Source organism: Sphingobacterium sp. FBM7-1 (genome assembly GCF_020687765.1).
GTDB lineage: Bacteria > Bacteroidota > Bacteroidia > Sphingobacteriales > Sphingobacteriaceae > Sphingobacterium.
On the sequence record NZ_JAJEWJ010000002.1, the window covers coordinates 57,672 to 173,014 of the forward strand.

Annotated in this window: 84 protein-coding genes and 1 pseudogene (2 of these 85 cut by a window edge); 37 read left to right on the top strand and 48 right to left on the bottom strand. The window is 43.9% G+C overall.

Annotation, left to right across the window (positions count from 1 at the left end; genetic code table 11):
- From LKO28_RS04915 to LKO28_RS04930, 4 genes are all read left to right on the top strand, one after another.
- Positions 1–1,246, top strand: partial view of an L-lactate permease gene (locus LKO28_RS04915; RefSeq protein ID WP_227693590.1) — the 3' portion only. The gene continues 401 nt to the left of window position 1, outside the view; the window shows 1,246 of its 1,647 coding nt (coding positions 402–1,647); the start codon falls outside the window, past its left edge; the stop codon is at positions 1,244–1,246.
- Positions 1,247–1,546: 300 nt separating this feature from the next.
- A complete protein-coding gene (locus tag LKO28_RS04920) occupies positions 1,547–2,827 on the top strand; it encodes a Gfo/Idh/MocA family protein (RefSeq protein WP_227693591.1) in 1,281 nt (426 codons plus the stop codon).
- 44 nt (positions 2,828–2,871) lie between these two features.
- Complete coding sequence (locus LKO28_RS04925; protein WP_317206613.1) at positions 2,872–4,257, top strand: DUF1080 domain-containing protein; 1,386 nt, start codon at positions 2,872–2,874, stop codon at positions 4,255–4,257.
- A 20-nt stretch (positions 4,258–4,277) separates the two neighbouring features.
- Positions 4,278–5,693 carry a Gfo/Idh/MocA family oxidoreductase gene (locus LKO28_RS04930; RefSeq protein WP_227693592.1) on the top strand — a complete coding sequence of 472 codons (1,416 nt, stop codon included), beginning with the start codon at positions 4,278–4,280 and terminating at the stop codon, positions 5,691–5,693.
- A 73-nt stretch (positions 5,694–5,766) separates the two neighbouring features.
- Here the strand turns inward: LKO28_RS04930 and LKO28_RS04935 are convergent, their stop codons facing one another.
- The 3 genes from LKO28_RS04935 to LKO28_RS04945 all read right to left on the bottom strand — a co-directional run bounded on the left by LKO28_RS04935 (position 5,767) and on the right by LKO28_RS04945 (position 11,376).
- Entirely contained in the window at positions 5,767–6,948 is a 1,182-nt protein-coding gene (locus tag LKO28_RS04935) for a trans-sulfuration enzyme family protein (RefSeq protein WP_227693593.1), read from the bottom strand.
- Positions 6,949–7,413: 465 nt separating this feature from the next.
- On the bottom strand, positions 7,414–10,749 hold the full coding sequence (gene mfd, locus LKO28_RS04940) for a transcription-repair coupling factor (protein WP_227693594.1): 3,336 nt from the start codon (positions 10,747–10,749) through the stop codon (positions 7,414–7,416).
- Positions 10,750–10,830: 81 nt separating this feature from the next.
- Positions 10,831–11,376 (bottom strand): hypothetical protein, encoded by a 546-nt coding sequence (locus LKO28_RS04945; RefSeq protein ID WP_227693595.1) that lies wholly within the window; start codon positions 11,374–11,376, stop codon positions 10,831–10,833.
- A 120-nt stretch (positions 11,377–11,496) separates the two neighbouring features.
- On the opposite strand from LKO28_RS04945, the gene LKO28_RS04950 reads away from it, so the two are divergent.
- On the top strand, positions 11,497–11,913 hold the full coding sequence (locus LKO28_RS04950) for a DUF983 domain-containing protein (protein ID WP_227693596.1): 417 nt from the start codon (positions 11,497–11,499) through the stop codon (positions 11,911–11,913).
- A gap of 392 nt (positions 11,914–12,305) precedes the next feature.
- Here the strand turns inward: LKO28_RS04950 and galE are convergent, their stop codons facing one another.
- Positions 12,306–13,334 (bottom strand): UDP-glucose 4-epimerase GalE, encoded by a 1,029-nt coding sequence (galE, locus tag LKO28_RS04955; RefSeq protein WP_227693597.1) that lies wholly within the window; start codon positions 13,332–13,334, stop codon positions 12,306–12,308.
- A gap of 171 nt (positions 13,335–13,505) precedes the next feature.
- Between galE and LKO28_RS04960 the strand changes: the two genes are divergently transcribed.
- The gene (locus tag LKO28_RS04960; protein ID WP_227693598.1) at positions 13,506–14,789 is read left to right on the top strand and encodes a 3-deoxy-D-manno-octulosonic acid transferase; all 1,284 of its coding nucleotides are present in this window, start codon (positions 13,506–13,508) and stop codon (positions 14,787–14,789) included.
- Here LKO28_RS04960 and hemW read toward each other — a convergent pair.
- From hemW to LKO28_RS04975, 3 genes are read right to left on the bottom strand one after another with little or no spacing between them, the layout of a single operon-like run.
- Entirely contained in the window at positions 14,756–15,883 is a 1,128-nt protein-coding gene (hemW, locus tag LKO28_RS04965) for a radical SAM family heme chaperone HemW (RefSeq protein WP_227693599.1), read from the bottom strand. The genes LKO28_RS04960 and hemW overlap by 34 nt on opposite strands.
- Positions 15,884–15,893: 10 nt before the next feature.
- A complete protein-coding gene (locus tag LKO28_RS04970; protein ID WP_227693600.1) occupies positions 15,894–17,756 on the bottom strand; it encodes a M1 family metallopeptidase in 1,863 nt (620 codons plus the stop codon).
- 2 nt (positions 17,757–17,758) lie between these two features.
- Entirely contained in the window at positions 17,759–18,199 is a 441-nt protein-coding gene (locus tag LKO28_RS04975) for a hypothetical protein (RefSeq protein ID WP_227693601.1), read from the bottom strand.
- Positions 18,200–18,272: 73 nt separating this feature from the next.
- Between LKO28_RS04975 and pepT the strand changes: the two genes are divergently transcribed.
- The 5 genes from pepT to LKO28_RS05000 all read left to right on the top strand — a co-directional run bounded on the left by pepT (position 18,273) and on the right by LKO28_RS05000 (position 22,879).
- On the top strand, positions 18,273–19,544 hold the full coding sequence (gene pepT, locus LKO28_RS04980) for a peptidase T (protein WP_227693602.1): 1,272 nt from the start codon (positions 18,273–18,275) through the stop codon (positions 19,542–19,544).
- A 25-nt stretch (positions 19,545–19,569) separates the two neighbouring features.
- Positions 19,570–20,136 (top strand): nitroreductase, encoded by a 567-nt coding sequence (locus tag LKO28_RS04985; RefSeq protein ID WP_227693603.1) that lies wholly within the window; start codon positions 19,570–19,572, stop codon positions 20,134–20,136.
- A 209-nt stretch (positions 20,137–20,345) separates the two neighbouring features.
- Positions 20,346–20,822, top strand: coding sequence for a copper resistance protein NlpE (locus LKO28_RS04990; RefSeq protein ID WP_227693604.1), 477 nt, complete (start codon positions 20,346–20,348; stop codon positions 20,820–20,822).
- Between the two features lie 170 nt (positions 20,823–20,992).
- Positions 20,993–21,781, top strand: a complete 789-nt coding sequence (locus LKO28_RS04995; RefSeq protein ID WP_227693605.1) for a hypothetical protein — start codon at positions 20,993–20,995, stop codon at positions 21,779–21,781.
- Positions 21,782–21,784: 3 nt separating this feature from the next.
- Positions 21,785–22,879: a toxic anion resistance protein gene (locus LKO28_RS05000; RefSeq protein WP_227693606.1), complete on the top strand. Its 1,095-nt coding sequence runs from the start codon at positions 21,785–21,787 to the stop codon at positions 22,877–22,879.
- Between the two features lie 412 nt (positions 22,880–23,291).
- Here the strand turns inward: LKO28_RS05000 and LKO28_RS05005 are convergent, their stop codons facing one another.
- The 3 genes from LKO28_RS05005 to LKO28_RS05015 form a co-directional block, all read right to left on the bottom strand.
- The gene (locus LKO28_RS05005) at positions 23,292–23,765 is read right to left on the bottom strand and encodes a fumarate hydratase (RefSeq protein ID WP_227693607.1); all 474 of its coding nucleotides are present in this window, start codon (positions 23,763–23,765) and stop codon (positions 23,292–23,294) included.
- A gap of 64 nt (positions 23,766–23,829) precedes the next feature.
- Complete coding sequence (gene fumC, locus LKO28_RS05010) at positions 23,830–25,227, bottom strand: class II fumarate hydratase (RefSeq protein WP_227693608.1); 1,398 nt, start codon at positions 25,225–25,227, stop codon at positions 23,830–23,832.
- A gap of 70 nt (positions 25,228–25,297) precedes the next feature.
- Positions 25,298–25,867 (bottom strand): hypothetical protein, encoded by a 570-nt coding sequence (locus LKO28_RS05015; RefSeq protein WP_227693609.1) that lies wholly within the window; start codon positions 25,865–25,867, stop codon positions 25,298–25,300.
- Positions 25,868–26,176: 309 nt separating this feature from the next.
- Between LKO28_RS05015 and LKO28_RS05020 the strand changes: the two genes are divergently transcribed.
- Positions 26,177–27,784: a S41 family peptidase gene (locus tag LKO28_RS05020; protein ID WP_227693610.1), complete on the top strand. Its 1,608-nt coding sequence runs from the start codon at positions 26,177–26,179 to the stop codon at positions 27,782–27,784.
- Here LKO28_RS05020 and LKO28_RS05025 read toward each other — a convergent pair.
- From LKO28_RS05025 to LKO28_RS05035, 3 genes are all read right to left on the bottom strand, one after another.
- Positions 27,774–28,451: an endonuclease/exonuclease/phosphatase family protein gene (locus tag LKO28_RS05025; protein WP_227693943.1), complete on the bottom strand. Its 678-nt coding sequence runs from the start codon at positions 28,449–28,451 to the stop codon at positions 27,774–27,776. The genes LKO28_RS05020 and LKO28_RS05025 overlap by 11 nt on opposite strands.
- A 207-nt stretch (positions 28,452–28,658) precedes the next feature.
- Complete coding sequence (locus tag LKO28_RS05030) at positions 28,659–30,155, bottom strand: hypothetical protein (RefSeq protein ID WP_227693611.1); 1,497 nt, start codon at positions 30,153–30,155, stop codon at positions 28,659–28,661.
- A 56-nt stretch (positions 30,156–30,211) separates the two neighbouring features.
- Complete coding sequence (locus LKO28_RS05035; RefSeq protein ID WP_227693612.1) at positions 30,212–30,394, bottom strand: hypothetical protein; 183 nt, start codon at positions 30,392–30,394, stop codon at positions 30,212–30,214.
- Between the two features lie 355 nt (positions 30,395–30,749).
- On the opposite strand from LKO28_RS05035, the gene LKO28_RS05040 reads away from it, so the two are divergent.
- Positions 30,750–31,376: a response regulator transcription factor gene (locus tag LKO28_RS05040; RefSeq protein WP_227693613.1), complete on the top strand. Its 627-nt coding sequence runs from the start codon at positions 30,750–30,752 to the stop codon at positions 31,374–31,376.
- On the opposite strand, the gene LKO28_RS05045 is transcribed toward LKO28_RS05040, so the two are convergent.
- The 5 genes from LKO28_RS05045 to uvrA form a co-directional block, all read right to left on the bottom strand.
- Positions 31,373–32,497, bottom strand: coding sequence for an endonuclease/exonuclease/phosphatase family protein (locus LKO28_RS05045; RefSeq protein WP_227693614.1), 1,125 nt, complete (start codon positions 32,495–32,497; stop codon positions 31,373–31,375). The two genes, LKO28_RS05040 and LKO28_RS05045, sit on opposite strands and share 4 nt — an antisense overlap.
- A 2-nt stretch (positions 32,498–32,499) precedes the next feature.
- Positions 32,500–33,384, bottom strand: a complete 885-nt coding sequence (locus tag LKO28_RS05050) for a rhomboid family intramembrane serine protease (protein ID WP_227693615.1) — start codon at positions 33,382–33,384, stop codon at positions 32,500–32,502.
- Positions 33,385–33,400: 16 nt separating this feature from the next.
- Positions 33,401–34,117 carry a rhomboid family intramembrane serine protease gene (locus tag LKO28_RS05055; RefSeq protein ID WP_227693616.1) on the bottom strand — a complete coding sequence of 239 codons (717 nt, stop codon included), beginning with the start codon at positions 34,115–34,117 and terminating at the stop codon, positions 33,401–33,403.
- A 28-nt stretch (positions 34,118–34,145) separates the two neighbouring features.
- Positions 34,146–36,026 carry a DNA mismatch repair endonuclease MutL gene (gene mutL, locus LKO28_RS05060; protein ID WP_227693617.1) on the bottom strand — a complete coding sequence of 627 codons (1,881 nt, stop codon included), beginning with the start codon at positions 36,024–36,026 and terminating at the stop codon, positions 34,146–34,148.
- Between the two features lie 75 nt (positions 36,027–36,101).
- Positions 36,102–38,957, bottom strand: a complete 2,856-nt coding sequence (gene uvrA, locus LKO28_RS05065; RefSeq protein WP_227693618.1) for an excinuclease ABC subunit UvrA — start codon at positions 38,955–38,957, stop codon at positions 36,102–36,104.
- 535 nt (positions 38,958–39,492) lie between these two features.
- Between uvrA and LKO28_RS05070 the strand changes: the two genes are divergently transcribed.
- Positions 39,493–40,533 carry a DUF2157 domain-containing protein gene (locus LKO28_RS05070; protein WP_227693619.1) on the top strand — a complete coding sequence of 347 codons (1,041 nt, stop codon included), beginning with the start codon at positions 39,493–39,495 and terminating at the stop codon, positions 40,531–40,533.
- Positions 40,534–40,575: 42 nt separating this feature from the next.
- Here LKO28_RS05070 and LKO28_RS05075 read toward each other — a convergent pair whose 3' ends face one another.
- Positions 40,576–40,992 carry an OsmC family protein gene (locus LKO28_RS05075; RefSeq protein WP_227693620.1) on the bottom strand — a complete coding sequence of 139 codons (417 nt, stop codon included), beginning with the start codon at positions 40,990–40,992 and terminating at the stop codon, positions 40,576–40,578.
- 84 nt (positions 40,993–41,076) lie between these two features.
- Here LKO28_RS05075 and LKO28_RS05080 point away from each other — a divergent pair, with 84 nt between their 5' ends.
- Positions 41,077–42,252, top strand: a complete 1,176-nt coding sequence (locus tag LKO28_RS05080; protein ID WP_227693621.1) for a trans-sulfuration enzyme family protein — start codon at positions 41,077–41,079, stop codon at positions 42,250–42,252.
- Between the two features lie 72 nt (positions 42,253–42,324).
- Here LKO28_RS05080 and tpx read toward each other — a convergent pair whose 3' ends face one another.
- Entirely contained in the window at positions 42,325–42,822 is a 498-nt protein-coding gene (tpx, locus tag LKO28_RS05085) for a thiol peroxidase (RefSeq protein WP_227693622.1), read from the bottom strand.
- A 167-nt stretch (positions 42,823–42,989) separates the two neighbouring features.
- Between tpx and LKO28_RS05090 the strand changes: the two genes are divergently transcribed.
- The gene (locus LKO28_RS05090) at positions 42,990–44,462 is read left to right on the top strand and encodes a hypothetical protein (protein WP_227693623.1); all 1,473 of its coding nucleotides are present in this window, start codon (positions 42,990–42,992) and stop codon (positions 44,460–44,462) included.
- A 76-nt stretch (positions 44,463–44,538) separates the two neighbouring features.
- On the opposite strand, the gene LKO28_RS05095 is transcribed toward LKO28_RS05090, so the two are convergent.
- The 9 genes from LKO28_RS05095 to LKO28_RS05135 all read right to left on the bottom strand — a co-directional run bounded on the left by LKO28_RS05095 (position 44,539) and on the right by LKO28_RS05135 (position 53,895).
- Positions 44,539–45,501 (bottom strand): D-2-hydroxyacid dehydrogenase, encoded by a 963-nt coding sequence (locus LKO28_RS05095; RefSeq protein ID WP_227693624.1) that lies wholly within the window; start codon positions 45,499–45,501, stop codon positions 44,539–44,541.
- A 92-nt stretch (positions 45,502–45,593) separates the two neighbouring features.
- On the bottom strand, positions 45,594–47,063 hold the full coding sequence (locus tag LKO28_RS05100) for a glycine--tRNA ligase (protein WP_227693625.1): 1,470 nt from the start codon (positions 47,061–47,063) through the stop codon (positions 45,594–45,596).
- A 58-nt stretch (positions 47,064–47,121) separates the two neighbouring features.
- The gene (gene bcp / locus LKO28_RS05105; protein WP_227693626.1) at positions 47,122–47,589 is read right to left on the bottom strand and encodes a thioredoxin-dependent thiol peroxidase; all 468 of its coding nucleotides are present in this window, start codon (positions 47,587–47,589) and stop codon (positions 47,122–47,124) included.
- Between the two features lie 18 nt (positions 47,590–47,607).
- Positions 47,608–49,335, bottom strand: a complete 1,728-nt coding sequence (locus LKO28_RS05110) for a M23 family metallopeptidase (protein ID WP_227693627.1) — start codon at positions 49,333–49,335, stop codon at positions 47,608–47,610.
- A gap of 9 nt (positions 49,336–49,344) precedes the next feature.
- Positions 49,345–49,956, bottom strand: a complete 612-nt coding sequence (locus tag LKO28_RS05115; protein WP_227693628.1) for a fumarylacetoacetate hydrolase family protein — start codon at positions 49,954–49,956, stop codon at positions 49,345–49,347.
- Between the two features lie 165 nt (positions 49,957–50,121).
- The gene (gene nrdF / locus LKO28_RS05120) at positions 50,122–51,105 is read right to left on the bottom strand and encodes a class 1b ribonucleoside-diphosphate reductase subunit beta (RefSeq protein ID WP_227693629.1); all 984 of its coding nucleotides are present in this window, start codon (positions 51,103–51,105) and stop codon (positions 50,122–50,124) included.
- Positions 51,106–51,162: 57 nt separating this feature from the next.
- Positions 51,163–53,268 (bottom strand): class 1b ribonucleoside-diphosphate reductase subunit alpha, encoded by a 2,106-nt coding sequence (nrdE, locus tag LKO28_RS05125; RefSeq protein ID WP_227693630.1) that lies wholly within the window; start codon positions 53,266–53,268, stop codon positions 51,163–51,165.
- On the bottom strand, positions 53,228–53,635 hold the full coding sequence (gene nrdI, locus LKO28_RS05130; protein ID WP_227693631.1) for a class Ib ribonucleoside-diphosphate reductase assembly flavoprotein NrdI: 408 nt from the start codon (positions 53,633–53,635) through the stop codon (positions 53,228–53,230). Before nrdI ends, nrdE begins: the two co-directional genes overlap by 41 nt.
- A gap of 26 nt (positions 53,636–53,661) precedes the next feature.
- Positions 53,662–53,895, bottom strand: coding sequence for a glutaredoxin family protein (locus tag LKO28_RS05135; protein ID WP_227693632.1), 234 nt, complete (start codon positions 53,893–53,895; stop codon positions 53,662–53,664).
- Between the two features lie 413 nt (positions 53,896–54,308).
- Between LKO28_RS05135 and LKO28_RS05140 the strand changes: the two genes are divergently transcribed.
- Positions 54,309–55,811 (top strand): S41 family peptidase, encoded by a 1,503-nt coding sequence (locus LKO28_RS05140; RefSeq protein ID WP_227693633.1) that lies wholly within the window; start codon positions 54,309–54,311, stop codon positions 55,809–55,811.
- Between the two features lie 31 nt (positions 55,812–55,842).
- Here the strand turns inward: LKO28_RS05140 and ilvA are convergent, their stop codons facing one another.
- The 16 genes from ilvA to LKO28_RS05220 form a co-directional block, all read right to left on the bottom strand.
- Positions 55,843–57,081: a threonine ammonia-lyase IlvA gene (gene ilvA, locus LKO28_RS05145; protein ID WP_227693634.1), complete on the bottom strand. Its 1,239-nt coding sequence runs from the start codon at positions 57,079–57,081 to the stop codon at positions 55,843–55,845.
- 5 nt (positions 57,082–57,086) lie between these two features.
- Entirely contained in the window at positions 57,087–57,452 is a 366-nt protein-coding gene (locus tag LKO28_RS05150) for a YraN family protein (RefSeq protein ID WP_227693635.1), read from the bottom strand.
- Between the two features lies 1 nt (position 57,453).
- A complete protein-coding gene (locus LKO28_RS05155; protein ID WP_227693636.1) occupies positions 57,454–58,608 on the bottom strand; it encodes a 2-isopropylmalate synthase in 1,155 nt (384 codons plus the stop codon).
- A 38-nt stretch (positions 58,609–58,646) separates the two neighbouring features.
- Positions 58,647–59,720: a 3-isopropylmalate dehydrogenase gene (gene leuB, locus LKO28_RS05160; RefSeq protein ID WP_227693637.1), complete on the bottom strand. Its 1,074-nt coding sequence runs from the start codon at positions 59,718–59,720 to the stop codon at positions 58,647–58,649.
- Positions 59,721–59,735: 15 nt separating this feature from the next.
- Positions 59,736–61,142: an ATP-binding cassette domain-containing protein gene (locus LKO28_RS05165; RefSeq protein WP_227693638.1), complete on the bottom strand. Its 1,407-nt coding sequence runs from the start codon at positions 61,140–61,142 to the stop codon at positions 59,736–59,738.
- Entirely contained in the window at positions 61,142–61,726 is a 585-nt protein-coding gene (gene leuD, locus LKO28_RS05170; RefSeq protein WP_227693639.1) for a 3-isopropylmalate dehydratase small subunit, read from the bottom strand. Before leuD ends, LKO28_RS05165 begins: the two co-directional genes overlap by 1 nt.
- A gap of 11 nt (positions 61,727–61,737) precedes the next feature.
- Positions 61,738–63,135 carry a 3-isopropylmalate dehydratase large subunit gene (leuC, locus tag LKO28_RS05175; RefSeq protein WP_227693640.1) on the bottom strand — a complete coding sequence of 466 codons (1,398 nt, stop codon included), beginning with the start codon at positions 63,133–63,135 and terminating at the stop codon, positions 61,738–61,740.
- Between the two features lie 84 nt (positions 63,136–63,219).
- Positions 63,220–64,701: a ketol-acid reductoisomerase gene (gene ilvC, locus LKO28_RS05180; protein WP_227693641.1), complete on the bottom strand. Its 1,482-nt coding sequence runs from the start codon at positions 64,699–64,701 to the stop codon at positions 63,220–63,222.
- A gap of 35 nt (positions 64,702–64,736) precedes the next feature.
- Positions 64,737–65,204, bottom strand: a complete 468-nt coding sequence (locus tag LKO28_RS05185; RefSeq protein WP_227693642.1) for a DinB family protein — start codon at positions 65,202–65,204, stop codon at positions 64,737–64,739.
- Between the two features lie 12 nt (positions 65,205–65,216).
- Positions 65,217–65,807, bottom strand: a complete 591-nt coding sequence (gene ilvN / locus LKO28_RS05190; RefSeq protein ID WP_227693643.1) for an acetolactate synthase small subunit — start codon at positions 65,805–65,807, stop codon at positions 65,217–65,219.
- Positions 65,808–65,818: 11 nt separating this feature from the next.
- Positions 65,819–67,561 (bottom strand): biosynthetic-type acetolactate synthase large subunit, encoded by a 1,743-nt coding sequence (gene ilvB / locus LKO28_RS05195; RefSeq protein ID WP_227693644.1) that lies wholly within the window; start codon positions 67,559–67,561, stop codon positions 65,819–65,821.
- Between the two features lie 24 nt (positions 67,562–67,585).
- Positions 67,586–69,286: a dihydroxy-acid dehydratase gene (gene ilvD, locus LKO28_RS05200; RefSeq protein WP_227693645.1), complete on the bottom strand. Its 1,701-nt coding sequence runs from the start codon at positions 69,284–69,286 to the stop codon at positions 67,586–67,588.
- Positions 69,270–70,160 carry a branched-chain amino acid transaminase gene (locus LKO28_RS05205; protein ID WP_227693646.1) on the bottom strand — a complete coding sequence of 297 codons (891 nt, stop codon included), beginning with the start codon at positions 70,158–70,160 and terminating at the stop codon, positions 69,270–69,272. Before LKO28_RS05205 ends, ilvD begins: the two co-directional genes overlap by 17 nt.
- 322 nt (positions 70,161–70,482) lie before the next feature.
- Positions 70,483–70,731 carry an ATP synthase F1 subunit epsilon gene (atpC, locus tag LKO28_RS05210; protein WP_227693647.1) on the bottom strand — a complete coding sequence of 83 codons (249 nt, stop codon included), beginning with the start codon at positions 70,729–70,731 and terminating at the stop codon, positions 70,483–70,485.
- 35 nt (positions 70,732–70,766) lie between these two features.
- Positions 70,767–72,269: a F0F1 ATP synthase subunit beta gene (gene atpD, locus LKO28_RS05215; protein ID WP_227693648.1), complete on the bottom strand. Its 1,503-nt coding sequence runs from the start codon at positions 72,267–72,269 to the stop codon at positions 70,767–70,769.
- A 144-nt stretch (positions 72,270–72,413) separates the two neighbouring features.
- The gene (locus LKO28_RS05220) at positions 72,414–73,010 is read right to left on the bottom strand and encodes a hypothetical protein (protein WP_227693649.1); all 597 of its coding nucleotides are present in this window, start codon (positions 73,008–73,010) and stop codon (positions 72,414–72,416) included.
- 247 nt (positions 73,011–73,257) lie between these two features.
- On the opposite strand from LKO28_RS05220, the gene LKO28_RS05225 reads away from it, so the two are divergent.
- The 5 genes from LKO28_RS05225 to LKO28_RS05245 are packed head-to-tail and all read left to right on the top strand — an operon-like array spanning position 73,258 to position 85,428.
- Complete coding sequence (locus tag LKO28_RS05225; protein ID WP_227693650.1) at positions 73,258–76,011, top strand: hypothetical protein; 2,754 nt, start codon at positions 73,258–73,260, stop codon at positions 76,009–76,011.
- Positions 76,012–76,021: 10 nt separating this feature from the next.
- The gene (locus tag LKO28_RS05230) at positions 76,022–77,557 is read left to right on the top strand and encodes an MGH1-like glycoside hydrolase domain-containing protein (protein ID WP_227693651.1); all 1,536 of its coding nucleotides are present in this window, start codon (positions 76,022–76,024) and stop codon (positions 77,555–77,557) included.
- A complete protein-coding gene (locus tag LKO28_RS05235; protein WP_227693652.1) occupies positions 77,557–79,140 on the top strand; it encodes a glycoside hydrolase family 28 protein in 1,584 nt (527 codons plus the stop codon). Before LKO28_RS05230 ends, LKO28_RS05235 begins: the two co-directional genes overlap by 1 nt.
- Before the next feature lie 4 nt (positions 79,141–79,144).
- Positions 79,145–81,934, top strand: a complete 2,790-nt coding sequence (locus LKO28_RS05240) for a glycosyl hydrolase family 95 catalytic domain-containing protein (protein ID WP_227693653.1) — start codon at positions 79,145–79,147, stop codon at positions 81,932–81,934.
- Positions 81,934–85,428, top strand: coding sequence for a malectin domain-containing carbohydrate-binding protein (locus tag LKO28_RS05245; protein ID WP_227693654.1), 3,495 nt, complete (start codon positions 81,934–81,936; stop codon positions 85,426–85,428). The genes LKO28_RS05240 and LKO28_RS05245 overlap by 1 nt, the downstream gene beginning before the upstream one ends.
- Positions 85,429–85,794: 366 nt before the next feature.
- Here the strand turns inward: LKO28_RS05245 and LKO28_RS05250 are convergent, their stop codons facing one another.
- Entirely contained in the window at positions 85,795–86,670 is an 876-nt protein-coding gene (locus LKO28_RS05250; protein WP_227693655.1) for an AraC family transcriptional regulator, read from the bottom strand.
- Positions 86,671–87,238: 568 nt separating this feature from the next.
- On the opposite strand from LKO28_RS05250, the gene LKO28_RS05255 reads away from it, so the two are divergent.
- The 7 genes from LKO28_RS05255 (at position 87,239) to LKO28_RS05285 (ending at position 101,133) form a co-directional block, all read left to right on the top strand.
- A complete protein-coding gene (locus LKO28_RS05255; protein ID WP_227693656.1) occupies positions 87,239–87,907 on the top strand; it encodes a DUF3826 domain-containing protein in 669 nt (222 codons plus the stop codon).
- Positions 87,908–87,912: 5 nt separating this feature from the next.
- A complete protein-coding gene (locus LKO28_RS05260; RefSeq protein WP_227693657.1) occupies positions 87,913–91,134 on the top strand; it encodes a SusC/RagA family TonB-linked outer membrane protein in 3,222 nt (1,073 codons plus the stop codon).
- A 26-nt stretch (positions 91,135–91,160) separates the two neighbouring features.
- Positions 91,161–93,182 carry a RagB/SusD family nutrient uptake outer membrane protein gene (locus tag LKO28_RS05265; RefSeq protein WP_227693658.1) on the top strand — a complete coding sequence of 674 codons (2,022 nt, stop codon included), beginning with the start codon at positions 91,161–91,163 and terminating at the stop codon, positions 93,180–93,182.
- Between the two features lie 198 nt (positions 93,183–93,380).
- Complete coding sequence (locus tag LKO28_RS05270) at positions 93,381–94,538, top strand: DUF3826 domain-containing protein (protein ID WP_227693659.1); 1,158 nt, start codon at positions 93,381–93,383, stop codon at positions 94,536–94,538.
- Between the two features lie 120 nt (positions 94,539–94,658).
- Positions 94,659–96,296 carry a polysaccharide lyase gene (locus LKO28_RS05275; RefSeq protein ID WP_227693660.1) on the top strand — a complete coding sequence of 546 codons (1,638 nt, stop codon included), beginning with the start codon at positions 94,659–94,661 and terminating at the stop codon, positions 96,294–96,296.
- 3 nt (positions 96,297–96,299) lie between these two features.
- Positions 96,300–97,916, top strand: coding sequence for a polysaccharide lyase (locus LKO28_RS05280; RefSeq protein WP_227693661.1), 1,617 nt, complete (start codon positions 96,300–96,302; stop codon positions 97,914–97,916).
- Positions 97,917–98,742: 826 nt separating this feature from the next.
- Positions 98,743–101,133 carry a T9SS C-terminal target domain-containing protein gene (locus tag LKO28_RS05285; RefSeq protein WP_227693662.1) on the top strand — a complete coding sequence of 797 codons (2,391 nt, stop codon included), beginning with the start codon at positions 98,743–98,745 and terminating at the stop codon, positions 101,131–101,133.
- Between the two features lie 219 nt (positions 101,134–101,352).
- Here LKO28_RS05285 and LKO28_RS05290 read toward each other — a convergent pair whose 3' ends face one another.
- The gene (locus tag LKO28_RS05290) at positions 101,353–101,661 is read right to left on the bottom strand and encodes a hypothetical protein (protein WP_227693663.1); all 309 of its coding nucleotides are present in this window, start codon (positions 101,659–101,661) and stop codon (positions 101,353–101,355) included.
- Positions 101,662–101,740: 79 nt separating this feature from the next.
- On the opposite strand from LKO28_RS05290, the gene LKO28_RS05295 reads away from it, so the two are divergent.
- The 7 genes from LKO28_RS05295 (at position 101,741) to LKO28_RS05325 (ending at position 113,407) form a co-directional block, all read left to right on the top strand.
- A complete protein-coding gene (locus LKO28_RS05295) occupies positions 101,741–102,964 on the top strand; it encodes a glycoside hydrolase family 105 protein (protein WP_227693664.1) in 1,224 nt (407 codons plus the stop codon).
- Between the two features lie 573 nt (positions 102,965–103,537).
- Positions 103,538–105,130 (top strand): DUF4957 domain-containing protein, encoded by a 1,593-nt coding sequence (locus LKO28_RS05300; RefSeq protein WP_227693665.1) that lies wholly within the window; start codon positions 103,538–103,540, stop codon positions 105,128–105,130.
- Between the two features lie 58 nt (positions 105,131–105,188).
- Positions 105,189–106,682, top strand: a complete 1,494-nt coding sequence (locus LKO28_RS05305) for a pectate lyase (protein WP_227693666.1) — start codon at positions 105,189–105,191, stop codon at positions 106,680–106,682.
- 63 nt (positions 106,683–106,745) lie between these two features.
- On the top strand, positions 106,746–109,958 hold the full coding sequence (locus LKO28_RS05310) for a SusC/RagA family TonB-linked outer membrane protein (protein ID WP_227693667.1): 3,213 nt from the start codon (positions 106,746–106,748) through the stop codon (positions 109,956–109,958).
- A gap of 22 nt (positions 109,959–109,980) precedes the next feature.
- Positions 109,981–111,891, top strand: coding sequence for a RagB/SusD family nutrient uptake outer membrane protein (locus LKO28_RS05315; protein ID WP_227693668.1), 1,911 nt, complete (start codon positions 109,981–109,983; stop codon positions 111,889–111,891).
- 30 nt (positions 111,892–111,921) lie between these two features.
- Positions 111,922–112,896 carry a hypothetical protein gene (locus tag LKO28_RS05320; protein ID WP_227693669.1) on the top strand — a complete coding sequence of 325 codons (975 nt, stop codon included), beginning with the start codon at positions 111,922–111,924 and terminating at the stop codon, positions 112,894–112,896.
- 61 nt (positions 112,897–112,957) lie between these two features.
- Positions 112,958–113,407: a hypothetical protein gene (locus LKO28_RS05325; RefSeq protein ID WP_227693670.1), complete on the top strand. Its 450-nt coding sequence runs from the start codon at positions 112,958–112,960 to the stop codon at positions 113,405–113,407.
- A gap of 134 nt (positions 113,408–113,541) precedes the next feature.
- On the opposite strand, the pseudogene LKO28_RS05330 reads toward LKO28_RS05325, so the two are convergent.
- A pseudogene (locus tag LKO28_RS05330) lies at positions 113,542–113,892 on the bottom strand (transposase); the annotation flags it as partial.
- An 85-nt stretch (positions 113,893–113,977) separates the two neighbouring features.
- On the opposite strand from LKO28_RS05330, the gene LKO28_RS05335 reads away from it, so the two are divergent.
- On the top strand, positions 113,978–115,343 hold the 5' portion of the coding sequence (locus LKO28_RS05335; protein WP_227693671.1) for a polysaccharide lyase. 200 nt of this gene lie beyond the right edge of the window; only the first 1,366 of its 1,566 coding nucleotides appear in the window; it begins with the start codon at positions 113,978–113,980; its stop codon lies beyond the right edge, outside the window.

Below are 115,343 nucleotides of genomic sequence, written 5' to 3' on the forward strand. Positions count from 1 at the left end.
AGTCGCTTTGGGTTTCCCGGCGTTGTCGGCAGTAATTATTGGTTTGATGGTACAAAGTACTGCCGTTACGTTTGGCGCTATCGGAACGCCGGTGTTAATAGGATTGAACAATGGCCTGACCAGCGGATTTACTGGTCAGGCTGATAAGCTGCTCTTTTTACAAGAAGCAACTGCTCAGATAGGGATTATCCATGCCATAATAGGAACGTTCATTCCATGGATAATGATCATCATGGTCATAATGGTGTTTGGAAAAAAAGAGGATCGGAAAAAATGCTGGACAATCGGCCCGTTCGCGGTATTTTCAGGTCTCGCCTTTACCGTACCCTACTCATTGACAGCTACATTTCTAGGTCCTGAATTCCCGTCTCTTCTAGGTGCTATGATTGGATTAGTAATCGTGATTATTGCAGTAAAGTATAAATTTCTGCTCCCATCCGATACATGGGACTTTCCAGAAAGAAAAAGCTGGCCGCTATTTTGGTCCGGGACATTGGATGTGGAGAAAGAGGATTTGTCTGTCAAAAAAATGAATATCGTAAAGGCTTGGTCACCTTATGTGCTGGTTTCCTTGCTTCTGATTGCTACTAGAAAACAGGATTGGGGAATTGGCAGCTTTCTGCAAAATTTTAAGATCAGCTGGACGGGTATTTATGGGACAGAAATATCCGCGATATCTACTCCGTTGTATCTTCCGGGAACGGTTTTGATCATCGCGTCACTTTTTGCCTTTCTAATCCATAGAATGACGGTGCCGAAGTTTAGAAAAGCCTTTTCTGAATCGTTCTCAACCGCTTTAATGGCCGCGTTTGTCCTTGCTTTCACCATTCCGTTGGTTCGGATTTACATCAATTCCGGCATGAACAATCTGGACATCGATAGTATGCCGGTTGCATTGGCGAATTGGACCGCCGACAAGGTGGGTAACTTTTGGCCTTTGGTTTCTCCGTCCATTGGTGCGGTAGGAGCTTTTATAGCCGGAAGCAATACGGTCAGTAATTTGATGCTCTCGGAGTTTCAGAATAGTATGGCAACGAAACTAGGGATATCGAATGTGATTATTGTCTCCTTACAGGCGGTAGGGGCAGCAGCAGGCAATATGATCGCTATACACAACGTAGTAGCCGCATCGGCAGTAGTGGGTTTAATGGGGAAAGAGGGAACTATTTTAAGAAAAACGATCATTCCAACGCTGTATTATGTTTTGGTAGCTGGTATATTAGGACTTTTCTTGATTTTGTTCTAGGAAGCGTTAAGATCAATCTACAGTTAGTTCCCCAAAAGAACTAAAAGACCTTCAAAATCCTCTTTATGCGCGGGTAGACTTTCCTACGCATAAAGAGGATTTTTTTTGGATGATTCCGCTCGTCCTTGATGCCTATCTGGAAACCAAAGCACCCTACTTTGGTTATCGTTCGAATTACAACGTTTTCGTAAATTAACTATTACGCTTAGCCCAACTACGTGCAATATTCTTTACATTTGGTTAATTGTAAACCCGAAAAAATAAGATTGAACTTCTTGAAGTCGGTAAAAGAACGTACTAATGAACAGAAAAGATTTTATAAAAATTTCATCCGTTTTTGCTGCATCTGCTGTTATGCCGTTTTCTAACGTCTTTGCTAGTCAAGCCCCTCTTCGCGTGGGATTAATAGGCGCGAATGGGATGGGGTGGTCCAACTTAAATGCTTTATTAAAGAATACCCCCGTACAATGTACGGCATTATGTGATGTGGATGAGCGGGTCTTAGAAAAACGTGTTGCAGAACTAGCTGAGCGTGGTATCCATGTGCGCACGTTTGAATCCCATCAAGAGATGCTGGCCGCGGATCTGGTGGATATCGTTATTATCGCTACGCCGGATCATTGGCATTGTTTGCAGCTCGTCGACGCCGTTAAAGCAGGCAAGCACGTGTATGTGGAGAAGCCCATCGGTAATTCGGTGGAGGAATGTGAGGTAATGGTGAAAGCGGTGGAAAATAGCTCGAGCATCGTGCAGGTGGGGCAGTGGCAGCGCAGTCAACAGCATTTTCGGGACGCGATTGATTTCGTTCATTCGGGAAAATTAGGCAAGATTCGAAATGTGAAGGCTTGGTCTTATGTGGATTGGAAAACAACTATCCAGCCGCAACCTGACGGACCGGTTCCGGCAGGTGTAAACTACGATCGGTGGTTGGGACCGGCTAAAACGCGTCCGTTTAATCCGAATAGGTTTCATTTTGAATTCCGCTGGTTCTGGGACTATGCGGGCGGCTTGATGACGGATTGGGGAGTGCATATGCTGGATTATGCTTTATTGGGTATGAAGGTGTCTGATCCACTATCGGTGATGGCTGCTGGGGGTAAATATGCGGATCCAAATGGTGCTTCGGAAACACCGGATACCATGCGCGTGGTATACGGCTTTGAGGATTTTAATATCGAATGGGAACAGGCTTTAGGGATTGGTTTAGGGCCGTATGGTAGAAACCACGGGGTGGCTTTTATCGGGAACAATGGCACCTTGGTGCTCAACCGGAACGGTTGGGAAGTAATTCCGGAGAAGGACAAGATGGAAGCGGTGGCGCTGCAAGAGCCAAAAGACAGTGGACTGGATATACATATGGAGAATTTTGTTCAGGCCATCCAACGTAAGGATGCTAAGTTGCTTAATGCACCGATCCAGGTAGGGGCCCATATTGCCGTCTTCTCCCAGCTAGGTAATATTGCTTATCGCACAGGTGAGAAACTCTATTGGGACCACCGCAGACGCAAGTTCACGGATCGAAAAGCCAACGATTACTTAGCGGCAAAATATCATAACGGTTATAAAATACCGAAAGTATAACCTAAATAAGTAAACCAATATGCCATTATAAAAAGCACAGTAAAATGAATATACTATCTAAATTTTTGGTTACGGCGGCGGTAGGTTTTATGGCGTACCAGCCCCTGCATGTGGAAGCACAGCAAGACAAAGGCAAATGGATGGATCTGTTTGACGGTAAAACATTGACAGGTTGGAAGACGCTTGGGGGAGAAGCGCCTTATAACGTGGAGAATGGGATGATTGTCGGGACGATGACGAAAGGAACACCAAATTCTTTCTTGGTCACCGAGCAGGAATATGGCGATTTTATTTTGGAAGTAGACGTAAAACTGGAAGGTAACCGCACGAATTCGGGTATTCAGACGCGTAGTCAGTATGATCCGGCGGCGAATGATGGAAAAGGTAGGGTGCAGGGCCGGCAGGTAGAAATTGATCCGAGTGACCGAGCTTGGACGGGTGGTATTTATGACGAAGCGCGCCGCGGATGGCTCTATCCATTGGATCTGAATGAGAAAGCGAAATCGGCTTATAAGCAGGAGGAGTTTAACCGCATTCGTATAGAAGCAATCGGCGATGAATTGCGTACGTGGGTAAACGGTGTGCCGGTTTCTTATGTTATTGATACCATAGATAGAAAAGGTTTTATTGGCCTGCAGGTACATAGTATCGCTGACGATTTACACGGGAAAAAAGTTTACTTTAAAAACGTGCGAATCCAAACAAAAGGCCTAAAGCCAACGGAATTTCCGAAAGATGTATTTATCGTGAATGTGAAGCCTAACACCTTAAGTGCTGCTGAAGAAAAAGCAGGTGTTTCTTTGTTATTTGACGGTAAATCGACTGAAAGTTGGCGAAGTGTACACCATAATACTTTCCCTACGAAAGGTTGGAAAGTGGCCAACGGCGAGATCACCGTATTGAAATCGGATGGGGGTGAGTCTACAAATGGGGGAGATATTATCACGCGTGATCAGTATGCGGTTTTTGATCTTTCGTTTGAATTTAAATTAACCCCGGGCGCCAATAGCGGCGTGAAGTATTTCGTTACCCTTAAGGAACAGACGACCGGGTCAGCTATTGGGTTGGAATACCAAATTTTAGATGATGAGCGACACCCGGATGCCAAGGCGGGGCGCGACGGGAATCGTACCTTGGCGTCGTTGTATGACTTGATCACTTCTAATAAGGAGCGCCGCGCGCGTCGACCTATTGGTGAATGGAACCGTGGGCGGGTGGTCGTATCGGAAGATAATACGGTGACGCACTACCTCAACGGCTTTAAGATGCTTGAATACAAGCGCGGATCGCAAGATTACTTGGATTTGGTAGCGAAGAGTAAATACAAAGATTGGGATAATTTTGGTGGTGCAGCCCGGGGGCATATCCTTTTACAGGATCATGGTGATCACGTGTCTTTCCGGAATATCAAGGTGAAAAAAACAAAGTAATTACGCTAAAAAAATAGGATATGAACCATTACCTTTCACGTCGTAGTTTTATTAGCCGCGCTGCTATGGTGGGCGGTGGCGTGATGTTATCGAATAGTCTTTTAGGGAAAATCCCGTTTGCATCGGCTAATGAGCGCGTAAATTTAGCTTGTGTGGGCGTTGGAAACCGTGCGGGCGAGATCATCCGCGATCTATATAAAACGGGGCTTTGTAATATTGTGGCGCTGTGCGACGTCGATATGGGCGCGAAACAGACGGAGCCGATCTTAAAGCAGTTTCCGGATGCGCCCCGCTTCCAGGATTTTAGGCAGATGTTCGACAAAATGGGGAACCAAATTGATGCGGTAGTGATCGGTACGCCGGATTTTGCCCATTTTGCGGTAACGATGATGGCCTTGGATTTGGGGATCCATGTGTATGTGGAAAAACCTATGGCACATACTTTTTGGGAAGCCGAATTGATGATGCAGAAAGCGAAAAAGCACCATAAGGTGGTTACGCAGATGGGAAATCAAGGGCATTCGGAAGCGAACTATTTTCAGTTCAAAGCTTGGAAGGATGCCGGAATTATTAAGGATGTAACGCGGATTGATGCGCACATGAATAATGCGCGCCGTTGGCATCCTTGGGACACGAATATTAAAAACTTCCCAGCGGCGGAACGGATTCCGGATACGTTAGACTGGGAGGTCTGGCAGATGCAGACCTTAGGACATGACTACAATAAAGATTTTGTAAACGGGCAGTGGCGTTGTTGGTTTGATTTCGGAATGGGCGCGCTGGGCGACTGGGGTGCACATATTCTAGATACCGCACACGAGTTTCTCGAACTTGGTTTGCCGACGGAGGTAGAGGCTACTTTCTTGGAAGGGCATAATGCCTTCTTTTTCCCGAAGTCGTCTACGATTAAATTTCATTTCCCCAAACGGAGAAGAATGCCGGCAGTGGACATTACTTGGTACGACGGGCTGGATAATCTGCCGCAGATTCCCGAGGGTTACGGGGTTTCAGGGCTGGATCCCAACATTCCGCCACCGAGTACGGGTGAACTGGAACCAGCAAAGCTTAATCCGGGCAAGATTATCTATAGTAAGGACTTGACCTTTAAAGGTGGGTCGCACGGAAGTACGTTGGAGATTATCCCGGAAGGGAAAGCGGAGGACTTGAAATACAGATTGCCGGAAGTGCCGGTGTCGCCTTCCAATCATTTTGCGAATTTCTTGAAGGCTTGTAAGGGAGAGGAAAAGACGCGGTCGCCGTTTGAGGTTGCCGGACCGTTGAGCCAGGTGTTCTGTCTGGGGGTAATTACCCAGCGGCTAAATGGAAAAATAGCTTTTGATCCCATTAAAAAGGAGATTACTAACGATAAATTTGCGAATGCTTTGTTGGTAGGGCCACCACCAGCTAAAGGATGGGAGCAGTTTTATAAGGTTTAAAGTGACCAACAATGGGTTAAAAAAAGGCGTTCTTTTGATTGAACGCCTTTTTTTATGGGTGCTATGCGGAGACTTACAGATTGGCTAAAGCCGTTTCAAAATCCGCAATAAGGTCATCAATATGCTCGATACCTACCGAAACCCGGAGTAAGCCGTTGCTAAAGGATGGCTTGTTGCTCTTCTCTCCCGATTGGTGGGCGCCCCACATACTGGCTGGGTGGGTGATCAGCGATTCTACGCCGCCCAGACTGACCGCGTTTTGGAAAAACTGTAGGGTATTTAATAGGGCTTGTGCACGTTGGTATTGCTGGGCATCGTCTGCGCCGTCCACTTCAATCGCCAGCATACCGGTAAACCCTTTCATTTGCTTTTTAGCTAAAGCGTATTGGGGATGGCTTTCTAGTCCGACGTAGGTTACCGACTTAATGCGTGGATGTTTTTCCAGCCATTGTGCCAAGGCAAGTGCATTTTCATTGATCTGACGGACGCGTAAGGCTAAGGTTTTTAAACCGCGTAAAAGCAACCAAGAATCGAACGGACTTAAAGAAGCCCCTAAGAGGAGGGATCTACGCCAAACTTGCTCGATGTATTCGGCGGAACCGCATACGGCGCCGGCGGTGAGATCGCTATGTCCGCCTAGATATTTCGTCGCACTGTGGACAACGATATCAATACCGAAATCTGCGGGGACCTGATTGATGGGGGAAGCGAAGGTATTGTCGATCATGGTTAGAATACCGTGTTCTTTTCCCAGCTTGCCGATAAATGCTAAGTCCGTAATGTCCAGATTCGGATTGGAAGGTGTTTCTATAAAAATGAGTTTCGTATTCGGTTGGATGGCATTTTTGAAAGCCTCGTTGTCGGTCTGGTCTACCTGCGTTACCTCCACGCCGTATTGCTGTAGAAAATCGCGCATGAAGGTCAGCGATGCGGCATAATGGGCATGTTGAGCAATAATGTGATCGCCGCTTTTGACCACGGCCAGAATAGCTGCGCTGATAGCTGCCATGCCGGTTGCTAAGACGAGTGCATCTTCTTTCTGCTCCAGTTTGGCGATTAGTGCGGCTGCCTGGCTGTTGTTGGGGTTGCCGTGGCGATGATAAAATTCGGGTGATTTGGTCGCTGCTGCTGCTTGTGCAAAAGCCGCGATATCGTCTGCAAGATAAGTGGATGTCTGGAAGATCGGCGTTACAACCGATTTGGTCGTATTAAATTGTTCACCTTCGTGAATCAAAGAGGTTTCTAGCTTTGCCATAATACGTATATGATATTCGACAAAGTTAATGAATAATCTACTTTTTTAGTAGTGATTTCTTCTCAGCATACGTTCTTTCGGCTCCTCGCCGGAGCACGGCATTACTTTTTTCCCTCAAAAAAGTAATCAAAAAAATCGTCACTTCGAATATTTGAGGAAAGGGGATAGTGCTAACGACGAAATTCTGCATACCTCAAATATTCGGATGTGACCTTTAGAGGTTAAGGAGGGGTTGGTTCAAAATGCGTAAACAAAAGCAATCAAGAACGTCGCGCGATAATGCGGGGTAAAACGGCCTCGCATTGTTCCGCGGCCAGCTTTACGCAGACTATTCCGTTAAAAACAGAAAGCTGTCTGAGCGCAGCGAGTTCCTTTCTGTTTAGGAATAGGCAAGTAAAGGTAGCGGAACAATGCAGGCCTAGATCTTTTGCTTCTTTTCCATCAATGGGAAAAGAAGAAGAAAAACTAGGTCATTTCTTTAAGCAAATGCAACGCATAATCAATGCTATTGACATTGCTCAAGGCGAGCCGCAGCTGCCCTTTGACTTCTTTTAGATTCGATATGGTCGGTTGCGCCTGTACGAAGGCCAACACCTTTCCGAATTGATCCGACTCATAATAGCTGGATTTGGGGTTGTTGACGAAGTAACCTTTGAGGGTATTCTTTTTAAAGGCTATTTTTTCGAAGCCGATTTTTTTGCCCATCCACTGTAGACGCAAGGTGTTGAACAAGGCGTATACGGGTTGTGGGATAGGCCCGAAGCGGTCTTCCAACGCTTTCTCGAAAGCGGCGAGCTGTTCTTCATTCTCGAGGTTGCCGATCTCGTTGTAGAGGTTATAGCGTTCGCTAATGTTGGTTACGTACTCATCAGGAATCATGACTTCTAGATCGGTATCTATCTGTGTAAAGGAAACATATTTTCGATTTTGTTCGTCGGTAAATAGCGCACCGAATTCGTCTTCTTTCAGCTCCTGGACGGCTTCGTCGAGAATCTTGTTGTACATCTCGAAACCGATCTCAGCGATAAACCCGGACTGTTCAGCCCCGAGTAAGTTTCCGGATCCGCGTATATCCAAATCCCGCATCGCCACGTTGAAGCCAGAACCTAACTCCGAGAACTCTTCTAAGGCCGAAAGGCGCTTATAAGCTTCGTTGGTGAGCGTGGATAGCGGCGGGCTTAAGAGATAACAAAAGGCCTTTTTGTTGGAACGGCCAACACGGCCCCGCATCTGGTGCAGGTCGCTCAGCCCGAACATGTGGGCGTGGTTGATGATAATCGTGTTGGCATTCGGGATATCCAGTCCGGCTTCAATAATCGTTGTCGCGACCAATACATCAAACTCATGATTGATGAACTTCAACATCACATCTTCCAGTTCATCACCCTCTAACTGCCCGTGTGCGATACCCACCCGCGCACCGGGTACCAAACGTTGAATCATGTGCCCTAACTGGGGCAGATCGGCCACGCGGTTGTGAATAAAAAAGACCTGACCATTCCGCTCGAGTTCATGGGAAACGGCTTCTTGAATAAGCGTTTCGTTAAATACGTGGAGTTCGGTCTGTACAGGCTGCCGGTTGGGTGGCGGTGTAGAAATGATGCTTAAGTCGCGCGCACCCATCAAGGAAAAATGAAGGGTGCGTGGAATAGGCGTTGCGGTAAGGGTTAACGAATCCACATTGGCTCGCATCGCCTTTAATTTCTCTTTCACGGTCACGCCAAATTTTTGTTCCTCATCAATGATCATGAGGCCGAGATCTTTAAACTTAACGTCTTTGCTGACGAGCCGGTGGGTACCGATAATAATATCAACTTTCCCTTCTTCCAGACGTTTTAGGGTGTCTTTGATTTGCTTCGTTGACTTGAACCGGTTGATGTAGTCGATATTGGCCGGTAAGCCTTTTAAGCGTTCGCTAAAGGTACGGTAATGTTGTAGCGCTAAAATGGTGGTCGGTACCAATACCGCGACTTGCTTACTATCTGCCACAGCTTTGAAAGCCGCACGGATCGCAACTTCTGTTTTTCCGAAACCGACGTCGCCGCAGACTAAGCGGTCCATCGGGTGTGGCGACTCCATATCGCGTTTGACATCGTTGGTGGCTTTCTCTTGATCGGGCGTGTCTTCGTAAATAAAAGAGGCTTCGAGTTCGTTTTGCAGGTAGCTGTCCGGGCTAAACGCGTTTCCGGTCTGGGCTTTTCGTTTGGCATACAGCTTAATGAGGTCGCGGGCAATATCTTTGACCTTTTTCTTCGTCGTTTTCTTCAGTTTGTCCCAAGCGTCTGTTCCTAGTTTATTCATTTTGGGAACAGTACCCTCTTTGCCAGAATATTTCGAAATCCGGTTTAGGGAGTTGATATTTACGTAAAGCAGGTCGTTGTCGGCATAGACTAAACGGATCATCTCCTGTGTTTTGCCGTTTACCTCGACCTTTTCCAGGCCGGCATATTTACCGACACCATGGTCGATATGCGTGATGTAATCCCCGGGCTTGAGGTCTCTTAGCTCCTTCAGCGTAATCGCCTGCGAGCGTTCGTATCCTTTCTTGCGTTTGTATTTATAATACCGATCGAAGATCTGATGGTCGGTATAGCAGGCTAGTTGGAGTGCATCATCCCGAAAGCCTTCGCGTAAGGCCCGGTGGATCGGTGTGAAGACGACTGATTTATCAATGTCTTCCAAAATGGTGTATATCCGTTCAATCTGTTTGGTTGAATCGGAGAAAATTAAGTTTTGGATACCTCGTTTTTCATTTCCCTGAAAATTATGGATCAGGAGGTTGAAGTCCTTGTTGAACGAAGGCTGCGGATGGGTATCAAATGTAATCGTCTCATCCGGCTTGTAGAAAAACTGTTTGCCGAATTCAATATTGGGAAAATCAAAGAGCATCTCCCCAAAGGTACGGTCTGTGGTAAAAGTGACGCGAGGGTCTACCCATTCGGTATTGGTCTGTATATCTTTTTCGGGTAGGGCCTTCCAGAATTCAGAAGCTTTCTTGTAGCCCTCTTTCAGAATATCGAGGGTAAACTGTACATCTTTTAACCAAATGACGCTATCGCGGTCAATATATTCCAATAAAGAAATATGGTTATTGGCTAGGAATTTCGCCTGTACGTTAGGGACGATCGTAACGGTATGGATCTTATTGACGGAAAGCTGCGTCTCTACGTCAAACGTCCGGATACTTTCGATGTCGTCGCCAAAAAACTCAATCCGGTAAGGCAGATCGTTCGAAAAGGAGAAGATATCCACAATGCCCCCGCGGATCGCAAACTGTCCGGGTTGGTAGACAAAATCTACCCGTTCGAAGTCATATTCATACAGAAATTCGTTAATAAAATCGATGCTGAGCTTGGTTTGCTGGGTAATATGCAGGGTGTTTTTTTCCAGATCACCCCGGTTGATGACTTTCTCAGCAATTGCTTCGGGATAAGTGACAAGCATTTTAGGCAGTTCCGAGGTGTGGTTTAGCGCACTGAGCGCTTCGGCCCGCTGCAGCACATGTGTTGCGTCTGTTTGCGTAAACTCATAGGCTTTTCGGAAGGATGCCGGGAAAAACAGAATTTGTTTGTCCAAAATGCTTTCCAGATCACTTAAAAAATACACGGCATCTTCGTGGGTCGGCAGGATAAAAACAAAAGGACGCTCTTGCAGGGTGTATGCTGCCGCTGCCGTCATGGCATCCGACGAGCCGATAAGTCCTTTAAGTTGAATTTTGGGGTTCTTGGCCTGTATGCTTTTGACCAGTAATTTTATGTTGTCGCTTTGCGCGTATTTATCGAGAATGTCTTGTATACTCACGGAATGCCGGATCTTGTTTATGCAAACTTACGAAAAAAAATATTTGCCGCTCGGCGTTACAAGCCATTGCTGCTTTTGCGTTTAGAGCAATCCATGCTCCATCGCAAAAGCGGTCATCTCCTCCATAGATTCTTGGAGATCAAACTGTAGATCCTCGTGGAGTTTGTCGAATTTGGCAGCCGTAGCTTTGATCCGAGCACGGGTATAATCTTGTAGTTTGAAAGCGCTATGTACGGCGGATTTTTCGAAAAGACGGGGGAACCGCTGGAAGGCGGTCTGTAGGATATAAATACGACAATCGACTTCGCTGTACTTATCTTTGGTAACCTTTTCGTGTTCGTTAACCATTCCGCTCGCCTGCCGGATCAGACCTTGAAGTTCCTTGTAGTTACTATACACGGGGATATTCTTAACCGAGTGCCGGCCTTCGGCGAAGAGATCGACCAGCTGCTGTTTGAGCCGTTCTATACGGTCTTCTAGATCCATCTGGTCTTCCAATAGTCGGAAATGAAGCTGCTTCATCAACATCTTATCTTTCCCAACAAGACGGACGAGCAATTTGTCTTTCTCCTTCTGCGGAAGATTTAATACCGCTTCTTTTAATTCGGGTTGCTTATGTAACGACATCACGTGAAGTTAAGGAAAATTGTCTAATTTTCAACAGGAAGTAAAAAACCCGTTAAACGGGTGCATATACTGTGCTATAAAGATATATCTCCGTATCTTTGTAAGGTAACGTGTTTAGAAATGCAGCATAACAATAACTATACTATCAGCAAGTTTAAAGCGGCTACGGCATGCAAATGTCCGCGGTGCAGAACAGGTAAAATATTTGGAGCGGGGACGTTCAGTTTGAAACAGCGCATGAACAAAAATTGTCCGCATTGCGGATTCAAATTCGAGATAGAGCCTGGATTTTTCTACGTGGCGATGTTTGTCAGCTATGCGTTGAGCGTAGCGCAGTTTATAGCGGTTTGTATCGCGACGTATGTGTTATCCGGCGGTTCGGAGTCTCCTTGGGTTTACCTTGCCGCGTGTACAATCACGACGATCGTACTGTCGGGCTTTAATTTTCGTTATTCCCGGGTAATCCAGCTTTATTGGTTGACGCCAAGTATAGGTTTCAACGAGAAATACTATGGGGAGGCCTACAAAAGATCGTAAGTTTTAATAAACTCGGGAAGAAATAATCGTCGAGTAAGGCGATTTTCCAGTACGACCCACATAACACACACGGAATTCATATTCTTCCAATACGGCGAGGTTAGAAATAAGGCAGCTAGACTTACTGCTGAGTACGACAGTCCAAGGGCTGTCGTTTTCTTTTTTTCGATATTCGAATTGATATACCCTTGCCGGTCGCCACGCTTTGATGCGTAATTTGATCGCTGCGGTTCCAATGGTGAGTACGAGTAATCGTCTGCACGTAAAAGGAGAGAAAACGAATCGCTTTCACATGCTATTTCTTGAATAGTATGTGATATTTACAAAACAGCAACTGCTATATTTTCGATAGTAGCTGCTGTTTAGTATTATGTTTGGAGCATATGTCGATTCTACCCGATCGGATTTTCTTGCAAATACTTTTCCCAAGCCCAAGCGGAGGCCATCATCTCGTCAATGCCAAGCTCCGCTTTCCAACCCAGTTGCGCGGTGGATTTTGTAACATCTCCCCATACGCGGATGATGTCTCCGTCGCGACGAGGGCCAATAACATAATTAAGCTTTTGACCGGATGCTTTTTCAAAGGCGGCGATCGCTTCTAATACCGAATAACCTTTACCGGTACCCACATTGAACACATCGTAATTGCCATTTGGATTCCCTTTTTCCAACAAGCGGATGGCGGCGACGTGTGCTTTGGCTAAGTCGACCACGTGAATATAATCGCGGATGCAAGAACCGTCTGGCGTATCGTAGTCACCGCCGAAAACGGTTAGTTTTTCTCGTTTGCCGATGGCGGTTTGCGTGATGAAAGGCAAAAGGTTTTGTGGAACGCCGAGGGGTAATTCGCCGATCAATGCCGAGCTATGTGCGCCCACCGGGTTGAAATAGCGTAGCGCTATGGTGTTATAGTTACCGTACGCGGCCGATATTTCTGCTAATATCTCTTCGGAAATTTGCTTGGTATTGCCATACGGTGAAGCGGCTTGCTTTACAGGAGCAGCTTCGGTGACTGGAAGGGTATCGGGTTCGCCATATACGGTACAGCTGGAGGAAAACACGAAGTTAATCGGCTTGCCTCGATAAGCGTTTAAGAGGTTGATTAACGAGAAAAAGTTGTTGTGGTAGTATTTTAAGGGTTGTTCGACAGATTCTCCCACAGCCTTCGAAGCGGCAAAATGGATGATTCCGGTAATATCCGGATTGGCTTGAACAAAAGCATGGGTTTTTGCTTCGTCGCACAGGTCGAACTCGTGAAATTCCGGACGTACACCGGTGATTTTTGCGATCTGGTCTAAAATCTGGATGTTTGAGTTCGATAAATTATCAATAATAACCGGGGTGTAGCCGGCATTATGTAGTTCTACTACCGTATGGGAGCCGATGAATCCGGTTCCGCCTGTGACTAAGATTTTACTCATTCTTTTCGATTATAATATGTTGTTGTTGCGTTCGTACTTATTTTTTCTTTTGCGTTCGTGAATGCTACGCATTTTGTCTAAGTTTGATACGAATATAAGCATATTTCCGCTGTCGTGTAGTTCTTTAGGGCCGCAGAGCGGAAATAAATAAATTATTTAGGTTTTATCCATATGCGTTTTCTCTACGATGCCGGAATAGGTTTGTATACGCTGTTACTGCGTGTTATTTCTCCTTTTCACCGGAAGGCTAAACTTTGGGTAGACGGGCGCAAGCAGTTGTTCGCCCGTATCGAACAGGCGATGGAGAAAGGTTCCCACCCTATCTGGTTCCATTTTGCGTCTTTAGGCGAGTTTGAGCAGGGGCGGCCGGTTATGGAGGCTATTCGGTTGAAATATCCAGACGAAAAAATTATCATTACTTTTTTTTCTCCGTCGGGATACGAGATCCGGAAAAATACACCTCTGGCGGATCATGTATTTTATCTGCCGACGGATACGGCTGCTCATGTGCGGAAATTCTTGACGATCGTGCAGCCTAAATTTGCCGTGTTTACGAAATACGAATACTGGTATCATTATTTTCGGGAGCTGAATAAACGGGATATTCCGTTATTTCTGATCTCGGCGATCTTTCGGGAGGAGCAGGTATTCTTTAAATGGTACGGCGGTTTTTTTCGGGGGATACTAAAAAATGTTCGTTTTTTCTTTACACAAAATATGGATTCTGTGCTCTGGCTGCGGGCAATACGCATCCGCCAGGCGGGTCTGGCGGGCGATACGCGTTTTGACCGGGTTATCGAGCTACCGAAGCAGCGGCGCACGATTCCCGAAGTAGAGCAGTTTCTGGCAGGGCACGGCCGGGTGTTGGTCGCCGGAAGCACTTGGACGCCGGATGAACGCATGTTATCGGCGCTCCTCACCGCGCAGTCTGACTGGAAAATACTTTTAGCGCCACACGAAATCCACGAAGCCCATTTGCAGGAAATTAAACAATTGATCCCACAGGCACTGTTTTTTTCGCATTTCAGCGCGTATGCGGCTGACGAAGTAGAAAAGGCTTCGGTGATGGTCATCGATAATATCGGGATGCTATCTTCGCTATATGGTTATGGGCATTTGGCCTATATTGGCGGTGGTTTTGGGGTAGGCATTCATAATACCTTGGAGGCAGCTGCGTACGGTATCCCCGTTGTTTTCGGCCCGAATTATAGCCGCTTTCAGGAGGCGGTCGATCTGATCGAAGTCGGAAGTGGTTTCCCCGTGGAAAACGCGGAGGAATTAAAGCGCGTGGCGTACGCATTATCCAGCGAGCCCAAAAGAATCTCGGCCGGAGAAGCGGCCCGGAAGTATGTGCAGGAAAAGGCGGGCGCCACACAGATTATTATGAAGTACTTAGAAACCGAAGGGTTGATCGGCCACGATCAGCGAATCAAAAATAATTCGGAGGCGATATAATCTGCTAATAGTTTTCCCTTGCTGGATAGGATGAGGTAACGGTCTGCACGCAGTTCCACCTCTTGCCGATCGATAAAGGGCTGTATGTTTGTTAACAGGTGCTTACGGTAGTCGATACCGAAGTCTGTTGTTATTTTCTCCAGATCTATCCCCCACATGGTGCGTAGGGCGGTCATGATATATTCATTAAAACGGTCTTCGTCTGTCAACTGCTCGGCCTCATAGTGGGGTTTCCCGGCCGTGATACCTTCGATATAACGGGCATTGTTGGCGATGTTCCAGCTCCGGGAATGGCCATTGAAAGAATGGGCGGATGGACCGATGCCCAGGTAGTGTTTGCCCTGCCAGTAGCTGGTATTGTGTTTGGCATATTGGCCATTCTTGGCAAAATTGGAGATTTCATAGTGCTCAAACCCGTGCGTTGTGAGTGTTTCGATCATCATCTGCATCTGTTCCGCGCTTTGTGTTTCTTGCATGGGGGCTGTTTTGCCGTTGCGAATGAAATGTGCCAAGGCTGTTTTTTGCTCGACAGTCATCGCGTAGGAAGAGATATGGGGGATAGCCAAGGCGATCAGTTTTTCCATATTGGATTTCCATTTGGCGTCCGTTAGTAAAGGATAGCCATAGATGAGATCGGCGGTGAGGTTCTCAAAGCCGGCGTCCTGCACGCGTTTAATGGCATCCTCTCCTTCAGCAGCTTGATGGGCACGATTCATCCAGCGTAGATCTTCGTCATAGAAGGATTGTATGCCGATGCTGAAACGGTTAATCGGGGTATGACGGAGCGCCTGTACCTTCGCTTTGTCGAGGTCATCGGGATTGGCTTCCAGGGTGATCTCCGCATCGGCCGCAATTTCGAAATGTGCGGCAACCTCGCCGATTAACTGTTGGATTTCATCCGCCGTTAGCAACGAGGGTGTCCCTCCGCCAAAATAAATGGAGGGTATCGTCTTATCGGTAAGTTCGTCTGCCCGAAGTTTTATTTCCTGTTGAAGGGCCTGCAGGAGCTCATCCTTATATTGTAGCGAGGTGCTAAAATGGAAGTCGCAGTAATGGCAGGCTTGCTTGCAAAAGGGAATATGAAAGTAGATCATGGGTGCTATCTTATTTTGTCCAACTATTATCGGCTGCTTCGATATCGGCCAACCGTAACGATGGATCGATCTGAACCCGCACCGCTTTCTTCGGGATGGGTAAGGTATAGGTCGGCTTGGTCCAAAACCAGTCTGGCGATATCGTGCGCTGCACGCCGTCATAGATCTTGAAAGATTCCGCTGGCTTCTCGCCGCGCATTTCGCGTAGTGGAATGTAGAAAAGTTCGCTCGTGCCATCTTCATATTCCACCAAAAGGTCGATCGGCATCGCTAGATTGGACTTATTCCGTAGGGTAATTTCTTTGGTCGTTACGTTCGTTATCGCATAATCGATGGTGCGAGTCGTGTTGACGAATAGGTTGAAATACCACTTTAAATTGATTCCCGAAACCTCTTCTGCCACCCGTTTAAAATCGTTTGGAGTGGGGTGTTTAAACTTCCATAAATCGTAGAATTGTAAGAAGGTGCGGTCAAGGTTTTCTTGGCCGATAATATAGCCTAGCTGTTGTACAAATACTTGCCCTTTGTTATACGCTTGATGGCTGTAGCCGTAGTTGGTGTTATAATAATCGGCGAGTAAACTCATCGGCTCTTCCTTGCCGGATAAGGCCAATTTGTAATAGGCTCGGTAGGCGTTGATGACCGGGTTACTGGCCAGTTCACCGCGTTTTTCAAACAAGGCTTGAAAGCCTAATTCTTCGATATAACTGGTAAAACCTTCATCGAACCATTCATCGACGGTTTCGTTTATGCCAAACAGGTGTTGATACCAGGAGTGTGCCGCTTCGTGGAAGATCACGCCTACTAAGCTTTTGATATTCCGCCCACCGGTCACCAGCGTTGCGGTGCCATATTCCATACCGCCGTCCCCGCCTTGTACAATGGTATAGGTAGACCATGGGTAGGGACCAAAACGGTCAGCACAAAAATCAAAGAAATCGGCTGCGAGTTCCTGCGCTGTTTTCCAGTTTTCGATAACTTGTTTATCGACGGGGAGATATACGGTGTATACGGTTACGCCGGCGGCGGTCTTGGTCGAGTCTACGACAAACTTCGGATCGGCTGCCCAAGCAAAATCGTGTATGTTTTCGGCTTTGAAATGCCAGGAGGCTTTTCCTTTCGGCGCGCGGACCTGAGCGTTTTGATCGTAACCTTTTACCTCGTGGGGATTTTGGAGTACGCCGGAACTACCCACGACATAGTCTTTAGGAAGATGGAGGGTAACATCGAAGTTGCCAAAGGGGGCAACGAACTCGCGCGCGACGTACTCGTCCAGGTGCCAGCCGAATTCATCAAAATGGGCCATTTTGGGGTACCATTGGGTCATGGATAAGGCGACGCCTTCGGCGGAATTACGTCCGCTACGGCGGATTTGTTCGGGAACCTGGGCGTCCCAATGCATGTCGAAAGTGACGGTTTCACCGCTGCCGATCGGTGCGGGGAGGGTGACTTCGAGTAGGGTGCCGTCCACCTGAAAAGAGGTCGCTTGCCCATTCATCGTCAGCGATTGGATATGTTGATAGCCGATCTGTGCCGGCTTCAATTTTGCGATACGGCTGGTTGTAGTGGGCCGTTCTGCAGTGCCTGTGCGAATGGTCATGCGGGGGTCGGGATCGGGGATATGGGCTAGTCGGTGATCCATCATGCTTCCGGGCTGAAAGGCATTGAAATACAGGTGGAAATAAACTTTTTTCAGCGTTTGTGGCGAATTGTTCGTGTATCGCAACGTCATTTCGCCTTGATACTGGTGCTTTTTGGTGTTCACGTCAATGTCCATCCGGTAGTCGACTGCCTGCTGCCAATAACCCGCACGTTGTGCCCATAGGCTTATCGGGGCAAATAGGAGAAAAAATAGAAACGCTCTTGTCTTCATCTTTACATATAATAATAATCTACGCCGGCTTGTCGTATCGCGTGGACAAGGGCATTGAGATCGTCCGCTTTCGTGAATAATTTATTCCGCCAATAACGTTTGGGCGTTTTATCTTTTTTAAAAAAGAACATCAGGAGATTGCCTCCCGACCGAGGTACGTTGCGAAGGTATTTGATGTTTGCTAAGGGAAATGACTCTACTTGTTGGTTTCCAAATTCGATACGGATCTCTCCGTCTTGTACCATCCATACGGAGTCATTTTTGCTCCATTTGGTGCTGCAGTAAATTAATAAAGGGAGGCTAAATAGCACCATAAGAATCTTCGCGATTTCGGAAATTGGAAGCCGCGAAGCGATGAGGGTGACTACGCATACACCCGCTAAAAGCAGTAGCATGTACCGTCCGCGGCGGAGGGTAGAAATATGGAAGGACTGGTTGACCATGCTCCAAAAATAACAAAGACTGGGCAAATAGCGGCAAAACTTTCTACCTTTGGAGGATAATCAACAGGTTTCTATGCATAATTTTGGTATTCCTCCTATTACTGATTTTCAGGTAGCGGAGCGTTTTATGCGCTACGTACAGATCGATACGCAATCGGATCCGCATGCGGTGTCTTTTCCCTCGACAGAAAAGCAAAAGGATTTGAGTCGGTTGCTGGTGTCTGAATTACAGCAGATGGGGGTAAAGGATGCACATCTGGACGAATTCGGTTATGTGTATGCAACGATCCCGTCTAATGTGGATGGGGAGGTTCCGGTAATTTGTTTTTGTTCGCATGTGGATACGTCGCCCGACTGCTCCGGAAAAGGCGTCAAACCTTTGTTACATGCGAATTATCAGGGGCATGATATCGTGTTGCCGGATGATCCTTCGGTGGTGATTCGGTTTGCGGAACATCCGGATCTGCAGCAGCAGATGGGGCATGATATTATAACGGCGAGTGGTACCACGTTGCTAGGCGCGGATGATAAGGCTGGCGTAGCGGAAATCATGGAGGCGGTGCGTTTATGGATGGCTTATCCGGAGATCAAACATGGAGAAATCAAACTGCTTTTTACACCAGACGAAGAGATCGGGAGGGGAGTGGATCATGTGGACTTGGAGAAGTTGGGGGCGCAGTTTGGCTATACGATGGACGGAGAGAAGGCCGGCACCATTGAGGACGAGACTTTTTCGGCGGATGCGGTGCAGGTACGCATTCAAGGGGTCTCGGTTCATCCGGGATTCGCTAAGGGGAAGATGGTGAGTGCCTTGAAGATTGCGGCGGACGTGGTGGCGCGTTTGCCACAGGATAAGTTGTCGCCGGAATCGACTTCCGGAAAGCAGGGCTTTATTCATCCGACGGAACTTAAGGGTGGGGTGGACCAAGCGGAAATTGGTTTTATTATCCGCGATCATAATACGGCAAAGCTCCGGGAATATGAGGAGGTTTTACGGAATATCGTTTCGGATGTGGTCGGTGGATATCCGGCTGCAACGTATAGTTTTGAGGTGGTGGAGCAGTATCGGAATATGAAAGAAATACTCGATCAGCACCCGGAGGTGATGGCGGTGGGTATGGAGGCTATTGAGCGCGTTGGCCTGACGCCGGAACGCCGGAGTATACGCGGCGGTACGGATGGTTCGCGGCTGTCATTTATGGGCTTGCCTTGTCCGAATGTTTTCGCGGGTGGTCATGCTTTTCATGGGAAGCTGGAATGGGTGAGTAGACAGGATATGGAAAAAGCGGTACAGACGATCTTACATATTGCGTATATTTGGCAAGAACGTGCGGAACAGCAATAATGGTAAGGAAGGAATAATATAGGTTATGATGAAAAACGAAATTTTAAAGACGATACATGAGAGACGGACTGTAAACCAGAACAGTTTTACGGACGAGGATATTAAAAAGGATGATATCTTAACGATTCTGGAGGCTGCCAATGCGGCGCCGACACATAAGCGTACGCAGCCTTGGCGTTTTGTGGTATTCCGGAAGGAGGGCTTAGAGCGCCTTGGGGCAGAACTGAGCCGCATTTACAGAACGACCACCGCGACGGATAAATATACGGAAGTGGCAGAGCAAAATATGGCGAAAAAGGCGACGATGTCTAACGTAGCGATTGCTATCGTGGTGAACTACACGGGCGAACTGCCGGAATGGGAGGAGCTAGCCGCTACGGCTTGCGCCGTACAAAATATCTGGCTGGCAGCACATTCGCTAAACATTGGCGGCTACTGGGCTTCACCGGGACTGATTAATCATTTGGGGCCGTTCTTAAACTTGGAAGAAAATCAGAAATGTGTCGGGTTGTTCTACATGGGGCATCATAACGCTGAATCGCGGGAACCTGTACGTTCGCCGATAGCGGAGAAAGTGAGATGGGAAGAGTGATGTAGTGTTGTTCTTTTTTTAGAAAAAAGGAACCAAAAAATCGCCGCTTCGAATGTTTTACATTTGGGATTGTACTAAGGATGAATTTGTACAGCCGTAAAACATTCGGATGCGGCCTTTTAATGTTAAGGGGGATTGTGCAATGGTATAGCGTGTTAATGTTTCTTTATAAAGATGGTGCATTTTTTGTGAGACATACTGAAAAAGTTATGAAAAAATTATTTTATAGCGGGTTAGCCTTGTTTGCTTTTTCTGCTTGTACGTCACCAAATAATTCGCAAACGAACTCGGAAGAGTTAAAAGATTCGTTAACGGATCAAATGGTTTCCCGACCGTTGGATACGACGAATCCGGATCCTGCGCACAATTCGCAAAACTCGGTGGATTGGATGGGAACTTATGAGGCGGTTTTGCCTTGCGCGGATTGTCCGGGAATTAAGTCGGTTTTGGTGCTTCGGGAAGATGAGACCTTTGAGATACGGAACGAATATCTAGAGCGAGATACCGAGTCGGCGGACGAAGGGACCTTTGTTTGGGAAGATAACGGATCGGTTGTACACCTGAAAGGGGAAAATACGGATCTTAAACTCAAAGTGGGGGAGAACATTTTGTTTCAATTAGACCAAGAAGGTAAAGAGATCACGGGCAATTTAGCGGAGCATTATCGGTATAAAAAACTTTTGTAAGTATTGTTTTACGATCGGAATATTTAGGGAGCCTGCATACACTGCAGGCTTTCTTTTTGCTTGCTGCATGTGGTTTGTGGAAGCGAAACGTGTTGAACGATATAGGCTTTGCCCGTATTTTCCAACGGAGAGTCCGCTATGGTTTTCCAAAAAAATAAGTAAATTGCAACGTGGGATTTGCAACAAAAAAACCGAAACGCTGGGAATTACGGCAACTGACATGGACATTTATTTCCATTGCCATGTTCATTCCTTTTCCGGTGCATATTTTTCCGTTTGTGATGTTGTTCCAGGCTAAAAAAAGTAAGATTCGTTCGTGGTACGCTACGGGGATTGGATTGTTGATGTTGGAACTGGGCTTATTTGCTTCGTTCGTTTATTTTTTTGGTGCTATTTCGCAAGGCTTGCTGTTGACACTCGGTGGTTACGTGGCTTCTTATATCGTTGGAAATGGGCTGTTATTGAACCGGGCGAAGCCGTATTTGCAACGATTGGAACTGGCAGAGGTACGTCCCTTGGCTTGGATCCCGACGGCGTCTTCCCGAAACAGGTTGCGGGAATTACCGCAAGCGACGCTGGACACGCCTCAGCTTTTTATCGAACGTTTACTGCATTGGCGCAAAGCAATCAATAACCGAGCTATACATCAAAATATCGATAAGATTATTCACCTTTTTCATTTGCTCGAACAACGGGATAAAATAGAAGCAGAAAAATTTCTGGTCCGTCACTCCACGGTCGTCAATGTATTGATGAAATATGATGAAATCGAGAATTCTAGACTGGATAATGCGGTTACCGTAGCCTCGAAAAAGAAACTGGAAGAAGTTATCGCTAAGGCGGCGATTGCTATCGAACAGGAGGTGACGAATCAGATGAAAGCGGGTATTCTGGACGTATCGGCGGAGACAGATGTATATATACAGACATTAAAAAATAGAAACCTATTAAAAGATTAACTTATGGCAAATCTAGATCTGACTATAAATGGTGATAGCGAGGAGCATAAAAAAGGCAACGAAGTGTCGGCAAATTTCTCCGATGAAGAGAAGGCTATCATCAAACAATATAAGGATAAAATTAACCTCAGCTCTACCACCGATGTTATCCAATATGGTGTGGGGAGCCAAACGAAAGTCAGTAATTTTTCAAATGAAATACTGAAACAAGTACGTACAAAAGATATGGGGGGAGCAGAAGATATTCTACTGAATCTGCGCTCAGACATTAAGTCTTTTGACGATAACCTAAATAAAAAGCCGTTGATTCCCTTTTTCGACAACCTGAAGAAAAAGGTGAAGCGGATGCGTACGGAATATCAATCTGTGGAGAAGAACATCCATCAGATCGAATTAAAGTTGGAAGGGCATTATAAAAACCTGGCTAAGGATGTCAACATTTTTGACAAGCTCTTTGTAGAGAATCAGAACTATTTTAAAGAACTTTCGCTTTATATCGCAGCAGGTGAGGAAAAATTGCAGGAAGCCCATGAGACGACCTTGCCGCAGCTAAAGGCGGAAGCAGAGGCTTCGGGCGATCAGCATAAGGTACAAGCTTATAAAGATATGGAACAGCATGTGGTGCGTTTTGAACGCAAAATCCATGACTTGAAGCTGACCCGTATGGTGGTGCTCCAAACTGCCCCACAGATCAGGTTGATACAGAATAACAGCTCGTCGTTGATGGAAAAAATCCAGTCTTCTTTGGTCAACACGATCCCGCTATGGAAAAATCAGATGGTGTTAACCTTAGGCATTGCACATTCGCAACGCGCGCTGGAAGCACAGAAGGGTGTTACCGATGCAACGAATGAGCTGCTGAGACGTAACTCCGAAATGTTAAAGGAATCGACGGTGAATATCGCAAAAGAAACGGAACGTGGTATCGTGGATATTGAAACCATTAAGAAAGCCAACCAAGATATCGTTTCGACAATCGATCAGGTACTTCAAATACAACGAGAAGGCCGAGAAAAACGCAAAGTCGTCGAACAGGAATTATTGCAGACGGAAAATGAGTTGAAGACGCATATATTGAAGTCTGCTACTGAAGAGTAGCGTGTTCTTTTCCCCGTGAAAAGAACCAAAACCTCGCCACTTCAGATATTTGAAATTAGGGATAGTACTAAGGATGAGATTATACATACTTCAAATATCTGGATGTGGCATTACAGTGTTAAGGAGGGGTTGTACAATAGTGTATAGCGTGTCAAATATAGGCGTTATATAATGATAAATTAGAAAGATAGCACAAATGTAGACACCTCATGCACGCGGAACGCGGGCTAAAATGACCTTATATTGTTCTGCGCCCATTTTTCCGAAGACTATTCCGTGAAAACAAAATACTGTCTGAGCGCAGCGAGTTTATTTTGTTTAGGAATAGGCAAAGAAAAATAGCAGAACCATATTCAGTCTTGACTTTTTTTGCTTCGTTTTTTGTGTCAAGACAAAAAATGAAGAACCCAAATCAGTCTTCCCATCTCTTTTTAGGCACACACGAAATCCCCTGCGTTTTCCGCAACACAATCGGCCGTTGGTCGTACCGACTCTCTAGTACCAACGAATCCGCATCGTAATAGGCGATCCGGTAACGCGGTAAATAGGTTCCCGTTCGATAGCATCCCGAAGTCTTGTATCGGCCGTTTGGGCGTGTATAGATACCCTCGCCGATTAGGCTGTCTCCACGGATGACATAGACTCCGCGGGCGTATTCTTTCCATTGCCCGTCCTGATAACAGGAATCAGGAATGCGTTGCATTTTGGCGTTAACCTCCATGGTGGTGTAGACCGAATCGCAGACGAACCGGAACTCATGCAAGGTGTAATCCATCATTTGGGATTGATGGGCAATGCTATCTTGTATCCAAACTCCTTGAAGATAATCAGCGCCTTCGGATTGCATCTCGGAATGGCGTACACAGCTGCTTATAAAAAGAAGCATGCCTACCATCGTAGATAGGCATGCGTGTATTTTATATTTTTTTACAAAAGATATAATCACTTCGTTATTTTAAGCTTCCCACCATTTCTTCTGGCTTCACCCACTGATCAAACTCTTCGGCGGTGACGTAACCTAAAGCGATCGCGGTTTCTTTCAGGGTAGAATTGTTTTTATGGGCGGTTTGTGCTATTTCTGCTGCCTTGTAATAGCCGATTTTGGTATTCAATGCTGTAACAAGCATCAGGGAGTTGTCGACTAATTCCTTGATACGTTCGTAATTCGGCTCAATACCGATAGCACAATGCTCTTCAAACGATACACAAGCATCGCCGATAAGCCGCGCCGACTCTAGGAAGTTGGCCGCCATAACGGGTTTGAATACGTTGAGTTCATAATGCCCTTGCGTGCCGCCGATCGTGATGGCAACGTCATTTCCCATAACTTGAGCAGCGACCATGGTCAATGCTTCACATTGGGTAGGGTTCACTTTTCCCGGCATAATGGAAGAACCGGGCTCATTTTCTGGAATTAAAATTTCGCCGATACCCGAACGTGGGCCGGAAGCTAACATGCGAATGTCATTAGCGATTTTATTTAAGGAAACAGCGAGTTGTTTAAGCGCACCATGGGATTCGACGATTGCATCGTGTGCGGCAAGTGCCTCAAATTTATTGGGAGCCGTGATAAAAGGCAATCCGGTAAATTCAGCGATGTATTTTGCAACGACAACATCATAACCTGCTGGTGTATTCAACCCGGTTCCTACGGCTGTACCGCCTAATGCCAATTCGGATAGGTGGGCTAAGGTGTTTTTTAAAGCTTTTAGTCCATGATTAAGTTGGGCGACATAGCCGGATAGTTCTTGGCCAAGTGTGATCGGTGTAGCGTCCATCAAGTGTGTACGGCCGATCTTAACGACATGCATGAACTCTTCGGATTTACGCTGTAAGGTGTCGCGTAGTTTTTCTACCCCAGGGATGGTCACTTCCACGACCGCTTTGTAGGCGGCAATATGCATGCCGGTAGGAAAAGTATCGTTGGAAGACTGGGACTTATTGACATCGTCATTGGCTTTTAAAACGGGTTCACCTTCGCCAATTTTGCCGCCTGCCAATACTTGTGCACGGTTAGCAACTACTTCGTTGACGTTCATGTTAGATTGTGTGCCCGATCCGGTTTGCCAGATGACTAACGGAAATTGATCATCCAATTTACCGGCTAAGATTTCGTCACATACGGCGCCAATGGCATCGCGTTTCTCTACGGGTAAAACACCCAATTCGTGATTAGCAAAAGCTGCTGCTTTTTTCAAGTAGGCGAAGCCTTCGATAATTTCTTTTGGCATGGAGGCTGCCGGACCAATCTTAAAATTGTTGCGTGAACGCTCGGTTTGTGCTCCCCAATATTTATCCGCGGGAACCTGAACTTCACCCATGGTATCTTTTTCTATCCTAAATGACATAGTATGTTATGAAAGTTAAATGTTAAAAATCAACCTGTAAAAGGTTGTATGACAAAGTTAAGGAAAATAATTACATCCCCAACCGATTATTGATACGTTGCTGTATATGGTGGTAGAGCTGTTTGGGTTTCAATGTACGCCAAGGAAATGTATTAAAATCACCGCCAAAGTGGATGTAGTAATCAATCCCTTCGGACTGGAATTCTTGCATGACGTGGTCACGGAAATTTACCGCTACAATCCATCCGTCTTCGACATCCTGAAACCACTCTTCATAATAGGAGTCGTCTGACGGGTGAAAGTTGAGTATGTTTTCGCCAATAAGCAAGTATTTGGTGATCCCTTCTGCAATCATCATGTCGATAATTTCGCGCTTTAAGAGCATGATGTCGTTGTATAAGGCGTCGTTCCATTCGCCGATGATCTCCATGACGGCAAAACCTGTGTCATAATCGGCATAAAGAATTTTTAGATACAGTGTCTGTGAACCGAATTCATCCCATTGGGGATGTAACAGGAAATTATAAATCTGCTTGTCGTATTCGAATTCACTATAGATGACACCATAGAAAGGCGATCGCTCGTCTTCTGCAGCGATATAATCATCGCGCCAATTATAATAGGGTTCTATCTCATGCATATATTTTAATGTATCCTTTTTTTAGAAAAATGGACAAAAAAATCGTCGCTGCGGATATTAGAAAGAATGTGTAGTGCAGAGGCATGTTTCTACATGCTTCAAATATCCGGAGGCGACATTCTTCAGTTCATGGAGGGAAGTGCAATACTGTCCTCAACTAAAACAAAGATAGAAATAAATTATCACGTAGATTTTACGGAACGATTATGAACAATCCCGCATTTAATATGTATATTATTCACATACTTGTTTTATTTATTCAGTAAATATTTGAGAAAACTATTTTAATTTTGCAACCGAATTTTATCCATGCAAAAAGGCACTAAACGGAATATTTTTGTCGCGGCTACTTATGCCGCAGTTTTACTTTTGGGTATCTTGCTCGGTCAGAATTATGCCGACGAGCAGGGAAGTAAGCCGGGTAGTACCTTAGTGCCTATCGGGCTGTCGAGCAACACGTGGAAAGTACAACAATTGCTAAACCTGGTCGCGGAGGCTTATGTGGATAGTGTCGATATTGATTCGGTGCAGAACGGCGCGATTAACCATATTATATCCCATTTGGATCCTTATTCGAGTTATTTAGTTCCTTATGAATCCCAACGGCAGACGGAGATTTTGGAGGGAACATTTGAGGGTATTGGTATGGAGTATTTTAATCTCAACGATACGTTGATGATTGTTTCCTTGATTAATGGTGGTCCGGCGGATAAGGCGGGTTTTAGGGTGGGGGATAAGTTGCTGAAGATTGGGGACGAGCGCGTAGCAGGTATGAACATTTCCCGGGAGAGTGTGGAGAAGCTGATCCGGGGGCGTAGAGGAACGGAAGTCTATATCCACGTTAAGCGGGATGGTGAGGAGATGGTGGCACCGATTAAAGTGGTGCGTGATCAGATAACGGTAAGTTCGCTGGATGTGGTTTATATGATTGAATCGGGTGTTGGTTATATCAAGGTTAGGCGATTTGGGATTAATACGGCAGCAGAGTTTAAACAGGCGATTATTGAGCTGAAAAAGCAGGGAGCGCAGAAACTCATTCTTGATCTGCGCGACAATGGTGGTGGATATTTTCACATGGCGATTAAAATGGCTAGCGAGTTTTTTGCTGATAGACGGCTTATTGTCTATACGCAAGGGGCGCATGAAGAGCGACATGAATATTACTCCGATAGTACGCAGGGCGGAAATTTCGCAACGGGACAACTGGTCGTTCTTATTAATGAAAACACGGCCTCGGCTAGCGAAATCGTAGCGGGGGCTATACAGGATTGGGATCGGGGGACAATCGTCGGGAGGCGATCGTACGGAAAGGGTATTGTTCAGGAACAATTTGATTTTTCGGACGGCTCGACCGTGAATTTGAGTATAGCACGTTATTTCACGCCCTTGGGACGGAGTATCCAGAAAAAGTATATACCGAATTGGTCGAACATGATCGATTATAATAATATGTATAATGGCTTATGGGCCTTGGATACGCTCTATGCGCATGGAATGGCGTTTGAAACCCAGGCGGGAAAAAAGGTTTACAGTGGAGGGGGGATTCTGCCCGATATTCACGTGGCGCAGGATTCGAATGCCTTGAGTCTTTTTTATCAGGATTTGATACAATATAGCTTTATTGAGCAATTTGTGTATACGCGTTTTACGAAACAGGCGCCGGCTTATTCGATCGAAAATTTCTTGCAGGGTTATCACTTGCCGGATAATGAATATGGGGTGTTTATTGAATTTGTACGCGAAGAAGGGTTTGTGATTTCCGACCGGAAAAAAGACGAGCTGCGCGATCTTATCGAATCGGATATCGAGGCTTTGGTAGGACGGCTTTATTTTGGACGCGAGGCTTATTTTAAAGTCAAAAACCGAAACGATAGCTTCGTGCAAAAAGCGTTGGAGTTTTTACAGCCTACAAACTAATGTCTGCCATAAGCGGGTAATGGTCGGAAAGCTCTTGCTTGATGATCTGGTAGTTTTCGACTTGAAACTGTGGACTACAGAATATGTAGTCGATCTGAAAAATGGGTAGCATCTCGTAATGGGTAACGCCCCATCCTTGTCCTTTTTCCTGAAAGGTGTTTTTCATGCCTTTTCCGATAAGGTTCACACTATAGGACATGGGGGTGTCATTGAAATCACCGGTGATGATAATGGGATAGTGTGTAGCTTCTATATGATGGCGTAAGGCTTCTGCTTGTTGGCTGCGACGCTCGAAGGCATATTTCAATTTTCTTCCTACTCGAGTAGTAGCTTGCTCTTCATGGGCTGTATTGGAGGGGTTTTGGATAAATTCTTTGTCTTCTGTCTGCAGGCCAAAAGAACGTAAGTGTACATTATATACGCGGATGGTATCCGAACTTTTTACGATATCGGCAAAGGTAATCCGGTTGATCCCATACTCACTTTCTGTGATTGTACCCGAATGGATAATGGGGTATTTTGAAAAAATAATTTGTCCGTAGCCTTCGTGTTCACTTTTGTTGGCTGGTTCAAAAAAGTAATCTTGGAGCCCGCTCTCGGCCAAAATGCGGTCGCTCATTTGTTTGGTACCTTTGATCTTCGTGAAAAACTCTTGTATGGAGAGGATATCAGGATCTGTATTTTTCCATCGCCTCTTCCAAAAGCAGTTCTCCGCTGAGAATAGCCTTAACAGCTTCGAGCTGTATCTCCTGTTTTGATTTCATTTGTTTCCTTGTTCTGTTTATCCATCAAACTTCCCCGGGGTTAATCTGGTGAAAAAGAGGCTAACCGTTTGGAGAGCCTCTTTTGCAATAGTGTAAAAATTGTGTTGAATTTAATTAGCGTTCTTAACGCATCTAATCTTAATGTCCGTCGATGATTTTTGTTCAGAAAACCCGACAGTATTTGGTTTGTTATATCCTCCAAATTGTATACTGGCAGCGTTTGATGTGTTTTCGCTATTATAGGTCCAATATTTGTTCACATGGCCTCCATTTCCAGGGAAAAACAAATAATCCGCAGAGTTTTCGGAAGCTAATTGTAAATCATCTGTTCCGTAAAACACACCTCGATCTTCAGTGCTTGTCCCTCCATAATGATATTGCCAATCTGTGTCTACACCAGGTGTAGCAATTAGCGTTGCATATTCTTCAGAAGAAGGTGTATACCATTCTCCTCCAGGTACCAATGTACAAGGGTCACGATTTACGTCGTATTCTGGCATGTCAGCGATTGAGGGGGCAGTTCCTTCTCCTACTGGTAATGGCCAGTTGAAGTACCAAAAATCACCTTGTTCAGTTGGGGCAGCAAAACCATAGCTACCATCGTTATAGACAAGATTGCCGGGTGCCCATATAAAACCTCCAATCTCAAATCCTTCTTCCTCCTCTTTATCACCCAAGTTTAACTCTAGCGTATATTGAACACCAGCTCTTAAAGCCCATCCGTCGCTGCTAACCGCACCGTCAATACCATTGATCGTTACGCCTGTCAATTCGACGGTACCATTATCGGTGTCTTCTACCGCAATCATGGCAGGAGCGCTTGTCCACGTTTGACCAGCCGTTTGTCCTGCGAAGCTGATGCTTGCTGCTGTTGTCGCTGCACCAAAGCTAACAACGCCGGTTTCTTCGTTAAATGTATAGTCGTGGTTTGGCGCAAGGGTACCTGCATTAATAGCTGTGATCTCGCGTCCGGAACCTGCATTGAATACAACGGTTACTTCGGTAAGTTTGTGTTCCAATACAATTGCAAGGGTGTTAGCACCGTCTTCTACGCTGAAACTACCCGATACCCAAAGTGGGTCGCGGTCTGCGCCGGAAGCGCCTGCATCTCCATAAGCATAGGCCACATAAGTGTAGTTGCCAGCCTCAATGTTGAATTTATGTTCTCCTTCACCTTGTGTGAATGTTTCGGTAGTTACTTCGTTTCCGTCTTTGTATACGACAACCGTATATGCTGTACCGTCTGCCAAAGGCAAAACATCGCCCTCTCCGGTAGCCGTTACATCAGCACGTTTTGCGGAAGCACGTAATGCCGGTGCGGTAGTCGTTACCTCTCTTAATGTTGCTGTAACATTAAACTGATCGTTAAATTTAACGACTTGACGTTGTACGGCGGGTGTAGCTACGCTTTTGCTAGAAGAAGCCGAAGCGCGTAGACCGGCTTTCGCGTTGTTGCCAGTCGCTTTGCCCACACCTTTCATGTCAATCGTAACCGTCGCTTCTCCTGTGTTTACGCCATCTATGCCATTATCTTTTTGACACGAAGAAGCAAAAACGGTAACGGCCATAAATAAAGCCAAAAATGTTTTGATGTTGTTGTATTTCATTGTTTATAATTTCAAATGTTAATATAAAATTGAATGTAGTGACGCTATCACCCGATCTACCAATGATTGTTTTGCACCTCTTGGGTCTGTGTTTCCGTGGTATTCCATTTTTGGTCTACGGACGGTGTTACGGAACCGGCAGCGATACCATACTCTAATTCTACCTCCATGGAACGGAGAACAGGCGCTTCATAGGGAAGCTTAGTGCCTAGGTTTTCAGTCGAATTTTTAGTTTTCATGATTTTTTTATTGTTGATGTGTGTTCTTACCTATATTTTTCAGCTCTAGACCGCTGTTTGCAAATAATTTTATGTTTGGCAATAATGTCGATTTCGCTTGTAAAAAAGACAATTCCCTATGTCTGTTCACGTCTTTTTATCAACGTAATATTAATTTCGGTGCAAAGGAAAGTGTTTTGTGCTTGATATTCAACAGGGCATGTTCAAGCATAGCGTTGTTTTGTTATGTGTTGTTGTTGATATAGCAAAATAATGCTATGGCTTGCGATAGGTTTTGTAGTAGATAAGCTATATTTACAACTTCTGTTGCATTTGATGAATAAAGTATTAATTTTTAATAAGATATTGCGCAAATATGAAAAGTTTAACATGCGCTGCTGTATTAGATGATCATTTGCTGTTTGCGGATTCTTTTGCGCTTCTGCTACAGAAGTACGGTACATTTGAAGCTGTTTCCTCGTTTAGTAAAGTAGATGATTTTTTGGGTTTTCTCCAGTCTTTTGGTGATCAAAAACTCTATGTTTTCTTGGATTATTATCTATCGGAGGGGAACGGACTTTCTATATTTACAGATATTAAAAGATGGAATAAGCAGGCCAAGACTATCTTTGTTACCAGCGCGATTTCTCCTGCGGTGATTAAAAACATCGTAAAGTATAAACCGCATGGTATCATTAGTAAATTTGCCGATATAAAGGAAGTCGTAAAGTGTATCAAGCTCGTCGAAAGTGGGATAAGCCATATTGATCCGCGATTTGCGGCTTTGTTAACGCAGCCTGATAAACCGGGTATAAATCTTACGCCCCGGGAAATCGAATTGTTGAAATATTTCTCGCAGGGAAACAGCATCGCCGAAACGGCAGCTAAGACATTCCTCAGTCCACATACGGTGGTGGCCCACCGTCGAAAAATGATGGCGAAGGTGAAGTGCCGTACCATAGCGGAGCTGCTTACCTACGCTCGGGATAACGAAGTTATTTAATGCTTATCGGTTACTAACCGAATATCCGCAAAAATGGGATAATGGTCGGAAAGCTCCTGCTTTATGATCTGGTAGTTTTCCACTTGAAACTGTGGACTACAGAAGATATAGTCGATCTGGAAGATTGGCAGCATCTCGTAATGGGTAACGCCCCATCCTTGTCCTTTTTCCTGAAAGGTGTTTTTCATGCCTTTTCCGATAAGGTTCACACTATAGGACATGGGGGTGTCATTGAAATCACCGGTGATGATAATGGGATAGTGTGTAGCTTCTATATGATGGCGTAAGGCTTCTGCTTGTTGGCTGCGACGCTCGAAGGCATATTTCAATTTTCTTCCTACTCGAGTAGTAGCTTGCTCTTCATGGGCTGTATTGGAGGGGTTTTGGATAAATTCTTTGTCTTCTGTCTGCAGGCCAAAAGAACGTAAGTGTACATTATATACGCGGATGGTATCCGAACTTTTTACGATATCGGCAAAGGTAATCCGGTTGATCCCATACTCACTTTCTGTGATTGTACCCGAATGGATAATGGGGTATTTTGAAAAAATAATTTGTCCGTAGCCTTCGTGTTCACTTTTGTTGGCTGGTTCAAAAAAGTAATCTTGGAGCCCGCTCTCGGCCAAAATGCGGTCGCTCATTTGTTTGGTACCTTTGATCTTCGTGAAAAACTCTTGTATGGAGAGGATATCAGGATCTGTATTTTTGATGAGTGATACGACTTCGTCCCGGATTGTATTGGAGGAGGTTTCCTTTACTTCATTGAAAAGGTGAGCGTTGAAACTCATCACGCGTATCGCGTTTTCTTTTTTGCTGATATCTTTCTGTTTAGTGCGAAAACCGATGTGCTGGGTGAGTAAATTCCATCCGAAAAGAATCGGAACTAAAGTGTAGAATATATAGGCCGGCCGCCGGACCAACCAGTATAATACAAAGCCGATATTAACGATAAGGATGGGTAGGTAGCCTAAGCCGAAGAAAGGAAGAAACCAAGCTGCTTTGGGATTGATGAAAGATGCTGCATAACTTAATAACAAGAAGCATACCGCAACCATGTTACATAGAAATACCGTTTTGCTAAAATAACCTAAATCCTTTTTGAAGAATCCCTTCTTTGCCATGGCTACTTATCGTCCTTACTTGCTTTGAATAGCACTTCTTTCTCCCGTGAAGTTAAGCTTTCATACCCGCCTACGGAAATTTTATCCAATATTTCGTCTACTTCTTCCTGGTTGGGGAGATCGGATACATGTCGGTAGTTACGGTAAGCTGCTGGTGCTGATTTGTTTTGGTGCACTACTTTCATTTTCGATTTCCGGGTTAAATTTTTTAGCGTGAACGCACTAAAATCGTTCCCTTTATTCAAGGATTGGATAAAGAAGATGCCCCAGCCGGCTGCTGCGAGAAAGCTGATGCCTCCTGCTTTATTCATAAGACCGGTAAAGATCAGCTCTATACCGATATAAACAAGGGCGATGGTTTTTAAGGAGAGTGTACCTAGTAGAAATAGGCGTATTTCGTAACGGGGTACGAGTGTGGCTATGGCGGCCACTAGTGCTCCCAAAGGAAAGGTGGCGCTGCGAAAAGATAGCTGTACACTGTTTTGCAGTAGGGGGATAAAGCCAAGACCCAAATACAAGCATGCTCCTAGAAAGGCTGCGCTGAAGTAGAGAAACAAAAACTGTTTTCTGCTAAGAAAGTTCAGGAAAATATTGCCCATCCAGTATAACCACAGGCAGTCAAATAGCAATTGAAACAAGCCGGTATATAGGAAGGAATAGGTAGCTATAGACCAGGGTTGCTTCAGGAAATGGCTGAAGGATATGGGTAAACTCAGATAGTCGATAGCATAATCATACAGGGATACCTGAAGGACATTAACCTCCTTTAAAAGGTCAAAAATATGGATAAGTACAAAGAGAATAACTTGTACAGATATGATAAAAGGAATGGGAGACTTACTTTGGTAAGTATCCCGCCAAAATGTTTTTAACACACTCTCTTTCATCTTTAGCACTTATCGATTAATACATACTTCCCCTGCGTACCCCCCAAACTTTAAGAAGGATATAAGCAAATAAGGCACCTCCAACGTGCGCGAGGTGGGCAATTGATCCGCCGGAATTTGAAAAACCTAAATATATCTCAATTAAAATTAAAACGGGAATAAAATACTTTGCTTTAATGGGAACCGGAATAAAAAAGAGGTAGAGCGACATGTTTGGAAACAGGTAAGCAAAGGCGAGGAGCAATCCATAGATGGCACCGGATGCACCGACTAAGGGTGTGCCGTAGATAGAGGCTAGTGTATTGAATTCACTTTGGGTCACATCAAGCTGAGAACTCACACGGTTATTCAACATATCGAAGTTTAGGTATTCGGCAGCTCTGACGGTGCCTGCGATATTGTATACTTCGGCCGCTTGCACGCCATACTGCAAGACCAGCGCTCCAATACCACAGATGAGGTAGAAATTGATAAAGCGTTTAGATCCTAAAACCTGTTCTATAATGGAGCCGAACATCACCAATGCGAACATATTGAAGAAAATGTGGGCGAATCCGCCATGCATAAACATATAGGTAATCACCTGCCAAATATGGAAGAAAGGGGAATCCGGATAAAATACGCCGAAAAAACGGGGTGCTTGCAAAAAAATCGCCGAGCCGATAAAGCATATCACATTAATGATAAGCAGGTTTTTGACTACGGGGGTTAAATTCGAGAAGAGATTGTTCATATACGCTATGTTGTAGGTCGTAAAATGTTTAGTTTTTATTAAATCGTTCCATGAGCTCTTGCAAGGTAATCGTCACTACAATCGGCTTGCCATGTATAGATATACTTGGTGAGGGGGTGGCAAAGAGTTTGTCGATCAACTCCGACATCTCTTGGTTGTTTAATGCTGTTCCCGGTTTTATCGCCGCATTTTTTGCAAGACTACGTGCTAAGTTTTCTCTTTTATTAAGTTGTAATTTGTCTTTATTGTTTTTAAAGTCTTCTAAAAGCTGTTCTAGTATTTTTGTCTCATTGATACCCAAACCTAAATCGGCCGGTATACCGTCAACCACGAATGTCGTTTTACCGAAAGGACGAACCTGAAATCCTAAAGTTTGAATTTCGGGTAGGATGTCTTCCATCAATGCGTAATCCGCAGGGTTGAGTTCGATAGTTTGCGGAAATAAACTTTGCTGGCTGATTCCCTGATTATGTGTCAACTGTTCGAGATAATGTTCGAAAAGAATTCGTTCGTGGGCGGCTTGCTGGTCAATAAGCATGAAGCCCGAATGAATTTGGGACACGATAAAGCGGTTATGTAACTGAAAAAATTGTTTTGTTCCTTCCTGAAACGTGTTGGTTTTTTCTGTATCCGGCCTTGGATCTTCCTTTGTTTCAGGTTGATGTAATGAAAGTTGTTCAGACGGCTCTTCTTGAGCAATCTGGTATAGCGTATCCCAGTTTTGTGGAATGCCGGCCTTTTTTTCTAGTCCGGCGGCATAGCTCGATGCTCGTAAGCTCCCTGAAGTGGATTTGGTGTCTTCGAAGGGGTTAAAATCCGGGTTGAAGGAGATTGTCGGTGCTTGAATCTCTTCTAAAGGCTTGTTGGTGATGAAGTTGCTGAAACTCGTTTCTTGATTGAAATCTAAGGTTGGTGCGATGTTGTACCGACCTAAAGAACGTTTGACGGTAGACCGCAAAATGGCATACATCGCTTTATCGTCTTCGTATTTGATTTCTGTTTTCGTGGGATGGACGTTTATATCAATTTTTGAAGGATCGATCTCAATAAACAGTACATACAATGGATAGGCGTCTGCGGGAAGGATGTCTTCGTAGGCATTCATGACGGCGTGATGAAGATAGGGGTCCTTGACGAAGCGCTTGTTGACAAAGAAAAACTGTTCGCCACGGGTTTTCTTTGCAAATTCGGGCTTGCCGATAAATCCATTTACCGTAATAATGGTCGTGTCTTCTTCCACGGGTACGAGGCGTTGGTTATAGCTATTCCCGAAGAGATGGACGATTCGCTGTTTCAATGCTTCGGCTGGTAAATGAAAGAGTTCATTGCCATCGCTGTGCAAACTGAAAAATATCTTCGGGTGCGCTAAGGCTACGCGTTGAAATTCGTCAATGATATGACGCATTTCAACAGCATTACTTTTTAGAAAGTTACGACGGGCTGGAATGTTATAAAAAAGATTTTTTACACAGATGCTTGTGCCCGGTGATAGGGCTTCCGGTTCTTCACGGACGACCTTGGAGCCTTCTATCTGTATCATGGTGCCTAATTCATCTTCCACACGCCTGCTTTTAAGTTCTACCTGTGCAATGGCAGCGATAGAAGCTAAGGCTTCTCCACGAAAACCCATCGTGCGGATGGCAAACAGATCTTCTGCCTGGCGTATTTTGGATGTAGCATGTCTTTCGAAGCAAAGACGGGCGTCGGTCGTGCTCATGCCGCACCCGTTATCGATCACTTGTATGAGGGATTTTCCGGCGTCTTTAACGATAAGCCGAATGTTGTCCGCCCCTGAATCGATTGCGTTTTCAATAAGTTCCTTTACGGCAGAAGCGGGACGTTGTACCACCTCTCCTGCAGCGATCTGATTGGCGACCGAATCCGGAAGTAACTGTATAATGTCTGACATACGAAAAACAAAGTTACGAAAATTTTGGATGTACTTTTTCGTAACACACAACTACTTTGCGAGTCTTGGTTGTCGCTATTGTTCGTTCATTTCCATTTTCAAAAATCTCGCTGTTTCATTGTCTTCTTGTTGAGCAAGATCTTCGGGCAAGCCGGCAAACATCAACTGTCCGCCATTTTTTCCACCTTCGGGTCCCATATCAATTACCCAGTCAGCTGTTTTAACTACATCCAAGTTGTGTTCGATGATTAATACAGTGTTTCCTCGGTCAACTAGGCGATTAATAACGCCTAATAAAACATTGACGTCTTCGAAATGGAGTCCGGTAGTGGGTTCATCCAGAATATAAAATGTATTTCCGGTATCTTTTTTGGATAATTCGGTGGCGAGTTTTACCCGTTGAGCTTCCCCGCCAGATAGGGTGGTGGAGGATTGTCCTAACGTAATGTAACCTAGTCCGACATCCTGTAAGGTTTTTATTTTCCGATAGATGGACGGAATGTTTTCAAAAAAATCGACAGCTTCGTCAATACTCATGTCCAATACATCAGCAATAGATTTTCCGCGAAAGCGTACTTCTAAAGTCTCTCGGTTATAGCGTTTTCCATGGCAAGTTTCGCACGGAACTTGTACGTCGGGCAAAAAATTCATTTCAATAATTTTCATGCCGCCCCCTTGGCAGGTTTCACAACGTCCGCCTTTGACGTTAAAGGAAAATCTCCCCGGTTTGTAGCCCCGTATTTTGGCTTCGGGTAGCTGGACAAACAGGGTGCGTATATCGGAGAAGACCCCTGTATAAGTGGATGCGTTGGAACGTGGAGTGCGTCCAATTGGACTCTGGTTGATTTCGATTACCTTGTCTATATGCTCGATTCCGTTTATCTTTTTGTAAGGGAGGGGATTGCCTTTCGCACGGAAAAAATGCTTGTTCAAGATAGGGTAAAGTGTACCGGTAATCAGGCTGGATTTTCCGGATCCGGAGACGCCTGTTACTAAGATTAGTTTTCCTAAAGGAAAGTTTACCTGTACATTCTTGAGGTTATTCCCGGAAGCGCCTTTTAATGATAATGTTTTGCCGTTTCCCTTGCGCCGATGGGTAGGGATAGCGACTTCTTTTTGTCCGTTAAGATATTGCGCGGTTAATGTGTTGGCTTGCATGAGTTCTTGTGGGGTTCCTTGGGTCACGACCTCTCCGCCGTGTATGCCAGCCTCTGGCCCCATATCGATGACGTAGTCCGCCTGTAAGATCATGTCTTTATCGTGCTCTACCACTAAAACGGAATTGCCAATATCACGCAGATTTTTTAGTGATTTGATGAGACGTTCGTTGTCCCGTTGATGGAGTCCGATACTCGGCTCATCGAGGATGTATAAAACATTTACGAGTTGAGAGCCTATTTGTGTGGCTAAACGAATTCGTTGGGCTTCGCCGCCGGATAGGGTTTTGGATGAACGATCTAACGTGAGGTAACTTAATCCAACATCGAGGAGAAAGCCTATTCGCGCACGTATTTCCTTCAGAATTTCGGCTGCAATGGTGTTCTGTCGATCATTGAGGCGGCTTTCTAGATCATGAAACCAATTATGGAGGGTCGTGATATCCATGCTAGCCAGTTCCGAGATGTTTTTTTGATCGATTTTAAAATGTAACGACTCTTTTTTCAATCGCGCGCCGTCGCATGTCGGGCATACGGCCTTGGTGCGGAAATCTTCTAAGATAGGTGTGTCATCCGAATTTCGTCTATTGATTTCCTCGAGCATGTTAAAGAGGCCCGTAAATTGGATTTTGTATTCGCGAGCGCCATAACTGCCGTAAGAAATCGTAAGGTTCAGGGGCTCGTCGCCACCGAAAAGAAGGGTGTCCAGTTGTTCTTCGGTTAGTTTTTCAATGGGGTTGGTCAACGAAAAATCTAGCTTCTTAGCAACTGCTTTTATCACTTGGAATGTCCAAGAATCACGTGATGGTCCCAAGGGTAAAATAGCTCCCTTTTGTATACTTAGTTTTTTGTCGGGGACCACACTATCTTTGTCGAGCTCGAATACATAACCGAGGCCATCGCACTTGGGACACGCACCGTAGGGTGAGTTAAAAGAGAATGTATTGGGCTGCGGTTCGTCATAGGAGATACCAGACTCGGCGTCCATAAGATAACGACTGAAAAAGTGCTCGCGACCTTCTTTATTTGCAATTTTGATAATACCTTTCGCTACCTTCATCGCTTGCATGACGGATGTATACAGCCGCTTTTTATCGCCTTCGTTGGCATATAGTCGGTCTACAACGGTTTCAATATCGTGAATTTTGTACCGGTCGACTTGCATCTTAGGCACAAGATCCAAAATTTCGCCGTCTACACGTACTTTTGTGTAGCCTTGTTTTCTAATCTGTTCGAAAAGTTCGCGGTAATGGCCTTTACGGCCTTTTACAACGGGAGCTAAGATGTATATAGGCTCTTCTTTGAATTCGACGAGTATTCGTTCGACAATCTGTTCTTCAGACATACGTTGCATGAGCTTGCCTGTTACGTAAGAATAGGCTTCACTTGCTCGAGCATACAGCAAACGGAGAAAATCGTATATTTCGGTGATGGTACCTACGGTTGACCGCGGGTTCTTATTCGTTGTTTTCTGCTCAATAGATATTACCGGACTCAATCCGGATATTTTATCGACATCGGGACGCTCCATTCCGCCTAAAAACTGGCGGCTGTATGCGGAAAAAGTTTCCATGTAACGGCGCTGTCCTTCGGCGTAAATCGTATCAAAAGCGAGGGATGATTTACCACTACCGCTAAGTCCGGTAATCACGACCAGTTCGTTGCGAGGAAAAGATACGTCAATGTTTTTGAGATTGTGTACCCGTGCGCCAAATACCTCAATTTCATGTTGTTCACCTAAATCTATGGGGCTATGCTGCTTGGTAGAGCTCATATGATGTCGTCCTGAATTTGCAAATGACAAAGTTACGGTTTATTTATCTTCTTTTTCCCCGTGAAAAAGAAACAAAACCGAACGGAGTAAGCTCATGGATTCCGTAAAAATAAATATTTATCCATAAAGTCAAGACTGGCATTGTTCCGCTACCTTTACTTGTCTATTCCTAAACAGAACTCACCGCCTAAGGGCGGCTCAAACAGCTTTCTGTTTTAACGGAATACACTGCGTAAAGCTGCTCGCGGAACAATGCTAGGTCGTTTTAACCCGTATAACTGCTATAAATTAATGATCGCTTTTCATTTACGTATTTGCATCATCCCCTCCTTAACATTCAAGGTCGCATCAAAACCGAGCCCTTGGCGAGCTCAACGAAGTTAAACTTTGGCAAATGTAGGATTCCATTCTTAGCACTATCTCTAATGCCAAAGATTTTAAGCGACGAGTTTTGCATCACTTTTGCGATCAAAAGTGGTGTTATAAAAACTTGGCTGCTAATTTGTACCTTGGTATTAGCAAAAAAGGAAAAAGCGTGAGAAAACTGGATTTGACAAAACAGGAACGAGAAGTCGTTGAAAATGCACTTGATCATTGGCGTGAGTCGAATTTACTGGAAGCAAACAAAGTTGACGAGCTGAAGGAAACTATTGACGAAAAGGGTTTTGAATGGAAACATTTGGCCCGGTATGCATTTTGGATAGCCTTGGTTTCGCTGATTTTTGCGGTGTTTTCGCTCTTTGCAGATGATGCATTGGTTCGTTTTGTAGAACGTTTTTATGAAACACCTAATATTGTTTTTTGTCTATTTTTTGCAGGACTAGCCGTACTTTTTTATTTTCTGGGTTTCCAAAATAAAAAGCGGTATCCGGAAAAAACTTTCTCTAACGAAACGCTTATGCTTGCTGGCTCCTTTTCCACGGCCGCTTGTATCGGTTTCCTCGGTCAGGTATTGGATCGAACAACCAGCCAGTTTACACTTCTTTTTCTGTTGTCGATTATCATATATGGAACCTTGTCGGTCAAGCTGAATTCGAAATTGATATGGGTGTTTACGTTGGTGGCATTAGGGGTTTGGTTTGCGACAGAAACGGCTTATCACAGTAACTGGGGCTTTAAGTTTTGGGGAATGAACTACCCTCTCCGTTTTACGTTGTTCGGGTTACTTTTGACGTCTTTTGCCTTATGGGGACAAGAAAGGATAAAGCCGCTTAAACCTTTCCAATCTACGAGCTATGTCGTAGGATTGTTGTATACGATGATTGCCTTATGGTGTCTTTCTATTTTTGGGAATTATAGCGATTTTGATGCTTGGACGCAGGTTCGTCAGTATCATATTCTGTATTGGGGGCTTTTGGCTATTCTACTTTCGCTAGGATTGGCTTTGTATGGAATGAAAACAAAGGATCATGTTTCGCGTGATATAGGCTTTGTCTTTTTTATCTTGAATCTGTACACCCGTTTTGTTGAGTATTTATGGGATAATATGAATCGAACGATTTTCTTTTTGCTGCTGGCTGGATCATTTTGGTTGGTTGGACGCTGGGCAGAACGTATTTGGCGTAAGGGGAATTGATGTAAGCGAAAGGAGATGCTGGGCACCTCCTTCCGAATTCTGCTAAATAAATTTCAAGCTATAGGTGATCTCGACGCCACCCGCAGCAAGCATATCATGAACGGAGCAGTATTTCTTCACAGCCAATTCCGCAGCTTTTTGAACTTTGTTTTCGTCTAGTTGTCCCTTTAAGATAAATGTAAGGTGAATATGCGTGAATATATTCGGAACTTCATCTCGACGTTTTCCTTCGACTTCTACCTGTAGATCTTCTGGTGTTTGTCGTTGCTTTTTCAAAATACTGGATAAGTCAAATACACTACACGAACCTAGAGCCATCAGCACAAGTTCCATAGGGCGTACACCCTTGCCTTCACCACCAATGCTTTCTGCACCATCAATATGGACTTTTATATGCGAGAGCTCACTCGAGCCTTCAAAATAGACCGCTTCGTTTTTTCGTTGCAAATGGATTTTCATGCGCTCAAGTTACGAAAAATTTTAAAATGCAGTCTAGTCTTTTATATCGGTGAAATTTGGAAAAAATTCTAACTTTGCTTTGCTATGGACAAAGAACAATCGAAAATCATACGTGAACAAGCTCCGCGATCTGCAACCCGTGAGCATTCTGTTCCATTATATTTAACCTCAAGCTTTATTTTCGATAGTGCAGAACAAGGTCGTGCTGTTTTTGCGGGCGAAGAAGAAGGTACGATATATTCACGCTACTCCAATCCGAATACTACAGAGTTTATAAATAAGGTATGTATTATGGAAGGAGCGGAAGATGGTTTAGCCTTTTCATCGGGAATGGCTGCTGTTTTTGCTTCTTTTGCAGGTTTTGTACGAAGTGGCGATCATATTGTTTCTGCGGGTGCTATCTTTGGTTCTACCCACCAATTGTTTACAGAACTGTTCCCTCGCTGGGGGATCACGACCAGCTATGTGAATGCGGTAGACAATGAGGCTTGGGAGAAAGCTATACAGCCTAACACGAAGATTATTTTCTTAGAATCGCCTTCTAATCCGGGTTTAGAGCTTGCAGATTTAGAATTTTTGGGTAGCTTGAAGAAAAGATATCCAGAAATCATCTTTATCATTGACAATTGTTTTGCTACGCCTTATTTGCAACAGCCGTTAGCATATGGTTTTGATCTTTCGTTGCATTCGGCGACCAAATATATGGATGGTCAGGGTAGAGTATTAGGTGGTGTTATTGTCGGAAAACAAGATTTAATTGATGAATTGATGTTTTTTATTCGTCATACGGGACCTGCTATGTCTGCGTTTAACGCTTGGACGCTGTCAAAGAGTTTGGATACGCTTGCCCTTCGTATGGATAGACATTGTAGCAACGCTTTGGCTTTGGCAGAAATATTAGAGAAGCGGCCGGAGATTGTACAGGTAAAATATCCATTCCTACGATCTCATCCTCAGTATGAATTGGCGAAAAAGCAAATGAAAGCGGGTGGTGGTATCGTTACTTTTGAGGTTACAGGGGGAAGGGAAAGGGCCTTTCGTTTTTTAGACAAGCTGGAAATGATACTTTACACCTCGAACTTGGGGGATGTGCGTTCCATTGCTACACACCCGGCTTCGACGACACACGCTAAACTGACAGAAGAGGAAAGACTGAACTTAGGCATTATGCCGGGTACTGTACGTATATCGGTAGGCTTGGAAGACAAAGAAGATATTATAGGAGATATTTTGCAAGCTTTGGAAGCTTCCGAAGGATAAAAAAAGAGCAAAGATATGGTAGTGGTATACACATCGTCTTTGCTCTTTTTATTTCTTTATCTTTTTGAGCTATTACAGTGCTGCTAACGCTTTATCGTAATCGGGCTCTTCGGTTGTTTCCGCTACTTGTTCCGTATAGGATACTTTCCCAGATTCGTCGATGACGACAACTGAACGACTCAACAAACCGGTTAACGGCCCGTCTGTAAACTTGACTTGGTAAGCATCGGAAAAGTTGTTGTCTTTATATTCGGAAAGGGTGATCACATTGTCTAAATTTTCTGCTGCACAAAAACGCCCCTGTGCAAAAGGCAGATCTCGAGAAATGCAGAGTACAACAGTATTTTCCAGTCCGGAAGCTTTTTCATTGAATTTCCGTACGGAGGCAGCGCAAGTACCTGTGTCTATACTTGGGAAAATGTTTAAAACTATTTTTTTTCCTTTAAAGTCGCTTAAGCTTCTTTCAGATAAATCGCCTGCGGTCAATTTGAAGTCAGGAGCAGAAGATCCAATGCCTGGTAAATCACCTTGTGTATTTACTGCTGTTCCTTTAAATGTAATTTTAGCCATGATTTCTAATTTTAAATAGGACCATTAAGGTACGAAATTTAAAATTAAAGAATCGATTATTTTAAGGATCGTTAGATAAACATAAGAAAAATCACCACAAATTTGGTTTTTTAATAGTTGCGCTATATATTTGGTTATCAATTAAATTATAACTTGACAACTGAACTATGATGAAAAAACCAATCCATTCGGCTTGGTATAGTTTTTCCATCTTGTTTATCATTCTTACTTTGGTCTCGTGCAAGAAAAATGTAGAGATACCAAATGATGCTCAGGAAACCTATACCATCGGATTCAGATTCCAGGAATTTGAACAACACGTTGCCCCTTTAGGGCCAAAAAGGGCTAAAAGTAGTGCGAAGGCTACGACTCAGACGGCTGACCCCAGTGCATACGAGGGGGCTATTTACTTTTGGTCTTTTAATGCAGAAACTTTGATGCCGGACTTATATCCGAGTACGCATTGGAACATTACGTATAATGACGGGGAGGCTCCCGTTGACTACGGGCCAGGCTGGATGTATGAAGATTATGGTGCGGGCCGGGCCTTATCGTTAAAAGGTTTGAAAAACCTCATTTTCGAAATGCCGTTGACGAATATATCGGCGGTGCACGAATTGTCTTTTGACGTAAGTTCTTCAGGCACAGGTCCGAAAGGTTTTTCGCTACTCTTTTCCCAAAACGGAGTAGATTATACGATGATTAAAGAAAATAATCAATTCGAGAATACAACCACCCCACACAGTAAAAATTCATTTTCTTTTTCCCTAGGGGAGCTTTCGCTGGATTTTTCTAAAAATTTGTATATTAAATTGATCGCGAAGGCTGGGCTACGGGGAAACGCTTCTGATTACAACCCGACCTCGGGAATTTTTCGTCTGGACAACTTTCGTCTGGCCGGAATTGCTCAAGCCGTTTCGGATGCGAGTGTACGCCGGATACATTACCACATTTTTGATGCCGTTACACAAGATCTGGTTCTATCTGGAGCTGATCATTTTCGAGAAGGTGCGCTTGCTGATTTTGCCTTGGAGATTCCTGCCGGAGATTATATTGCTTCGTTCGTGACAAACGTATCTAATGAGGAATTAAATATACCGGAAATTGGACATGCGTCGACCTATTTCATTACCAATCCCTTCTCGAATAGTAAAGCAGAAATTTTTGGTGTATTAGATACCTTTTCGGTAGGGGGCGATATGCAAAGGGATATCGAATTAAATCGTTATTATAGTGAGATCCGATTTGCCTTCACGGATAGCGGAGACCTATCGGAGGTCGCTAAGCTTGTTGTGAAGCAGGAACAGGAACCGAGTTTTTATGCACCGTTCCTGCCTACGATGGAAAACCCGGTAGAGGATTTTTCAGAAATAGTCCTCTTTCCGGAATTTGATGCCAGTACTAGGGAGGTGTTCTTCCACCAGTTCGTGGGTAATACTTCCCTGCCTGTTCTGCTTCGCTATACGTTGGAGGCCTATAACGCTGCAGACGAGTTATTGCGGACGTTTCAAGTAGAAAGTGAGATTCGTAACAATATACGGCTGTTGTTTCGTGGCAAATTATTAGATGCTACAAACGGACAGTTTGTCGTTCGTCTAAATGAAGATTGGGATGGCGACAAACAAGTTGATTTCAATTAAGTAACTAAAATTTTTTAAATAAAGAGTTATAATTTATCTGATAGAAGAGACGCGATTTTATGGTCGCGTCTCTTTTTTATGATATCACATTGACGGATTGACCGCTTAGGAAGGATTTGATGTTTCCTATAACAACCGCTAGGAGGCGCAATCTGGACTCTTTAGTTGCCCAGGCAATGTGTGGTGTTATTAAACAATTTTTGGCTTGGAAAAGTGGGTGGTCGATAGGTGGTGGTTCTATGGCTAAGACGTCGATTCCGGCACCACGGATACGCTCTTCGTTTAGTGCATCTGCAAGTGCTTGCGCATCTATTAATCCGCCACGAGAGGTGTTGATAATAAATGCCGAAGGTTTTATCAAAGCGAGCGATTGGGCATTAATTAGATGCTCGGTTTGCGGTGTTAACGGACAATGTAAACTGACGATATCTGCTTGTGATAAAAGTTCTTCTTGTTCCTCGGCCCATCGGAAGTTCTTGCGATGAGATTGATCGGTCTTTGTGCGGCTATATGCCAAGATAGACATGCCGAAAGCAGCGCCTATATCGGCTACTTTTTGTCCGATACTTCCGAACCCTATGATCCCGAGTGTTTTTCCAGAGAGTTCGGTGAGTGGGTAATCCCAAAAACAAAAGTCGGGGCTTGCTGTCCATTTCCCCTTTATTACCGCATCACTATGCCGTTGGGTATGATAACATAGCTCAAACAAAAGGGAAAAGGTTAACTGTACGACAGATGGTGTGCTGTAACCGGGGACATTCGTTACGATAATATTTCTTTTTTTAGCACAATCCATATCGACCATGTTGTAGCCTGTAGCCATAACCCCGATGTACTTTAATGTCGGCAGCGCATCGATGATGTGTGCAGGAAGAGCTACCTTATTGGTTAGAATTATTTCGGCTCCTGCTGCCCGCTCGACAATCTCGTCTTCGGACGAACGGTCATAAATTACAACTTCTCCCAACTGCTCTAGCCCATCCCAGGTTAAGTCTCCCGGATTCATGGCGTAGCCGTCTAATACTACGATTTTTTTCATAAGCTTAAATTTATCTTCAAAGAAGTAGAGACCCCCGTTGCATGGCATAATACAACAAGAGACGCAATTTGCGTCTCTCGGGTCTCGTTATATTATACCAATTGTTCCAATAGGTTGTTCCAGCTTACCAATTCTCCGATGATGTTACGAAGATTCGCGGCAGGAACGCGCTCCTGTTCCATGCTATCCCGATGGCGGATGGTTACCGTATCATCTTCCAGGGTTTGATAGTCCACCGTGATGCAGAAAGGTGTTCCGATAGCATCTTGGCGGCGATAGCGTTTTCCGATAGCATCTTTTTCGTCATACTGGATGTTGAAATCCATTTTTAGCTTCGTCATAATTTCACGTGCCTTGTCCGGTAGGCCATCTTTCTTAGTGAGCGGCAGTACGGCTGCTTTAACAGGAGCGATGGCCGGATGGAACTTCAATACTACCCGGGAATCTTTCTTGTCTTCCGTTGATAAATCTTCTTCTACCAGTGAGTTGGCTAATACTGTCAAAAATAAACGGTCTAAACCGATGGAGGTTTCGACGACGTATGGTACGTAGTTTTGATTGATCTCCGGGTCGAAATACTGCATCTTCTTTTTGGAGTATTCCTGATGTTGCTTCAAATCGAAGTCTGTACGGGAGTGTATCCCTTCCACTTCTTTAAATCCAAATGGGAATTGGTATTCGATATCCACAGCTGCATTCGCATAGTGGGCTGGTTTCACATGGTCGTGATAGCGATATTTTTGAGGATCTGATCCTAAGGCTAAATGCCATTTTAAGCGGGTAGCTTTCCATTTTTCATACCATTCCATTTCTGTGCCCGGACGGATGAAAAATTGCAATTCCATTTGTTCAAATTCACGCATACGCATGATGAACTGACGGGCAATAACCTCATTCCGGAATGCTTTACCAATTTGTGCAATTCCAAATGGAATCTTCATCCGACCTGTTTTTTGGACGTTTAGGAAGTTTACAAAGATACCTTGGGCTGTCTCGGGGCGTAAATACACTTTCTCTGCTTCCTCAGCCATCGCGCCCATCTGCGTAGCAAACATCAGGTTGAACTGACGGACCTCAGTCCAGTTTTTTGTTCCTGAAATTGGGCATACGATATTGTGTTCTTCGATGAGGGCTTTCAAACGGACTAAATCGTCTGCCGTGATCGCCTCATCCAAATCTTTTTGAAGCTGGGCGGCTTTCTCCGTTTTACCGTCCTTTTCGTAACGGTCGATTTTATCTTCAATCAGTTGGTCGGCGCGATAACGCTTCTTGGAATCTTTGTTGTCGAGCATGGGGTCATTAAAACCATCTACGTGACCAGACGCTTTCCAGGTGGTAGGATGCATAAAAATGGCGGCATCAATGCCGACAATATTTTCATTCAATTGCACCATTGATTTCCACCAATAGGTTTTGAGATTGTTTTTCAACTCGGAACCCATTTGACCGTAATCGTACACGGCACTCAGGCCGTCATAAATTTCACTCGACGGGAATACAAACCCATATTCCTTCGCATGTGATATAATATTTTTGAAAAAATCGTCTGTTTGCTTACTCATAACGGCAAATATAGATAAAAGAACAAAGATTAAAGATAATGGATAGAGAAATAAGAACTTACCCTTTGCGGATTAGATCGCGAATCTGCTGTGAGGCATTTTTATTATCTACCTTCTTGATGATATGCTGGATAATGCCTTGTTCGTCAATCACAAAAGTAGTACGTGCTGTTCCCATATATTTTCGTCCGTACATGTTTTTCTCCACCCACACACCGTAGTCGTTTACGATTTTCTGATCGTCGTCGGCGAGCAAATTAAAAGGTAAGTCAAATTTGCTGGTAAACTTCTGATGAGATTGTTCATTGTCTATGCTCACGCCAATTACTTCAAATCCGTCGTTGCGTAATGATTGGTAATTATCCCGAAAATTGCAGGCTTCGGTCGTGCATCCTGGCGTATTGTCTTTTGGGTAAAAATATAAAATAACTTTTTTTCCCAAGAAGTCGGTGAGCTTGATGAGTTCGCCATTTTGGTTTTTAGCTTCGATTGCGGGCGCTTTATCGCCTATTTGTAGTTTATCCATGCTCGTTTTTTTAAGCGGTTATTTAGTAAATTTTGCTTCGTACACTTGTTTATTGTCTTTCCAGTCGGTAACGATTAGTTTAAAGGTGTGTTGTCCTTTAGTAAGGGACGAATCGAAGGTATGCCATAGATGTCGGTTTTTGGGGTCGTATTCCATGAGTACCCATTTCCCGTCTATGTAGCCATTAAATGACTGTATGCCCGAAAAGTTGTCTCTGATCGTAAAATCAATTTTAGCTTGTGCGCTTACGTTTTTGCCGTTGCTTAAGTTGCGCGGTGTGATAGCTGGGGCTATTGTGTCTACGGCAACATAAAAGTTTCCGAGATTGCGTGTATTGACGGTTACCCATCCGTCTTCGAATTTCCCGCCTTCCGAGCCGTTTTCGACAGAGGCAAGCAGGGCTTTGCTTTCCAGATGGATAGGCAGGTTGGTTGGTTTAATACGTAAATTATACGTGCTAAATAAGGGCGTTAAGTTATTATGTACGCGGTGGATCGGCGAGTAGCCTCCAACAGGTTGAGGCGCTTTGCTGTATTCAAAATCTAAATCTCTATAGAGCACGCCTTTGGGCATGTTTATTTCGATATCATTTTTTTCAAAAGAGTTGTCGGTGTTGTATGTGAATAATTGAACACCACGACGTTTTTGTTGTGCGGGTTGCGTAGTGGGGTTATTCCGTATTTTAAAGTTCAGCTCACTGCAGTTTCCGGCAATATCTTTGACAACATACTTGGCATCGTATATTTTATCGTCTGGCAGGGTTATGACCCCTTCGTTTTTTAGGACTTTAAATATATCAATAGGATTGCCAGGATCTTTAAAGCTTTTTTGAACTTTTGCTTTCGTTTTACGCCAATGGGGATAATCAATGTAAGCATGGATGCCACGGGAGGTATTGAAATCAAGTTCTTCGAATACAACGGTAGAAACAGCTTCTCCGTCGATGAATAACTCGATCGAATAAACGCCATTCCGAAAGCCACCGGCGCGATGCCTGTCGATACTATTAATGCCTAGGCCAAATCGTCCATTGACCTGAATGGGCGTATTAGATGCTAATGTATAGATTCCGTTGCGGATCGCTTTTACTTGCAATGCTCGTCGGGGAGTATATTCATTAAACACATCGTCGTTTAAATCGTACACCATGATGTTGTTGATCGTAGGATGAAAGCGATCAGCGAAACGTAGTCCGAATAACTGTGGGTTGAGCGGACGTTGTGTTTTTGTGTCCCGGATTTCAAAATGTAAGTGTGGCCCGCCCGAAGCGCCGGTATTACCTGCGTTACCTATCTGTTGTCCTTTTGTTAGTGTTACCACACCCGCATCTACAATGACATCTACATCAAATCGCTGTTGTTTGTATTGTTCGGCTCGGATAATATTCGTCAATGCATCGTTGAATTTATCCATGTGGAGATAAACTGTTGTGTAGCCATTTGGATGGTCAATATAAACGGAATTTCCACCGCCGCCGATCTGCACGCGTACGCGAGAAACATAGCCCTCTGCGGCGGCGTGTAAAGGCAAGCCAATGCGTTGTTGCGTGCGGTAGTCGTCGCCTGCATGGAAATGGGTGGACCGTAGTTCCCCAAATGTGCCAGAGGCATCCATAGGTACATGGAGTGGATTGCGAAAATATCCTTGTGGATATTCACGTGTAGTGATGATGTCTTTATTTTGCGCCTGAACCTCGAAGCACATAAGTCCCATGCATAGACATAGGAATTTGTATGTTTTTTTCATGATGGACTCCTACTTTATATGGCATATAAATACCGGGTTGTTTTGGATAAATCCTTCAAATTTGTCACCGATAGCAATCGGTCCGACACCCACGGGAGTTCCTGTATAAATCAGGTCTCCTTTGCGAAGTGTAATATATTTTGAAATGAATACGATCAGACTCTCTATGTTGAAAATCATGTCTTTAGTATTTCCGGATTGTACCGTTTTACCATTTTTTGTTAATGAAAACGTTATGTTGTTTAGATCAGGAAAGTCTTCTTTTGGAAACAACGGACTAATGACAGCGGAATGATCGAATGATTTTGCCAGTTCCCAAGGCAGACCTTTTTCTTTATGGGCTGCCTGAATATCGCGGGCGGTAAAATCAATACCTAATCCAATGGCATCTATATATTTATGAGCAAATTTCGGAGAGACATGTTTTCCTTCATTGCAAATACGGATTACTAGCTCTACTTCGTAGTGGACGTCGTTAGAAAACTCGGGGTAATAGAAATCTTTGTTGTCTTTTAATAGAGCGGTGTCCGGTTTCATAAAGATTACCGGCTTATCGGGTATAGGGTTGTTTAATTCTTTAGCGTGATCAATATAATTTCTGCCTACTGCTATTACTTTCATCTACATCAGTTGTTTTTTCAAACTTAACTTTTTTTATGCGTAATGAAAAACAGGAGCAAGAGAGGTGAAAATGAGGTGTTCAGATAGCAGGAAAAAATATGCTATAAAAACAAGCCCTTTTGAATCCAAAAGGGCTTGTTAATAATAGATACGGTTTGTTGAATTTTATACTTCTACGGTAACATCCATTTTGAAATCGTCGTCTTTTAGATGGACAATTTCCATGGCTTTCTCGTAGTTCGTTGATTTTTTTGAAAAGAAATCATGTTGTGTCGTTTCGGTGTTGAGGCCATTCAATACAATCGGATTTACTTGCTTTACTTCGAAGATCGGATCAAAACCGAGATTCATAAGCGCTTTATTTCCATTGTAACGCACATATTCTTTCACTTCGGCCGTCAAACCTACTACCGTATAAAGTTCTTCGGTATATTTAATTTCGTTTTCATAGAGGTCGTTTAACAGATTCAAGAAACGTGCTTTAACTTCTTCTTTGTTTGGAAGTTTGGCAAATACTTCTTGTGCGATCAGCCCCACAAATACACCGTGGATTGACTCATCCGCAACAATTTTCTTGATAATATCCGCGGATGCAACCATCTGCCCTTGTCCACATAACCAAAGCGGCAGGAAGAAGCCTGAATAGAACAAGAAGGACTCTAGCAATACAGAGGCACCTAACGCCATGAAGAGTTCTTCGTTAGATACATTTTCTTTATCGACACCGCGATAATATTTATCGATCGTTGCTGCTTTATATTGAAGAAATTTGTTTTCCTTTACCCAGCCGAATACGTCGTTAATCTCATTAGTGGTGGAAACCGTCGTAAAGATGGTAGAGTATGATTTGGCATGTATTGCTTCCATCATACACATATACGACAGTACCGATTTATTCTGTAAAGAATCGATGTGATCAATGATTTTTGGCATGCCCGTATGGCTCTGCAGCGTGTCTAATAGGGTTAGCCCTCCTAAAGCTTTTTTATAACACTCTTTCATATCCCAACTCAATCCTTTCCAGCTATCGATATCTTTTGAAGGGATGTATTCTGTATCTATCCAGAACTGTTTAATGTTTTGTTCCCAAAACATCAACACATAATCATTATCTGGAGTATTCCAGTTTACCGCATTATATTGTTTCATGGTGTATGTCTTTTTTATTCGTAATCCGTAACCTAATTTCTGCTTGCTAGCCTTCCATTATGCCGAGCAAGAAATACATTCTTCTACGGTTGATTTACGTGTACGTGTATAGTATAGCGATTTCAATCCCAGCTTATGTGCATAGATGTAGTATTTCGCTAGATCCCTTGTGCTATCTTTAGAGTTGGTGTGAAGAATCGTCGATACGCCTTGATCGATGTGACGCTGGATGACTGAAATTAATTTTAATACCTTAAACTGATCCATATCGTACGCCGACTTGAAATAGAAATAGTTGTCGTTTGTGAGATAAGGCATAGGGTAGTAGGTAGTACTGTCACCATATTCCCGTACCTCGATAATATCAACTACCGGCATAACCGAGGCGGTCGCGTTCATGATATAGGAAGTAGACTGGTTTGGTGCGATAGCCAAGCGATAGGCGTGATAAATGCCATGTTCTTGTACCTGTGCTTGCAGGTTTTCCCAGTCTTCTCTTGTAGGTACGTGGACGCCGTCAAATAATTCCTTTACTTTGTCGGTCGTTGGTGCGTAATCTTTTGACGTGTATTTTTCAAAATACGAGCCATCTGCATAAGCTGATTTTTCAAACCCTACGAATGTTTTTCCCCGCTCTTTGGCAATCTCCATGGAAGCTTCCAAAGAGTAGTAATTCATCATCATGAAGAAGGTATTAGCAAAATCTAATGCTTCTGTGGATTCATACATGATGAAGCTCTTTGCTAAAAAGCCGTGTAGATTCATCGCGCCTAAACCTACTGAGTGTAATTCTCTGTTGGCTTTGGCGATAGAGGGGACCATATCAATGTTCGTCACATCCGTTACGACGGTTAACGAACGCATGGCCGTTTTCACGGCTTCTTTAATACGTTTGTTATCCATCACCGTAGCGATATTTAGGGACCCTAAATTACAGGATATACCATAGCGAATGGTGTCTTCTTTGCCGTATATTTCAATATCCGAAACTTCTGAAACCTGCATGATTTCTGTACACAAGTTTGAGAATTTTACTTGACCGATTCCGTTTAAAGCATGTACTCTGTTCGTATTTTCTTTGAAGAAGATATAGGGATAACCAGATTCTTTCTGAATTTGCGCAATACGAACTAATAAGTGACGGGCATTGACCTTTTTCTTTTTGACGTTCGGATTGGTAATCAATTCATCGTACATCTTATCCATGTCCATGTTATCCATGTATTCTCCATACTCCTGCATCACAGTGTGTGGATAGATCAGGTAGCAAGGCTCATCTTTTTCGGCCATTTCCATAAATTTATCCGGAACGATGATACCGATAGAAAGGGATTTGATACGTACTTTCTCGTCAACATTAATTTTTTTACAATCGAGGAACTCTTCGATGTCGGCATGGAAGATATTAAGATATACGGCTCCGGCACCCGGACGCTGTCCTAGTTGGTTTGCATAGGAGAATGTATCTTCCATGATCTTCATAATCGGAAGGACGCCGCCGGCACGGCCATCCACACCTTTGATCGCTTCGCCCCGTGCTCGTATTTTTGAGATATTAAAGGAAACACCACCACCAATAGAAGATAGTTTCATAGCCGAGTCGACTGCATAACCGATACCATTAAGGTTGTCACCAATTTCATCTAAAAAACAAGATACTAATTCGCCAGAACGTTTTTTTCCAGCGTTCAAGAATGTCGGGGTAGCAGGTTGATATTCTTGATTGATCATGATTTCAGCATACTCGATAGCTTTTTGTATACCTTCTTCTCGAGCTAGGAAAAGTGATACAGCTACCACACGGTCTTCATAGCGCTCTAGGAATTTTTCTCCCGAATCGTCCCTTAAGGCGTAGCTCTGGAAAAATTTAAATGCTGCCATGAAGGATTGGAAACGGAACTTCTTTGCATGAACATAGTTATATACTTGTTCCATTTCTTCGAAAGTGAACCATTCGTAGAAATCGATATAGTAGTTATGCTCAATTAGGTAATCAATCTTTTCTTTTAACGTGTAAAAGAACACCGTATTTTTGTTTACGTGTTCTAAGAAATAAGCACGTACAGCTTCTTTATCTTTATGTAAGCTGTATTCCTCATCATGCTTAATCATGATTTCGTTATTAAGCAATATCCAATTTTTTGCTACCTCGTTTGCTATCATTGTATTGGTGTTTTATAATTTCAATAAATTGATTGATATCTTCCATCGTGCCTGAAAGCTCGAATTTCATGGCAAGTGGGATATCGTAGTCTTCTGATACCTTATCGGCTGCTAATCCGAAGTTTCTACCCCAGTTTCTATTACCACTGGAAGTTACGGAATAGATTTTTTCGGCGTAGTTATCCATAAACAACTTCGTTTTCTCGGGCATACATCCTATTTTCGTCGTGTACGTGATTAAATGTCCGGACTCTTGCATTTCTAGATCTTCTTCGATCTTATGTGCATGCCATCCGGTTATCTGGACAACTTTGTTGATAAACCGTTGGACGTTTCCTGTTTTTGAATCGTAATATAGATGAACCATATCTCGCTCCGTTAAGGGTGAAACAATTAAAGGGCTATAGAAGCCAATTCATCGGGTTTGAAGCCGATGATACGCTGTTGTACTTCGTCATTGTTGAGTACAAGAACCGTTGGAACTGTTCTGATTTTAAACTTAGCAGCTAAATCAGGTTGGTCGAACGGATTAATGGTTTCGTATGTAATCCCTCTGTTGTCTAAGAAGGCCGACACTTGTGCGCATGGCGCACAGTCATTTTTTTCGAATTTAATGATTCTTGCCATGTTGTTGTAAGTTTAAATTTATGAAGATGGTTAGCCATCTTCAAGAAGTTAAAACACGATACTTGGAGCGGGTCTGCATCTCAAGCATAACAAATATCCAATATTTTAATTCGGAGCGGTAATGATACTTTTCCACATGCACAGCAAAAAGAATGAATAAACCGCGTTCTATGAATGTTTTTTATGGTAAGACGTTGATCTTTAGTTGCTGATATGAATGTTGATAACTTTAAAATTCCTATTTCAGCTTAAATTTACGTATAAATTTTCAATAATTCTCTTTTTCGACAAAGGAGAAAACTGACGGTATTTTGACTTATTTTTCATCACTTCTGTGCCTGAATCAGTTGCTGAGCAGGTCTCGCATATTTAGAAAATAACTCCTATATTCGTATACCGTAAAGAGACAATTCATGAGCCTATATCGTTTTTTTTTAGTGTTAGTATGTCTGGGCTTAACACTAGCCTGTAAAAAGGAAATTACGAATCCTCCGGATCCAATTGTTCCCATAGAACCGACCGAACAAGATCGCTTAAAAGCTACTATTTACGATTATTATAACAAATATTCGTTGTGGACGGAACAGATCCCAGATCTCGATGAGCAGGGGCGGGTTGACTTTGTAAAGGAGTATTCTTCTAATAATAGTCTTTTAACGGCGTTAAAAAATATGACGCCTCGCTATTCTTTTGTTCCTTATCAAACGTTGGATATTAACGTGGGGAACCACTATGATCGATATTCCTTTTTAGAAGAAGCCGAAGCAAGTAATTCCAGCAGTCGTGCAGCAGGGCTTCGGATGGATCCAAATGAAGGCTATGGTATTCAGTTTGGTTGGGGCGTGATTGGTGATGTTGATTATGCGCTTCCTGTCATTACTTTTGTAGAAGGAGGATCGCCGGCACAAAAGGCAGGTGTTAAGCGTGGAATGATAGTTTATGCTGTTAATAATGAGGGTTTTATAGCGAATCTTACGGAAGCAGGTAAAGTAGACGATGTTGATAATCGGGAATTTGAAAAAAGATTGGAAGTTAATTCATTGACATTGAAAGTTAAGACTTTGGCGACTCTCGGAGAAGAAGGAACAGACTATTCAATGAACTATAGTTCATCATATGCAATTAATCCCGTAATTCTAGATTCCGTTTATACCGTCTCTGAAAAGAATATTGGCTATTTAGCTTATTCCTCGTTTGAAGAGGAATACCTTGGAACCGGTGTCGATTGGAATCGGATGGAAAAGGTGTTTACGGGGTTCGAACAAAAACATATCAAAGATCTAATTTTGGATTTACGGTATAATACTGGAGGGTATGTCGAGACAGCTAGATATTTAGCCAATAAAATCATCGGAGCTTCTGGCGATAAGCAGCCGATGTTCTCGTACAAAACGAATCATTATTTAGCTGTGCCTCGTAATGTACCCTTTGGATTAGATTTTGACGATGTTAATTTTGAAAGAGACAATGCTTTGAACTTGAGTAAGGTAATCGTACTTGTCACTGAACAGACAGCTTCCGCTGCAGAGTTACTAATAAACGTCTTAAGGCCGTACATGGAAGTGACTTTAATAGGAGATACGGGGCGTACCTATGGAAAACCTGTAGGTTTCTTTCCTCAAGAAATTGGTGACGTAACGCTTTGGGTGACTTCTTTTCAGACGCTCAATAAAGATGGTCAATCCGACTACTGGAATGGTTTAAGTGTAGATGTGCCCGGCGTGGCAGATTACTTTTTTAAAGATTTTGGAGATTCTACCGAAGATATGATTGCTATGGCGCTGGAACGAGTTGGCGTTGCTCCTAAGAATGATGTGCGGGCTTCAGCTAGGAACAAGTATGTATCGCCGCGCGCGGTTGGGTTAGGCATGATCAATAAAGTGAAAGAACGGAATATGTTAAAGACGCGCGAATAAACAGTAACCTTGCCAATTGGCAGGGTTACTATTATACCAAATACTCAAACAATGTCTGATCTTTATTGATTTCGATGAAATCGAATTTATACGATTTCATTCTTTCGATAAAAGAGGTATAGTCCTTCGGGTCGTTTAGTTCGACACCGATCAGTGCGGGACCTCTTTCGCGTTCTGTTTTTTTAATATATTCAAATCGTGTAATGTCATCCTTCGGACCGAGCACTTCGGTTACGAGTAACCGTAAAGCACCAGGGCGTTGTGGGAAGCGGACGATAAAATAATGTTTGAAGCCCTCGTACAGCAACGACATTTCTTTGATTTCGCTCATGCGGTCAATGTCGTTATTACCGCCCGAAACGATACAAACTACTTTTTTGCCTTTTATTTCTTCTTTATGAAATTCTAACGCTGCAATCGATAATGCACCAGCGGGTTCTGCCACGATCGCATCTTTATTATAGAGTTGGAGGATAGTTGTACAGATTTTTCCTTCGGGTATAGGTTTTATACTATCGAGCAGTTTACTACTAATTTTGTAGGTTAATGCACCTACCTTTTTGACTGCCGCGCCATCGACGAATTTATTGATATGTTCTAATTCAACAGGGGCATTATTTTTTATAGCAGCAATCATCGATGGGGCCCCTTCGGGTTCGACACCGTATAATTTTACTTGAGGCGCATACTTTTTCATATGTATACTGACTCCAGAAGACAATCCGCCACCACCTATTGGAATGATCACAGCATCCACGGCGGGCAGATCTTCTAATATTTCTACAGCAACTGTGCCCTGGCCCTCGATAATTTTTTCATCATCGAAGGGCGGTATAAAGGTCATATCGTGCTCTTTCGTATAGTCCAACGCCGCTTTTTGGCAGTCATCGAATGTATCACCCGTCAATACAATTTCAATATGACCATTGCCCCACATTTCGGTTTGCGTAATCTTTTGGCGAGGGGTGGGGCCGGGCATGAAAATAACACCCCGAATGCCTAGCTTTTTACAGGATAGCGCCACACCTTGTGCATGATTACCTGCGCTGGCACACGTCACGCCTTGTTTTTTTTCCTCTTCAGAAAGGCTGACGATTTTATTATATGCGCCACGAAGCTTATAGGAACGGACTACCTGAAGGTCTTCCCGTTTTAAATATACCTCCGCATCATATTTTTCGGATAGTTGAGTGTTGTATTGCAGGGGTGTGCGGTTTATAACGTCTTTAAGGCGTTCTGCCGCTTGTAATGAATCTATATTTAAGGTCATGTTGTTTAAGAATAACGTCCCCAAAAAGCGTCTTTAACAAGTGAAATATCTTTTTTGCCGTCACGGTTATAAACAGATACGATATCAAATCTAACGTCGCCCTGATGGTTGATTTTTTTTAAAAAAACACCGGCTGCTCGGATGAGATTTTTCTGTTTCTTTAGATCAACAAACTGAAACGGTTCGCCATAATCGGTAGAACTACGGCTTTTTACTTCTATAAAAGCCAGTATATCACCCTCTTTAGCAATGATGTCTATTTCCCAATGCTTGTAGCGCCAATTTAATTGAAGAATTTGGTAGCCTTGGAGACGTAGGAACTCTTGTGCCTCCGATTCTCCCAGCTTTCCAAATTCTAAATGTTTGGCCATTTTATTTCAATAGCGTATGCAAATCCTCGTCATTGATATCTTTCTTGGCATCTGCCATAAGGAGAAATTTCTCATAAACCATCGCTAAGTTATCTTTATCTACCTGATACCCCAAGCGTTCTAAATGATGTTTTAAAGCATGTCTACCAGAGCGAGCCGTCAAGATAATATCAGCTTCTGCCAAACCCACATCTTCCGGCCGGATAATCTCATAGTTTTCCCGATGCTTTAAAAATCCGTCTTGATGGATACCTGAACTATGTGCGAAAGCATTCTTACCTACAATGGCTTTGTTAGGTTGTACCGGCATTCGCATCATGCTACTTACTTTGCGTGAAATATGCGTAAACATTTTACTGTTTATCGAAGAACTTAGGCCTGGGAATTGGTTGGCATGTACCTTCATGATCATGGCAACTTCTTCTAAAGAAGTATTTCCCGCGCGCTCACCTATCCCGTTGATGGTACACTCCACTTGTCGTGCCCCGTTTTGAACGGCAGCGATAGAATTGGCTGTGGCTAAGCCTAAATCGTTGTGACAATGTGCAGAGATGATCGCTTGATCAATGTTTTTTACATTTTCTTTTAAATACTTGATTTTGGCACCGTATTGATCTGGTAGGCAATAGCCGTTAGTATCAGGGATATTCACCACTGTTGCTCCGGCGGCGATTACCGCTTCTACCATTTGAGCCAAATAGGCTAAATCGGCCCGGCCGGCGTCTTCCGCATAGAACTCAACGTCCTCTACATAGGATTTAGCATGCTTTACAGCGGCTACGGCTCGTTCCAGAATTTCTTCACGAGTAGAGCTGAATTTATATTGAATATGCATATCCGACGCACCGATCCCGGTATGAATACGTGGACGTTTAGCATGTTTAAGGGCCTCGGCCGCGACATCAATATCATTTTTGTTCGCTCGGGTAAGTGCGCAGATGATCACGTCAGTTACCGCTTTGGATAATTCCACTACCGATTGGAAATCACCCGGGCTTGAAACCGGAAATCCGGCTTCAATAATATCAACGCCCAATAGCTCTAAATCTTTAGCGATATCTATTTTTTCCAGTGTAGTTAATTGACAACCAGGAACCTGTTCGCCATCGCGAAGCGTTGTATCAAAAATATATAAGTGATTCGGATCGTGTAACATAATCTTGTAATTATACCTAAAATTAAAAATATTTTTCCTTATCGCAAATATTCCAATACTTTGCTCCCCATTTCCCGAGTACCCAGAATATAATCCGGAGCAGTTGTTGCATTAGCGATATCACCGGTTCTCCATCCTGCTTTGAGGGTATTTGCTACTGCATCGGTTACGGCTTTAGCTTCTTCTTGAAGACCAAACGCAATGTCTAACATTAAGGCAGCGGAAAGAATCGAAGCTAGCGGATTTGCTTTGTTTTGTCCGGCGATGTCATGTGCTGAGCCGTGAATCGGTTCGAAAAAACCTGTTCCGTCTCCAATAGACGCAGAAGCCAACATGCCCATGGAGCCCGCAATCTGAGAAGCTTCATCGGTTAATATATCTCCAAATAGATTAGCGGTTAAAACCACATCGAATTTTTTGGGATTTTTCACTAACTGCATAGCGGCATTGTCGATAAACATGTGTTCTGTTTCCACATCTGTGTATTCACGCGCTATTTCTTGTATAACATCTCGCCATAAACGGGATGTTTCCAAAACATTGGCTTTATCAACCGAGCATAATTTTTTATTTCGCGTACGAGCCGCTTCATATGCCTTACGCGCGATACGTTCTACTTCATAACGATGATAATTCATCAGGTCTGAAGCGAAAGTGTTGTCTGCGCTACGTGTTTTTTCCCCGAAATAAACATCGCCTGTCAACTCCCGGAAAAACAAAATGTCTGTTCCACGTAATACTTCCGGTTTTAGACTTGATGCTTCAAGCAATTCATCAAATAATAAGATAGGACGAAGATTCGCATACAAGCCAAGTTCTTTCCGTATTTTTAACAAGCCTTGCTCGGGTCTAACTTTTGCCGATGGGTCGTTGTCATATTTTGCATGTCCGATAGCTCCAAATAAGATAGCATCCGAGGCTTTCGCTTTTGCTAACGTTTCATCAGGTAGCGGATCGCCGGTTGCTTCGATAGCGGTATGCCCCATGATTGCCTCATCGAAGCTAAACGTATGGCCGTGTTTCGCGGCAATAGTTTCTAATACTTGTTTTCCCCATGTCGTTACTTCCTGTCCTATGCCGTCTCCGGGGATGATTAAAATATTTTTATTCATTTGTATATCTGTTATTTATATCGTTACTTCCTCTACAACCTCACCCTTTTCTAAAAGAAGTCTGTGTTCGATGCAAGAAGGTATTTGTGATTCATAATGCCCGACGTAAATTAAGGTGTTGCCGTTAGCACATAGTTCGTCAACTACAGCATTGAAATGATTCGTTTGTGCAACATCCAAGCCCTGACAAGGTTCATCCAAGATCAATAAAGGTGGGTTTTTGATAATAGTTCTCGCCAAAAGAGCCAGACGTTGTTTTCCTAAAGGGAGGGTACGGAGCAACTGGTTCTTATAAGGCAATAAATCGAAAAAATCCAAGAGTTGTTCTATGCGTTTCTTCTCTTCATATTTTACCTCTAAAAACCAACCGATGCTATCGTAAAAGCCAGATGCGATGGTGTGCCAGACAGTCGCGTTTTGGTCGAAATACCAATGCATTTCGGGCGATATAATCCCTACTTTTTCCTTGATATCCCAAATACTTTCGCCCGATCCACGTTTGGCACCAAATAGCCACACATCCGCATTATAAGCTTGTGGATGATCTCCGTTTAACAGGCTCAATAACGTGGATTTTCCAGAACCATTCGGTCCCTGTAACAACCATTTTTCACGGGCATTTATCTTCCAATTTACATTTTTCAATACAACTTTATCTCCATATCGCACCGACACATTTCGTAATTCAACGACGGATGTGTTGGTGAAGCTAGGCGCCTGTTGCAAAAAATAAGGAATCGGTTTCTTGTTCCGTCTTGCATCTTTCGAAAAATCAGCAGGGTGTTCTACTACACGGAGCTTCCCATTTTCGATTTCCGCAAAACGGTTGATGCAAGTGGGTAAATTTTCCTCGTTCGTCACGAGAATTAAGGATGTCCCCATTTCCGCTATTTTATCAAAGATATCCAGTAAGTTTACTCTGGACTGCTGATCTAGTCCGGTAAAGGGTTCATCGATGATTAAAAGTTTCGGACGCAGCCACAAGCCTTGTACCAGTTGTAGTTTTTTATGTTCTCCACTCGATAGCTCGATCAATTGCGTATCCTTACAATTCTGGAAGCCTAAAGCTTCTAAAATAGGCTCGGCATCGGCAAAATCCAGACCGTGTTTCTGCCCAAAATGCAAGAGATCCGCGTAAACCGTGAGTGTATCGTTTGTCTGGAATTTATTGTACCGTTGTTGGTAATAAAAGTTACGATCTCCTTCCAGATTAGTGAACTGATACCAGTTGGAAACATAATAAACGTGTGCGGGATGCTTATCTTCGGCTATCGTTTTGGCTAGCGAAGTTTTCCCCGTACCGCTTTTTCCTCCAATTACCCAGTTCTCGCCAGCATATATGGTCCAATTAAAATCGGACAACACGACCTGATCAGCATATTGGAGATTTAATTGGACAATTTGGACGAGTGGTTGTTTCATTAGCGCTGCTGTTCGTAATTTTCGATCAACTCTTTGTGGTTTAAGATGTAGTCGATATCATCGTACCCGTTTATCAAACACGACTTTTTATACGGATTGATTTCAAACGCAAAGCTTTCACCCGTAGCGTTGATCGTGACCGTTTGGGCTTCTAAGTCTATCGTTAATTCTGTGTTCGGATCCGAAAAAACGGTATCGAATATTTTTTCTAAAAAGTTCTCTGGAACAGTGATAGGTAATACCCCGTTGTTTAACGCATTTCCTTTGAAAATATCAGCAAAGAATGAACTGATGACGACATCAAAGCCGTAATCTTGGATAGCCCATGCCGCATGTTCGCGGGAAGATCCACAACCAAAGTTTTTGCCAGCTACCAATATTTTTCCCGCATAGGTGGTATTGTTCATGACAAAGTCTGCTTTCGGTTGTCCTGCACCATCATAACGCCAATCGCGAAACAAATTGTCGCCAAACCCCTCTCGCGTAGTCGCTTTTAAAAAGCGCGCGGGAATAATCTGATCAGTGTCAATATTTTCTATGGGTAGGGGTACTACCCTAGATGTTAATTTTTCAAATTTCTTCATATCTAAAACGATTAGAGTATCTCCCGTATATCCATAATCTTTCCACTTACTGCTGCTGCTGCTGCTGTTAGTGGGCTAGCCAACATCGTTCTCGCGTTCGGGCCTTGGCGGCCTTCGAAGTTTCTGTTCGACGTTGACACACAATATTTACCTGCAGGAATTTTATCCTCGTTCATACCCAAACAAGCGGAACATCCTGGCTCGCGAAGTATAAAGCCGGCTTCTGCAAATATCTTGTCAATTCCTTCTTCTTTCGCTTGCGCTTCCACCTGTTTAGATCCGGGAACAATCCAGACTTCCACGTTATCGGCCTTTTTCTTGCCTTTTACAAAGGACGCTACCGCTCGTAGATCCTCTATACGGGAGTTGGTACAGGAACCGATGAACACATAGTCTACAGGGTGACCTAGCAAGGTTTCGTTATCCTGAAAACCCATGTATTCTAACGCTTTTTTATACGACGGACGTTCTGACTCGGGCTGATCGCTGGTCGCAGGGATAGCCTGAGATATACCGATTCCCATTCCTGGATTCGTTCCGTAGGTAATCATAGGCTGAATATCTGCGGCATCAAATTCCAACACTTCATCAAATTGCGCATCTTCATCAGAATACAATGTTTGCCAATAGGCGAGGGCCTTTTCCCACTCTTCACCCTTTGGCGCAAATTCCCGGCCATGCACATAATCGAACGTGGTTTGGTCGGGCGCGATAAGTCCTCCCCGGGCTCCCATTTCGATGCTCATGTTGCAGACCGTCATCCGACCTTCCATACTCAATGATCGAATAGCGGAACCCGCAAATTCTACGAAATACCCGGTACCACCGGCAGCTGTTGTTTTAGAGATAATATATAAGACAATATCTTTTGCACCTACGCCTTTTGCTAACTCACCGTTCACTTCGATTTTCATCGTTTTTGGTTTTTGCTGCAACAAACATTGCGTTGCAAATACCTGCTCCACCTGTGACGTTCCTATTCCAAAAGCGATAGCGCCAAAAGCCCCATGCGTAGAGGTGTGGCTGTCGCCACATACCATCGTTTTGCCTGGCTGCGTAATACCTAGTTCAGGGCCGATAACATGGACGATACCTTGATAAGGGTGCCCTAAACCATACAACTCCACGCCGAACTCTTTACAGTTTTTGGTCAGCATATCTACTTGATAACGTGAAAGTTCTTCCTGGATAGGTAGGTGTTGATTAAGTGTGGGTACGTTATGATCGGCAGTAGCCACCGTTTGATTCGGACGGAAGACGGGTATTCCTCGTTTACGTAATCCGTCGAACGCCTGCGGCGAGGTCACCTCGTGGATCAAGTGCGTATCAATATATAAAATATCCGGAAAGCCATCCTCACGTTTGACAACGTGCGCATCCCATATCTTCTCTACTAATGTTTTTCCCATTTTATTTTTCTCTCTTTTAGTTGATATAAAAGTTAATAAGGTTAAGAAATTACTCAACCTTATTAAACTTTATCAGCAATACTCTTAAACCGTTTTAATGGCCTTCATCGCGGTCATCGCTTGGCGTAATTTAACACCGACGATTTCTACCGGATGATTACGTAAGATTTCGTTAACTTGGACAAGTTGGACATTATCTACAGAACCATCTTTACCTTCATTGAAATTTTTGCCCACTAAATCAGTATCTACTTTTTTCATGAAGTCCGTTAATAATGGCTTACATGCTTGATCGAATAGGTAACAGCCGTATTCTGCCGTATCAGAAATTACACGATTCATCTCAAATAACTTTTTACGCGCAATCGTGTTGGCAATTAGTGGTGTTTCGTGTAGCGATTCGTAGTAAGCAGATTCTGGTTTAATACCAGCTTCCACCATTGTTTCAAAAGCTAATTCCACACCCGCTCTTACAAAAGCAACCATTAATAGATAATTATCAAAATATTCTTGCTCGCTTATTTTTACATCACCTGCAGGCGTTTTTTCGAAAGCGGTTTCTCCTGTTTCAGCACGCCATTTTAAAAGATTAGCATCGCCGTTCGCCCAGTCCTCCATCATCGTTTTGCTAAATTCGCCAGACATGATATCGTCCTGATGTTTTTGGAATAATGGACGCATAATATCTTTCAATTCTTCAGACACTTGAAAAGCTTTGATTTTTGCTGGATTAGATAAGCGATCCAACATCCCGCTAACACCACCGTGCTTCAAAGCTTCTGTAATCACTTCCACGCCGTATTGTACCAATTTAGACGCGTAACCAGCATCGATTCCTTTCTCAACCATTTTATCAAAAGATAAGATCGAACCGGTTTGCAATAAACCACAAAGGATCGTCTGTTCACCCATCAAGTCGGATTTAACTTCTGCCACGAAGGAAGACTTTAATACCCCTGCTCGGTGTCCACCTGTGCCCACGCAGTAAGCTTTTGCATAAGGCCATCCCTTGCCTTCAGGATCATTCTCTGGATGTACAGCGATCAAGGTCGGAACACCAAAACCTCTTAAATATTCTGCACGAACTTCCGAACCTGGACATTTAGGCGCAACCATAATAACGGTAATATCTTTACGGATCTGCATACCCTCTTCCACAATGTTAAATCCATGCGAATAAGAAAGAGCAGCTCCCTGCTTCATCAAAGGTTGAACAGCGTTGATCACAGAAGTGTGTTGTTTATCTGGTGTCAAGTTGATAACTAGATCTGCAGTCGGAATCAATTCCTCATATGTGCCTACAGCGAAGTTATTGTCTGTAGCATTTTTCCAAGAATCTCTTTTTTGTTCAATAGCTTCTTTACGTAATGCATAAGAAACGTCTAACCCGCTATCTCTCAGGTTTAAGCCTTGGTTCAAACCCTGGGCCCCACAACCTACGATTACGATTTTTTTACCTTTTAAAGCATTTACACCGTCTGAAAATTCAGCGGAATCCATAAACTCAGCTTCTCCTAATTGGTTTAATTGTTCTCTAAGAGGTAAGGTGTTAAAATAATTTGCCATTGTTTTGTTGTTATAATACGTTGTTTTTGATTGATTTACTTTTTAATTGTTCTGCGTTGAGCGATTGCATAACCTAGATGTAAATTGTCGTGTCCCGAAGTGGTGACCAACACATCCGCAAAGCTATGTAATGTTGCTCCGTAAGTTGCGGTATCATAAGACTGAATAGTTTCAAATACGCCTTTATTATAATCCTCTTCAATCTTCTCGACGGTAGAAATAGCCAATGCCTTAAGTTCAGCGACTTCTTCCGCAGAGACAAAATAGGAGGGTTTCGAACCTTTTTTATATGTTTCCAGATACTTAACAAACGAGGTGTCAGTGGTGATTCCCGTTCGCACATAAGATAAAGTTTGTGTACTTACGACGATGTGTCCGAAGTTCCAAATGATGTTATTGTTAAAACCAGTTGGGATCTCGTTGATTTCCTCTAAAGAAAGATCTTCTAATAACTGAATAAAGGCTTTCCGCGTATCTAGTATAAATTTAAATGTTGCTCTCATTACTCTTTCAAACTACATGGTAAACACTCTTTGCTGCTGATCAAGATATTCGTTTCCAACAATATCCGGCGCAGGCTCTTCGCGTTCAAACTGTTTTATTTTTGTGTGGAATCCGGCACTGTTTTTAATGATCGCAATACGAGCACCACGCACAAATTCGATTAGACCATATTCGCCCAGCGCTGCGGTAAGACGGTCGATTTCTTCTCGATGACCAGCTGTCTCGAAAACTGTGTAATCATGTCGGATAACGACTGCAGAAGCGCCGTATTCCCGAAGTAGTCGCTCCACAGATGCTTTTTCAGCGATGACTTCGGTGGGAACTTTGTAAAGTGCCTGTTCTTGCCAGATCAACTCTTCATCCGTGTTGTAATAAGCTTTCAAAACTTCCACCTGTTTTTCGATTTGTCGGCAAAGCTTACGGACAACTTCTTCACTTTCTTGAATCAAAATAGTGAAACGGTGAATGCCCTCCACTTCGGACGGCGAAGTATTCAAACTTTCTACATTAATTTTTCTTCTGGAAAAGATGCCCGATATGCGCCCTATCATACCGATAGAGTTCTCGGTGTACAACGTAATGGTATATTCTTTTTTTTCCATTTCTTTGCTTTTTACTTTAAACGAATTTCCGATACGGAAGCACCTTGTGGAACCATTGGGAAAACATTATTTTCCTTACCTACCATAATCTCTAACAAATACGAGCCATCGTGGTCAAGCATCGTTTTTAGTGCGTGACGGAGATCATTACGGTCAGAAATTTTGTTTCCTTCAATATGGTATCCTTTTGCTACGGCGACGAAATCTGGACTCGTAATGTTTACGAAAGAATAGCGTTTATCGTTAAATAATTGCTGCCATTGACGCACCATGCCTAAAAACTCATTATTGAGAATGAGGATTTTTACTTTTGCACCAAATTGCATAATTGTCCCCAATTCTTGTATCGTCATTTGGATACCTCCATCGCCAATAACCGCTACGACGTCGCGCTCCGGAGCACCATACCAAGCACCGATTGCCGCAGGTAATCCAAAGCCCATTGTGCCTAAGCCACCCGAGGTAACATTGGACTTCGATTTGTTAAACTTAGCGTAGCGACAAGTGACCATTTGATGCTGGCCCACATCCGTTACAATAACAGCATCACCTCCCGTCAGTTCATTTAAAACTCGGATGACTTCGCCCATAGTCATAATATCTGATGTCGGATTCAGTTCATCCTGAATGACCTCCTGCACTTCTTTTTTCTCTAGTTCCCGAAATTCGGCCAACCAAGCACTATGGTCATGTTGTTGGATAAGCTGCGTAAGCAGAGGTAAAGTTTCTTTGCAATCGCCCCATACCGGAACAGTGGTAGTTACATTTTTATCTATTTCTGCTGGATCAATATCCAAGTGGACGACTTTTGCTTGTTTAGCATATTTGTCTAACCGACCGGTAACGCGGTCGTCGAATCGCATCCCCACGGCAATCAATACATCGCATTCATTGGTCATGACATTTGGGGCATAGTTTCCATGCATACCCAGCATACCCACATGTAATGGATGGTCTGTTTCCAAAGCACTTAATCCCATGACAGTTGTCGCAGCCGGAAAACCACCTTTTTCGATAAAATTTTTGAAATCCTGTTCGGCCTTACCTAAAATAACACCCTGTCCAAAAAGTACAAAAGGTTTTTTGGCAGCATTAATAATTTCGGCTGCTTTTTCTATATATTCTTTACGAACAATCGGCTTAGGTCTATAGCTACGCACATGATCACATTTCTCATAGCCCTTATAATCAAATAATTGTATCTGTGCGTTTTTTGTAATATCAATTAAAACTGGACCCGGACGACCGGTTTGCGCGATATAAAATGCTTTAGCCAATATGCTAGGGATCTCCGTAGCATCGGTCACCTGATAATTCCATTTGGTAACCGGCGTCGTAATATTGATCACGTCTGTTTCTTGAAAAGCATCTGTTCCTAATAAGGAAGCAAACACTTGTCCCGTAATACAAACGATAGGATTGCTATCAATCATTGCATCCGCTAGTCCAGTCACTAAATTAGTTGCTCCCGGACCACTTGTCGCGAAAGCCACGCCCACACGTCCAGACGTGCGCGCATAACCTTGAGCGGCATGAACGCCACCTTGTTCATGACGGACTAAAATATGGTTCAGTTTATCGTTATAATCGTATAACGCATCGTATATAGGCATGATAGCCCCTCCTGGATAACCAAATATGGTATCTACCCCTTCTTGAATCAAAGCCTCCAATACAGCCTGCGACCCACTTAATTGGGTATTAACAGCTGTTTGTGCTTGCTCCTTTGATTCTGCTTTTTCCAGTGTACTCATTTCGATAGTATTGAGGTTTTTGATTTACAAATCTGTTACGCAGCCTTGTGACGCATTGGCTACGGTTTTCGCATATTTATATAACACTCCTTTGTTTACTTTTAACGCTGGTTGTTCCCAGTTTGCCCGGCGGGCAGCAATTTCTTCGTCCGATAGTTTTACGTTGATCGTATTGTTTACCGCATCGATTTCAATAATGTCATCATCCTCCACCAGACCAATAAGACCACCCTCATAGGCCTCAGGCGTAATGTGCCCTACGACAAACCCATGGGTTCCACCGGAGAAACGACCATCTGTAATCAAGGCTACTGATTTTCCCAATCCTGCCCCAATGATTAATGAGGTAGGCTTTAGCATTTCGGGCATACCTGGAGCTCCTTTGGGGCCTTCATTTTTGATGACGACCACATCACCAGGTTTAACGCGACCCGAAGCAACTCCTTTTGCCAAATCTTGCTCTCCATCAAATACACGTGCGGTACCGGTAAATTTCTCGCCTTCTTTACCAGATATCTTCGCAACAGAACCCTGTTCTGCCAAGTTGCCGTACAAAATTTGAAGATGTCCTGTAGCTTTGATCGGCTTGTCTAGAGGTTGAATGATAGGTTGATTATAATCCATAATCGATTTAATACCAGCTAAATTCTCTGCAACCGTTTTTCCCGTCACCGTTAAGCAATCACCATGGATCAAACCTTCATCTAAAAGAAATCTCATGACCGCAGGCGTACCTCCGTATTGTTGTAAATCCTGCATTAAGAATTTTCCGGAAGGTTTGAAGTCCGCTAATACGGGAGTTTCATCAGACATCCGTTGGAAATCATCCGGCGTGATATCGACGCCGACTGCCTTGCCTATAGCAATAAAATGGAGGACCGCATTGGTTGAGCCACCCATAATGACAATCATTCGCATAGCGTTTTCGAAGGCTTTCCGCGTCATAATGTCGGTAGGCTTAATGTCTCTTTCCAAGAGGATGTGCATGTATTTTCCTACCTCCAAACACTCTTTCTTTTTTTCTTCGGATATGGCTGGGTTAGAAGAGGAATATGGTAAACTCATCCCTAGAGCCTCGATCGCCGAAGCCATCGTATTTGCCGTATACATTCCTCCACACGCACCAGCGCCTGGGCAAGTATGACGGATCACGCCATCATAATCTTCATCAGAAATAGTACCTGCAATTTTTTTACCTAACGCTTCAAATGCAGATACGATATTTAATTCTTCGCCTTTATAGTGACCTGGTGCGATCGTTCCTCCGTAGACCATAATAGCCGGCCGGTTTAATCTACCCATCGCCATAATAGCGCCTGGCATGTTTTTGTCACAACCAGGAATAGCGACCACACCGTCATAATATTGACCGCCACAGATGGTTTCTATACTATCTGCAATGACATCCCGTGACACCAGCGAATAGCGCATCCCTTCTGTACCGTTGCTCATGCCATCACTTACACCGATTGTACCAAAAGTGAGTCCCACTAAATCGTTGCTCCAGATACCCTGTTTTACCAACTGAGCCAGATCGTTCAAGTGCATGTTACAGGTATTTCCGTCATACCCCATAGAGGCAATACCTACTTGCGCTTTATCCATATCGGCATCCGTAAGCCCGATACCATACAACATGGCTTTTGCCGCAGGCTGTGTTTCATCTTGTGTAAAGATGCGACTGTACTTGTTCATAACACTTTTTTTGTCAGATGATGACTTCATAATTCTCTTCTTCTAAAACTAACTGTTTATATTTTCGCTGGATGGAAGCGCCAATAGTATGCTCCCAATCTTCTTTGTATACAATACCATCCACCTCTTTAATTCCAATGATTTCTGCCGCGGTACCACATAAAAATGCACTATCTGCGTCCTGGACATCTTTAATAGTAAGATTTTTCTCAATTACCTCAATATGTAGGTGTCTGCACAAATCTATTACTGTTTTGCGGGTGATTCCCGGAAATATATTACCAAGAGGTGGGGTGTAAAGCTTATGTCCCTTTTCAATAAATAAGTTCTCACTAGATGCCTGCGCTAAAAAACCATTGTGATCCAACATTAAAGCCTCATCAAACCCTTCGCGAATAGCTTCTGTCGATGCTAGAATTGCATTGATATATTGACCCGACACTTTTGCCTCTATATGAAAAGACTTTGGATGAAGACGTTGAACCTTAGAAGTGCACACACGAAGCAAGTTCTGTCCCAAATATGGACCCCATTCCCAAGCTGCGATCATGATATGGGCATCTTTCGCCGAGGTAAGATGCATATTCGAACCAGAGAAAACCAAAGGACGAATATATGCGGCACGTAGATTGTTTGCTTCTAATAACGCGTAAGATTTTTCAATCAAATGCTGATTGTTCCATAGGTAGGGGAGATTGATAGCTTCACAAGAGCGCTGTAAACGCGCGAAATGTTCCTCTGCTTTGAAAATTCTAGTTCCGTGATGCGTGCTGTAAGCTCTTAGCCCTTCGAAGGCACTATAACCGTAATGCAGCGACTGACCGAATAAATCTATTCCGGCGTCTGTGGCTTTCACAAAATCCCCATCCAAATAAATGTACGTGTCTTGATTATAATACTGCATACTGATCCCTTCCGTTTCGCTATGCTCAAGGTAAGGCTATTAACAATTTATTACAATAGCAAAAACAGGAAATTTGAAAAAGTTTATTGTTTTGATATTACTATTTGTGCAAAATATTATTCTGGCTTATATTTTTATAGTGGTTTTAAATTTTAGTGTAGATAGACTCGAATTAAAATCGGTATAGTTTTTAGAAAATGTAATTTTCGCTGATAAGCTCTAAATTCTTCTTAAAAAGGGGAGAAGCTAGCCGAAAGTTAGAAAAAAATAGCCCACAGTTAGAAACTGTGGGCTACCTTATTTAGAGGTGTTTTTTAACTTATTATTCTTCGACGATTCCCTCTGCTAAAACCGTAATATTATTATCCTTTGCTTCGACGACGCCACCCTTGATAACAAAAACAGTGTGACCTTGTGTACTTCGAATAATAACTTTTCCATCTTCTAAAGTAGATACGATTGGAGCGTGATCCTGCAAGATTTGAAAGGAACCAGCGCTGCCTGGTACCGTCACCGCCGTGGCGTCACCTTCGTAAGCTAATTTATCTGGAGTAATGATTGTTAGTTTCATGTTCGTAATATCTACACTTTGCACGGTGTGCTTAATTAAACGGCTTCCGCAAGTAATTTTTTGCCTTTTTCGATAGCCTCATCGATGTTACCCACTAAGTTAAATGCAGCTTCTGGATATTCGTCTACTTCGCCGTCAATAATCATATTGAAACCTTTAATGGTGTCTTTAATATCCACCAATACACCCTTCAAACCTGTAAATTGTTCTGCTACGTGGAATGGCTGAGATAAGAAACGTTGTACGCGACGTGCACGGTGAACCGTTAATTTATCTTCTTCTGATAACTCGTCCATACCAAGGATGGCGATAATATCCTGTAGTTCTTTATAGCGTTGTAAAATTTCTTTTACGCGTTGTGCGGTGTTATAATGCTCGTCGCCTAATACTGCTGGTGACAAGATACGAGAGGTTGAATCCAATGGGTCAACCGCTGGGTAAATACCCAACTCAGCGATCTTACGAGACAATACCGTTGTGGCATCCAAGTGAGCGAAAGTTGTCGCTGGCGCAGGGTCGGTTAAGTCATCGGCAGGTACATATACCGCTTGTACCGATGTAATAGATCCATTTTTAGTTGAAGTAATACGCTCTTGCATCAAACCCATCTCTGTTGCAAGTGTCGGCTGATAACCTACGGCTGATGGCATACGGCCTAAAAGTGCCGATACTTCAGAACCTGCTTGTGTGAAACGGAAGATGTTATCGATAAAGAAAAGAACGTCACGTCCTTGACCTTGTCCGTCTCCGTCACGGAAATATTCCGCTACGGTAAGTCCTGACAAAGCTACACGCGCACGTGCCCCAGGAGGCTCGTTCATCTGTCCGAAAACAAAAGTACATTTGGAATCTTTAAGTAACTCGTTGTCTACTTTATCCAAAGGCCATTCGCCTTTTTCCATACCTTCCATGAAGTGATCGCCATATTTGATGATACCTGACTCAAGCATCTCGCGCAACAAATCATTTCCTTCACGCGTACGTTCACCAACGCCCGCAAATACAGAAAGACCACCGTGTCCCTTGGCAATATTATTGATCAATTCTTGGATCAATACCGTTTTTCCTACACCGGCACCACCGAACAAACCGATCTTACCACCTTTAGCATAAGGTTCAAGTAAGTCGATTACTTTAATACCTGTAAATAACACCTCGGTTTCAGTAGATAGCTCTTCGAACTTAGGTGGTTCATTATGAATAGGGCGTCCGTTGGTTGTGTCTAATTCCTGGATACCATCGATGGCTCCACCAACGACGTTGAATACGCGACCTTTAATCTCTTCGCCAACAGGCATTTTGATCGGAGCGCCCGTATCAACTACTTTCATTCCACGTACCAAACCTTCCGTTGCATCCATTGCGATTGTACGAACGCGGTCTTCACCTAAGTGTTGTTGAACTTCCAGAACGATGCGTTGACCATTGTCTTTCTCAATGTACAAAGCGTCATAAATTTTGGGAAGATTGTCATTGTCGGCGAAGTTGACGTCAACTACGGGGCCGATAATCTGCGCTATTTTACCAATATTGGGCATATTATAGGAACTAAATATTTATTAATCAATTTACAGCGGATGTTTTAATACATCCGTATTTTGGAATGCAAAAATAAGCTATATCTTATTAAAAGCAAAACGCTTAATCGTAAATTTTTTTATTGCTTCCTCATTGAAACGATATTAAGTGTTCCGCTTCATCTGTTCATCCAGTAATTGGCGTTTAAGTTGTTGTTCCTTTTCTAAGGATTTTTTGCGCAATGCCTGAAGCTCTTCCTGCAGCTGATCTGAAGTCTTTTTAAACTCATTCGTGTCCACTTTTGCTTTCCTAAAGGAAGCTAACGTGATCAGAAACGCTAGTACAAAAACAATGATAATACTCCATACCATCGTGTGGTACGACCCTTTCGCAAAATCGATACCTAGAAATGAAATGGTATTTGTTTTATGCTGTTCGGCTTGTAGAGCAGTGTCTAATGTCGTTACCGAATCCCTTAAAGCGTTGATTGTACCTGTTGAAGACGATGAATTTGATTTAAGTGTCGCAATCTCATTTCGGTAATGCGTTATAGAATCCAAGACATTCCTTCGCACAATCTCTAGATTCGTTTTTCGAATAAGCTTAAAGTCGGCATTTTGGGATCTTGATAAATTATTCAGGTTGTTGAATTGTTCGTTTAGCGTACCTTCTTGAATGGCATAAGGCAACATCCGTTTGTTTTGTCCGAAAAGTGTAAGTGACGACATGATACAAGCTAAAAACAAGAGATTTTTTAACATAAGTTTTGAAATAACTAAAAATAATACGGCTTCATAGATGAAACGCTAAAGGTGGAAAATAAATAAGGGATTTGCAAAAAAATAAATAATTAGGCGAAAAGAAATGTACAATTATAAAGATGTTTACTGTAGTATTTTCTCCTCCATTTTGTGTAACGGACGTGTTATAAAAGGACGAGATGATAATATTGTGTAGTAATAAGATAATTATACAGAGGAAAAATTGCAATTTTAATAGTTGTTTTGAATGATGAAGTTTTTTGTGAAATATATTTTAGCGCTCTGTGTATGGGGGCTATTTACTTGGAATGCTTGGGGCGCGACGCCGATACGCGTGTTATACACTGAGGAAGCTGTTTCGAACACCCAACGCTTACAATATGCGGTGGCTAAAATGGTCGATGCCACGGGGGAAAAGTCTACGGAGTTTCGGTTTGGTGAAACTTCTCTACATCAGGGAGACCTACTGTTGGGCGTTCTCGGAACCTCGGAGCGATGGACTGAACTGATCCCAACCACTTTATTGGAAGGTTTGGAAGGTGCAGAATCCTTTATTGTGTATAGAAAGGAAGCAGGGGCGCCGTTGATTATCGTCGGGAAAGACGAGAGTGGCCTTCTCTACGGTTGTGAAGAAGCGCTTAAAAATGAATTTTATACGGATAAGCCCGTTACGTATAGCGATGCCCCAGAAATGGTTCTTCGTGGTACAGCTATTGGCTTGCAGAAAACGGAGTACTTACCTGGGCGTGATGTTTATGAGTACCCCTATACCGAATCGTTGTTCCCTTGGTTCTATGATAAAGAACTATGGAAGCAGTATTTAGATATGATGCTCGAGAATCGGTACAATACGTTGTATTTGTGGAACGGCCATCCTTTCTCATCCCTAGTGAAACTAAAAGATTATCCCTACGCGTTGGAGGTGGACGAAGAAACTTTTGCAAAAAACGAAGAAATTTATCGTTTTCTAACCGAAGAAGCCAATAAGCGCGGAATATGGGTCATTCAAATGTTTTATAACATTTTATTGCCGAAACCTTTTGCAGATCATCACGGGTTGAAAACCCAAGAGAGAAATCGGGTAATTACGCCATTAATTTCCGATTATACGCGTAAATCGATCGCTGCGTTCGTTGAAAAATATCCAAATGTAGGGTTGTTGGTCACTTTGGGCGAAGCAATGGAGGGGGTAGGTCAGGACGATATCGACTGGTTTACCAAAACTATTATTCCAGGAGTAAAAGACGGCTTGCAAGCTGTTGGGAATACGGTAGAACCCCCTATTATTTTGCGTGCACATGACACGGATGCACCTGCGGTTATGAAAGCGGCTCTCCCTATTTATAAAAATTTATATACCACCGCTAAATTTAACGGTGAAGCGCTAACGACCTATGAGACACGAGGGAAATGGGCAGAGTTACATCAGACACTAGGTAGTATTGGTACGGTCCATATACAAAATGTACATATTCTAGCTAATTTGGAGCCCTTTCGTTACGCGGCCCCCGATTTTATACAGAAATCTGTACAATCTATGCATGATATACATTTCTCTAACGGTCTTCATTTATACCCGCAAGCATCCTATTGGGATTGGCCTTATACGGCAGATAAAGCAGATAAGCGATTATTGCAGGTAGAAAGAGACTGGATGTGGTATAAAGCGTGGGCACGCTACGCGTGGAAAGCAGCCCGTCCCGAGCAAGAAGAGCAGGTCTATTGGGCAGCACAATTAAGCGCATATTACGGAATTTCGGAAACACAGAGCACGGCGCTGTTGCTGGCATTAGATGAAATAGGCGAGATATCTCCCAAAATTCTACGCCGTTTCGGAATTACGGACGGTAATCGGCAAACATCCTCGTTAGGTATGCTTATGACTCAGCTTATTAACCCTTATCGTTATGGACTCTTTACGCTATTGTACGAATCAGAAGCTCCCGAAGGGGAAATGATTATTGATTATGCAGAAAAGCAGTTCAAGGGCGAATCGCATGTCGGCGAAACACCGATTCGGGTGGCAGATGAGATTGTACGGCACGCTAATAAAGCCGTCCAAGCTATTCAAGGTATGCAGCAAGCAGCGAACAGAAATCAAGCGGAGTTTCAGCGTTTAATCAACGATATTTACATTCATCAAGCCTTGGCCGAGCATTATAGCTTCAAAGTTAAAGCTGCAATTCAACTGTTAGGTTATAAGTACACGCAAGATGTGGAGTCGTTGCGAAAAGCACTGCCTGATTTCCGGCAAAGTGTAGTCGCTTATAAAAAACTGACGACATTAACCACCGATAGCTATTTATATGCGAATAGTATGCAAACAAAACAGCGCAAAATTCCGATGCGCGGAGCCGATGCTACCTTCAAACATTGGAACGAGATGTTGCCCGTATTCGAAACGGAGTTACAAAACTTTGAATGGTCGATAGATTCGCTGGTAGCCACAGTCGGCCAACCCAAAGAAGAGCGTCAGTACCTCCGTGATAAAGCGGTGGAAGTGAAAGCCGATGTCTCTTATGCTGTTTTAAAGAAGGGGGCGAAGCTGCATTTAGATCAAGAGTTAGTTGTTACCCATCTGGCCAACGAACTGGAAGGTATGAAAGCAGTTATGATTAACTCGGAAGAACAGAAGCTCTACGGTACAACCCTACCGTTCGAAAGTGATCAGCCCGTAAAGGTTTTGGTAGGCTATTTTAATAACCCCGATAAAGTATTCGCGCCTAAGCCGGTATTGGAGATCGATGCATCCGCTAACGATTATGGACAGGCAGAAGCCAAGATTCGCAATGCCCTGCGTGTGCAATATATGCCCGTGTTAGATATTCACACCTATTCCTTTCCGAAAGGGAAGAATGAGCTGAAAATACCAAAGGGAGAAGCATTGATTCTTGGGTTTGTCGCGGATGATGAGCTTCAACATGCTTATAATGCAGATGTCGATAACCAAGGCGATGATATGGACGACCTCTTCGGTTATTATGAGGAAACTAAACTGTAATAGAATAACAATGACGATAAACAAACTTGCAAGTATGCTCCTGCTCCTAATTCCGGGGACATTAGCTGCACAGGGAAACCTGAACACGAAGCTTGAGAGCTATGTTGATAAATTTAATAGTCAGGACAACGAGGCTGTTATTAACAAGATTGATAATAAAAGCGCTGCAGCATGGATGAAAGATAACATCCCTTTGTTTGCCTGTCCAGACAGTGCAATAGAAGAAACCTATTATTTCCGCTGGTGGTCTTATCGAAAACACATTAAAGAAACGCCGGAGGGAACGATTGTAACGGAGTTCATTGAGCCGGTATCGCATGCCGGAAAGTATAATTCCATTAGTTGTGCATTAGGACATCATATTTATGAAGGAAGGTGGCTGCGGAATAGCGATTTCCTGAAAGAGTATGTCGACTTTTTTCTCTACCATGCGGATGAAGGTGAAACGAGACCCCGCTTTCACCAGTTCAGCTCTTGGTTACCTGATGCCCTGCTCGCCTATCATATGGTGGAAGACGACGAGAAGTACCTTCTTGAACGCTTGAATGATCTGGATAAGGATTATTTGAAATGGGAAGAAGAACGCCAACTACCGAGTGGCCTATTTTGGCAGCATGATGTCAAAGACGGTATGGAAGAGTCTGTATCGGGAGGGCGGCACGTAGAAAACCGGCGTCCGACCATTAATAGCTACATGTACGCAAATGCCCGCGCATTATCGACGATGGCCAAGATGGCAGGCAATGATAGCTTAAAGCGAAATTACGATACAAAAGCGGCGCATTTACAGACGCTCCTATTGGATTCGCTCTGGGATGAGAAGGATAGCTTCTTTAAAACCGGTTTGGAATCCGGAGAGTTGCATTCGGCGCGCGAAGCGATCGGTTTCATCCCTTGGGGGTTTTATGCTGTACCCGATAAGCGTATGTACGCAGAAGCCTGGTTACAAGTGATTGATACCGCTGGGTTTAAAGCTCCTTGGGGCTTGACAACCGCAGAACGTAGAGAACCTACCTTCCGTACACGTGGATCAGGACACAGCTGCGAATGGGATGGTGCGATATGGCCTTTCGCGAGTAGTCAGACATTGCGAGGTATGGCTAATTTCCTAGCGGATTACAAGCAAGGCAAACAGATTACGAAAGCTGATTTTTACGAAGCGGTTCAGCAATATGCCGCCTCTCATGTGATGGATGGTAAGGCATATATTGGTGAATACCAAGATGAGGTGACCGGCTTCTGGCTCAAAGGGGATAATCCACGTAGTAAATTTTATAATCATTCCACATTTGCAGATGTTATTATCCAAGATCTAGTTGGATTTAAACCACAGCTAGACAACAGTTTCGAATTAAAGCCGCTTATCCCAGAAGAGCAGTGGGATTATTTTACCCTACAGGGCGTGCCTTACAAGAATAAAATTGTGGATCTCTATTGGGATGCCGATGGCAGCAAGTACGGAAAAGGAAAAGGATTAACGGTATATGCAGACGGTAAACGTGTGGCACAATCAAAAAAATTGAAATCGATAAAAGTTAAATTATAATGATAAAGAAAGGAATTATTGTATTGGGGCTGTTGATAGCCACGATGGGCATGTCGATACAGGCACAACAGTTTTATAATGTATTGGAATATGGTGGGAGCAACGACAGTACCGGATTGAACACGGAAGCTATTGCTAAAGCAATTGACGCCGCGGCTGACAAAGGCGGCGGAACCGTTTATTTCCCAGCCGGAAAATACATCACGGGACCTATCCATTTTAAAAGTAATATCACACTTTTTATTGATGCAGGCGCAGAGCTACATTTCAGCGATGACTTCGATCATTACTTACCAATGGTAGAATCCCGGTGGGAAGGTACGGAGGTAACGAACTTTTCGCCATTAATTTACGGAACAGACTTAGAGAACATCGCAATCGTAGGGCGTGGTCTGATCGACGGTCATGGTAAGAAATGGTGGGGATATTCAGAAGTTACCATTCGGCAGCAAAAAGAGGGAGAAGAAACCAAATGGCAAAAAGAATTCAAGCGGCTAAATAAAGATGTTCTAGCTCCTGATCTGCCGGGTTGGGTAGAGCGCGGCTTCTTGCGCCCGCCGTTCATTCAGTTTTTACGCTGCGAGAACGTACAGATTAAAGACATAAAAATTCAGAATTCACCTTTTTGGACCGTAAATCCACAGTATTGCGATAACGTAACGATTGACGGGGTAACCATTTACAATCCAGAGTCCCCCAATACCGATGGTATTAATCCCGAATCCTGTCGCAATGTGCATATTGCCAACTGTCATATATCGGTAGGGGATGATTGTATCACCATCAAATCAGGTAAAGATCGTTCAGGTCGTAAGGTAAATATCCCGGCAGAAAATTATACGATCACTAATTGTACCATGTTGAACGGACACGGTGGTGTAGTCATCGGGAGCGAGATGTCCGGAGGAGTGAAGAACATCGTGATCTCCAACTGTATCTTTGACGGAACAGACCGCGGTATCCGCTTAAAAACGGCGCGCGGTAGAGGAGGTGTGGTAGAAAACATCCGGGTAAGTAATATTGTGATGCGTAATATTCGCGATCAGGCGATTGTACTAAATACACAATATGCTAAAACCGAACCCGAACCGGTGAGCGAGCGCACACCGCAGTTCAAGAATATCCACATCAGTAATATGAGTGGTACTACTAACCGCGTCATGCGGATACGCGGACTGGAAGAGATGCCGATTGAAAATATTAGCGTTAACAACATTAATATGCAAGCGAAGTCCGGCTTCGAAATAGAAAATGCTAAGCATATAACATTTAATAATGTCCAGGTAGACGTGGAAAATGAGCCGTTCTTACAGGCGAAAAACGTCCATGTACTGAACCTGACCAGTATCCAGAATAACACGCCAAAGGACGGTCGTCCCATGTTAGTGTTAGCAGACGTAACAGATGCGAATATACAGCAGAGTTTCCCAAGCGCCGGCACGGATACTTTTGTTGAACTTGTAGGAGACAACAATAAAGGCATTTTTATACACGGTAATAACTTTAATAACGTGCGGCAAACGGTGAAAGGTACAACGGCAGCTGCTATTGTAACCAACAACATCGAAGCACAAAAGAAATAAGACTATGCGGTTAACATTTTTCTTTCTTTTCTTGTATGGATTAAGCGTTGTAAGTGCGCAAGGGCAACATACCTTATGGTATGATGCCCCTGCTCGTGAATGGGAAGAAGCTTTACCCATCGGGAACGGGAGGATGGGTGCGATGATATTCGGAGGAGACACCTTGGACGAAGTGCAATTTAATGAAGAAACACTTTGGACCGGTGAGCCGAGGAACTATAATAAGGTAGGCGCACATCACTATCTGGATACCATTCGTTTTCTGTTAGACCAAGGAAAGCAGCGTGAAGCAGAAGAGCTCGCGATGAACGAGTTTATGGGTCTAAAAAGCGAGACCGAAGCGAACGAACCTTGGTTAGTACGTGTAAGTGAAGAGAGAAAGAAAAAGAATGGCGTATATACGCATGGTTTTGACGATACAGCTTGGTCCACGATTCCTATGCCTTCATACGAAGGCTGGGAAGAAGTGGGGTTGGAAGGAATCGATGGAGCGATTTGGTTCCGGACAACGTTCCAGTTAACCGCTGACGACTTAAACGGCGATTGGGAGCTCGATCTCAATCGGGTCCGACAGTATGATTATACTTACGTGAACGGTCACTTCGTAGGACACGAAAAGGGAGATGGGACAAAACGTTTATATACTATTCCGAAAGAAGCCCTACGCGAAGGAACAAATGTTGTCGCCGTACAGGTAATCAACTTTGCAGGCAAAGGTGGGATTTCTGGCTACAAAGATACCCGTATTCCTATCGGGGTAAAAAATACAGCAGGGAAGTTTGTTTCCTTAGTGGGCGACTGGAAATACTGGATCCAGGATTCGAAGGCCCCCAAAGTAGGAGCATACCAAGCTTCTTACCAACCTTTCGGTAGTTTAAAGTTTCAATTTCCGGCAGGAGAGACCCGAGGGTATAAACGTAGTTTAAATTTGGAAACCGGATTGGCGGAAGTAAAATATGAAAGAGAAGGCGTACAGTTTTCCCGGACTTATTTTGCGAGCTATCCGGATAATATGATTGGCATTCGTCTTACGGCCGATAAGCCGGGTGAAATTTCTTTCGGTTTGGCCGTAGAAACCAAACACGAAAAACATCGTATCTGGAAAGTAGATGAGCAGACTTTGGCGATGACGGTACATGTCAAAGATGGCGCTTTAGAGGGAACCTCTTTCTTAACCATCAAACTTGACGGAGGAACCATCGTCGAAAAAGATGGTCAATTGCAAGTGACAGATGCAACTACCGCAGATATATATCTTACGGGTGCCACCAATTACGGAGATTACAAAACGCTCGCTCCGGATTACATGGTCAAAGCGGCAGCACATCATCGAAAAATAAGAAAAAAGTCATTTGAAAAGCTGCTGGACGCACATCAGCACGATTACCGTCAACTCTTCAGCCGTTTTCATATAGATTTGGGAGGGCAAGCCCAGCGGGAGATCCCGACCGATGAGCGGTTACGTCGTTTTGAAACAGCAGCCGATCCCGACCTAATCGCTTTATATGCCCAATTTGGACGCTATTTACAGATAGCCAGCGCCCGTGAAGGAACGCATCCCGCTAATCTACAGGGAATATGGAATCCGTGGCTAGAACCTTCGTGGGGAAGCAAATACACGGCCAATATCAATCTGGAGATGAACTATTGGGCAACAGAGATGCTCAATCTAAGCGAATTGCATGGGTCGCTATTCCGGATGATCCGGGAGTTGAGCGAAGCCGGTCAAGAAACAGCGCGTCAGTTTTACAATGCGCGCGGTTGGGTATTGCACCATAACACCGATGTCTGGCGGGGCACCGCTCCGATCAATAATTCCAATCACGGAATTTGGCCGACTGGTGGCGCTTGGTTGGTCACTCATTTATGGGAGCATTATTTGTTTAACCAAGACCCTAAAATCATTCGGGAATATTACGATATCATTAAAGGAGCTACGCTTTTCTTTAAAGATGTTTTAGTAAAAGACCAAAAAACGGGTTGGTTAGTCAGTACACCGTCTAATTCTCCCGAATATGGCGGACTAGTAAAAGGGCCGACCATGGACCACCAGATTATCCGTGCCTTGTTCGGGGTTTTTACAGAATCCGCGAAATTACTGGGTAAAGATGCCGCGCTGCGGGACTCGATTCAAACGATGTTACCGCAAATTGCACCTAACCAAATCGGTCAATACGGACAATTGCAAGAATGGTTGGAAGACCTAGACGATCCCGATAATAAGCACCGACATGTATCGCATCTCTGGGGACTACATCCGGGAAGTGAAATCAATATGGACGATACACCCGCTTTGGTAGATGCCGCTAAACAGTCTTTGCGTATGCGGGGCGACGATGGCACCGGCTGGAGTCTGGCGTGGAAAATAAACTTCTGGGCGCGATTAAAGGATGCGCAACACACCTATACCATGATCAAGATGTTGTTGCGTCCAGCGGGTAGTGCCGGTGGTTCATACCCTAATCTGTTTGACGCCCATCCGCCTTTCCAGATTGATGGTAATTTCGGCGGGGCGGCGGGTATAGGCGAGATGTTGCTCCAGAGCCATACAGCTTTCGTGGATATTCTCCCAGCTTTACCGAAAGAACTTTCTCAAGGAAACGTACGAGGCTTAAAAGCACGCGGTAATTTCGAAATTGACCTCACATGGGACGAACATAAATTAACACAAGTTTCTGTTCGGTCATATGCCGGCAAGCCGCTCAAGCTTCGCTATCAAGGGAAAGTAGTCGAGATCCCAACCAAGAAGAATAAAAAATATACATTCGATACAGCTCTTAATCTTTTAAAATAATGCGTAAAGTATTTGCCAGCATAACCTTCCTCTATATTTTTATGACCCTAGCCTTCGCACAAGCACCGCGTCAGATCATATCGTTGGATGCAGATTGGCAGACCGTGATGCACGAGGATGATTCAACCCTTTATCAGGGGTTTGAGCAGGAGTCATACGTGGGGGCAGACGATTGGAAATCGGTTAATGTACCACATAACTGGGATCAATACGGCGGTTACCGACGGATGCTCCGTGGAAATCAATTCGGACATGCCTGGTACCGCAAAGTATTTACGGTTCAGCAAAAGCAAGCAGGAAAACGGTTTTATCTGTTTTTTGAAGGTGTTGGATCCTACGCTACGGTATGGCTAAACGGCAAAAAAGTAGGGTACCATGCAGGGGGCCGGACTACCTTCACTTTGGATGTAAGCGAGGCAATCCATGCAGATGGACGCCCTAACGTATTAGCCGTACGCGCAGACCATCCACCTTTAATCCGGGACTTACCCTGGGTAGACGGCGGAGGCTCGGCCGAGCGTGGATTTTCGGAAGGTTCACAGCCCATGGGCATTTTTCGTCCTGTAAGTTTGATTGTAAAGAATGAAATCAATATTGCACCCTTTGGCGTGCATTACTGGAATGATGAGACGGCAGATAAAAATGGCGCAAAGATACAGCAGACCGTAGAGGTCGTCAATACCTCGGAGAAAGCCCGGCAGCTTACGATCTTGACTATTATGCGGGACGCGACGGGTAAGCAGGTACATCGTACAAAAGACGTGCATCATATCCAAGCGCGTACTACTAGCGAATTCACACTATCGACAATTTCCGTTACTAGGCCGAATCTTTGGGATACGGAGAACCCCTACCTGTATACAATGGAAACCATTGTGCAAGAAGGGCGAAAATTATTGGATAAAATCGAAACGCCCTATGGAATTCGCTCCATACGTTGGCCGAAAGGGTTAAAACCTATTGGAACGAATCAACTACTGGTGAATGGAAAACCCGTATTTATTCATGGCATAGCCGAATACGAGCATAAATTAGGGGGCTCCCACGCTTTTACTGCAGAAGAAATTTCGTCTCGCGTACGGGATATGAAAGCCTTGGGATTCAATTCCTTTAGGGATGCCCATCAGCCTCATAATTTGCGTTATCAGCAATTTTGGGATGAAAACGGTATTTTGTTATGGACGCAGATGGCGGCCCATATCTGGTTTGATAACGAAGCGTTTCGTACGAATTTTAAAAGCCTGTTACGTGATTGGGTGAAAGAACGCCGTAACAGCCCATCCGTTTTCCTTTGGGGGATAGAAAACGAAAGTACCCTGCCGGAAGACTTTGCCCGGGAATGCATGGAGATTATCCGTTCCATGGATCCGACGGCTTCTATTCAGCGCCTCGTGACAACCTGTAATGGCGGAGGTGGCACGGATTGGGATGTGCCACAAAACTGGACAGGGACGTATGGAGGAGATCATAATACCTATGGAGAAGATCTAAAGCGCCAACTATTGGTGGGAGAATACGGTGCATGGCGTACGTTGGAACTCCATGCCGAACCTCCTTATCTTCCTAACCATCCGGTCTACAGCGAGGCGAGGTTTACCGAAATTCTGGAAACCAAATTGCGGCTGGCCGACTCGGTAAAAGGTGAAGCGATTGGCCATTATCAATGGTTGTGGAATTCACATGATAATCCGGGACGTATACAGGGTGGAGAAGGCTTACGTGATCTCGATAAGATTGGGCCGGTTAACTATAAAGGTCTATTAACCCCTTGGGGTGAACCGACGGATGCTTATTATATGTACCGGGCGCATTATAGCGATAAACAGCATGACCCGATGGTTCATATAGCATCCCATACTTGGCCTAACCGCTGGCTCGAGGCTGGCGTGAAAAATGCGATTCGTATCTATTCCAACTGTGAAGAAGTAGAACTCTTCAATGATTTGGAAAACATTTCTCTGGGTGTACAAAAACATCCCGGATTTGGAAGACCTTTTGAATTTAACGGCGTTGATGTTCAATATAACGTGCTTTATGCAGAAGGCAGAAATGGCGGTAAGACTGTTGTTCGGGATACTATTATCCTGTTCAACTTGCCACAAAGTCCGAGTTTTGCTCAAATGCGAGACACCGCTTCAACCTTATTAAAAGGGGAGGAAGGGCTGCAGTATCTCTATCGCGTGAATAGTGGAGGGTCGTCCTATACGGATGCGTTCGGACAAAATTGGCTTGCAGACCAGCCTTACGCCAAAGAAGCAGGATGGGGCTCAGTGTCGTGGGCGGATAACTTTGATGATATTTCTTCCACCTTTGCCAGCCAACGGCGTGTCTTCGATCCGATAAAAGGGGTGGCCGATTGGTCGTTATTTCAGACCTTCCGGTATGGCTTGGATCAGTTGGCTTACCGCTTCGATGTTCCCGATGGAACGTATAAGGTAGAACTTTATTTCGCAGAACCATGGGTCGGTGGTGCGGGGTTGAAGGATGGTACGGCTATGCGTCTTTTTGACGTAGCGATTAATGGCGCGGTACAAGAAAAAAATATCGACATTTGGAAAGAAGTCGGACACGATGCTGCATTGAAGCGCGTATACGAAGTGCATGTGCAAGGCGGTGAATTAAAAGTTCATTTTCCACATGTTGCAGCTGGGCAAGCGCTCATTCATGCTATTGCAATTGCAGCAGTTGATGCACAGCCTATAAACGAGAAGAAATTTACCCATTTTAATATCGCAGTTCCGTCTGGAACAGTTCCCAAAATAGCGAGTTGGATGGATATTGGACAGGAGTATGACGCTAGCCGGAAACTGTCGTTCCACAAGCTTCCGGGTTACTTATATGGATCCGATTATTTCTTGCCGAACACTATGCAGGAAGATCTGGTATTGACCTTCCGTCAGCCGACAAATTTTTACCTTCTTTCGAATACAGAGCAATCTGGATACGAGTTTATGGGCGATTCCGTTATGAATAATAAGGGGGCGTATTATCAAGTTTACCGAAAAGTGCTGGATGCAGGAGATGTGGTGCAAGTTCCCAAGAGCGTAGATGCGGAGCTTGTGGTATTCCAGCAGCAAAGCGGTTTGCAGCCCGCCTTTGATTTAAAGGAATCGACGAGTTATAAAGCATACCAAAGCAGCCGTTATAAAGAGATGCAACAGGTGCATTTCCAGAAAAGCGACCGTTTACAATACACGGCGAATGATGGATGGATGGAATTTGAAATAAAAGTTGGTGTAGCCGATGTCTATGCTTTGATGCTCAAATACCATAACGCTTCGACGGAAACGCGCGAAGCAACGATCGAACTGATTACGATGGATGATGTAGTTTTGAAGCCGGCAGAAAAAGTACGCTTAGAGCCTACCCGCGACGGAAAATGGAATTATATTGACACCGACACCGGAACGATGATTAATGCCGGTACGTATCGCGTTCGCGTAACGTCAATTGACGCTAAGGATATTTATATTGATGCCGTAGAAGTCAAGTAGTCTTTTCTTTTTTTACCTCAAAAAAAGAAACAAAAAAAATCGTCGCTGCGGATCTTTGACAGAAAGGATAGTGCTAAGAATGAGTTCCTACAAATGTCAAAGTTCCGGAGGCGACATTTGAGGTTAATGAGGGATGGTACAAGAGTGTAATAAACGCGATGAATTATGTCCAGCGGTCAAGCGGATTAAAACGGCCTTGTATTGTTCGGCGGCCATCTTTGAGCAGGCTATTCCGTTTAAAACAGAATAATGTCTGAACGAAGTGAGTTTTATTCTGTTTAGGAATAGGCAAACTAAGATAGCCGAACCATACTCAGCCTTGATTTTTTTTGCTTCATTTTTTTCATCAAGGAAAAAAATGAAGAATCAATTGCGATTAAGATACCTCTTCTTATACTCCAGTGGAGTCAACCCCATAACCTTTTTGAAATGGCGGTAAAAATTCGAGACGTTATTGAAACCGCATTCGAAGCAGATCACTTCGGTCGGCATTTTGTTCTCGACCAATAGCCGACAGGCGTGACTGATACGTATTTCTACAAGGAAGTCATAATACGTCTTTCTGGTCATCATTTTAAAATAACGACAAAAAGAGGTGATGCTGAGATTAGCAATATTAGCAACCTCCTCCAAAGTAATGTCGTTTTTATAATGCGTATGGGTATAGTTAAAGATATTGTTTAAGCGGATATTGTCGGCTTCGTTGGATTGGTGGAAAGTCGTTTGTGTCTTCACGATCGTTTCGCACTCGTCGCTTTCTGCAATGGTTTTTAAGATTTGCAATAGCGAAATTACACGGCCAAGTCCCGTTTCGTCCACACATTTATGCATCAATTCGGCCACCTGTTTTTTGGTCTCTCCTTTGATCAGTAATCCACTTTTAGCCCTTTCGAACATTTTAGGGATTAAGTATGACTCGGGAAGCTGGAGTAACTGCTTGCCCAGACAGTCCGGCAGAAACTGCAATACGATTGCTTCAATGCTATAATCCGGGTTGTTTTGGAAATATTCGTCTTTACACCGCCACGCATGGGAGAGTTTTTCGCCTACGAGAATAATCTCGTCAGCTGCAAACTGACTGATATTATCTCCTATAAAACGGATACCTTCGCCCCGTATGGTGTAGTGGAGTTCAAGCTCCGCATGATAATGCCACACATTCCCAAAGTTGGGCATAACGTCATGTCGGGCGGAAAAGGAACTTTCTAATTCTGCCGGCAGTTTCCGATATAAAGGTTTCATATGCGTTCCGAGCTAATCCGTAAAAAATGTACAATCCATGTTTCGGTTTTCGAATATAAGATTTTCATTTTGGTTTTTATGGCAATATGCTATAATGAAAGGAGATTGTTACAAGTTCCCCTCTGTTTTTTTAGTGCATTTTGGTGTTTCCTTCCGGTAGCGTTTTGCGATTGATCCTTAGTATAATAGCTTTCTCATGTTGATTAGATTTGCAACTATTGTTCGGTTTTATGGGCCATGTTGAGATTACGCTCCCCCATATCAGGCTGAAATTGTATAATCTTAGTATATAGGTGGCATGCTAATATTTTATAACGATCAGATAAATTAACATATGATTAACATAATAATTTGATGTTATTTTGATTTTGGAATTGGTGGCTATGTCGAGTAGCATGTATGTTTCGTGTTAATTCGGTATTTATTAAGCGTTTATAGGTGGTTTTTGTTGGTCGCACAAGATTAAAGCAATCCGAATCGCTTATGGATGTATAGTGCATTTTCATGTATGTTATTAGCAAAAGTGCGTAATCGTAGAATATTAAAATATAAAGATCAATTTGTAAATATGAGAGTTAAAGTTAAGTGGTTCGTGGGGATACTAATGGCGATTTTTGTCAGTAAAGGATTCGCACAGACAGACGAGGAGAAATACCTCCAGGTTATTACTGAACGTGCGGATAAAATAGTTGCCACTTTGGGCATTATGGATTCGATAAGATATTATCAGGTACGTGATGTTTTGGTTGAACAGTACAGTGTATTGAATACACATCACGAAGCGCGGGAAGAAGCTATTAAGCAGCTAAAGGAAGAGTTTGTTGGCCAGAAGGAAGTTCTCGAAAATAAACGTACAGCTTATGAAGCCGATCAGGACAAAGAACTCCGTGTCGTCCATAACATCTTTGTTGACAAATTAGAAAGGTTATTGGACGCGTCACAGATAGAGGCGATAAAAAATGGTATGACCTATGGCGTACTTCCCTTAACGTATGGCGCTTTTCAGGATATGATTCCGAGTCTGACGAACGAGCAGAAAGCAAAGATTTTAAATTACTTGACTGAAGCGCGGGAACTTGCTATGGATGCGCCGGGTTCGAGAGAGAAACATGCGGTTTTCGGAAAATTCAAAGGCCGTATTAATAATTACCTGTCAGCGCAGGGCTACGACCTGCAGAAAGAAGGCGATAATTGGAAAGCACGTCGCGAACAACAAACAAAAAATATTAATCCATAAATACGATGAAGAGTCCATTATTATTACTTTGCCCTTTACTTGTTGTGGGGTCATTGCACATGGCTGTAGCGAACGAATCAGTTCATCATTCGGCCGTGCATGCGGATATGTTGGTTAATGTAACCGGAAAAGTTCTAGATCCGGAGGGCAATCCGGTAATCGGAGCGACTGTGGCTATAAAAGGAACGACCACCGGCACACATACGGATGTGGAAGGAGTATTCCGATTAAATTTACCGCAGGGCGATGAACTTTTAGTTGTAAGTTACGTGGGTTATAAAACCTTAGAGTATTCGGTTAATAATCAGACCAATGTAACAATCGTTTTAGAGCCAGCGGATGCATTGGAGGAAGTCGTCGTTGTGGGATATGGAACCCAGAAAAAGGCCCACCTTACCGGTTCGGTGGAGACCGTTGATATGGAGGCGATTCAAGACATTCCCGCGACAAACTTGGGTGCTGCGTTGTCTGGCCGCTTGGCTGGTGTTGGAGTTTCCGGTGGAACATCCAGACCCGGGTCTAAGGCCGCTTTGGAAATTCGGAAAACAATTCCTTATGGAAAAGACGCCGGAACCACCGAACCGTTATATGTGATCGATGGGGTGATACAGGTGAACGAACAGAATACACCAGAGTCTACCTTGTTTAGTAATCTCGATCCTTCGGAGATCGAAAGTATATCGATTTTAAAGGATGGTGCCGCGGCCGTATATGGCGTGCGGGGTGCCAACGGTGTGGTCATCGTGACCACCAAAAGAGGGAAAGAAGGCGCACCTAAAATTTCCTATAACGGTTCCATTGCGGTAAATGATAGAACTTACCGTACGAAGATGATGAATGCCTACGAGTTTGGGCAATACTTCAATATTATGAATGGGCCTTATGGCCGAAATGCACAGCCGGGAAGTAATAACTTCTTCTCACAAGATGAATTGGAGCATTTCAAAAATGTAGATTATAACTGGTTAGACGATGCGTGGAAAGCTTCTTATAATACGCGTCATGCATTAAGTGTAAGCGGCGGGTCGGAGCGTGCTACGTATTTTGGCGGTGTAACTTACAGCAAACAGAATGGTAACCTCGGGACACTAGATTATAATAAGTGGAACTTCCGTGCGGGAACTGATGTAAAAGTGGCTTCTAACCTAAAAGTAGGCTTGCAGGTCTCGGGTAATGAGGATCAGTTGGATAAAACTTTCAATAAAGTATCTGGTGAAGGTCCGGAGGATGACTATAAGAACCTATTGTTGGCGGCGCCTTACGTTCCAGCATATATTGACGGGTTACCGGTCAAACTTCCAGGACGGAACAACGACCTGTCGGCATACCATTTTTACGAAATTGAGCGGTTGGGTAACTTAGCGGAAACCGATTCTCGTTTTTTCTCGATCAATATCTCCGCAGAATATGAAGCTCCATTTTTGGAAGGCTTAAAAGCACGGGCAACCTACGCTCGTAATATGCGCCATTCGGCAGGTAGCCAAATTGGAACAAAATACGAGCTCTATGAATTTACCCGAAGAGGGGAAAATGGCCACATCTACGAAGGATCAACCGACCCTAGACCGCTAACGGTGAGTAATGGTAATCGCCTTTATTTCTCGAATAGAAGTGGGAGCAACACACAAGTCAACTTCTTTCTAACCTATGATAAGCAAATCGGACAACACAACTTCAGTGGGTTGTTTTCGGTAGAGCGTGGTGAGGCGAGAGGTCAGCAAGAAGATGTTTGGAAATCCGATCCATTAGAAACAACAAATGGTCAGTTCGGTACCGCATTCGGCGAAATTGATGGACGTACATTTGCGAATGAATCGGGTTCGTTGGGTTATATCGGCCGGGTTAACTATCGTTACGGCGAAAAATATCTCGCTGAGTTCTTGTTCCGTACAGATGCCTCTACCAAGTTTGCGCCCGAAAATTATTGGGGAAAATTCTATTCCCTATCCGCAGGATGGGTGTTGAGTGAAGAAGATTTCTTCAAAGAAGTGAAAGGTGTTGATTATTTGAAATTACGTTATTCCGTTGGTCTTATGGGGAATGATCAATTTACCCCTTGGGCGTGGAGACAACGCTATACGTATCAAGTCGGGAAAGGGCCTGTATTCGGTGGAAACGGTAACGCACAAACCGGTATGCGGATGGAAAGAACACCCAATCGGAATGCGACGTGGAGTGATGAGTTTAAAAATAACCTTGGGATAGATGCTCGCTTTTTGAATAACCGATTGTCTGCAACGGTCGATGGGTATTTTAATAAAGGAACCAACATCCTATTGGAGCGCGTGGGCAATGTACCGGTTTCTGTAGGTGGATCAGTGGCGGCAGAAAACTATGCGCGCGTAAACACTTATGGATACGAAATTTCGCTGGGATGGAACGATCGGATCGGTCGTGATTTTAGCTATGGCGTCAGCGGTCGTTTGTCATGGGCGGATTCCAAAATCATTCGCATTGACCAATCCGAAGCCTACGAGGCTTATCCTTGGAACCCCGACAGAAATGGTGCTTCCGGCGATATTGGTATGTGGGGTTATGATTACTTAGGCATGTTTAGAACGCAGCAAGAAATTGATGCCTACGTAAATGAATACAACATTACCGAAGTCTTTGGTACCGCGGCTGATCAGCTCCGTCCGGGTATGCTGTATTATCGCGATGTTCGCGGTCCACTTCAAGCGGATGGTACCTTTGCCGCACCTGATGGGGTCATTAACAAAGACGACCAAATATTGTTAAGCAAAAAACAGGGTAACCCGTACGCATATGGTATTACGCTTAGGGCTGGGTACAAGCGTATTGCTTTTGAGACGGTCATTACCGGTAGTTTCGGAGGATGGTCGGAGATCGGTGAACGCAAGAAATTGAATAACGACATCACCCGAGTCTATAATAACCTTCCGGTTATATGGAATGATATTTATGATCCGGAACTTAATCCAACCGGAACCATGCCTAATCCGGAATGGGAAAATATATATGGTGTCAGCTCAAACTTCTGGCGAACAAGTGCATTCAGAATGCGTGTAGCCAGTATGAATTTGAGCTATACATTGCCTTCTTCGGTCATCGATCGTTTAAAGGTCTCTAATGCACGTTTTTATCTTTCGGCAATCAATCCAATGGCTTTATACCAGCCGTTTAGCTATAAAGATGCCTATGGAACGTCTTGGGATTCGTATCCAAACTTAAAGACTTTCTCTTTCGGGCTTAATCTTACGTTATAATCACCATTAAATAACAACGAATAATAATGAAAAAGTATCTATATATCCATTTGTTGCTATCGCTCTTCTTGCTGACTACCGGCTGTAGTGATAAGTTTTTAGAAGAAAAGCGCGATTTAGGAGCGGTAAACGAAGATGTGTTTATCGATCCGGTATTGGGACAAGCTTATATCGACTATGTTTATGGGCTGTTTTTGCCGGCGAATAACCAAACTGGTTTTATGCAAACAAATACCGCGTCAGAAAATGGCTCCTACAATACCGTATTTACCCAAACTACCGACGAATTGGCGGGAGAGACTGATTTCAATAAGGAATGGGCAAACATCTCCTATGTGAACAACCACGCCAATAAGTACTTTGGTCAGCGCATGGGGACGAGTATCAGCAACAACACCTGGACGCGCTTGAGACAGATTAACTTATTCCTAACAGAGGTCGATAAGTATGATATGGACGAAGCCCCTAAGAATCTCTTAAAAGGGCAGATGTATTTTTGGCGTGCCTGGCAATATTTCGAACTAGTCAGATTGTACGGTGGCGTACCGTTGGTACTCGAACCCCAAAATCCCGCGGTAGGTGATATTGAAAAAAATGCGACACCGCGTAGTTCAACGGCCGAAACCATTACGCAGATCTGTGCGGACCTAGACCAAGCTATCGCGCTCTTGCCCGGTAAATGGGATAATGCTAACTGGGGGCGCATCACTAGTGGTGCGGCGGCAGCTGTAAAAGGGCGCGTGTTGCTTACCTATGCTAGCCCGCTTTTTAATCCTAATGATGACGTCGAGCGCTGGCAAGCAGCTTACGATGCCAACATGGAAGCCAAGGCGCTACTCGAACAAAATGGTTTTGGTCTTTACCAAGAAGGCAATTTAGCCAACGGCGAAGCTTGGGGAAATATGTGGTTTAAAGAAGAAGGAAATCCCGAAGCTATTATCGTATTTAGTTTCAATAATTTGGCTAAAGGAGGCAATTTTGCTAAAAATAGTGGGTGGGAACAAGCCATCCGTCCAAAGGAAATTAATGGTGAGGGATCTGTTTCGCCTACTAAACAGATTGTTGAGTCTTTTCCGATGAAGGATGGTAAAGCTATAAATGACGCTTCATCAGCCTATGCATATGACGCCAACAAGTTTTATAAAAACAGAGATCCACGTTTTTATAAATCCTTTGCTTATAACGGCGCTATTTGGCCTTATGGAGGCAATGATAATTTCAAGCTTTGGACGTATTCTTGGAGAAGAGACAACGGTAGCGCTTATTTGCCCACCGAGACAAGAGGTGCGAATACTAGTGGTATCTACGTGCGCAAGGCGTCGAACTTAGGCGCTAGCAACGCGATTAACAATTTTGAACAAAGCGGGACAGACTTTATGGAATTCCGCTTCGCAGAATTGGTGTTGAATATAGCGGAATGTGCCGTTGGTATCAATAAATTGAACGAAGGGCTAGAAGGGCTGACGGAAATAAGAGCACGTGCCGGTGTTGAAAATAATGATGGAGCTTATGGTTTAGCAGCTGTAGCAGGAGATCGCAATAAACTATTTAAAGCGATTCTAGACGAGCGAAAAATCGAATTTGCTTATGAAGGCAAGCGCTTTTACGATCTTAGACGTTGGATGCTATTTGATAATGCGACCGGTATGAATACACGTTTAGGTATTCCGGTATTGAACGGTACACGTCGTACCGGTTACCGTATCACCGTTAAAGATGACGCAGGTGAGTATTTCGGAGCGGTAGATCCCCTACGAGCAAGTGACGATGGCAACGTGCCGGTAATCGACCGAAACGCGAGCGACTATCCAGCGGGTATAGAAACCTACGAGGAATATCTTGACTACCTATATGATCATTATTTTGTAGTAGACGAGCGCGATGACTTGGATCGTACCAATGTTTCTCCGCAATGGACATTCAAGTGGTATCCCGAATACTATTACTTCGGAATCCATCAAAACGTGTTGGAAACATCGCCGTACCTCGAACAAACGAAAGGCTGGAATAGCATAAGTGGTGCAGGTACCTTTGACCCCCTGCAATAGGCTACAGGCTTAATTATATGCCAAAAACACCCTACTCAAACGAAGAGTAGGGTGTTTTTTTTTAGGAATTCCTAGTTAATAACAGATATAAACAGGATAAAATAATACAGAATCGCTGTAACTGCTTTGGTTACTTTTGAGGTGTAAATCCTTCGTTAGTAGGGTAATTGCGATTTTACACACCAGATATAAACATTTATGAAACAAAAATTGTTAGCCCTTTTCTTATCGTTCGGCTTCTTGGCATCTCAAGGGCAGGTAGACCCAGTCTATCAACAAGTCGCGCTAGAACGTGCGGAAAAAATCGTAGCGGAAATAGCGCCTAGTTTAGAAACGGATCAAAAACCTATCGTCCGTGATTTAGTCGCAGATCAGTATTCCACACTACATGCTATCCATGCAGAACGGGATCGTCAGCTTGCGGAAGATGAAGGCAACAGAGACAAAATCCTTGCGCATGCCGCGGCTGTAGTGGCCTCACAACATGAAGAATACCTCAGCAAATTACAAAAGCTACTAACCGTCGAACAGGTAGAAGGGATAAAAAATGGAATGACCTATTACACGGTGCCGAAAACCTATAACAACTATCTTTTAATGCTTCCTTTTGCGACGGACGAGGAGTTAGCGATGATCTTGGAAAACTTGACGGAAGCCCGGGAACACGCGATGGACGGTGGCTCCGCAAAGGAAAAACATGCTTGGTTCAACAAGTACAAAGGACGGATTGCCAATGCATTGGCAGCTAACGGATATAATCTGAAAGAAGAAGGAGAAAGATGGGCTGAAAGAAGAGATTTGAATTCCTCTGCAACCTATATTACGGAATCAAGCAGCGTGATGCAGAAATTAGCGCTATCCGATAAATGGCAAGCGGAGCAGGTCAGAAATCTATTGGCTTTTCAATATCAGCAGATGGAGACCATTTACGCAACGAAGCAGTTGGAAACAGCTGAAATGAACAAGGCCGGATTAGACGAAGCGGAAAAAGAGAAGCGTGCGACGCAAATCTGGGAGGATAGTAAAAAGGCTTTAGATTGGCAACGCGATCGCTTTTTCGAAAAGCTAGCGCTACTATTGGATGATGCGCAAATTGAATTGGTAAAAAATGAGATGACGCATCAGGGATTTCCGAAGGAACTTGCACGCTTTGAAGAACTACTGCCTGCACTGACCGACGAGCACAAGGCTGCGATAGTAGTCTATTTAAAAGAGGGTCGGGAAAACGCGCTGAATGTGTTGACGAACCGGGAGCGAAATCAGTGGTTCGCTAAATATCGCGGGCGAGCCAACAATTATCTTTCTAAGCAAGGATATGATTTGAGGAAGGCGACGGAAGAACTAGAACGACGATAATATTTTACAAACTCTCGTGAAGATAATATAAATAAGCCGCCGTTTATACCTTTAACTTTGATCAAGCTAATTCAAGTGTAAGCTTATATGCCTGATATTAGCATAAAAAAATATTTATATATGAGTAATAAAATATCATTTTTAGTCGCGGCAATCTTCAGTTTAGTCGTGATAACAGCAAAAGCGCAGTATCCAAAAATTCCGGCGGATGTTCAAAAAGCTTCCAATGAAATGATGGAACATGCCCGCCAACAATCGGACATAGCGTGGGGCAAAGCACTTCCGATAATCGAAGCGTATGCTAAGCAGGGCAAACCCTATATTCCTTGGGCGTCCCGCCCAACCGATTTGCCACAGGCAGAAATACCGGCGTTTCCAGGAGCTGAGGGCGGCGGTAAATATACGTATGGTGGTCGTGGCGGTAAAGTATATGTCGTTACCAGCTTAGCCGATAGTGGCCCCGGCACACTACGCGAGGCCTGTGAACAAGGCGGTCCACGTATTATCGTTTTCAATGTATCCGGTATCATTCAACTCAAAACGCCCTTAATTATACGGGCACCCTACGTTACGATAGCAGGGCAATCTGCTCCTGGGGATGGGATATGTGTTGCCGGCGAATCGGTATGGATCAATACACATGATGTCCTGATACGGCATATGCGTTTCCGCAGGGGAGAAACTTATGTCGGCCGACGGGATGATGCGATCGGCGGTAACCCCGTTGGAAATATCATGATCGATCACGTCTCGGCAAGCTGGGGGCTGGACGAAAACATGTCCATGTACCGTCATATGTATAACGACAGTACAGGATCGCAAGAAAAGAAATTCGGAACCGTCAACATCACTATTCAAAACTCGATATTCTCGGAAGCATTAGACACTTGGAACCATGCTTTCGGTAGTACGTTAGGAGGAGAAAACGCGACTTTTATGCGGAACCTATGGGCGAACAATGCGGCGCGGAATCCGTCCATCGGTTGGAACGGTATCTTTAACTTCGCGAACAACGTTGTTTATAACTGGGTGCACCGGGCGATAGACGGTGGTGATTATACCGCGCAGTATAATATTATGAACAACTACTTTAAGCCAGGTCCCGCAACGCCGGCAGGCGAGCCCATAAGCTATCGTCTACTGAAACCAGAATCAGGAAGAAGTAAGTTGCCTTATGTCGTATTTGGCCGCGCACATGTAGAAGGTAATATCGTTGATGGAAATGCAGCGGTTACGGCAGACAACTGGGATGGCGGTGTTCAGATCGAAAACAAACAAGGAAATCTCATGAGCTTTGAGGAAGCTACTCCTTATTTCGCGGCTATGCGGTCTAATAAGCCTTTCCCTCATGCAGCGTTTACCCTTACATCCGCCGAAGAGGCATACGAATATGTTCTTAAAAATGCCGGTGCAACCTTGCCGAGACGTGACCCTGTGGATCAGCGGATTGTTCGAGAAGTGCGTGATGGGAAACCAACTCCATTGAAAAACGTGACGCTACCTGAGAAGGATTTTGAACACCGAAGATTACCGAAGGATTCTTACAAAGTAGGTATTATCACGGATATTTCGCAAGTAGGCGGTTATCCAAAATATAAAGGAAAGCCTTATAAGGATAGCGATAACGATGGTATTCCCGACGAGGTAGAAATAAAAATGGGCTTAGATCCAAAGAATCCGGAAGATTCTGCAGAAATCACCGAATCGGGATATGCCAACATTGAGATTTATTTAAATAATTTAGCTTCAAAAGGTTAAAAGATGAACATCAGATCACTCCTACCCGGATTGCTATTGCTACTGCCTGCCTTGTCGTTTGCACAGTACCCCGTTATTCCAGATTCTTTGCAGAAGATGGCGGATGCTAGAGAAATGGTAGAAGAACAGCGATTGGAAAAGGCTTGGGAAGTAGCAAAGTCGGTGATGGAAAAAGAGGGCAAGCCTTATATTCCGTGGGCAGCGAAACCCGAAGATTTGCCGCAGGCCGATATCCCGGCTTTCCCGGGAGCTGAAGGTGGAGGTGCGTATACGCCGGGAGGTAGAGGTGGTCGCGTATTTGTCGTAACTAGCTTGGCGGACAGCGGGCCGGGTACTTTACGCGAAGCTTGTGAAGCTGGCGGTGCGCGTATTATCGTTTTCAATGTAGCTGGGGTAATCGAATTGGAGAAACCTATTGTTGTCAAAGCACCGTATGTGACCATTGCAGGGCAAACAGCTCCGGGCGACGGTGTCTGTGTTGCCGGCGAGTCTTTCTTGATTGACACCCATGACGTCATCGTACGCTTTATGCGGTTCCGCCGAGGTGTGACGGATGTCACGCGGCGTGATGATGCATTGGGAGGAAATGGCGTAGGAAATATTATCCTTGATCACGTTTCCGCCAGTTGGGGATTAGATGAAAATATGTCGATGTATCGGCACGTTTACGACAGAACCGGTAAGAATTTAAAATTACCGACGGTGAACATTACGATCCAAAACTCGATTTTTTCAGAAGCTTTGGATACCTACAATCATGCTTTCGGAAGTACGATTGGCGGATTGAACAGCACCTTTATGCGTAATTTATGGGCTTCCAATATCAGTCGTAACCCTTCGATAGGGATGTACGGTGATTTCGGTTTTGTGAATAATGTGGTTTGGAATTGGTGGAACAGAAGTGCGGATGGCGGCGATCACCGTTCGGAATATAATTTTATCAGTAATTATTACAAACCGGGGCCAATCACTCCGCTTGATAAGCCTATATCCTATCGTCTTCTCAAGCCAGAGTCTGGCAGAAGTAAGGAAAATGCCAACATGTTTGGAAAAGCCTATGTGCAGGGAAATATAGTAGCGGGGAATAAACGCGTAACGAAAGATAACTGGGATGGCGGTGTGCAGCCGGAAGTAAATGGGGATGTCGATGCTATCTTACAGCAGATCAAAGTCGATCAGCCATTTCCGTTGTCTAATTTTGGTAAGATATTATCGGCTCAGAAAGCATATGATTATGTCTTAAAGAATGTAGGTGCTACCCTTCCTAAACGAGATGCAGTGGACGAACGTATTGTCAAGCAGGTCAAAACGGGGAAGGTGTTTTATACCGAGCCTGCAGAACCCGTTAAGCCGTCGCCGTACGTAAAGCGTCGCCTGCCAATGGACTCTTATAAGCAAGGTATTATTACGGATATTAATCAGGTAGGGGGATATCCCGTGTATAGCGGTACACCTTATCAAGATACCGACAATGATGGTATTCCAGACGCGGCGGAGCGGAAGATGGGGCTGGATCCCAATAATTCCGCGGATGCCGCACAAATCAGTAAAAATGGATATGCCCATATAGAGAATTACCTTAATAGTGTAGTTCCCGAGAAGACTGTTAGACCTTTATAATTCCCTTTAAAGGCACTCTTTTATTAGTTTAGTTAGTTTGGTAAGCTGTTGCACAATATCGTGCAACAGCTTTTTTTGTTTGTATCACCTATCTATTTTATCATCTAGCTAATTATTTTGTTTAAAAAAGATCTTGATTGGTAAAGCATAGCTATCTGTTTTTCTTTGGGGAGTAGCTGGCTTCGCAAATAAGCTATGTCGGCTACCTTTCCGTCTAGCTTGTGGCGATAAATAGCTCATCTATGGACTATCCTCGCTGGCTGTTTTTCCGGACGATATACCTCTTTCTGTCAAAAAGCTATTTGCTTCATAGAAGCAGCTAGTAGCCCTACAATGTAAGATAGTAGTTTCCTGTCCCTAACTCTTTCATCTACGGAAATACCTAGTTCGGTACTTCATTTAATTACCTTGCCGAGCGGAATAGCTACACGTTTTATAAAAACAGTTACTTAATTTGCAAAATTACATAGGTCTTTTGGTGTAACAATTAGTTAAATATATAGTTACAGGATTAAATCTGTCTCCGTATAAGCTGGATATCGGGATGAACCCCTTGTCGGTAGGCAGATTATGGCTTCGGTAACATAGTAGAAGAACACGTAAAAATGCTATAATATACGATCCTTAAAGCCTCCTACATTTGATAAATGTAGCTATTAAACCCTTAGATACGAGCTGTATGCTACACGGACGAAGTATAAACTAACAAAATCTCGAGAGTATGTTTATTAGAAATAATATTTTTTTTCCATTTGCGTTTAGCTGCTTGGCATTGGTTTTATGTACAGTGTGTGTAGCTTGGGCTCAACAAAAACCCGTAGTAAAAGTGGACCTTAACGAAAGTAGTCGCCGAGTCGCTGAGACAAATGAAAGCGGCTATTCCTCGTGGCAAATAAAAAGTGGAAATTCGGATAGCTTTACCGAGGGAGCTATAAGCGTGACCTTTACAAAAGTGGATTCGGGTAGGGGTGAACTTGCTTCGGAATGGTATAAAGCAGGTATGGGGTCGCCGCATTTCGCCTATCTAATTTCCGATGGAATAACCTTAAAAGATGGAGACGCATCTGGAAAAATTGAAATGCGTATTAGCGGATTGCCCGCAGGCGAGCATACCTTGTTGACTTACCACAACATCCCCCATAGCCCGGATGATAACACTTTTAGTCCCATCGTAATTTCGTATAAAGGCAAAAGGCAAACGGTGCAGCCTAGCGTAAGGGCGCTTAAGACAGCGGACGCCGTGACCGCCTATACTTATTTAGATGTAAAACGAGGAGAGGACGCGGTCGTCGTATTTGAAGCGGGAGACCTGACGGCTTCCGTTGTCAGGGATTTGGCTATCAATGCTTTTGAAATTAACACCCCCGATGCGGCAAAACAGGCTCATTCGCCTTTACCGGGTAATGCCGATGAACACGTAGAATTGCAACGTGAAACCGTTACTTTAATCTGGGGCGCTGCTCCCGGAGCAACAAAGCATGCTGTTTATTTTGGTTTGGATTCTGCCGCAGTCGCGGATGCTACGCCTACTTCTTCTGAATTTAAAGGTGAACAAAATACGACAGTATATACGGCTAGCGGTCTCTACAGTATGGATACCTATTATTGGCGGATAGACGAAATCACGAGCGAAGGTAAAACGCAAGGTGACGTCTGGTATTTTAGGCCAGCGCAATTGGCTTTTCCGGACGCGGAAGGATATGGACGCTATGCACGCGGCGGACGTGGAGGAATCGTCGTGGAAGTAACTAATTTAAACGATAGCGGTCCGGGGAGTCTGCGCGAAGCCGTGGAGAATCCTACTGGCCCTCGGACAATTGTCTTTACAGTTTCCGGTATCATTCATTTAAAGTCCCGTCTGGTGGTGAGCCAGCCTTATGTGACGATAGCCGGACAGACAGCACCAGGGAAAGGGATCTGTATCGCCGGGGCTCCGCTTGGATTCACGGGGAACGACGTAGTTGCTCGACACCTGCGGGTTCGTTTGGGGGCCGGGAAAACAGCGGACGGTATGGGCTTAACGGGAGCGAACTATAGTATTGTAGATCACTGTTCCATCAGCTGGACGATTGACGAAGGATTCAGTTCGCGTGGCGCAAAAAATATTACCTTGCAACGGACGTTAATTTCTGAGGCGTTGAATTCGGCGGGGCACAGCAAATATGAACAGGGTAAAATGCATGGTTATGCCGCTAGCATCGGTGGTGAGATTGGCAGCTTCCAACACAACCTGTTGGCGCATAACTACGGTAGAAATTGGAGCCTGGCTGGGGGATTGAATGGCGACGGGTTTTATAGCGGTAAACTGGATCTTCGCAATAACGTTGTGTATAATTGGGGCGCGCGCGCTACAGATGGTGGAGCGCATGAGGTCAATTTTGTGAACAATTATTATAAGCCGGGCGCAGGAACAACTCAGTTTTTTGCCTTCATAGGCGATCATGAAAATGTCGGAAAAGGGATGCAGCGATGCTATTTTGCGGGAAATGTAATGCCGGGACACTTTGATGAGCGAGATCAAGAAAAGGGTCGGAAGGCGCGGTATAGCAATGGTGATTATGAAAAATATGAAACGTTTGTGGATCAGCCGTTCTTTGATTCAAAAGTGACTACGCATAGTGCGCGGCTAGCCTATAAGCTGGTGTTGTCCGATGTGGGCAATAACCGCCCCGTCTTAGATGAGCACGACCAACGTATTATTCAAGAAACGATCGATAGTACCTATTCAGCCACAGGCAGTATATCCGGTAAGCCGGGATTCCCTGATCATCAAGATGACGTAGGAGGTTATGAGGACTATCCCGAGATAAAACGCGCTCATAATTGGGATAGTGACCGCGACGGGCTGCCTGACTGGTGGGAGATTCATCGTGGCTTAAATCCTCAATCACCAAAAGGTGATTTTTCCGACACTAATCTGGATGAAAATCGTGATGGTTATACAGAGTTAGATGAATACCTACAATGGATGTCTGAACCAAACTTTCGAGTAAGAGAGGGCGAGTCCTTAGAAATAGACCTCAAAGTGTTAGCGAGCGGGTTTACGCAGCGTCCTATGTTCAAAGTAAGCAACGAAAAGAATGGGATAGTATCCGTGGAAAAAGGAAAAGCTGTTTTCAAACCTGCTGCGGTAGGTTTAGGGTCTTTTGAATTTACGGTTACAGATGCAGAGGGCGATAGCATGACGCGTAAGGTTAATATTCTTAGTGGGATATAATAGAATGATTAATTTAGGCGCTTTCCCGTCGTTTTGCGGTACCTCAATAGTCCGTTGCGGTACGACTTTGGCCTGGCGCCGTAGTTGTTGAGCTTGATGAGGGCCTTCGTGTGCTTGTCGAGATAGCGATATATGCTTTCTACATACCGCAATAAAGCACTGAGGTCCGTTCGATGTCTCCGGTTGTCCCTCGACGAGATGTATCGGTACGTCTACACGTTATATGCGTTCCTCTCTGTAACCTATTCCTCCGTCAATGTAGTCATCTCCTATCTCGAAAATGTTTTGAGCAACGGCAATACTGTATTTTCGTTCTTCCATGTCATGTTGATGCCGCTCATAACCTCCGATACGCATGGCGTATAGATGTCGAGGTACTTTTTGCGCGTATAGTTGTCCCTCAATGTGGTATTGAGGGGGCTCAGCAACGCATTGAGGTACCTCAACAAAGAAAAGAAGTCCTTCGTCAGTACAAAGTGGGAGCTCGTTAAGGCAAATAGGTCTCTCGCCGTGTTCATGTTGTTGCACAAAAAGAAGCCAAAAAGTGGATAAAGCAAATAAAAGTCGTATTTTGTAATCTATTATAGACTATCTTAAATCAAAAAATATGTACAGAAAGTACCTCACCTTCCTTTTGAGTTCTGCATTGACCTCTCTTTTTTTCTGCAATTGTACATCCATTAAATCGACTGATGCAGATATTGATTATGCCCGTGAAATAAGCAACACTATTATGCATAAATGGCCAGACTCTTTATCTCGTCTGGATGGTAAGTCAGCGGGATGGTCGTACGATATCGGGCTTTATCTGGAAGCTATCTCCAACGTTTATGCGCGGACAGGTGAGCACCGCTATTATGATTATATCGTAAAGCAGATCGACAGATTTATACTACCCAACGACAGTATCCGCTACTATACGCGAGATAGTTACAACATAGACTATGTGAGAAACGGAAAAATCTTATTGTACCTCTATGAAAAGACAACAGATAAAAAGTATCAAGATGCAGCGAAGTATGTAAGGCAACAACTGTACACACACCCGCGTACAAGCGAGGGCGGCTTCTGGCATAAAAAGGTATACCCGCACCAAATGTGGCTGGATGGTTTATATATGGGGCAGCCATTTTATGCGCACTACAGCAAAATCTTTGGCGAAACGGAAAATTTTACGGATATCGCTAGGCAGTTCACCTTGATGGAAAAACACGCTCGAGATGAAAGAACAGGGCTATTACATCATGCCTGGGATGAGCGTAGGGAACAAAAATGGGCGGATAAACAAACTGGCAAATCGCCTCACTTTTGGGGAAGGGCAATGGGCTGGTATGGTGTCGCGCTAGTGGATGTACTGGATTATTTTCCACAGGATCATGCGGATCGAAAAACGTTGCTTGATATTCTCAACCGCTATGTGGAAGCCGTGTCCAAGGTGCAGGATCCGGAGAACGGTCTATGGTATCAGGTACTGGATAAAGGAGGAGAGAAGCAGAATTATCCCGAGGCATCGGCTTCATCCATGTTTGTGTATACCATGATGAAAGCCGTTAGATTAGGTTACATATCTGCAAAATATGGCGCTATTGCTGAAAAAGGGTATAATGGAATGATCAAAGAATTTATCGTTAAAGGTGATGATGGCTATTATCACCTCAACGGGACGGTCATGGTCTCTGGTCTTGGGGGTACACCCTATAGAGATGGTTCTTTTGCTTATTATATGAGTGAACCGGTCATACAGGATGATCCGAAAGGAATGGGGGCTTTTATCCTTGCAGCTAATGAGGCTCAACTTAGAAAGGATAAAAATGTGGCTTTTTCAGAATGACGCTACAATAGCCTCTCTTATCTTCTTAAAAAGAAATCGTAATAATACAGCTGTCGCATGGTGAGACAGCTTTTTTATTGTGCCGGCATAATCTAATTTCCTTTATCGGCTATCGAATTGTGTGTGTTGAAATCCTAGTTTTTTTAAAATATTGGTCATATATATGTCCGAATGATAATATGTTATAATAAAAGGGTAATGCAATATAATATATATGCAGCGTTTATTATCAACTTCGTTACAACGACTAGCGATTATATATTTAGTTATAGCATGTTTGTAGTAATACATGTGTAGAGGTGAGAAAGAAGTAGCATTATAAACGTTTTTTTAGTACTAACAAATAGAGAAATCGTAAAGATTAAAAGAATAATAAGAGTCGCGCTTAGTGTCTTTTGTACAATATTGGCAGTTTGGAATATCGTCGATAGTTGTTCCGTATATAAATAATCGACTATCTTATTGGTGGTTCTTGATTATGGTATGTTGTCGCTATGTGGCTGCGGATTATTTAAAGGAATGTAATTTAGTAACCTAAAGTATAATTTAATGAATAATAAAAAACCTAAAAAGATGAGATATAAGAACTTTACGGGTAGTGTATTTTCGTTTGGCAGGATGTTTTTGCTTCTTCTGTTGGTCGCGTCTATTTACGCGTGTAATAAGAATGCGGCGCTAGGTCCGCCCTCGAGTTTGACGGAGATGACAGGGCGGATCGAGTTTATCAACGTAGATACAGCTATAACGTTGACTTGGGATAAAGCGCATACGGCGTGGCAGGGTGATTATGTACCTGACGTACATTATGAGGTGCAGGTTTCTTTGGATGAGACGTTTACAGATCCTATTAAATTAGCATACAGTGGAGTCGTAGATTCAGCCTATCTTTTTCTGAATGAAGAGCATATAATCCCTTTGGATACCTATTATGCCCGGGTTCGCGCTTATGCTGGTACGTCGACCGCAAGATCCGGATGGATAAGCAGTCCGAGCTTTTTTATCTTGGATGAGTTGCCCGAAATTAACTTATTCCGTACAGTAAAAGTTTGGGAATTGACAGATAATGCTGTGGTGCTAAATTGGGAGCCGAACGATGAATTGACACGCTTAGTGGTTTCGTCGGGAGATGAAGATAATGACCGTATTGTTAACCTGTCTTCTGGAAGCGAACCATCAATCCAGCTAGAAGGCTTGTCGTCTAGTCAGGATTATTCCGCAACACTTTTCGCCGGTGACAGAAGTATGGGCGCATTAACCTTTACCACTAAGTCGTCGGTTGACGGAATGGGGTATGTGGATTTACGGACATCAGAGGATCCGTCTATATTGGCTTCCACGTTGAACACGGTGCCGAGCGGTAGTACGATTGTACTGAGGCGTGGTATGACCTATGCCATTGAGGGAAACTTTAGATTAGACCGCGATGTAACCATCATGTCGGAACCAGGCTTCGGGGCGCAAGCACGTATAACCATGACGTCTTCTTTCGATGTAGCGGAGGCGGCGACTATAGCGTTGGTCAAATTCGAGGATGTAGAAATTACCGGCAATATAGAATCAACCTATGTGTTTAACCTGTCCCCAGCATCAAACGTCGGTGCTATCGAGATTGAAGCTTGTCGGATAAATAATCATCGAGGCGCAGTACGAATGAAGGATAACAATCAAAAAAATGTCGGAACCTTTATCTTGAATAATTCCATTGTGAAGGATATCGGCGGTTATGGTGTGATTAACGTTGATAATACCTTGGCTAGCTTAGAGGATATACGTATTTCCAACAGTACCATTATTAACGCAAACAGACTAGTCGTCAGTAAAAGTAATTCACGATCTATTACTTTGGAGAATCTAACCCTCTATCAATCCCCCGGAAGCGGTCAGTATGTGATTGATTATAATGGACCGTCAATCACATCTGGAGTGACCATCAGCAACGTATTGTTTGGCCCGGCTAGTTCCTCAAGAAGCCTCAGAGGAGGTGGTAGCCCATCGATTAGCGTTGAAAATAGCTACGCCACCAGCGATTTTGGGGGAGACTTGATAAACGGAGTAGGCTTGCATTCAGCAGGTGCAGCGCAGGTATTTGTCGCTCCTAATAACGGAGACTTTACGGTGCAGGTCGAAGATTTGCAAGGTACTGGAGACTTGCGTTGGAGACCTTAGTGAAATATAAGCGAATAGAGTTTGTAAAATAAGCAAAATGAAAAGAATAAAAATGAATATGAAATATATAGTTATAACAGCTATACTTTTCCTTTCCTCGGCGCTAATAGGCTGTGACAAGGAACGTATAGAAGGGGAAGCTCCTTTTTTCGAAAAAGATCCTGAAGCGGAGATTTCATTGGATATCGATGATAGTACGCCCGGGATAGCGTTCCCAGGAGCGTTTGGCTATGGGAGCAAAGCCACTGGTGGGCGTGGTGGGAAAGTTGTTGCGGTTACGAATTTGCTTGATAGCGGGCCGGGAAGCTTGCGTCAGGCGTTCATGGAGTATCCTGACGAACCAATTACCATCGTATTTAAGGTTGGCGGCTTGATTGAGTTGTCATCCGACATTAAGGTAAGTCGCTCAGATATTACACTAGCTGGTCAAACGGCGCCGGGCGACGGCATTTGTATATCCGGGGGATCTTTAATATTTAATGGCGCGAGAGTACAAAGTCAAGGAGGTAATCATGGAAATATCATCGTGCGCTATATTCGTTCCCGTCCGGGCACGGAAGATCCAAAGGGGAGCTATGGGTTTAACTTAGAGAATTATCACACGGTTATCATCGATCATTGTTCCTTTGGTTGGGCGAATGAGGAATGTGTGGCTACCTATGACACTAGAGATGTTACTATTCAATGGTGTATTGTCAGCGAGGGGCTGTACGATGCAGGGCATCAGAAGGGGGTTCGTGGATACGGAGGTATATGGGGAGGAACGACTTCATCCTTCCACCACAATCTAATTGCGCATAATGTGAGTCGTACCTTAGGTTTTAATGGATCGCGCGCACACGATACGATAGCTAGGGTAGACTACCGAAATAATGTCATATACAACTGGGGCGGAAACCTGGGCTGTTATGGCGGACTGGTGGAACTTCCGGGAGGTTCTTCCCAGATTAATATGGTTAATAACTATTATAAACCGGGGCCTGCAACGCCTGACCGAGGTATACACTTTATGAGAACAAGCTATAATGCGGACTTAGCGACTGGTGTTGGTCAGGTGTATCTGACCGGAAATATGATGGATGGTCGGACAGAGATGACCGCTGACAATTGGTTGGGCTTGAACCGGGACGAATTTCCAGAAGCCTTGAAAAGTGAAGTGAGAATGGACGCCGCCTTTACGGTGGAAAGTTTTGCGGAATTGCCAGAGAAAAGTGCGGCACAGGCCTATTTGGATGTGCTGGCTGGTGCGGGAGCAACACTACCAAGGCGAGATGCCGTGGACATGCGTGTCGTGGAGGAAACACGGAACGGCAATGCCTCTGGAACAGGAAACCACGGCGGTCTTGGTATGATTGACTCGCCCGACGCGGTTGGTGGATATCCTGTATATGAGAGTGGCAAAGCCTTCGTCGATACTGACGGCGACGGAATGCCAGATTATTGGGAACGTAAATTAGGTTTGGATCCAGCAGATCCTTCGGATGGTAATGCTTTTGCTTTTACTGATCATTATACGAATCTGGAAGTTTATTTGAATAGCTTAATAAAATGATGAATGGTGTAATATAAAAAGTTGGAACCTATTTGTAGAATGAATAAACTTAAAATAAGATATATGAAGAATAGAGCAGATATACCGTCGAGTTTTCTACGGGGAACTCGAAATGTGCTGCTGGCCTGTTTGCTTGCCACTCCAGGAATACGTGTGGGAGCAATGGAAAGGGGGATCCCAGAGCTGACGAACATAGAGAAACTGGTCAATATAACGGGTAAAGTAGTGGATCAAGAAGGGAACCCGGTGGTTGGGGCTACGGTGCTGGTGAAGGGAACAAAATCAGGTGTAACAACTGATGAAACTGGAACATTTCGGATTAACCTTCCGGAGAGAAATACAACCATCGTAGTAACCTATATTGGCTATGACGTATACGAAGTAGATGTCGCCGGGATGACAAGTATTACGATAGAGCTGAAACCCAGCGACGCTATAGAAGAAGTCATTGTAACAGGATACGGTACGCAGAAGCGTTCCGAAATTGTGGGATCCGTGGCGACGATAACAGGAGAGGAGCTGATGGATATTCCGGCACCAAATATTGCCGGTGCTTTGCGCAACCAGATTGCCGGGGTAGGGGTAAGTGAAGCTTCGGGCCGGCCCGGTGCACGAATTTCCTTGAATATCCGGGGAGCCTCTACCAGTCAGCAGGCGGCAAACATTGGATCGACATCCGAACCGCTTTATATTGTGGATGGAATCACGGTGTCTAGCGATGTGTTCGACGCGCTAGATCCATCCATGGTAGACAATATTACCTTCCTAAAAGATGCTTCGGCAGCCATTTACGGTGCAGCTGGTGCAAAAGGTGTAGTGCTCGTAACGACTAAGCGAGGGAAACAAGGGAAGCCCAGTATTTCCTACAACGGCTACGTCGGTATCAACGATGCGGCCAGACATCCGGATTTCCTTTCGGCGTATGAGTTAGCAGAATTTTTGAACGAAAGTTATTTCGTAGGCAATGCGCCGGCGAGCAGGATGTTTTCGGATGAAGACCTCGCTTACATTAGGGGCTTGGACGTAGATAGCTGGTACGACCAACTTTGGAAACCGGCGGTTATGCAGCGTCATAACCTAAGTATATCCGGCGGAGGCGAACGAACGACTTTCTTTGTAGGGGGGAGTTTTCAGAATCAGAATGCCAATTATGCTGGAATGAAAAATGATAAGTACTCCTTGAGAAGTGGCCTGTCGACCACCATTGTAGACGGTCTGAAAGCCGATATTGCCTTTAACGTTAATCATAATATACGGGAAAGCCAAAATCAACTGGGTAATGAAACGGACGCCGATTTTTATTCAAGGATGATATCGACTCCAGATTGGGTGCCTATGTATATTGACGGCCTTCCGGTAAATATCGCCGGTAGAGGAAGTAATCCGCTGGCTATTCTCAATTCCGGATATATGGAAACCCGGAAGTCACAGGATTATAGCATTAATGCCAGTTTAACTTGGGAGCCTTCTTTTCTGAAGGGTTTTAATGCGAAATTTCAGGTATCGCAACGCGGAGGGAATTCTAGCGGAGAACAATATACCGCGCCTTATCAACTGTGGAACTTCGTCAGGATGGGGAATAATGATCAATTGTTTTCGAGTTCACTGGAGGCCGGCAGTACGCCTTACACCTGGGTAATCCCGGCATCCAGCGCTAACTTAAGTTCGACCTTATCCAACAATGGCGGGTATCAAGGCTTTGTTACGCTATCCTATAACAATACCTTCGCCGATCACACTTTAGGTGTCATTGTGGGGGGAGAACAAACGGTATCGAACAATGAACTCTTAGGTGTGCGTTGGGATAACCAGGAGGTTCTCGATAATATGGATTTTTGGGCATTTGATCCGACTTTACTGCAATTGAGTGGGCGTTCTATAGGAAAAACCACCAAACGATCTGGCTTTGGGCGCTTAAGTTATGATTATCAGAAGAAATATATTCTACAGGTGGTAGCACGCTTGGATGCCTCGTCCAATTTTGCTACAGGCAATCGTTGGGGCTGGTCCCCAAGTGTAGGGGCAGGCTGGAACATCAGTGAGGAAAACTTCTTTAAAGATAATATTTCCTTTGTGAACCACCTTAAACTGAAAGTAAATTGGGGAATTACCGGTGACGACCGGGTGGGCGAACGTCTTTGGCAAGATCGTTATCTTGTAGATCTAAATAACGGTTATATGTTTGGCAATGATAACTACGGTGTTGGCTTAAACCCTAAATCTTATCCGAATTTGAATATTACTTGGGAGAAAAGACGCTCTTTTAACTTTGGAATAGAATCCACCATGTGGAACAATAAACTGAACATCGGCATGGAGTTCTTCCAGAACAAAACTTTTGATGGTTTTGACAAAGGTACAGATCAAACCAATCCGCTGTATTCCGGTATCATTGCCCCCCCTGTCAATTATCGGGAAGCTTATAACTGGGGCTCGGAATTCTCTATAGGCTACAATACCAAAGTAGCCGACCACTGGAGTATCAATGCGGGAATGAACTTCGGTTGGGGGAATTCGATCGTCACCAAAATGCTTTATAATGAAAACAACTTTATCGAAACAGATCGCGCAAGTGGAAATTGGCTGGGAACAAGCTTCGGGGTTGATCCTCGTCGATACACGAACGCGAATATTGGCTTCCGTACGCAGGGTATGTTCCGTACCCAGGAACAGCTGGATGCTTTCTTAGCAGAGAATCCAAACTATACGATTGACGGCAACGTACCACAAGTGGGCTGGATGATCTATGAGGATACCAATGGCGACGGCGTTGTTAATTTTAATGATAATGTCGTGTTATTCGATCGCGTTACCCCAAGGTTTTCTACGGGAATAAATCTCGGGTTAGGTTATAAAAACTTCAGTTTCAGAACCAATATTATGGCGCGTTTCGGCGGGAAGGTCTTTGTTGATAGCCGGGCTCGATCAAAGCCAGAGCCGGATACCAATGTACCCGCGTTTTGGCATGATCGCTGGACGCCCGATGATCCGATGAATGGGAAATACCCGAGGGCGGATGACCCCTTGATCAACGACAATGCCGATATCTGGGCGCTAGGTGGAACAACCATACGGGTGAACAACATGACATTAAGTTACTCCATTCCGTCGAACCTTGCCCGCCGAATAGGCTTAGGTAGTGGGCGTATCCTTTTGACAGGTAATAACTTATGGACCTTGGTGAACCCGTTTAGTTATAAGGATCCATACTCGTCCGGAGTGTATAATTACCCGACGGTACGGACAATTTCTGTAGGTTTAAGTGCTAGTTTATAAGATTTAATTAAGATAAGTAGACATGAAGAAGAATATATATATTAGGATAAGAAAAGGGCTGTTAGTGGCTCTGTCTTCAGCCGTCTTGTTTTCCTGCAATAACGATGATTTCTTTATCTTGCCGGATAGAGGAGGGATGAGTAGTGAACTCCTATGGAATTCCGAAGGTGCCGTGAACATGCACCTAAACAAAGCTTATGAGTTGATAATTCCTCGATTTCCTTGGCAGACGGTACCTTCCCGTTTCGATATACACTTGGTTAGCGACGAACATTTTTTTGCTTCCAATGGATCGTATGGCGCCCAAGCGATGGGAATTGCTGGCAATGCGTTGATTAATCATGATGTGCGATATGTAGGAAATAGTTATAATCAAAACTATTTGGACAATCGATACATGGATATTGCTCGTTGTAATAATGCGATTAAATATTTACCGGAAAGTATGATTCCGGATGAGACTAAATACCCGATGTTAGGACAGTATTATGCTTTGCGGGCGATGGTGTACCTTGAATTGGTGAAAGTATACGGAGGTGTACCGCTGGTGCTGGAACCTCAGGACCCTGATGCGGTCATGACCGACGGCCGTTCCAGTGCAAGACTCTGTTTCGCACAAATCGTGGATGACCTGAATCATGCCATGCAGTACCTCGAAGGCGTAACATGGAGTGGCGAAGATTGGGGACGGATTACCTATGCCGCAGCTGCGGCATTAAAAGGAAAAGCCCTATTGTATTGGGCAAGTCCACAGTTCAATCCGTTAGACGATCCGGCACATCCTTATGATATTTCGCGTTGGAACGAAGCGTTGGCTGCAAACCGAGAGGCTTATGACATTGGTTTATCCGTCGGTAAACGCCTTGTTGACGATTATGCGGAGATATTTCGTATTCAAGGGGCCGCCAATACAGAAACCTTGATCTCCCGACCTTATTCCAGTACGCGTCAACGTCGAGGACATGATGAAGAAAGGAGAGTGCGTCCGCGTTCTGAGAACCAGAATTCCGGATCACATAGCGGATACCGTGCAACTGTAAAACTGCTTCGTGCATACCCGATGAAAGATGGCAATAGAATTGACGAAACAGGAAATTATGCTTACGACGATGTGTTGTTCTGGAAGGATAGAGATCCGCGTTTTGAAGCAACAATGGCCTATAATGGCAGTGTGTGGGAGCTTAGTGGCAAGACAGGGCGTCGACAATGGAATTACGAAGGTGCATCTAACAATGGTCGTGCGGAAAGTGGAAACTGGGCAGTTTACTGTAAAAAGTTTAGTACACCCGGCTTAGCGGAGGCGGCTGTTCCCTATACCGATGGACGGGGCGGAAGCGGTATGGACTGGATCGAGATGCGTTTTGCAGAGGTTATGTTGAACCTAGCAGATTGTGCCAATGAAACTGGTGATATGGCTACGGCTAAAGATATGGTACGTCAAATTCGCCAACGAGCCGGTATTGAGCAGGGAAGTAATGATTATGGTTTGGGAAATATTGCCGGTATTGAGCAAATGCGGAATTTATTACTTAACGAACGTATGGTGGAATTTTCCTTTGAAAATAAACGCACTTCTGATTTGCGCCGTACTCGAAACTGGCATAAGCTAACCGGGGAGTTCCTGGAAGTTTATCAAGTTTTAGTCGCGGGTGAAACTGGCGCCGACCGAACCGCAAAGATTAACGAGCTTGAGGCAATTGACCCGGATACAGGACAACCATTTCGCGACGGATTGGATTTGAATGACCGAAATGTGTATTTGGAATATTTCCAACCGCATTACATTGTCCCGCAGGGAAATGGATTTCGTGCGATGAATATACCCGAGTATCATAATTTTTACACATTCCACAATGACTTTGTCCGTAGAGGAGTGAACATCGAAACGACTATTGGCTGGGAAGGTGGAACTTTTGATCCCCTAGATGATTAAGAGGACGTTGATAATTGATTTAAATAATAAATGATGAAGAAGATAAATATTAGAAGAATCCTTCCTTTTTTTTGCATATTACTGGTCTTTAGTGCCTGTAAAGTGGAATCAGAAAGCATATTTAACATGTTTGATGTGGAGGTTACCTTTCACAATAACAGTCAATATGCTATTGTGGAAGACGCGGTTGTCAATGACGGGGATAGTGTGCATATTTACTATACGGTTCATTCGCCTAATGAAGATATGATGTCGGTGGTGGTGGATAGCACCAACGGTACCGGAACTTATTCACAGCGAGAGATTCCAGTGACCGAGGCCGAACGCCGTTCCTATTCGGGAGTAGTGAAGTTTAAGATGCGGCGTGATGGAAAAATGACTTTCCGCTTTTATGCTAAGAATGAAGAAAATGTGTATATAGGAGACGGGTATACCTCCATTACGGTGGAAGGCGCGCCGAGCTATACGCTTTTCGCGGACAGAAGGTTGTATGCACCGCGCGTTAATGCGGATTTGGACAATCCTTCTCCCAGTTTTATATCGCTGAGTACCGGACAGACATATACGTACGATGAAGCAGTTGCTGTTTCCGATCAGATAGATTTCGGCATTGATACGCAATACGATAGCCGAGCTAATTATTCTACGTTTTTGGTGTATAATTTGTACGCACTTACGGTAGATGAGTATCCTGTCGAATTTTATGATGTTTCCAATTGGACGAAACGTGAAACGAAATTTAGTGCGCCTATAACGGCTTCGAATGCCTATACTACGTTTACCCGTACATTGGTGTCGTCAAGTAGGATTGAGGAACAGGCCTTAAATCAAACTATTAACCGAGAGCAAACTGACGGGGTAGAATACACGCAAGGTCTTGCTGCAGCAAATATGATATATTTCCAAACGCCCGAAGGAAAATATGGGGCAATGTATGTTAACCAAGCTACAAGAGATCAGCAAGGTCGATATTACGTGAGTGTCGATGTAAAGATTCAGAAGTAGGTGGTTATTAATAGCGGTAGTAAACGTAAATAATTAATCCATAAATTTAAATCTTGTTATAATGAAAAGATCAACATTATTTTTGACAATTGCGATGATCTTTGTTGCATTGTCATTTACTGTAAAAGCCAAAGCACAGAGTGACCCCAATGGCGTTCGAGTGTTTTTGACCTACGAATCTTACTGGGGATATTACTTTGTGGGATTTGACGTTGAATTGTTTAACAAGGATATTTATGAAAACTATCATTTTCAAACCCTAAGTCCTCAAGCAAATGATCCGAATACATACAGTTTAGGTAGGGTGCCACCTGGTAATTACTACATTGCGATACGTTTAATGCCGTCCAATTTAATACCTCACTATGGTTTAAATTTTAATTGGTGGGCAGATGACCAGTCCGGTAGTAATGTTAATCTTAATTCTCCATACTCTACGGTATTGACAGAACATATTGTCATAGATGATGTCAATGACCCAGCTTTGCATATTTATTTGGAGGATTATTAGAATATAGACGATTAGGTCTCAGGCGGCCGGTCGTATATCAATGTGTACGTAAAGATTCAGAAGTAGATAATTATTTATAACTTATTATTTCATGAAGGTGTCAAAATGGTCTGTCCCCAAAAGTTTGGACAAATTTAGTTATTAGATTTGTAATAATGAGCTCGATATTCAGTCGGGCTCATTTCATTTAAATTTAGTTTTATTCGTTTTCTGTTGTAGTAGGAGATATAGTCTTTTATATCACTTTTTAACTGTTCAGTTGATTCATATTCTTTTAGATAGAAGAGCTCTGACTTTAATGTGCCGAAGAAATTTTCAAGCACGGCGTTATCCAGGCAATTTCCTTTCCTGGACATGCTTTGGGTGATTCCATTTTCTCTAAGCAAGTGTTGATATCTCCTCATTTGGTACTGCCATCCCTGATCTGAATGTAAAACTAACGATGAGGATACTTTTATTAGGGGCAGTGCCGGAGACAAAATCTTACAAGAGCCGGAGAATATACTACAAGTATGCTTCGGCTCTTTTGGCTAAATTTGTTTTAGTTGAACCGATAAATAATACGATACGATGATGACCAATAGAACACGATCAAGTAACTTGATAAAAAAAAGTACGTTGTTTATGGCGCTTTTGGCTACGGCAACGAGCCTTCATGCCCAACAAAGCACTCCCGAACGCGGCCAAATTCCGCCGCATCCACCGCGCTTACCCGAAGCCGTAATTCCCGCATTTCCAGGCGCGTGGGGCGGAGGAATGTTTACGACTGGAGGTCGGGGCGGTAAAGTGATTGCCGTGACGAACTTAAACGACAGTGGCGAGGGAAGCCTCCGTGCGGCATTGGAAGCAAAAGGCCCGCGTATTGTCGTGTTTCGCGTAGCCGGTACGATCGATGTGGAAGGCGATTTAAATATTAACCACCCCGATGTCACGATCGCGGGGCAATCCGCTCCGGGCGATGGTATCTGTATTGCCGGAACCTTAAATATCAATACACATAATGTTATCGTGCGGCATCTGCGGGTGCGCCGAGGTGTTCCGGTAGGAGGACAGGGCGACGATAATATCGGCGGTAATCCACATCATCATATTATTATCGATCATTGCTCTACAAGTTGGGGGATGGATGAGAATATTTCTTTATATCGTCATATGCGACCGTCACACGATGGCAGTACGCAAATAAAAGATCCTGCTCGTAATATCACTATACAATGGACGATTTCCAGCGAAGCATTGGATGCCAGAGGGCATGCTTTTGGGGGAACTTGGGGGGGAGATCCATCTACATTCCATCACAATCTCTTTGCGAGTAACACGGCACGAAACCCTTCTATTGGGATGTCGGGTCCGTTCGATTTTAGAAACAACGTGGTCTTCAACTGGCGTCACCGTTCGGTAGATGGTGGTGATGAAACATCACAAGTTAACTTCATCAATAATTATTTCAAACCGGGACCGGCAACGAACGAAAATATGCGCGATGTATTTGCACGTATCGAACAACGTAGCATGTACTCACCGGGAAATGCATGGGCAGCTGGCGATTGGTATGAAAAAGAAGTGAACCGACCCGGGAAATGGTATGTTGCCGGGAACGTTATGCACGATAACGCCGAAGTAACAAATAACAATTGGGAGGGTATGCGCATCAAAAAAACCGAGGGATCTATCATCCCCGAAGGGAGCGACCCTAGCGATTATGCACGCTCGCATACACCATTTGTCGGTTGGCCGGTTGCTCCACACCACACCGCCGAAGAAGCTTTTGAAGCGGTGCTGGCAAAAGCGGGCGCTACCTTGCCTAAACGAGATGCGGTCGATAAAAGGGTGGTAGAGATGGTGCGTAGCGGAAAAACCACGACGCCCACAGGTATCATCAAGGAAATTGCTGAAGTAGGTGGATATCCAGAATTAACCTACAATCCGGCTGAGG

Excerpts from the sequence above, each read along its gene's own strand:
- fumC (WP_227693608.1), bottom strand. The coding sequence starts at position 25,227 with ATGTCATTTAGGATAGAAAAAGATACCATGGGTGAAGTTCAGGTTCCC.
- ilvD (WP_227693645.1), bottom strand. The coding sequence starts at position 69,286 with ATGAAGTCATCATCTGACAAAAAAAGTGTTATGAACAAGTACAGTCGC.
- nrdI (WP_227693631.1), bottom strand. The coding sequence starts at position 53,635 with ATGGTTCATCTATATTACGATTCAAAAACAGGAAACGTCCAACGGTTT.
- LKO28_RS05225 (WP_227693650.1), top strand. The coding sequence starts at position 73,258 with ATGATGAAGTTTTTTGTGAAATATATTTTAGCGCTCTGTGTATGGGGG.
- LKO28_RS04975 (WP_227693601.1), bottom strand. The coding sequence starts at position 18,199 with ATGGTCAACCAGTCCTTCCATATTTCTACCCTCCGCCGCGGACGGTAC.
- LKO28_RS04930 (WP_227693592.1), top strand. The coding sequence starts at position 4,278 with ATGAACCATTACCTTTCACGTCGTAGTTTTATTAGCCGCGCTGCTATG.
- nrdF (WP_227693629.1), bottom strand. The coding sequence starts at position 51,105 with ATGAAACAATATAATGCGGTAAACTGGAATACTCCAGATAATGATTAT.
- LKO28_RS05265 (WP_227693658.1), top strand. The coding sequence starts at position 91,161 with ATGAAAAAGTATCTATATATCCATTTGTTGCTATCGCTCTTCTTGCTG.
- LKO28_RS05305 (WP_227693666.1), top strand. The coding sequence starts at position 105,189 with ATGAAATATATAGTTATAACAGCTATACTTTTCCTTTCCTCGGCGCTA.
- LKO28_RS05020 (WP_227693610.1), top strand. The coding sequence starts at position 26,177 with ATGCAAAAAGGCACTAAACGGAATATTTTTGTCGCGGCTACTTATGCC.
- LKO28_RS04970 (WP_227693600.1), bottom strand. The coding sequence starts at position 17,756 with ATGAAGACAAGAGCGTTTCTATTTTTTCTCCTATTTGCCCCGATAAGC.
- LKO28_RS05255 (WP_227693656.1), top strand. The coding sequence starts at position 87,239 with ATGAGAGTTAAAGTTAAGTGGTTCGTGGGGATACTAATGGCGATTTTT.
- leuD (WP_227693639.1), bottom strand. The coding sequence starts at position 61,726 with ATGAAGAAATTTGAAAAATTAACATCTAGGGTAGTACCCCTACCCATA.
- leuC (WP_227693640.1), bottom strand. The coding sequence starts at position 63,135 with ATGGGAAAAACATTAGTAGAGAAGATATGGGATGCGCACGTTGTCAAA.
- LKO28_RS05320 (WP_227693669.1), top strand. The coding sequence starts at position 111,922 with ATGATGAAGAAGATAAATATTAGAAGAATCCTTCCTTTTTTTTGCATA.
- LKO28_RS05110 (WP_227693627.1), bottom strand. The coding sequence starts at position 49,335 with ATGAAAAAAACATACAAATTCCTATGTCTATGCATGGGACTTATGTGC.
- LKO28_RS05115 (WP_227693628.1), bottom strand. The coding sequence starts at position 49,956 with ATGAAAGTAATAGCAGTAGGCAGAAATTATATTGATCACGCTAAAGAA.
- hemW (WP_227693599.1), bottom strand. The coding sequence starts at position 15,883 with ATGATCTACTTTCATATTCCCTTTTGCAAGCAAGCCTGCCATTACTGC.
- LKO28_RS05270 (WP_227693659.1), top strand. The coding sequence starts at position 93,381 with ATGAAACAAAAATTGTTAGCCCTTTTCTTATCGTTCGGCTTCTTGGCA.
- uvrA (WP_227693618.1), bottom strand. The coding sequence starts at position 38,957 with ATGAGCTCTACCAAGCAGCATAGCCCCATAGATTTAGGTGAACAACAT.
- LKO28_RS05050 (WP_227693615.1), bottom strand. The coding sequence starts at position 33,384 with ATGAAAGAGAGTGTGTTAAAAACATTTTGGCGGGATACTTACCAAAGT.
- LKO28_RS04950 (WP_227693596.1), top strand. The coding sequence starts at position 11,497 with ATGCAGCATAACAATAACTATACTATCAGCAAGTTTAAAGCGGCTACG.
- LKO28_RS05100 (WP_227693625.1), bottom strand. The coding sequence starts at position 47,063 with ATGAGTAAGCAAACAGACGATTTTTTCAAAAATATTATATCACATGCG.
- LKO28_RS05030 (WP_227693611.1), bottom strand. The coding sequence starts at position 30,155 with ATGAAATACAACAACATCAAAACATTTTTGGCTTTATTTATGGCCGTT.
- LKO28_RS05090 (WP_227693623.1), top strand. The coding sequence starts at position 42,990 with ATGATGAAAAAACCAATCCATTCGGCTTGGTATAGTTTTTCCATCTTG.
- LKO28_RS04945 (WP_227693595.1), bottom strand. The coding sequence starts at position 11,376 with ATGTCGTTACATAAGCAACCCGAATTAAAAGAAGCGGTATTAAATCTT.
- LKO28_RS05035 (WP_227693612.1), bottom strand. The coding sequence starts at position 30,394 with ATGAAAACTAAAAATTCGACTGAAAACCTAGGCACTAAGCTTCCCTAT.
- LKO28_RS05095 (WP_227693624.1), bottom strand. The coding sequence starts at position 45,501 with ATGAAAAAAATCGTAGTATTAGACGGCTACGCCATGAATCCGGGAGAC.
- pepT (WP_227693602.1), top strand. The coding sequence starts at position 18,273 with ATGCATAATTTTGGTATTCCTCCTATTACTGATTTTCAGGTAGCGGAG.
- LKO28_RS04960 (WP_227693598.1), top strand. The coding sequence starts at position 13,506 with ATGCGTTTTCTCTACGATGCCGGAATAGGTTTGTATACGCTGTTACTG.
- ilvC (WP_227693641.1), bottom strand. The coding sequence starts at position 64,701 with ATGGCAAATTATTTTAACACCTTACCTCTTAGAGAACAATTAAACCAA.
- LKO28_RS05240 (WP_227693653.1), top strand. The coding sequence starts at position 79,145 with ATGCGGTTAACATTTTTCTTTCTTTTCTTGTATGGATTAAGCGTTGTA.
- LKO28_RS05000 (WP_227693606.1), top strand. The coding sequence starts at position 21,785 with ATGGCAAATCTAGATCTGACTATAAATGGTGATAGCGAGGAGCATAAA.
- LKO28_RS05040 (WP_227693613.1), top strand. The coding sequence starts at position 30,750 with ATGAAAAGTTTAACATGCGCTGCTGTATTAGATGATCATTTGCTGTTT.
- LKO28_RS05055 (WP_227693616.1), bottom strand. The coding sequence starts at position 34,117 with ATGAACAATCTCTTCTCGAATTTAACCCCCGTAGTCAAAAACCTGCTT.
- LKO28_RS05295 (WP_227693664.1), top strand. The coding sequence starts at position 101,741 with ATGTACAGAAAGTACCTCACCTTCCTTTTGAGTTCTGCATTGACCTCT.
- leuB (WP_227693637.1), bottom strand. The coding sequence starts at position 59,720 with ATGAATAAAAATATTTTAATCATCCCCGGAGACGGCATAGGACAGGAA.
- LKO28_RS05230 (WP_227693651.1), top strand. The coding sequence starts at position 76,022 with ATGACGATAAACAAACTTGCAAGTATGCTCCTGCTCCTAATTCCGGGG.
- tpx (WP_227693622.1), bottom strand. The coding sequence starts at position 42,822 with ATGGCTAAAATTACATTTAAAGGAACAGCAGTAAATACACAAGGTGAT.
- LKO28_RS04920 (WP_227693591.1), top strand. The coding sequence starts at position 1,547 with ATGAACAGAAAAGATTTTATAAAAATTTCATCCGTTTTTGCTGCATCT.
- LKO28_RS05165 (WP_227693638.1), bottom strand. The coding sequence starts at position 61,142 with ATGAAACAACCACTCGTCCAAATTGTCCAATTAAATCTCCAATATGCT.
- LKO28_RS05325 (WP_227693670.1), top strand. The coding sequence starts at position 112,958 with ATGAAAAGATCAACATTATTTTTGACAATTGCGATGATCTTTGTTGCA.
- LKO28_RS05310 (WP_227693667.1), top strand. The coding sequence starts at position 106,746 with ATGAAGAATAGAGCAGATATACCGTCGAGTTTTCTACGGGGAACTCGA.
- LKO28_RS05205 (WP_227693646.1), bottom strand. The coding sequence starts at position 70,160 with ATGCAGTATTATAATCAAGACACGTACATTTATTTGGATGGGGATTTT.
- LKO28_RS05135 (WP_227693632.1), bottom strand. The coding sequence starts at position 53,895 with ATGGCAAGAATCATTAAATTCGAAAAAAATGACTGTGCGCCATGCGCA.
- LKO28_RS05150 (WP_227693635.1), bottom strand. The coding sequence starts at position 57,452 with ATGGCCAAACATTTAGAATTTGGAAAGCTGGGAGAATCGGAGGCACAA.
- LKO28_RS05235 (WP_227693652.1), top strand. The coding sequence starts at position 77,557 with ATGATAAAGAAAGGAATTATTGTATTGGGGCTGTTGATAGCCACGATG.
- LKO28_RS05045 (WP_227693614.1), bottom strand. The coding sequence starts at position 32,497 with ATGGCAAAGAAGGGATTCTTCAAAAAGGATTTAGGTTATTTTAGCAAA.
- LKO28_RS05015 (WP_227693609.1), bottom strand. The coding sequence starts at position 25,867 with ATGCATGAGATAGAACCCTATTATAATTGGCGCGATGATTATATCGCT.
- mutL (WP_227693617.1), bottom strand. The coding sequence starts at position 36,026 with ATGTCAGACATTATACAGTTACTTCCGGATTCGGTCGCCAATCAGATC.
- LKO28_RS05300 (WP_227693665.1), top strand. The coding sequence starts at position 103,538 with ATGAGATATAAGAACTTTACGGGTAGTGTATTTTCGTTTGGCAGGATG.
- LKO28_RS04990 (WP_227693604.1), top strand. The coding sequence starts at position 20,346 with ATGAAAAAATTATTTTATAGCGGGTTAGCCTTGTTTGCTTTTTCTGCT.
- LKO28_RS05005 (WP_227693607.1), bottom strand. The coding sequence starts at position 23,765 with ATGCTTCTTTTTATAAGCAGCTGTGTACGCCATTCCGAGATGCAATCC.
- bcp (WP_227693626.1), bottom strand. The coding sequence starts at position 47,589 with ATGGATAAACTACAAATAGGCGATAAAGCGCCCGCAATCGAAGCTAAA.
- ilvN (WP_227693643.1), bottom strand. The coding sequence starts at position 65,807 with ATGGAAAAAAAAGAATATACCATTACGTTGTACACCGAGAACTCTATC.
- LKO28_RS05155 (WP_227693636.1), bottom strand. The coding sequence starts at position 58,608 with ATGTTACACGATCCGAATCACTTATATATTTTTGATACAACGCTTCGC.
- ilvA (WP_227693634.1), bottom strand. The coding sequence starts at position 57,081 with ATGACCTTAAATATAGATTCATTACAAGCGGCAGAACGCCTTAAAGAC.
- atpC (WP_227693647.1), bottom strand. The coding sequence starts at position 70,731 with ATGAAACTAACAATCATTACTCCAGATAAATTAGCTTACGAAGGTGAC.
- nrdE (WP_227693630.1), bottom strand. The coding sequence starts at position 53,268 with ATGATAGCAAACGAGGTAGCAAAAAATTGGATATTGCTTAATAACGAA.
- LKO28_RS05315 (WP_227693668.1), top strand. The coding sequence starts at position 109,981 with ATGAAGAAGAATATATATATTAGGATAAGAAAAGGGCTGTTAGTGGCT.
- LKO28_RS04985 (WP_227693603.1), top strand. The coding sequence starts at position 19,570 with ATGATGAAAAACGAAATTTTAAAGACGATACATGAGAGACGGACTGTA.
- LKO28_RS05080 (WP_227693621.1), top strand. The coding sequence starts at position 41,077 with ATGGACAAAGAACAATCGAAAATCATACGTGAACAAGCTCCGCGATCT.
- LKO28_RS04925 (WP_317206613.1), top strand. The coding sequence starts at position 2,872 with ATGAATATACTATCTAAATTTTTGGTTACGGCGGCGGTAGGTTTTATG.
- LKO28_RS05185 (WP_227693642.1), bottom strand. The coding sequence starts at position 65,204 with ATGAGAGCAACATTTAAATTTATACTAGATACGCGGAAAGCCTTTATT.
- LKO28_RS05245 (WP_227693654.1), top strand. The coding sequence starts at position 81,934 with ATGCGTAAAGTATTTGCCAGCATAACCTTCCTCTATATTTTTATGACC.
- LKO28_RS05220 (WP_227693649.1), bottom strand. The coding sequence starts at position 73,010 with ATGTTAAAAAATCTCTTGTTTTTAGCTTGTATCATGTCGTCACTTACA.
- LKO28_RS05075 (WP_227693620.1), bottom strand. The coding sequence starts at position 40,992 with ATGAAAATCCATTTGCAACGAAAAAACGAAGCGGTCTATTTTGAAGGC.
- LKO28_RS05280 (WP_227693661.1), top strand. The coding sequence starts at position 96,300 with ATGAACATCAGATCACTCCTACCCGGATTGCTATTGCTACTGCCTGCC.
- LKO28_RS05260 (WP_227693657.1), top strand. The coding sequence starts at position 87,913 with ATGAAGAGTCCATTATTATTACTTTGCCCTTTACTTGTTGTGGGGTCA.
- LKO28_RS04935 (WP_227693593.1), bottom strand. The coding sequence starts at position 6,948 with ATGGCAAAGCTAGAAACCTCTTTGATTCACGAAGGTGAACAATTTAAT.
- atpD (WP_227693648.1), bottom strand. The coding sequence starts at position 72,269 with ATGCCCAATATTGGTAAAATAGCGCAGATTATCGGCCCCGTAGTTGAC.
- LKO28_RS05275 (WP_227693660.1), top strand. The coding sequence starts at position 94,659 with ATGAGTAATAAAATATCATTTTTAGTCGCGGCAATCTTCAGTTTAGTC.
- galE (WP_227693597.1), bottom strand. The coding sequence starts at position 13,334 with ATGAGTAAAATCTTAGTCACAGGCGGAACCGGATTCATCGGCTCCCAT.
- LKO28_RS05140 (WP_227693633.1), top strand. The coding sequence starts at position 54,309 with ATGAGCCTATATCGTTTTTTTTTAGTGTTAGTATGTCTGGGCTTAACA.
- LKO28_RS05250 (WP_227693655.1), bottom strand. The coding sequence starts at position 86,670 with ATGAAACCTTTATATCGGAAACTGCCGGCAGAATTAGAAAGTTCCTTT.
- ilvB (WP_227693644.1), bottom strand. The coding sequence starts at position 67,561 with ATGAGTACACTGGAAAAAGCAGAATCAAAGGAGCAAGCACAAACAGCT.